Raw genomic sequence first — 100,079 nt, forward strand, 5'->3', positions numbered from 1 at the left:
CACAAGAGCCACTCATCTTTCCGTATATGACAATTGAACCAAAAATAAGAAAGCGCATTCCTCTTCAAAATCTTCGATTTAGTGGAGGTTAGCCTTCTGTAATTTACTTCCCTTGATTCTCTATGTACGCACGTATAACTTCAATTGGTTCGCTTCCCGTTGTTAGTAACATGTAACTTCTACTCCAAAAATACGGTTTCCAGTAAAAAGGTTTCAATTCATCCGGGAACTCTTTTCGTATATAGCGGGAAGTAACTGTTTTAAAACTATTCACAACATTAGCTAAGTGAATTTGTGGCGGAGCATCAAACAGGATATGTATGTGATCCTCTTCACCGTTCATTTCAATAATTGTACAATTCCACTTTGTAAATAGGTTGTGGGCAATTTCCTCGAGCCTATTTTTTATGTTTTCATTGATACAAGGATGTCTATATTTTGTAACTACAACTAAATGATATGTTAGTTTATATATTGCATGTCTATTCTTGTTAAATTCATGCATGAAACCACTCCTTATTATTTTACAACTAAATTAATATAGGTTAAGATTTTAACATACTCAAATACGAAAAGGAAGGAGGGTTTGTTGGATGTCCGCGACAAAATCCAAAACGTTAAAACATAAAATAACAAATCAAACAAACATCTTTGAACCAACGATTCAAATTTTTAATGAAGCACTTTCGTATTTTATGAATGTTATCGATAAAGAATTTTTAAGTTTGGACGATTGGAACACAAAAGGAATCGTACCGGCCGTGGAAATATTGACGCATACGACGAAAACAAACCCACTTCCTAAATATAGAGAGTTTAACCAACGGTTTTACAAGTTCCCTAGTTATTTCAGGCGCGCGGCTATCGCTTCCGCCTTCGGAAAAGTGAAAAGTTATCGTTCCTTACTCCAAAACTGGGTAGAAGAAAAAGAACAAGCGAAACAAGAGGAGAAACGTTTTTCAAAACGTCCACCTTCTTTTCAACTTGAACACAATGAATTTCCTGTATTCTACCGCGGTAACATGTTTGAAAAAGGAAGTAACCATGAAGCGAAATTAAAGTTATTTATAAAAAAAGATTGGGTTTGGGTAGATATTACATATAAACCAATGGATTTAGAAAAGAGAGGCGTTTCAGGCTGGAAAGAATGCAATCCAAAGCTGATAAAAAGTGGTAAGAAATACTACCTAGCTATCTCCTATGAGAAGAAAATTCCGTTAAATAAAACAAACATAAAAGACCAAACGATTATTTCCGTGGACCTCGGAATGACCAATTCTGCGGTATGTTCTGCCATTCGTTCCGATGGAACTGTCATTGGACGTACATTTATTAACCAGCCAGTAGAAAAAGACCGGATGGATCGAATGAGTAAGAACGTAAAAATCGCACAAAAGGAATATGGGTACATTTCCGCTCCTAACCTTTGGAGAAAGATAAACGGTCTACAAAAACATATCATGATAGATACAGCTCGTCGCATCGTAAACTTTGCGGAACAGCACCATGCTGATGTGATTGTATTCGAATTTTTAGGGAAAATGAAATTTTCACCTAACACTTACGGAGCCGAACGACTCAAACAAAAATTGCACCATTGGTGCAAAAATGGCATTCAAAATAAAGTAAAACAAATGGCGCACTACCGAGGAATTCGTATTCGTCGGGTAAATGCTGCAAATACTAGCAAACTAGCCTACGATGGCTCAGGTGAAGTTGTACGTAATCATAAAAAAGACCTCGCAACATTCCAAAATGGCAAGGTCTATCATGCTGATTTAAATGCAGCTTACAATATAGGCGCACGTTATTTCTTACGTGAGCACCTTAAAGCTTTTTCTGAAAAGAAAAAGTTGAAACTCGAGGCAAAAGTACCTCAAGTTTCAGCCAGAACACAGCAATCCTTATCTACATTCATTAGTTTTCTTCAGGCGGTCGCACCAACGGTGTGAAAATGCTCGAGTTAACCGTATTTATGATGAAGGATGCTCCATCAAAATCTATGATTTAGGTGGAGAGGTTCACGAGAATATTTGTATCGGAATGAAAGCGAAAAAGAAAGAGCTTCGAAATAAGATTAATAAGTTACTAGAAGACTTAGGGTGGAACATTCAACTTCATGAGCTAGGATTATCGTTATCGATTGCCCAGCAACAATTAGTGGAAATATTGAGGGGATTAATAAGGGAAGCTGAGATTCTTATTTTAGATGAGCCAACATCGACATTAACAGCTCAGGAAATTAAGAGTCTTTTTGTGTTGATGAAAAGTTTAAGAGAAAAAGGAATTGGCATAATTTACATTACGCATCGTTTTCCAGAAATCTTTGAAATTGCGAATAAAGTAGCGATTTTGCGTGACGGGATGATTGTAAGTCAAGGAGATGTATCAAGTTATACATATGACATGCTAATGGAGGGGTTATTACCGAAAGGCTATAAACTTGAGGAGAAGAAAGAGATCATCCAAGAGGAAACAGAGCATTCGGAAAAAAATTTAGATGTCACGAATGTGTCCGGTTATGCATTTCAAAATATATCATTTACTGTACACACTGGAGAAGTTGTTGGGATTGCAGGTATCGTCGGATCCGGTAGGACTGAACTAGCGGAATCGATATTTGGATTAATGCCTTTGAAATCAGGTTCCGTTTGAGAGCTAAAATATTTTAGTTGCTTCTTGTCGAATCGCTGATATATTTTTAGAATCGATCGATATAATTTGAAAATCGCCGATATAACAAAAGAAATAGTCGATATATTTAAATTTTCGCCGATATAATTTCATTCACTATATTTCTTCGTTATACAAAGTAAAAAAACGTCCGAATATATCGGACGTTTTTATTATGTCGTTTTTAAAATCTATTCATTAATTATGCACAGCTTCTTTTTCATTTAACCCAAGTGTGCGTCCTGTTGAAGCGTGAAGTTCCTGGAACAGTCTTGGATTTTCCGTTAGTGACATGCCATAAGAAGGGATCATTTCTTTTATCTTTGGCTCCCATGCTACTATACGTTCTGGGAAGCATTTTTCTAATACTTCAAGCATAACGTGAACAGCAGTAGAAGCACCTGGAGAAGCACCAAGTAACGCGGCGATTGATCCGTCAGATGCACTAACAACTTCTGTACCAAATTGAAGTGTTCCTTTACCACCAGCATCAGTATCTTTAATTACTTGCACACGTTGTCCAGCAACTACAATATCCCAATCTTCACTTTTCGCGTTCGGAATAAACTCACGTAATTCTTCCATACGTTTTTCGTGTGATAACATAACTTGTTGAATTAAGTATTTTGTTAATCCCATCTCTTTTACACCTGCTGCTAACATCGTTAAGACGTTATTCGGTTTTACAGAGCCGATTAAATCAAGATTTGAACCTGTTTTTAAGAATTTAGGTGAGAAGCCTGCAAATGGTCCAAACAGTAAAGCTTTTTTGTTGTCTATATATCTTGTATCAAGGTGAGGTACAGACATTGGTGGAGCACCAACTTTAGCTTTTCCGTATACTTTTGCATGATGCTGCTCTACAACTTTTTGGTTTTTACATACCATAAATAGTCCACTTACTGGGAATCCTCCAATATGTTTTGACTCAGGAATACCAGTCTTTTGAAGTAGAGGTAGACTACCGCCACCGCCGCCGATAAAGACAAATTTCGCAGTATGATGTTCGATTTTGCCACTATTCATATCGTGAACTTTTACTTCCCACAAACCGTTCTTCGTGCGTTTAATATTTTCAACACTATGTTTGTAGTTTAGCTCGACATTTTTAGTTTTTAAGTAATCAAACAACATGCGCGTTAACGCACCGAAATTAACATCTGTTCCAGAATCAATCTTCGTTGCAGCCATTGGTTCATTAGAGTTACGGCCTTCCATAATGAGTGGAAGCCATTTTTTTAATGTATCAGGTGCATCAGAAAATTCCATTCCTTCGAATAAAGGATTTTTTGAAAGCGCTTCAAAACGGTTTTTTAGAAACGCTACATTTTTTTCCCCTTGCACTAAACTCATATGAGGCAGTGGCATAATAAAATCTTGTGGATTACGAATTAGGTTTCTCTTTACAAGATACGCCCAAAATTGTCTTGAAAGTTGAAATTGCTCATTTACTTTGACAGCTTTACCAATATCTATAGATCCGTCAGATTTTTCGGATGTATAGTTAAGCTCACATAGCGCAGAATGTCCTGTACCGGCATTATTCCATTCATTAGAACTTTCTTCTCCGGCATTTGCGAGTTTTTCAAATACTTTAATTTCCCATTCAGGTGCCAATTCTTTCAGTAATGATCCTAACGTTGCGCTCATAATTCCAGCGCCAATTAAGATAACGTCTGTTTTTTGCTGCATGTTGCTCATGATAATCTCTCCATCCCCTATATTGGCAAAAAAGAAAAGGTGTTTTTATTTCTAAGCCGTAAAAAGTAAACACCGCCTAGGCCCCACCTAGGAATCTATCTTTTTTGTCTCAATTATATAACCATCTCATAGTCTATTATAATAATTAATAGACTAAAATATCTAGTGTTATCTGATAATTTTAAACTATTTAACGTTTTATTTCATAGAATTCTTCTGTCATAAGGGTAAAAAGCATTGTAGTAAAGCGGAATTTGGAGAAGAATTCCAGTTTGATGTTATCTCAAAAAAACTTACTAATACTTTTATTTTTATGTTTTATCTTTGGAAATTTGTAAGAATCTGTTTTTGTGACATCTAATTTGAAAAGATAGAGCAAATAACAAATTAATGGTAAGATTATTCTGAAAATAAAACAGGAGGGATACCAATGCTTACAAAAGAACAAATCGCAAACTTATTTCGAAATTTTTCTGTGAATGAATGTAAAGGATCAAGTGATTTATACGAGTATTTATCAATAAAAATTTCTGAAGATGAGGAAGTTCTTACGTTAGCTTCCTACGCACAACCTGGTCAACCAATCCCAAACTTATTATTAGGTGCAGTCCATTATTTATTGTTAAAAGGAAAAGAACACACTTTAAAAAGGTATTATCGTAGTTTAGTTGAAAATGCTGATACAAATTTTGAAAATGCCTTTCACCAATTTAAAGATTTTTGCCATGAATATCGAGAAGAAATAATTACTTTATTGCAAACGAAACTCGTTCAAACGAATGAAGTAAGACGATGTGCCTATTTATATCCGAGTTTCTGTTACATATTTAATAAAGTGAACAAACCGTTAGCGTTAATTGAAATTGGTACAAGTTCTGGATTACAACTGTTTTTGGATCAATATTGTTATTCATATGGGACCGATAAAGTGTATGGAAATACACAATCGAATGTTCATTTAACCTCTGAAATAAGAGGGGAGAATATGCCGTATTTGCTAAAACAAAGTCCACCTGTCGTAGAAAGAATCGGACTAGATTTACATGTGAACGATTTAAATGATGATGAAGATTATTTATGGTTACGAGCGCTTATTTGGCCAGAACATAAAGAAAGACTTGAACTATTCGATCAAGCAGCAGCGCTTGTAAAAGAAAAATCAGTACAATTAATTGAAGGAGACGGTGTAGCGCTTCTCCCATCCATTGCAGATCAAATAAGGGAAGATGCGGTGATTTGTATTTTCCATACACATGTAGCGAATCAAATACCAGAAGATGTGAAACGTACGCTTGAGAAACGAATTCAAGAAATCGGTGCAAATCGTGATGTATTCCACCTATATAACAACATGTGGGACCGGGACCTTCATATTGATTATTATATTAACGGAAACGAATATTGTGAAACGGTTGGGGAAACAGAAGGGCATGGAAGATGGTTTAGTTGGAAGCTTGGGAATGAGTCGTTTTGTTAATAGAACCCTGATAGTCATGGGCTTTATCAACTATATTCATAATAAACAAGCTGATGGACGAATCTTAAGTAATTCGAATAAAGTGTAGAAAAAGCGAAGTCACGGTATAAATGGCTACATAAATAACAATATAATTCGCACACAAAAATGCTTGGGAGAAATCGAAAGAGATTCCCAAGTATTTTTTGAATGGTTATGTAATTTTTTGAAGTGAATCGTTTGCTGAAAAGTTACATTATCTTAAGTAATCGTACAAGATAAATAAAATAAACGAAACTTAGAATTACATTTAAATTCCATCTTTCGGTACAATATACATTATTTTTTTATTGTAATAAACAAATATTTGTGTAAAATGAACCTTTTGTGAGAAACGGACGAATATAGTGTGAAAGATCATGAGAGGGGAACGTAATTTTGGATGAAGTAGTATTAAAAGAATGGCTATATAAAATGGAGTCCGGGGACCAAGAAGCCTTTCAGATTATTTATGAGTACACATGTAAAGATATTTATAGAACAGTAGTATTTTTAGTAGGGAGTCAAAACCAAGATGTAGACGATATAGTTAATGAGGTGTACATCAAAATGTGGAAGTCCGTAACAAATTATGATATGAATCGTTCATTTCGTTTTTGGTTACATGGACTAGTTGTCAAACAAGTACAGGATTGGCGTCGTAAATCGTGGCGACGATTTCGAATCTTTGAAAAGAAGAAAATGTATGAACAAGATCGGTCTTACATAATGGATGAAGCTATTTTATATAAGGAAACAAGAAGTGAATTAGTAGAAGTTGTACAAAATTTATCTTATAAGCATCGTGAAGTAGTTATTATGCGTTACTTCCATGAATATAGCTTGGATGAAATTTCTATGCTTCTTCAAACCCCTGTTGGTACAGTGAAATCACGATTACATACAGCGCTAAAACGATTAAGAACTGAAATGGAGCATATGCCAACCTTTAGGGAGGGAGAAATAAATGGATTTTGAACAATATGTAACGAATGAATTGAAAAGAAAAGCAGAGAATTTAGAGCCGTCTCTTAATCTAGAAGATAAATTACAAGCCTCTTTTCGTAAATACCAGCAATTGAAAAAGAGAGGGAAAACATCTATGAAGAAAAAGTTATTACTGGGCTTTGTAGCTGCGGCGATTCTAATACCAACCGGTACTTTTGCAGGTACAACATTAATGGATAAAATTGTTGGGACACCAGAAGAAGCAAGGCAAGATATGGGAATGACTGAGGATGGTTATAATGGGGTAATGGAACGTATAGAAATTGCTAAAAGTATATTTACAGAAGAGGACTTTGAAAAGTATGTTGCTTTATTACAGGAATCGTACCATTCTTATAAGAAAGTAAGTGTCGTAGAGAATGGAAAAAGACAATATACAGCTACCAATCGTTTAAATGCTGATGAAGAAAAAAGAGATAAAGAGGTAATGGAACAATTAAATACATATGAAGAAAGAATAAATCAACATTTTACCTATACATTTGAACAAGCTGAAAAAATAACTGGTTTTCCGATTAAGCATCCTACATATATTCCAGTTGGACATCAACTAGTATTTGAAGAGGTAAAAGCCGAAGCGACATTAGGAAAACCTATGCCGCTTATTACGATGAGATATGAAAATCGTAATGTAAAAAAACAGCCACATACTTCAGATGCAGAATTAGGTTTTACAATTCATCTTTTAGAAATCATTGAGGGAGAATATAAAGATTATTTTATTGACAGACCATTTGATAAACCCTCTGAAAGAGGACCTAATTTTTCTGGAGATATAAAGAAATATAAACTAAATGGGTATGATGTTACATTTGGAGAGCATAAAGTGTCACATGTAAGGGCTATGAAAATAGTGGTACCTGCAAAAGAAGGAAGAAATGCATATCAAGTGTATATAAACGATAGTATGCTATCTAAAAAAGAGCTTGAGAAAGTTTTACTTTCGGTTGTTGAATAGATAATGAAATTTCAGAAAAATGAAAGTAAGTAGTTACTTTCATTTTTCTTTTATGATAATATGTTAGTAATCACTTACTTACATATTGGATGGAGGAATAAAGATGGGGAAATTAACAGCGCGAGAAAAAGTTATGGAAGCTGCTACTTTATTATTTGGTGAAAAGGGGTATACAGCGACAACAATTCGTGAAGTGGCAGAAAAAGCGGGGGTAAGCGAGTTAACTATATTTCGTAATTTTAAAAATAAGGAAAATTTATTTAGAGAAAGTATTATTTTACGAACAACACCAGTTGCTTTATTAGAGGAAATAGAAGAGCAATTTACTGGTGATTTACATAAGGATCTTACGAAAGTGGCAGAAACATATATTCAAATCAATTTGCCAAAGCTAAATTATATTTGGGCTGCGTTAATAGAATCAAGACAAAATAGTGAAATGAAAACATTACTACATGAATTAAATTCACATTTAGTGAATCATTTAGAAACCTATTTAAAGCAACTTGGAGAGAAGGGGCATATTTCTTCTTGTAACTACCGTTTAATAGCGAATATGTTTTACGGACAACTGTTTTTATACATTATGAATGTTAGTATAGCGGAAGAAGAAATTCAGTTAGAAGAGTATATAGGGACTTGTGTAAATTTATTTATGAATGGGATTTTAAATAAAGAAAACGAATAGGGGTGGGGGAATTGCGAAATACATTTGCATTAATTGCATTAATTGCAGGTTTTTTTATGGCAATTTTAGATTCAAACATTGTGAATATCGCATTACCAGAAATGACAAAGACATTTCATACGTCAATTGATACCATTTCTTGGATTGCTAATAGTTATAATGTTGCCTTTGTATCGTGTTTATTAATTGCAGCACGTCTTGCGGACCAGTTTGGTCGCAAGAAGCTGTATATTATCGGTTTATTAGGATTTTCTATTAGTTCGCTTATGTGTGGTATTGCCACTTCTTTTCATATATTAGTAGCCTTTAGGATAATACAAGGAATCTCAGCAGCAGTTATCGTACCAGTTGCTATGCCTCTTGGTCTTAAGTTAGTACCGAAAGAGAAACAAGGTATGATAGGTGGTATTATGGGAGCTTTCGGAGGATTAGCAGCGGCAATTGAGCCTTCACTTGGTGGTATTTTAACTGATAAATTGAATTGGAGCTGGGTGTTTTTTATTAATGTCCCAGTTGGTATATTATCTTTAATCTTCGTGATTCTTTGTATTAAAGAGTCGTATGATCATACTGCAAGCTCTAAAATAGATTGGGCGGGTATGATTACTTCTGCATCTGCACTATGCTTACTTGTATATGCACTCATACAAGTAAATACAAATCAATTAAGCACAATAAGCTTAATTCTTCTTTTTATGCTCTCATTAATAAGTTTTATATTATTTTTCATTATCGAAAAGAAAAGTAATAATCCAATGTTACCTTTAAAGTTGTTTTCATATAAAGAATTTTCAATTTCAAACCTTTGCTTATTTTTCGTTGGGATGGGGTTAATGAATTTTTTATTTATACTTGCTTTTTATTTTGTTCAAGTAGAAGGAATGTCTGAACTACAGTCAGGTTTAATTATTAGCACTTTAGCCATTGTTTCAATGATTGTTACAGGAGTAGTAACACCAATTGCAGCAAAACGAGGTAGTGTATTAATAAGTAGTACAGGGATGATTGCTTTTATCATAGCTTCGTATTTATTTAGTCAGATAGATTCAAACTTTACTACATGGGATTATATATGGCGATTAGTGATCGTTGGAATTGGAACAGGTTGCACTTTAGCACCGTATACAACAACTGCGGTTTTAAATGTGCCAGGTGAAAAATCAGGTGTTGCTTCAAGTGTATGTAATATCTCTAGAACGGTCGGAAGTATTGTAGGGGTAGCAATACTGGTCATGTTTTTGAATCATCAATTGTTAGTTGAAAAAGAAAAAGTAGATAGTGAAGTAATGACTGTGATTGAAAAAAGTAATTTAACAAATATAGAAAGAGAACAAGTGCTGCAAGCGATGAAAGGAATTGATAAAAATCAAAACAGCATGTTAAAGTCTGAAGAGGCGAATAAGCTTTACGAGAAAATGAAGCAACAATATAAACAAGGAATTGTATATAGTTTTGATAAAACATTTTTAATGGGTTCAGTTATTTTTACTTTAGCGCTCATTTGTAATGTAGTTGGTATATATGTAAGTAGGAAAAAAGGTACAATTTCGTTAACAGGTTAGTTTTATTGCATAATACTATTATGTAAACAAAATTAGAGTATGTACACCTAACTAAATAGTTCAATATTTTTGATATTCGTAGGAGGGGATCATATGAGTAAACACAAAAAAATCATAGCGATTTCAGGCAGTATTAGGGAAAGATCATCCAACACAAACGTATTAAAAGCTTTAGCGGCATTTATTCCAGATGGAGTAGACTACACCATTTATAAAGGAATAGAGCAACTTCCTCATTTCAATCCGGATGTAGATCGAGTGGGAGCACCGGCTGTTGTTGAAGAGTTTCGAAAGACATTAAGTGAATCACATGCACTTATTATTTGTACACCAGAGTACGCAAAAGGCATACCAGGAGTTTTAAAAAATGCATTAGAATGGCTTGTTTCATCAGCGGAACTATATAAAAAACCAGTGGCTATCATAACAGCTTCACCGTCAATTACGGGAGGGGATAAAGCCCATGAATCTTTGTTACTTACACTGGGTATGATTGATACAGTTGTCGTTCAAAATGGTTCGGTATTAATCCCATCTGTGCGTACTAAATTTAGTGATGATGCAAAAGTTACAGATGAGGATACAAAGCAAGCTCTTATTTCTTTAATTCAAAGTATAGTAGACGAAATAAGGGAATAATGATTTGTTTTATATAAAGGCAATACTACCGGTAGTTTAAAAGTAGTATTGCCTTTTTATTTTCTTTTGGCTGAAATTTTGTACTAATGATTAGGAAATCATGTCACCTATTTTAAGGTTTAGATAAAATAAATATTAATTTATGCTCGGGTTCACGTCTTTTTTCGTCTTGGTCAAATAAATAACTAAGCTCAAGATTGTTGCGAGGAAAATTACGCTTGTTCCCACGGTACCGAGACCAAGACCACCAGCATCGTGAGGCTGTGATAGATAGTCGCCAAAAGAGGCGCCGAAAGGACGAGTTAATATATAAGCGATCCAAAAGGCCAACACTGCATTTAATTTGGAGCGGTAGTAAGCGACGGTTACAGCCCCAATTAATGCGGCAAATATGAGCGCTGAAATCCAGTAACCTAAGTTGAGACTCTCTGCTACGAGATCACCAGCTGCAGTACCTAAGGCGAAGGTGAACAGGATAGCCAACCAGTAGAATGCTTCTCGCTTTGTTGTGTAAATAGAGTGAATGGACAGTGTCTTCTCACTCACATACCAAGCAGCAAAAGTTGCCAGTAAGACAATGGTGAAAACGATGGTGGTCGTCTCAAGAGCGACCCCGAAGTTGTCCGTAAGATTGTCGGTGACCAGCGTACCAACAACACTAATCAGCAAGACAGTGAGCCAGTAAATCCCTGGAACATACTTCTTCAATCTGAACTGGAATACTAGTGTGATGAACAAGAGAGCACTCATAACAAAGGTCGTTTTAGTCAAACCAAAGTTCAAGTTTGTATTTAAGAAGTCTGCGCCTGTTTCGCCCACTGTAGTTGCCATGATTTTGATAATCCAGAAGAAAATCGTAACTTCTGGAACCTTGTTCAGCATCTGCCAGCCTCGTGATGAAACGGGAGCGACTTCATGAGAAATAGATGGATTTTCTCTATTCTTATCCTGATCCTTCTTATAATATTTCATGTATGATTCCTCCTTACTAGTTATTTATGTATAAACAGAGTGTAACTAATAAGAATGAGATTCAGATGAAATTAGGATGAAAAAAACATTAAAAAAAGATGAAAAAAAGAAATTTCTAAAGTGTCTTTTTTATTTAACAAATACAGTTAAAAAAACTATATCCTTTCTTTGTTTGCGGAATAGAATAGAAAATACAGCAAAATTGACACTCTTCATTTGATATCTTAAGTTGGTCGTTTTCTGCAAAATAAAAGTGTAGAGCAATATTAGTTTGACATGGAGTCTCTACAAGCATGACTCACATGCCAAGAACGTCATAATAACAAGCAATTGGTGCTATTATACTTGTTTCTCCATGTTAAAGCATGTGTGAATTGTTGTTTGTAATACTATGTATTTTTGTTTTACAAACACCAAGTTGGTGACTAATCGTTTAAGTGTCTTTTGTATTTAGGGGGACATTAAGAATATCTTATGTATTTCTCATCATATTTTAATATTTTTTTAGTAGAGTATACCTTGTATCCTACAAGGAAAGAGGAAGAAGACTATGCATGTACTACGTTTTTTAAGTGAATATATAAAACACCCAAGAACTGTAGGAGCAGTATTGTCAAGTTCTAAGCAACTTGCAAAACAAATGGTAGCCCCTATAAATTTTGAACAAGCAAAATGCATTATTGAGTATGGACCAGGAACTGGAGTGTTTACGGAACAGCTCATTCAACATAAACATAATGAAACAGTATTGTTAATCATTGAGAATAACGCACGGTTTTACCGTATACTTCATGAGCGATATTCACACATGGAAAATGTGTACATTATTCATGACTCTGCCGAATATACGGAAAAGTACGTTCAGAAATATAAAATTAACCAAGTGGATTATATTATTTCAGGATTGCCATTTACCAGTTTATCCCTTGATACTTCTACAAAGATATTACAGGTAACAAAAGAAGTATTAAGAGAAGAAGGGAAATTTATTACTTTCCAATATACACGCTTTAAACAACAATTTTTCCGTTCTTTTTTTGCAAATATTGAGGTGAAGAAAATAAACTGGAATATTCCACCGGCTTTCGTGTTCACTTGCTTTATGTAAGGTGATGGGAATGTGCGAAACCAAATCACTATCATGTAAAAGAAATGAATTATTTCCAACATAAAAAACGAACGATTTTTCCTGTGAAAATTACAGAAAAAATCGTTCGTTTTTTTGCCAGAAATATAAACTATAACTTTCATTTTGGACTATTAAAAGGGCGGAATACTTTACGGAAAGTTGAAACCATTTTTCAGGTCATATTTAGCCTTTACTTCCATTAACCGATCAAAGTTACAGCTGTAGTATGCATCTGGCCAAACTTTAATGGAGAGGTAGGTGTATTAACGTAAACGCCTTTTGTATATGGTAGCATCGCTAATCGAAAATCTTCGGTCCATCGAATGCTTGCGGCAGCACCTTCTTCTTGATCCCAAGTGGTGAATATTGATATGTTCGAATATGTTTTAGGGTGATTATTCTTAGAATGAGGTTTTCGGATCTATCAATGAATCGAAATAATAAATAAAAGTCAATACTACATGAATCTCAAATGCAGTATTGACTAAATAAAGTTAAATAGTGATCTCTATTTGATTGCCTTCCGGGTCGCTTATTACACTTTCGTAATAGCCATCTCCAGTGAAACGTGGTCCATTTAATAAAGGATAACCAGCTTCTTTTAACGTTTTTGTTAGTTCATTTACACGTTCTTCACTTCCAACAGAGAAAGCAATATGTGCATAGCCAGTTATATTAAGATTAGGTTCGTTTTCTATACCTTTCTTACGCATAATTTCAAGTCGTGCTCCAGACTCGAACGTAATAAAATAAGATTCAAATTGTTTTGCTTCATTATGATATAAAGAGTTTGGTTTACCGTTGAAATACTTTGTATAAAAAGTACGCATCATTTCTAAATCATTTACCCAAATTGCAATATGTTCGATTTTCATTCGTTTCACCAATCCTTTCTTTATGTAAATTAAAAAATATGTACTCTGAAATAATTAGCGAAGGTGAACAACACTAATTAGATGTTCACTTTATTAAATTTGCAATCATATTGCAAGAAATAAGAATGGATGTTAGGAAAAATCAAATTGTAACGAAAAAGTTTTAATAATGGTATTAGATAATTTTTAAGTCATAACATGCATACAATGTCTAATTAAGTGAATTACGTACGTCAAAATTGTAAATAAGGGGGGGACATTTGTGGGGCAAATTGAACAAATGGTAATTGTTGGCATTTACATGTCTTTTATACTGTCTATTATGATATTAGGGTCTACATATTATAATCCTCGTCTTTGGTTAAATGATTATCCGAAAGATATTCAAAAAGTAGTTTTTCCAAAATCGATAAATGAAAAAAAACAAACGTTTTATTTCGGAATTATTTACAATATTATTCTCTTCGGAACACCTTTAATTTCTACATATATACTACATCACCATGAAAAATTATTGTATATTGAGGCCTATTTACATACTTTGGGGATTGTAATGATTTTCAATTTAGTAGATTTATTAATAATCGATTGGCTTATATTTTGCTGGATTACTCCGAGGTTTGTTGTTATTCCTAGTACAGAAGGAATGAAAGGGTATAAAGACTATATGTTTCACTTAAGAGGTGCAATAGCCGGAACGCCATTTTTAGCAATTGTAAGTTTATTTTTGGCAGGAATTGCGACAACTATTTAGTATAAGGAAGAGGGGGAGGAAACGTAAATACTATACTTAAAAGAGAAAATAATTAGCTTTTTGATTAGAGAATTAGAAATAGATGATAGTTTTACAGTAAATGCTCGGTTAGTTCTTTCTGTTTCAAAAATAAATAACAAAATAGAATATACAGTCGAAGAAGTGCCTAGCTATGAAAAAAGTTATTTAGAAGATCAATATGAAGAAGATGAAGAACTAGCGTACAATGAATATATAAATAATCCTAATTAAATAATTTACATAGCGCTCTCACATAACTAGATCGTAGAAGTTATGATATTGAAAAAGAATTGGGATCTCTTTTCACTATAAAAAAAGCCCTTTAGATAAACAAATCCAAAGGGCAAAACATAGCGTCTTTTTTATAAACACCGTGATTTTATTTAAAAGTGGCATCCACTCTTTTTATTTGAGGAGTGGATTTTTTTATATTCTGCGTTGTTCTCTCTCAGAAAACACGTTCTGTTACACATATAATTTATTTATTCTTTTCTTTCCAAAGAGCAAAAGGATTCTTTTCATGATGATTTTTATCGAGCTTTAATAATTTTATGTCGCGTTGTTCTTTTGGAAGAGCTATTTGCTGATAAACGTATTTTGTTCCTAATCCAATTTCCTCTTCCTCTTGTGCAGTATAAGAAAAATAAACATGTTGAAGATTCGCCCAGTAAATGGCACTTAAACACATCGGGCAGGGCTCTCCACTTGCATATAGTATGCAGTCGGAAAGATCAGATGTACCAAGAATGCGACAAGCCTGACGGATAGCTAGAAGTTCAGCATGCGCAGTGGGATCATGTGTTTTAAGAACATCATTTACTCCCTTCGCAACAATCTCACCATCTTTAACAAGCACTGCACCAAATGGTTTTCCTTCTTTGTTTTTGGTATTTTCGTAAGCTAAATCAATTGCCAATTTTATGAATTTTTCGTGACTCATTAAAGAACGCCCCTTTAAAAATTAAATTTTAAATATGATTTTTTTCACTCATGTTTTTTGTTTTCCATAGTTGTTCTAGCACAATTACGATGATTGTCCCAACAATGAGACCATTGCTTAAAATATATTGAAAAATAGTAGGCAGACCATTAAATATTGCTTTAGGAAGAAACATTAATCCAATACCGATTAGCAATGTGATTCCTAATATAGTTAGCCGGCGTTGATCTAATTCGTCTTTCAAAAGGGATTGAAACGAGATCCCAATCATTTGGACAAAGGATGCTAAACTTGCGGCACAAGCGACAGGGCCAGGAAGCGTAGCTAAGAAGTCGACGACTGATGGAACAACGGCTATACCTGCTAAGGCTAAACTTGCTATTAGGAAAGGCATTATTCGTTTTTGCTCGGTTAATCGGATAAAACCCGCCGATACTGGCAATGGTACAATTCCAATTGTCGAAAAAAGAGCTGATATAACATGTGTAATACCGCCAGACCAACTGGCACGGTTAATGATTTGTTTTTCGGATTCTCCTGATTCTGGAACCACTTGTTTAACAGCCGTAACGGCCGCTATCGTATTAGAGACTAAAATAAACGTAAATATAATTGAGGTTATAACCATTCCAGCATTGAACTGCGGAGTCCCCCAAGCAAAAATGTCTGGTAATTTAATAAAGGAATCTGGTGTGGAAATCGTGTTGGAGCTTTTTCCTAATAAGAAATATAGTAACCAACCAAATAAAATCCCTAACAGTACGGAGTAACTTTTCATCCATCCTTTTCCTTTAATTGATAGCACTATTACTAGAACAAATACGCCAAATGAAATCGCTGCTGTTTGATAATCTAGGTTAGATTGTCCTTGTATACCGAGCATTCCCTCTAAAAAAACACCACTAAGTTGAAGACTCAGAATCAAAAGAAAAGAACCAGTAACTAAAGGAGTAAACAAAAACAACAGCCGATTAACCAGGCCGGTTATGCCAAGAATAACTAGTAAAAACCCTGTAACTAGCAAACCACCTTCTAAAAGTTGTAATGTTTCTTTCATGCTTTCTCCCTGCTGAGTCGCCATACCCGCTAAGATGACAAATACACTGACCCATGAACCTGCAGGTCCGTCAGCGATCGGATAGCGATGTCCGAAACATCCTTGTATAAAAGAGCTAATGCCCACCACAAAAAAAGTTCGTTGCATCAAATCGGATATTTCCTCGATTGATAAATGAAATACGCCCCCGATTACGATTGGCAATGCAACAGAAGTGGCCAGCAGGAAAAAGAACCATTGAAAGATGCTTAAAGCGCCGTAAAAACGTTGTTTCTTCATATTGTTTCACCTTCATATAAAATATTTATTTTTTCCAAGTACCAATAGAAATTAGTTCTAATTGACTTGAAAATAAAGATTTCCCGCGAGAAAAGCTTTTATTAACCTATCTAGATGCCTTAACTAACCTCTGCAAATTTTTTTGCTTAAAAGTGCATCGTTTTTTAAGGCAACTACGGGAAATTTCTTTTCATCTAAAATTATGATATCTTAGAATTTGGTATATGAAAAATATAAAAAAAATTAATTTTACTAAAGATTTTCATATAATGAGGGGGTTTTTCCTATTTATGGATATTAGACAACTGCGATATTTCATAGCAATTGTAGAAGAAAGAAAAATTTCTGCTGCGGCTGAAAGACTTCATATCTCCCAGCCGCCGCTAAGCCAGCATCTAAAAGCAATGGAAGAGGAATTAGGAACGAAATTAATTGAGAGAACTGGGAAATTTTTAGAAGTGACGGAAGCAGGAAAAGCCTTATATAAATATGCACTACAAATGACTCATTTAATGGAAGAAGCCAAAATGGAAGTAAAGGAGGTCGGAAACGGGGTAAGCGGAAGACTAACGATAGGTATCAATACTTTTTCAGTAGACGGATTACCTGAATTACTTAACCAATTTCACAAAAAATATCCTAAGGTTACATATAAAGTTCATCAAAATGAGTCATCTCATCTTTGTCAATTAGTGAGAGACAGGATTGTAGAGCTGGCGATTATACGATTACCGCTCGAGTTAGATGATTTTTCAACTATCCATCTTTATACAGAACCTTTTTACTTTATTACTTCAAATAAAAAGCACCCTTTTAATCATCAAGTTACGCTTGCTGACATTCAAAACTGCCCTCTAATAATACCGAGTACAGAAGGATTGGGAGTTTATTATATGATTTTAGAAGCATTTTCAAAAGCGCAACTATATCCGAATATTATTGCCGAATGCTCTGACATCTCACTTTTATTAGAGTTAGTCGCAGGTAACTTTGGAGAAGCTATTGTTCCAGAAACTGTAATTAAACAATACAAAAACTACAATATCCAGGCTTTCAAAATTACAGATACAGAGCTATCTGCATCCGCGAGCTTAATATGGCTGAAGAATCATTACCTATCAAAAAACGCTCAAAACTTTATAAAACTGTTAAGGATGAACATCTAGCAAAACACGGACTTACTGAGTTAATGTAAAGCTAACGAATATGAAAAATGAAGATATACCTACTGATGAAGACAGTTACTGGGAAGCCTTTGACTTATTCGGTTCGGAATATGTATGTAGATTGTTAGGAGCGCCTTTATACGATGATGTTCCAGAAGATTTAGGATGTCCCACTTGTTCTAAAGAGATGAAATATGTTGCTACAATTACACAAGATCTTGAAGAACGGGAACTTATTTCAGTAGTTGATTCTCGGTTTGGTGAAATGAAGATATATTTTTACTTATGTAAAGAGTGTTCAGTTATGAAAACTGAAATACAAGGAACATAATAAAGTAAGACTGACATGATGAGCCAGTCTTATTTTTGTTGCGTCACATCATTAACAATCGCATGAAATATGCCTTTTTGCGTAAAATCATCTGTAAAGACAGTTTCTCTATCAACTTCAATTGTATCGTGCGGGTTATACCATTTACTTAATAAATCTTCTCCAAATTCAAGTCGTTTTTCTCTCGTATTATGCCGTCTAATCGTTTCTTCAAGTGATAAGTCAAAATAATATGTATAAGCGTTTCCTTCAAAATAATGTATTAATTCTTTTAACATATCACCGTACCTACGACTGTTAAGTATACCTTCTAAAATAACAAATTCGCATTTTCCTTTTCCGTACTTCGTAATCTCAAAAATTAAATCATGAGATAGATTGCCCATTGTGTCGTGGACTTTTAACATATCTCTACGCACAACATCTTGAGACACTAATAGTGTACCTTGACCGAAATGTTCTTGCAGTTCTTTTGCGATTGTTGTCTTGCCACTTGCGGAGTTTCCTCGAAGAATGATTAATGTTGATTTCAAAGTCTCATCTCCAGATTGTTTTAGTGTTTTAGGTTTTGTTACATAAGAAATTCATTATGGGAAACATTCTCTTAGTTAAATAATAGTTTATGATAATCAATTTGACTTGAACAGAATAAATTCTTATTTTTGGATTATACAAGTAGAAGCAGTTTTAAAAGTTTACTGTTCACAAATAGAAAAGTATTATAAGAGTAGCTAATAAGGAGGTAATTTATGTTATTTCATAAGGGACAATTGTCAGTTAGATACGTAATAGAAAAAGATGCACCTATCATCTCTAAATGGTTAACAGATCCAGAAGTTTTACAGTATTACGAAGGAAGAGATAATCCACAATCTGTAGAAAAGGTACTCGATCATTTTATACATAACCCAAACAGTAATGAAAAAAGATGTTTAGTAGAATTTGATGAAATGCCGATTGGTTATATACAAATGTACCCTGTTGATTCCGAATGGAAAGCTTTATATGGATATGAAGAATCACACAATGTATGGGGCATGGACCAATTCATCGGTGAACCAGCGTATTGGGGAAAAGGAATTGGAACTGATCTCGTTCAAGCAGCAATTACATATATTATGGAGAAAATAGGTGCGGAAGCGATAGTAATGGATCCTAGAGTAAATAATGTACGTGCGATAAGCTGTTATGAAAAATGCGGGTTTAGAAAGGTGAAAGTACTAAAAGAACATGAATTACATGAGGGGAAATTAGAAGATTGTTGGATGGTGGAATATAATAAAAATGCAGGGGGCTTATAAAAATAAAGGGAGCTGTGTGAAATGAAAAAAGCATTAATAGTTATTGATGTACAAGCGGGTATGTATACAGCGGGAATGCCAGTACATAATGGGGAAAAGTTATTAGAAACGTTGCAAGAACTTATTCAAGAATGTCGTTCGAATAGTATTCCGGTTATTTATGTGCAACATAACGGGCCAAAAGATCATCCGTTAGAAAAGGGGACAGAAGGTTGGAAAGTACATGCGGCGATAGCTCCGCAAGAGGGTGATAGTATCGTTGAAAAGACAACACCCGATTCATTTAATAAAACGAACTTGAACGAAGTTTTACAAGAAAAAGGAATTGAACATGTTATTATTTCAGGAATGCAAACACAGTATTGTGTTGATACAACAACGCGTAGAGCGTTTAGTGAAGGATATAAAGTAACATTAGTAAGTGATGCCCATAGCACGTTTGATACAGATGTATTACGTGCTGAAGATATTGTGAAACATCATAACGTAGTGCTTGGATCATTTGCGGATGTTATTACGTTAAAAGATTTAAAAGTAGAAGCGTAATTACAGAAGTTGCTGTCTCTGAATGGGAGGCAGCTTTTTTTATTGAAAGACAAGTTGCCGAATAATGTCGGAGAACCGATCTATCTAAAAAATCGCTGATATATTTTGATTTGTGGTCGAAATAATTAGAAAATCGCCGATGTAATTTCATGTACCGAAATGATTGTACAAAAAAAGGAGCACCACTTTATCAAAAGGGAGCTCCTTCACCAAAATGTTATTTCTTCTTATCTTTATCTAATATATTTTGCTCTTCAGCGAACTCTGTACCATATGCAAATCTGCGATTAATACGAATATTATCGTTGTTATGACGCGTGCGTGAATGTGAAAAACGATGGACGATTACTTCTGATAATGTAAAGACGATAGCAGAAAGGATACTACCCCATGCAATTTGCATGTAGTTGTCTAATAATATATTACCGAAAATCCAAACGCTTAAATACGTTAGTAAAAAGTTTGTCATAATGGCAGCAGAATCGCCAATTCGATTTAAAATGATTTTATTAACAAACATATAAGAAACGATTGTGACAAATAGACTAAAAGAAATAATTTGGACGAGCGTTGCTGGGAAAAATAAAGCTAATCCGATACTAAAAGCGATGATACACGATATAAATTTGATTACTATTACAGTAAAATCATTCAATATTTACACCTCCGATTTATACATAGTTTTACAATAAATTCAGGAGTTCATACATTTTAACGGTTTAATTTAAATAAAACTTTTTCATGTTTGATTTTTTGTCTAAATATTAAAAAAACAACGGAAAAATGTTATAGTAAAATGAGAGCGTATGACATTTTTAGGTAAGGGGGAATCCAAATGTGGATTACTTCAGAAGTAGAAATTCCAGATGAGTTAATCGATCACCTTGAACAAGGGAAGTTAGTATTATTCGTTGGAGCAGGAGTTTCTATGAAGGGGAAATCAAACTTACCGAATTTCGATGATTTAGTTGATGAAATTTCGAAAGCTTTATATGTCGAAAAGCGTGAGATGACAGAACCCCACGATTATTATCTTGGTAAAATTGCGAAAACGAAAGATGTGCATCAAGTTGCAAGAGATCTCGTTAATATAGAAAAATCAAAACCGAACCCATTACATTATGCCATTCCAAGGTTGTTTCCATTAGATACGGATGTTCGTATTGTAACGACAAACTTTGATCAACATTTTACGTCTGTAATTGCTGAAATGAATAGAGAGCTGAATATTTATTATGCGCCTGCTTTACCGACAGGGAGAGCGTTTAAAGGATTGGCTTATATACATGGAAATATAGAACAGGAGAAAGAAGCTTTAATTTTAACAGATGGTGATTTTGGAAGGGCTTACTTAACGGAAGGTTGGGCGAGACGATTTTTAGTGGATCTATTCTCAAATTACACCGTTTTATTCGTTGGGTATAGTCATAATGACCCAGTAATGAAATATTTAGCAACAGGTTTACCACCGAGTACAAGGCGTTATGCTTTCGTCGCACAAGGTGATAATACATACCATTGGGAGCATTTAGGGATAAGACCAATTGTGTATCCAAATAAAGCAAATAATCACCAATCACTTGTGAAAGCGGTGAAGCGATGGGCGGAATTAATGGGTGATAATTATATTACAAAAAGAATGCGTATTCGTGATATTGTAACAGTTCCTCCATCAGTCGAGCAGGAGCAATTATCGTATGTAAAACAGTCAATAAAAAAAATAGAAACAGTTCGGTACTTTGTTGAATTTGCACGTGAGTATGAATGGGTAGAATGGCTTGAAGCAGAGGGGAAACTAAGAAATTTATTTTTGCTTACGCCAAATTATGATGAAGTAGATGAGTTACTTGCGGAATGGTTAGTGGAGCAATTTCTTTTTAGCCATCAAAAAGAACTATTTCAATTGATTTTTAAAAATCATTCTAAAATATCCCCGTTATTATGGCGAACAATTTGTACTTACTTGAACGAAACGAAAGAAACGATGGACCCTTTGTTGTTTGCAAAATGGACATTGCTTGTATTAGAAACGGCAGAAAAAGATAGTAGCTCTATTGAAATGATTTCATACTTATTGCAAAAATGTTCTTTCCCTGAACATAAAGAAATTGGCTTGTTGTTGTTAACGTTTATTTTGGACGGAAAACTGAAATTGAAGCGTGTAAGAAAATGGGGAAATGATACGCAAGAATCGATAGAACTTGAGGAATCGAGTCGTTTGTCGGTGCCTATTTTTTCTCATGTAGAGCGAATTTGGAAGGAGAAAATGAGACCACATATCTCTTACTATGCCGCTCCGATTATGGTTATGGGATTAGAAAAGATACAATTATTGTCATTAAGACAAAATGCACTGAAAAAAAGAGATAGAGAAATTTCAGAGCAAGAGTTACAGCAAAATGATTTTACATTTTTAATTCAAATTGTAAAAGAATGTCTTACATATTTATGTGAAAACAATGAGAAAAAAGCGAATTATTATATTACAGAAATGATAGAAACAGATAGTGTACTTCAAAAGCGAATTGCGATTGAAGCAATGAGTAAAAATGTATTCGTTACTGCAGATGTCAAATTAAAGTGGTTACTATATGAAGGCCTTCTTTTAGATTTCACATATAAACATGAAGTGTTTCAACTTTTAAAGATTTATTATGCTGACGCTTTAGAAGAAACAAAAGAAGAAATTATTCAAAATGTATTAGAACATCTTGCAGAAGAGAGGGCGTTTGATGCTTGTCTCGTTTTAGATTCATTATTTGCATGCGATTCGAATAGTCGATGCACGATAGAAGGATATGAATTAATGAAACAGAAGCACCCTCATTTTTCTTCTGATCGATACAGTGTTCCAAAGAAAGAGTCTATTGAACAAAGCATTACGTGTAATGTAACAGCAGACGGATTACTACAGCTGAAAGACGATGAAATAATGAAGCAAGTTCGGCAGTTTTCTCAAGATGGTGTTTTTGAGCAACGCCATTTTTTAGAGATGTTATCAAAAGCATGTAAATTAAATGTAGAGTGGAGTATTTCGTTTGCTTATCAACTAGTAGGCGTGCACGAAATTAGTAATGAAGTTTGGTTTGTTTGTATTAGAGAATGGCGAAATAATAGGAATTTGACGAATGAGCAAATTCAAAGGATCATTCCGTTATTACAGAAGTTTGTTAGAAATACTACTTTTCATTGGTTAATTAGTAGTTTTTTATATGAAATTAGCAATCGATTAGAAGAGCTAGAAGAGAATAGTATACGGGTTGTAAAGCGCTTTGCTTTTTCATTATTTCCACAAGTTATGAGAGGGGAAACGGATTTTAAAATTGGAAAACAAGAGTTTTACAATGAGTCTATACAGCATCCGGTGGGGAAGATGACTGCTGTATTACTAAAACTGTTAGCATACGATCACTTATATGATCGCAATGTGTATGAATATTTATTTTTATTTGAGGAACAGGTAAGGGTTTCTTCGGAAAGAACGAACTTTATGTTAGCTCGTTTAACAGCAGATATTACGTTTTTATACCATATTGAGAAGCAATGGTGTCGAAAATATGTATTACCTTACTTAGATTTAAAGAAAGAAAATGAGCTGACCAAATATGCGTGGGCGGGATTATGTTATACGCAAATTAATTTACCTCTATTTACAGAAATGAAGAGATATATTAAATATGCAGTAGAGCATTTAGAGGCGCTACATCCGTATACGAGAGAAGCATTTTTAAAATGGCTTAGTTTTGTATTTATTAAATGTGTGCTGTATTGGGAGCAAAAAACAGATTGGTTGTATCCACTTTTAATGCAAGTAAACGAAAATAATAAAATTAAATTTATGCAGTATGTATGCTACTACGTAAAAACGTTAAGCGGAAAGGAACAACAAAAATTTTGGACAGCGTGGCTAAGTGTATTTTTAAGAGAACGTCCGAAAATGGGCGTAATAACAACGAGAGAGTATATGATGCTTTTACGTATTGTTTTATGCATGGATGAAATTTTAGAAAAAGGACTTTGTATTATTTCGAGTAAATTTCTAGGTGTAGAAGGGCAATGTAATCAAGAAGAAATGAAACAGTTATTTATTGAGATGCTTGAAAAGAAGGATAGTATGAAAGAATATAAAGAGCTGTTTGCAAATGTGTTTTTTATTTTACTTCAAACACGTCAAGAAGCTGATTTACTTGAAAATGAAATCATACAAATAAAAGAACTATTAATCCAGTATGAAGTAGAAAAACATGTATTAAATTTAATTGAAAATGAGATGATTCGTATCGGAATTGTAATGGGGAATTTACAAGAGGGACTATAGGGCGGTAGCGGAATTTTTAAAAAATAAATAAAAAGTTGTTGACAGTATTTTAAAAAGCGTTCTATAATACGAATCATACTTATTCAATTTCAAAAACATTTGAATAAACAAAGTGCAATGAAGAGATCACAGTAGTGGTTAGTCTTACTGTAACAGAGAGCTGGTGGTTGGTGTGAACCAGTACAGGGATAATCATGAATTACAGTCTTGGAGCATCTTTTTCGTAGTAAAGATACGATTGTCTTTATGAAGAAAGAGCGGTCAATTGATCGTTAACAGTGAAGAGAGGTAGACAGAAATATAGTCTACAACTAGGGTGGTACCGCGATAAATATCGTCCCTACTGATTTATTCAGTAGGGACTTTTTGTATTTTGGTGGCCCAACTTGAAAATAAAATAAACATGCGTTGAAAGGAAAAGGAGTAGTTGTTGTTTCCCTGTAACAGAGAGCTGGTGGTTGGTGCGAACCAGTACAAAAACAAGAGCGAATTACAGTCCTGGAGCATCTTTTTCAAAGTAAAGATACTTATTGTCTTTATGAAGGGGAAGACGGTCAAATGATCGTTAACAATGAAGAGAGGTAGACGAAATAAGTCTACAACTAGGGTGGTACCGCGATAAATATCGTCCCTACTGATTGGATCAGTAGGGATTTTTTGTACAAAAAAAGTGGGATTTTAACTAGTAGATAGTGTCTTTGTACTAATTATTAGTTTAAAATAAGAAGAGGTATCGATTCCACAATGAATTTGTATAATTTATCAGTTCAGAAAATAGAGAATTTTCCATTCTCTTACTATACTTTTAAAACATTAGAGGAGGATTTCCAAATGGCAAATCATGAATTAGATCAATTACGAAAACAGGTAGATGAAATCAATTTACAATTACTACACCTTTTAAACAAACGAGGTGAAATCGTTCAAAAAATTGGGGAGCAAAAACAAGTGCAAGGTACGAAACGCTTTGATCCAGTACGTGAGCGTGAAGTACTTGATATGATTGCAGAGCATAACGAAGGACCATTCGAAACGTCAACGGTTCAACATATTTTCAAAACGATTTTCAAAGCAAGCTTAGAACTACAAGAAGATGATAACCGTAAAGCATTACTAGTATCACGTAAAAAGAAAAAAGAAAATACAATTGTTAATGTTAAAGGTGAATTAATTGGAAACGGAACACAAACGTTCATTATGGGACCTTGTGCAGTAGAAAGCTTAGAGCAAGTTCGCCAAGTAGGGCAAGCGATGAAAGATCAAGGACTTAAATTAATGCGTGGTGGTGCTTTCAAACCGAGAACATCTCCATACGATTTCCAAGGTTTAGGAGTAGAAGGTTTACAAATTTTACGCCAAGTAGCAGATGAGTTCGACTTAGCGATTATTAGTGAAATTTTAAATCCGAATGATGTAGAAATGGCGCTAAAATACGTTGATGTAATTCAAGTTGGGGCACGTAACATGCAAAACTTTGATTTACTACGAGCTGTAGGTAAAGTTAACAAGCCAGTATTATTAAAACGTGGTTTAGCAGCAACAATTGATGAGTTCATTAATGCAGCGGAATACATTATTGCGCAAGGTAACGACCAAATTATTCTTTGTGAGCGCGGTATTCGCACATACGAAAGAGCGACACGTAACACATTAGATATTTCAGCAGTACCGATTTTAAAGAAAGAAACACATTTACCAGTTATCGTTGACGTAACGCATTCAACTGGACGTAGAGATCTATTATTACCAACAGCGAAAGCGGCACTTGCAATTGGAGCAGATGCAGTAATGGCGGAAGTACATCCAGACCCAGCAGTTGCGTTATCAGATTCTGCACAGCAAATGGATATTCCAGAATTCCATAGATTCATGGATGAGTTAAAAGGTTTCAAAAATAAATTATCTTAATTCCATATCATATATGCGCTGAAGAGGAAACAGTAGTGCTTATCTCACTGTTAAAGAGAGCTGATGGTCGGTGTGAATCAGTACAAAGGTAAGCATGAATTACAGCCTTGGAGCATCTTTCCCGCCACTTATGGAGGGAAAGACGGTCAAATGATCGTTAAAGAAGAAGAGAGGTAGACGAAATAAGTCTACAACTAGGGTGGTACCGCGATAAACATCGTCCCTACTGAGCGCTCAGTAGGGACTTTTTTGTACAAAAAAATAATAAAGGGGCAAGAGAAATGAGATATATTACAGCTGGAGAATCACATGGTCCGCAGTTAACAGTTATTTTAGAAGGTGTACCAGCAGGTTTAACACTCACGGCGGAACATATTAATAAAGAGTTATTAAGAAGACAAAAAGGGCATGGACGCGGAAGACGCATGCAAATTGAAACAGATACAGTTGAAATTGTAAGTGGTGTACGTCATGGAATGACACTTGGTTCACCAATTACGTTAATCGTAAAAAATGATGATTTCAAACATTGGACGAAAGTAATGGGTGCAGAGCCAATTTCAGAACAAGAGAGTAAAGAAATGAAACGTACTATAACGAAACCACGTCCAGGACATGCGGATTTAAACGGTGCAATTAAATACGGCCATCGTGATATAAGAAACGTGTTAGAGCGCTCTTCTGCAAGAGAAACGACAGTTAGAGTTGCAGCTGGTGCAGTTGCGAAACAAATTTTGAAAGAATTAGGTGTGGAAATTGCAGGGCATGTCCTTGAAATTGGTGGAGTAAAAGCGAAGCATATTACTCACTTACCGATTGAAGAAATTCAAACGATTACTGAAAACTCACCAGTTCGATGTTTAGATAAGGAAGTAGAACAAGAAATGATGGATGCGATTGATGATGCGAAAAGTAGCGGAGATTCAATCGGTGGTATTGTTGAGGTAATTGCAGAAGGTATGCCAATTGGAGTTGGTAGCTACGTTCATTACGATCGTAAATTAGATGCAAAACTTGCCGGTGCTATTATGAGCGTGAATGCGTTTAAAGGTGCTGAAATCGGAATTGGTTTTGAAGCGGCAAGACAGCCAGGAAGTAAAGTGCACGATGAAATTAAGTGGGATGAAGAAAAAGGCTACACAAGAAAAACTAATAATGCAGGTGGTTTAGAAGGCGGTATGACAACAGGTATGCCAATTGTGGTAAGAGGTGTGATGAAGCCAATTCCTACATTATATAAACCGTTAGCAAGCGTAGATATTGATACGAAGGAAGCGTTCCAAGCGAGTATTGAGAGATCTGATAGCTGTGCAGTACCCGCAGCAGGTGTTGTAGCTGAAGCTGTTGTGGCATGGGAACTTGCAGATGCACTAGTCGAACAATTCGGAAAAGATCGCATGGCATTATTAAAGCAAAACATTACGCAACATAACAAATACGCAAAAGAATTTTAATAAAAAGGCGGGTTTAACATGCGAGTAAAAGATCAACTATCATCATTACAACCGTATAAACCAGGTAAATCACCAGAGCAAATGAAAGAAGTATACGGGAATCATTCATTTGTTAAGTTAGCATCAAATGAAAATCCATTTGGCTGTTCACCTCGTGTTTTAGGAGAATTACAAAAATCGTGGCAAGAACATGCTTTATATCCTGACGGAGGTGCTGCAAAGCTCCGTCAAACGATTGCAGAGAAATTACAAGTGCAAATGGAACAAGTGCTTTGTGGTAGTGGACTTGATGAAGTTATTCAAATTATAAGCCGTGCAGTGCTATGTAAAGGAGATAATATCGTAACAGCTGGCGAAACATTTCCTCAGTACCGTCATCATGCGGTAATTGAAGGGTGTGAAGTGAAAGAAGTTCCTTTAAATAACGGTGTATATGACTTAGATGGAATTTCTTCAGTGATTGATAAACATACAAAAATCGTTTGGATTTGTAACCCGAATAATCCGACAGGCACACATGTTAATGAGCGAAAATTAAATCAATTTATTGAGGGAGTTAGTGAAAAGACGTTAATTGTCATTGACGAAGCATACTATGAATATGTAACCGCGAAAGATTTCCCAGAGACGTTACCACTATTAGAAAAACATAAAAACCTTCTTATATTAAGAACGTTTTCTAAAGCGTACGGTTTAGCATCATTTCGCGTTGGGTATGCGATTGGACAAGAAGAATTAATCGAGAAATTAAATGTCGTTCGTTTGCCGTTTAACGTGTCTTCATTAGCACAAAAAGCTGCAACGATTGCCTTTAGTGATGAAGCGTTTATTGAAGAAATAGTACGTGTTAACGAAGAGGGATTACAACAGTACGAAAGTTTTTGTAAAGAAAATGAAATCCCGTTTTATCCATCACAAACGAACTTTATCTTCTTGCCAGTAGAGAATGCTGGAGAAATTTATGAAGCTTGTGCGCACGCTGGGTTTATTATTCGTCCGTTTCCAAATGGCGTACGCATTACAATTGGTACAAGGGAACAAAATGAGGGAGTGATTTCAGTGTTAAAACAACACTTTGAAAATAAAAAAAGTAAGTCTCGAGATGAGGCACATGTGTAAAAAGGTAGTATTAATTGGAACAGGATTAATAGGAGGCTCTCTTGCGTTAGCGATAAAAAAAGAGCAAGATGTAACGATTATCGGCTATGATATATTTAAAGAACAAGTAGAGCGCGCAAAAGAATTACATGTAGTTGACGAAGTAGCAGTAGATTTACAGCGTGCATGTGAGGAGGCAAATTTAATTGTTTTTGCCTCTCCAGTTGAAGAAACAAAAAAGTTATTACACAAACTTGCATCATTTCATTTACGAGAAGATGTTATCGTCACCGATGTAGGAAGTACAAAAGGGACAATTATGAATGAAGCGGAAGCTTTATTATCAAAGAAAGTTTCTTTTATCGGCGGACATCCGATGGCAGGTTCTCATAAAACTGGCGTTGAAAGTGCAAAGGCACACTTATTCGAAAACGCATTTTACATTTTAACCCCAATGAATCACGTGCCAACTGATCAAGTGGATGAGCTAAAAGAATGGTTAAAAGGAACAGGCTCGCATTTTCTCGTTTTAAATACAAAGGAACACGATTATGTAACAGGAATTGTTAGTCATTTTCCGCATCTGATAGCAGCAGGATTAGTGAAACAAGTTGAGAAGCACGCTGGTGATAATCCGCTTATTCATCAGCTAGCTGCAGGCGGATTTAAAGATATTACACGTATCGCATCAAGTAGTCCGAAAATGTGGAGTGACATTGTAAAACAAAACCGCGAGCATTTATTGGAACTATTAGAAGAATGGATTTCTGAAATGGGAGAGTTATATAAGACGGTTTCTAAAGGAGACGAAGGCGAAATACAAAACTATTTTGCTGACGCAAAAGAATACCGTGATTCTTTACCAGTACGAAAGAGGGGCGCAATTCCTGCCTATCACGACTTATACGTCGATGTTTTAGATAAAGTAGGGGCTTTAGCTCATATTACGAGTATTCTAGCAGAAGAAGAAATTAGTATTACAAACTTGCAAATATTAGAAGCGCGCGAAGGACTACTTGGAGTGTTACGAATTAGCTTCCAAAGAGAAGAAGATCGCATGCAGGCAAAGCTAGCACTAGGAATAGAAGAATACCAAACGTATGAAACAATTTAAAAAAGAAGGTGAGAACGTGAAAGAAACAACAATACAACCTGTAACTAATGGATTGAATGGCACAGTTAAAATCCCTGGTGATAAATCAATTTCGCATCGCGCTGTCATGTTTGGCGCAATCGCAGAGGGAAAAACAACAATTCAAGGATTTTTACCTGGTGCGGATTGTTTAAGTACCATTTCTTGTTTTAAAGAAATGGGAGTAGAGATTACGCAAAATGGAGACGAAGTTACGGTAGTTGGAAAAGGATTAGAAGGTTTACAAGAACCGAAACAAGTTTTAGATGTAGGTAATTCTGGTACAACGATACGATTAATGTCAGGTATATTGGCAAACACACCATTCTTTTCTTGTGTACAAGGTGACGCTTCAATTGCGAAGAGACCGATGCAACGTGTAACAAATCCATTAAAACAAATGGGTGCAAACATTGATGGTAGAGAAGAAGGAACGTTTACGCCGCTTACAATACGTGGTGGAGATTTAAAAGCGATCGAATATACTTCACCTGTCGCAAGTGCACAAGTAAAGTCAGCTATTTTACTTGCAGGTCTTCGTGCAGAAGGTGTAACAGCTGTTACAGAACCGCATATTTCTCGTGATCATACAGAAAGAATGCTTGAGGCGTTTGGCGTTACAGTAACTCGTGAAGGAAAAACTGTAAAACTAGCTGGTGGACAAAAGCTAAAAGGAACAGATGTTCAAGTTCCAGGTGACGTATCATCAGCCGCATTTTTCTTAGTAGCAGGAGCGATTATTTCAAATAGTAAACTACTATTACAAAATGTAGGAATGAATCCGACTCGAACAGGTATTATAGATGTTTTAGAGCAAATGGGCGCTACATTTACTATAGAACCAATTAATGAAGATGCATCAGAACCAGCTGCAAACATTACAATTGAAACATCTTCGCTAAAAGGAATTGAAATTGGCGGAGACATTATTCCAAGATTGATCGACGAAATACCAATTATCGCTTTAGCAGCAACACAAGCAGAAGGAATTACAGTCATTAAAGATGCACACGAGTTAAAAGTGAAAGAAACGAATCGTATCGATACAGTCGTTGCTGAATTAACGAAACTCGGAGCCCGCATTGAAGCAACTGATGATGGAATGATTATTTACGGAAAATCAACTTTAAAAGGCGATACAGTACATAGTCACGGAGATCACCGCATTGGAATGATGCTTGCGATTGCCGGCTGTATAGCTGAAGGGAAAACAACGATTGAAGATGCAGAAGCAGTAGGTGTATCATACCCTACATTTTTTGAAGAGCTACAAACGTTAGCTAAATAATATGATGAGAAGCAGATACATAATGTATCTGCTTTTTTATATAAGATAGATGTTGATATTTGTCGGTAAATCGATATTCTATGTCGAAGCGTCGATATAATTCAAGTTGTGCTCGATATATTCCAGTTTCCGTCGATATAATTGGAGTTGTGTTTCGATATATTTCATTTTCCGTTCATATAATTTCATTCACCGAACTGTAATATTGAGAATTATGGTACAATTCAAACAAGGAATGGAGGAGAAATATATGAACGTTATACAATTAAAAGAAGATAAGTTTAGAGAAGCAATACGTTTATCAGAATATGCTTTTCAATATAAAGCAAATGAAGAATGGGTAGAGCAGAAAATTACACGAATGAAGGAAAGTCATCAAATATACGGCATTATGGAGGGGGAAGAATTAGCAGCAAAACTCCACCTTATTCCGTTTCATATTTACATAGGACAAGAAAAATTTAAAATGGGTGGCGTTGCAGGGGTAGCAACATATCCTGAGTATAGAAGAAGCGGGTATGTGAAAGAATTGCTTCAACACTCACTTCAAACGATGAAAAAAGATGGTTATACAGTATCGATGTTACATCCATTTGCAGTGTCATTTTACCGTAAATATGGCTGGGAACTTTGTGCGAATCGCCTTGCATGTCATATGGAGAAGAGCGATTTAGTAATGAAAAAACAAGTGAAAGGTACTGTGAAACGTTTCAATAAAGAAAATCACTCAGAAGAAGTAGAGAAGATCTATGAAACATTTGCTGAACGCTTTTCAGGTATGCTAGTTCGCAGTGAAAAATGGTGGTTACAAGCGGTTTACCATGACTTAACATTAGCGATTTACTATGATGAAAATAAAACTGCAGCTGGTTACATGTTATATAAAATAGAAAATTATAAAATGACAGTAGAAGAATTTGTTCCACTGCATAATGAAGCGAGAAATGGCCTTTGGAACTTCATCTGCCAACATGATTCTATGATTAAAGAACTAGAAATGATACTAAGTGAAAAAGAACCGTTGTTATATACATTGCAAGAGCCACGAGTGAAGGCAGAAGTGAAACCATATTTTATGGGTAGAATTGTAGATGTGCAGCCGTTCTTAAATCAATATGAGTTGAACTGGAACAATGTACAGCAAGAAGTGATTTTACATATTACTGATTCATTTGCTCCGTGGAATAACGTAACAGTGAGGCTTGCAAATCATGAAATAACAATTATAAAAGAAGAGACATTAAATAAAGGAATTAGACTAGATATCAATGCGTTATCGACAATAATGTTTGGCTACAAACGTCCGTTAGAACTATATGAATTAGAATTAATTAGCGGAAATGAAGAGGAAATACGAGCATTTGAGAATGTAGTACCGGTGCGTGAAGCATTTATTTATGATTTCTTTTAATTCATACTATATGCTATATATGATCAAGAAAAAGTACTATAATGAAAATATTTTTATTATGGTACTTTTCTATTAATAGTGTGAAACCATTGTTTTAAGAGAGGTAAGAGAGTAATACAAACATGCAAAAATATATATAACGGAATTTATATTCTATTTTACAAATTAGCATGGAGTATAAATGCTAGAAAGAGTTCAAAACCTCAAAAATGTTTAGTGAAGTTTTAGGAGGGAAAGTAGAATGATTAGGCAAGCAGTAGGTGCAATCGTATTCCAACATAATGAATTGTTATTAATACATAAGGTGAAAATTAGTGATATAAAAGGAGAATATACTTTGTCAAAAGGGGAATGGGATTTTCCTAAAGGCGGTGTAAAACATACAGATAATGACTTAGAAAGTGCTATGTTGAGAGAGTTGGAAGAAGAAACAGGCTCTAAAAAATTTAAAGTTATTAGCCAATTTGAAGATAAGATTTGCTTTGAGTTTCCTGAAGAACTCAAAGTGAAAATTGGATATGAAAAGCAAGAAACTACTATGTTTTATGTAGAATATATAGGTGATAGAACAGATTTAGATCCAAAAGATAATGAAATAAGCCAGGTTCAATTCTTTAAAATACAAGATGTATTGAGAGTTTTAAGTCATGATGATACAAAGAATTTTTTTGAAGGGATAATTCAAAAAATGTATTGATAACCTAGTTGAGTGTATTATTTGATAAATGCGACATGGGCTTAGTCACACACTTGACTTTTAATCCATGTAATTTATAATAAAAAACGGAATGAATTTTCATTCCTGAAAATTGAGGTGGGAAAAATGGCTAAAAACAAACAAGACGATATTTTTAATGCTGCTATGCAACTTTTTGCAGAGCGAGGGTACGATGGTACAACAATTCCGATGATTGCCGAAAAAGCAAATGTAGGTGCAGGTACTATTTATCGTTATTTTGAAAATAAAGAGTCGCTCGTTAATTCTTTATTTTCAAAATGCGTTTTACAATTATCTGAGTTAATAAAAACTGATTTTCCTGTTGATGCAAATATTCGCGAACAGTTTAGCCACATATATAGCCGTTTATTTGAATTTGCGAGACATAACGTGAATGCATTTCTTTTTACAAGTTCTCATTGTGATAGTTATTTTCTTGACGAGCATAGCAAGGAAACATTTGATGACTTTATGGGTTTCTTCATGAATATGATTGAAGAAGGAATCGAAAAAGGTTTTCTTCGTCCGTTACCGCCAGTTGCTTTAATTATTCTTGTATATGAACCGGTTGAAAAACTGATTAAAGTAATGGAAGCAGGGGATTTAGAATACACAAAAGAATTGGTAAAAGAACTTGAAGAAAGCTCTTGGAATGCTATTAGAATCATTTGATTCTATAGCTTTAAAAGAATAGGAATGAATATTCATTCCTAAATAGATATGAAAATGCGAACAGGAGCTGATATATCTGTACAACTAAGGGAATGAATATTCATTCCGATAGAATGAGTTTTAATAGAATTCGAAAAAATGATTGATAGAATAATAGGAATGAACGTTCATTCCGAAAAGGCATATTTTAAAAATAGGAATGAATATTCATTCCGTGTAAAATGTAAAATTTTATTAGTGGGAGAGGATCGATATGAATCAGCTGAGAAATTGGAGAAGTTTATCTTTTCTATTATGGACAGTTATTACTATCACAATGATAGTAACAATGCCTAATATGGATAAATTAGTGAAAGAAAAAGGGCAAATTACTATTCCAAAAACAGAACAAAGCAGTATAGCTGACAAGATGATAAAAAAAATGGATAAAGACGGAGTTGAAAAGTATGAAATTATAGCTGTCTTTAATAGTGGAAGTAAGAAGGCTTTAACAAATGAGCAAAAAGAGGAAATAACGAAAACTATCACTGCTTTACAAAATGAAAAAGAGCAATTAGGAATTAAGGATATTGTCACACACTTAGATAATAAAGACTTGGAGAAACAATTAGTTTCTAAAGATAATACGACTATTTTAACGCAAATATCGGTAGATAAAAAACATGGTGAAATATCAAAAGTTACAAGCGGGCTTCAAAATGAAATTAAACCAGAAGGTGTAAAAACGTATTTAACAGGAAGTGATTTAATAGCGGATGACTTTCTTAAATCCACACAAGAGGGAGTGAAAAAAACAGAAGTTATCTCAATCATTTTCATTCTTGTTGTTTTAATTATTGTTTTTCGTTCGCCAATAGTTCCAATTATTTCTCTTCTTACAGTTGGGGTATCTTATTTAGTTTCAATGGGGGTAATTGCCCATCTTGTAGATCAATTTAATTTTCCGTTTTCAAACTTTACGCAAGTCTTTTTAGTAGTCGTCCTGTTTGGAGTTGGAACAGATTATAACATTTTATTATATACGAGATTTAAAGAAGAATTAAGTAAACAAGAAAATGCATATTTAGCTACGAAAGAGACATTTAAATCGGCAGGTAAAACCGTTTTATATAGTGGAGTAGCAGTGCTAATTGGGTTTGCATCACTTGTTTTAGCAAGTTTTAAATTATATCAATCTACTTCAGCGGTAGCAATAGGCATCGCAATATTACTATTGGTATTAACCACTTTAAATCCTTTTTTCATGGTGTTATTAGGGAAAGGAATGTTTTATCCAGTTAAAACATTTAAGGGTCATGAGGATAGTCGTTTATGGGGATTCTTCGCGAAAAACTCAGTAGCAAGACCATTTGTTGCTTTAATCATTGTATTTGTGATATCGATTCCTTTCGTATTAAAATATTCTAACACGCTTAATTACAATGATTTATTTGAAGTGGATAATAAGTATGAATCAAAAATGGGGATTAATGTAATAGAAGAGCATTTCCCGCCTGGTTTCTCTTCACCGGGTACGTTAGTTATTCAATCTGACAAAAAGCTAGATGAAGCGACTTCTCTACAAACTTTAGATGAACTAACTGAAAAAATTTCGAAAGTTAAAGGGGTTTCAGAAGTATATTCACCGACGCGTCCAACTGGAGATAAGATTAAAGAATTATATATAAATAAACAAGCCGGAGAACTGAATACAGGCTTAGGAGATGCAAATGGTGGCATAAAAGAAATTAATGACGGATTAACAGATGCTAAAGACAAAATGGGTAGTAATGACTCAAATAGTCTCGCAAATGTTCAAAAGTTAATTGATGGAACAAATGAAGCGAAAAATGGTGTATCAGCATTAGGAACAGCTTTAAATCAATTATCGAATGGAATAAACAATGGGGCACATGGGGCGAAGCAAATAGAGGATGGGCTAGCATCATTAAACGGAAATATCAATGTCCTTTCAAATGCAACTTCGCAGCTTCATGCTGGTTATGCTCAGTTAGAAAAAGGTTTAAGTTCTTACGATCAATATTTCGGAAGTATTTCTCAAGCGATTGATGGTGCGAAAAAAGGATATGAACAAATTGAAACGTTAATGAACAATTTCATTCAAACAAAACCAGAAATAGCAAAGGATCCTAATATACAGCAAACATTAGGAATTGCAAAAGAAGCTCAGAAGCAATTGAGTGTTCTTTCAAATGAATTAAATCAATTAGCGACGCAGCACAAAGCAGCGATGAGTTCATTTAAAGAAGCAAATCAATCATTATTGAAAGTAGATAATGGTTTAAAGGAAATGAACAATGGAGTAACGCAACTACAAAAAGGAGCTGCTGAACTGAAAAATGGCTTGAACGAAGGAGCTACAGGTTCAAAACAAGTTGCGAACAAATCAGCTGAGTTACAATCTGGATTAACGAAAATAAACGATGGGCAAGGGCAACTATTAACTGGACTTAAAGATTTGCAAGAAAAGATGGGACAATTGCAATCAGGTTTATCTAAAAGTACAGAGGGTTTAGGAAAAGTAAGTAACGGTCTAGGGGACGCTCAAAAATATTTAGGCGAGCTAAATGAGTCGAAAAGCTCTGAGAAATTTTATATTCCGAAAGAAGTTTTAGAGGGTGAAGATTTCCAGAAAGTATTAAATACGTTTACGTCACATGATAGAAAAATTGCTAAAATGACTATCATTTTAGATGTAAATCCGTATTCAAAAGAGGCAATGCCAATTATTCAAGAAATAAATAAAACAATAGATGGTACTTTAAATGGAACAGAACTAAAAAGTGCGAAAAAAGCAATCGGCGGGACAACAGCTAGAAACGTTGATTTAAAAGAAGTAACCGGGCAAGATTTCTTACGTACAGCTACGATTATGTTAATTGGTATTACGCTGGTTTTAATCGTGATTACACGTTCATTTTTAAACTCAATCTTTATCATTGGATCATTAATTTTAGCGTACTTTGCATCGCTTGGTATTAGTGAACAAATTAGTGCACATTTATTAAATGTAGAGTCATTAAGCTGGAATGTTCCATTCTTTAGCTTCATTATGATTGTTGCTTTAGGAGTGGATTATAGTATTTTCTTAATGATGCGTTATAACGAGCTAGAAGGGGATTCAGTAACGAAGATTGTAAATGCATCTCGTCACATAGGAGGAGTTGTATTATCAGCGGCACTTATTTTAGGAGGGACATTTGCAGCATTAATTCCTTCAGGTGTATTAACGCTTATACAAGTGGCATTAGTTGTTGGCATTGCCCTTATACTATTAGCTTTAATAGTGATGCCGATATTGTTACCTGCTTTAATAGGGTTAACGAGTAAAATACAAAGTTATAAAAAAGAAAATAATTGATACGAAGTAATAAAAAACTGTAGAGAGGTTTTTCTCTACAGTTTTTTTATGCAATTATGGGCTTGATTTCACACCATAAAAGTAATCAACCGTTGCTATTCATCCAGCTTCTACTATATAATAGCTATAGTCTACAATAATTGAGTCGTAATATGCGATTTTTTAAGACAATCGGTGAGAAAACGCTGAAATAAGCGGTATTAGTAGGAGGACACAAATGATTACAGTAAGTAACGTTAGTTTGCGTTTCGCGGATCGCAAATTGTTTGAAGATGTTAACATAAAATTTACGCCAGGTAATTGCTACGGTTTAATTGGAGCAAACGGTGCTGGTAAATCAACATTTCTAAAGATTTTATCTGGAGAAATCGAACAATCAACAGGTGACATACATATTACGCCAGGTGAGCGTCTAGCAGTATTAAAACAGAACCACTTCGAATATGAAGAGTTCCCAGTATTAGAAACAGTAATTATGGGTCACACACAACTTTATAAAGTAATGCAAGAGAAAAATGCTATTTACATGAAAGAAGACTTTAGTGATGAAGATGGTATGCGTGCTGCTGAACTTGAAGGTGAGTTCGCTGAGCTTAACGGTTGGGAAGCTGAGTCAGAAGCTGCAATCTTACTAAAAGGACTTGGTATTGGTGAAGATCTTCATGATAAGAAATTGTCAGAATTAACTGGGGCAGAGAAAGTAAAAGTATTACTTGCTCAAGCTTTATTCGGTAAACCTGACATTCTATTACTAGATGAGCCTACCAACCATTTGGACTTAAAAGCGATTCAATGGTTAGAGAACTTCTTAATGAACTTTGAAAATACAGTAATCGTTGTATCCCATGACCGTCACTTCTTAAATAAAGTTTGTACGCACATGGCTGATCTTGATTTCGGTAAAATTCAACTTTATGTTGGTAACTATGACTTCTGGTACGAGTCAAGCCAATTAGCTTTAAAATTAACACAAGATGCTAATAAGAAAAAAGAAGAGAAAGTAAAAGAGTTACAAAACTTCATTGCACGCTTTAGCTCAAACGCATCTAAAGCGAAACAAGCAACTTCTCGTAAAAAATTATTAGATAAAATTACATTAGATGATATTAGACCATCATCACGTCGTTATCCATTCGTTGGTTTCACACCTGAGCGTGAAATAGGAAATGACTTATTAACTGTTGAAGGTCTTTCTAAAACAATTGATGGTGAAAAAGTGTTAGATAATGTGTACTTCACTTTAAATAAAGGTGATAAAGTTGCATTTATCGGTCGTAACGATATTGCGATGACAACATTATTTAAAATCCTTATGGGTGAAATGGAGCCAGATAGCGGTTCATTCAAATGGGGTGTTACAACATCTCAATCGTATTTCCCAAGAGATAACTCTAAATACTTTGAGAACAGTGACTTCAACTTAGTTGATTGGTTACGCCAATTCTCTCCACAAGATGAGTCAGAAAGCTTCTTACGTGGTTTCTTAGGCCGTATGTTATTCTCAGGTGAAGAAGTTAAGAAGAACGTTTCTGTATTATCTGGAGGCGAAAAAGTTCGTTGTATGCTATCTAAAATGATGTTAAGTGGTGCGAACGTAATCACACTTGACGATCCAACGAACCATTTAGACCTTGAGTCTATCACTGCATTAAACAACGGTTTAATCGCATTCAAAGGTACAATGTTATTCACATCTCATGACCATCAGTTCGTACAAACAATTGCAAACCGCATTATCGAAGTAACACCAAACGGTGTAATCGATAAAGAGGCAACTTACGATGAGTTCTTAGAAAATGATGAACTTCAAAAACAAGTAGATGCAATGTACAAAGGTCAATAATAAACGATGAAAAGGAGCTGTCTCACAAGTCGAGTTTTCGACTGTGTGCCAGCTCTTTTTTGTCATTTACTGAAAGGGAAATTTAAATTTTATTTTCAAATAAAGCGAATAATTATTCAACGATAATATTAATGATAGCAAGAAATTTTTGAAGTAGGGATAAACCTTGAAATGATAATAAACTGTTTTTTTATAGTGAATTTTAGTATATTGCATTAATGTTCCAAAATTGGAGATAGATATGTTTGCGGATTAATGAATAAAGGTTTATAGTGGGTAATGTTCTAATTAGCGGATGAATTTAGGGGAGAACTTAATGTAAGAAAACAGGAAATGTTACAAAATTATTTTGTTAAATAGAAACCAAGGTCAAAATGTTTAAAAAGAAATAGTTGAATAAATAATAGCTTCAAATTATAATTACTAATATTCTTCATATAGTTAAACAAATAAAATCTATTTGAAGAAGAAAAATTGAATAGAGAGACAGACTTATACAAAATAAGCCTTGGATGATCAAAAGAGGTGGAGAGATGCAACAATTTTTATTAAAGAGTAAACGAGTATTAAGTAATCATTTTGGATTTTTCGTATTTGCCGTTATTTTACTTTGGTTAAAAACATATGCAGCATATGTGACAGAATTTAATTTAGGTATATCAAACACAATCCAAAAGTTCTTACTGTTTTTCAACCCGTTAAGCTCAGCAGTTCTATTTTTAGGCCTTGCATTATTCGCAAAGGGGAAACGAGCTTACATTTGGTTAATTGTTATTAATTTGCTAATGTCTATACTTTTATACGCAAACGTAGTATATTATCGCTTTTTCAGCGACTTTATTACGTTCCCGACATTAACACAATCGAATAACTTTGGAGATTTAGGTGGTAGTATTTTTGCATTGCTACACTTATATGATCCACTATATTTCTTAGATACGATCATTCTAATTGTTTTAGTCGCAACGAAATTTGTAAATCCTAAACCAATCCGTGTTGCGAAGCATAAATTATCTCTAGTATTTTTAGTAGGTATTTTATTCTTTAGTATTAACTTAGGACTTGCAGAATCTGACCGTCCTGAATTATTAACTAGGACATTTGACCGCAATTATATCGTGAAATATTTAGGCGCGTACAACTTTACGATTTATGATGGTATTCAAAGTGCGAAAGCATCAACAGAACGTGCATTAGCAGATGGAGATAGTATGACAGAAGTAAGAAACTATCTTGCATCAAGTTATGCAAGTCCAAATCCTGAGTATTTTGGTAAAGGAAAAGGAATGAACGTAATTTATATTCATCTAGAGTCATTCCAAAACTTTTTACTAAACTACAAACTAAATGGCCAAGAAGTTACACCGTTCTTAAACTCATTTACAAAAGATGCGAATACGTTATACTTTGATAACTTCTTCCATCAAACAGGACAAGGTAAAACATCTGATGCGGAGTTCATGTTAGAGAATTCAATGTTTGGATTACCACAAGGATCTGTTTTTACAAACAAAGCTCATAACACGTATCAATCAGCACCAGCTATTTTAGGTCAACAAGGATACACATCAGCAGTGTTCCATGGTAACTACAAAACGTTCTGGAACCGTGATGATATTTATAAATCATTTGGTTTTAATAAATTCTTTGATGCGTCATACTATGATATGAATGAAAAAGATGTAGTAAACTATGGCTTAAAAGATAAACCGTTCTTTAATGAATCAATTCCGTTATTACAAACGTTAAAACAACCGTTCTATACGAAGTTCATTACGTTATCGAACCATTTCCCTTATCCTATTGATAAGGCGGAAGCAACGATTGAACCAGCGAAAACAGGTGACTCTTCTGTAGATACGTATTTCCAAACAGCACGCTATTTAGATGAGTCTGTAAAAGGCTTCATGGATTACTTGAAACAATCTGGTTTATACGATAATTCAATTATCGTTATGTACGGTGACCATTACGGTATTTCAGATAATCATGGCGCAGCAATGTCTCAAATAATGGGTAAAGAAATGAACTCATTTGAAAATGCGCAGTTACAACGTGTGCCTTTAATCATTCGCGTACCAGGAATGAAAGGTGGCGTACAACATCAATACGGCGGAGAAATTGACGTTCTTCCAACGTTATTACACTTACTAGGTACAGATACAAAGAATTATGTCCAATTCGGATCAGATTTATTATCGCCGGATCATAAACAAGTTGTTGCATTCCGTAACGGTAACTATGTAAGCCCAACAGTTACTGCGCTGAATGGCAAATACTATGATACAGCGACTGGAAATCCTGTAGAATTTACAGACGAAATAAAACAAAATGAACAAATGGTTCAAAAATCACTAAAATACTCTGACCAAGTTGTTAACGGCGACTTATTACGATTCTACACACCAGAAGGCTTCACTCCAGTAGATCGTTCTAAGTACAACTATAACCATCGTGATAAAAATAAAACGAAGGTGAAGACGACTGAAGACGGGGAAACAAAATAAATAATAAAAAATCCTACTTGTATGGAATACTATCTATACGAGTAGGATTTTTTGTATTAAGAGTTACTTTCGTATTTTTGAATTGTTGCTTTTTTAGGCATAAAACATGCAATAATCAAAGCTAAAAAAGATAAGACTAACATAAATACGTAGGCATCACTTGAGCTGAAGATAGAAGATAACTTTGTTACTTGCATAGCTGATATGCTTCCATTCTCACTAGATAACTGTGAAATATGTGAAGTCGATTGAATTGTATATACAGTGATGATGACTGCTGTTCCAATAGCACCTGCTAATTGGCGAATCGTATTATTTACTGCTGAACCATGTGAACCAAGTTCTCTTGGTAAAGCGTTTAAGCCTGCTGTGTTTAAAGGCATCGAAATGAAACTTAATCCAATTCGTAGAATAATGGTACGAACCATTAGATACATATAAGTTGTGGATTCGGTCAAATCCATTACACCCCACATCGAAATAATGATACATATTAAACCTGTAATAAAGAGTGGTTTTGCCCCGTATTTATCAAACATTTTCCCTGTGATAGGTGATAAGAAGGCATTAATTACAGCTCCAGGTAATAGAAGTAAACCTGATTCAAATGCAGTAAAACCTCGTCCGTTTTGCAAGTAAATCGGTAAAAGAATTAAATCAGCATACATAATCATCGTAATGAGTACGTTAATGACGGATGTAAGAGTGAAAACTTTATACTTAAATACTGATAAATTCAATAATGGATCGTTTGACTTTATTTGACGTAAACAGAATAAAGCTGTAACGATTATACCTATGATAATTGTTGTAATAACGACTGTGTGATCCCATCCTTTGCTTCCTGCACTACTAAATCCGAATATAACACAACCAAAGCCAATCGTTGATAAAATGACACTTACGATATCTAATTTTGCTTTTGTTGTATCAGCAACATTCATCAAGTATTTAAGTGCGAGAATAATAACAATGAATACAAATGGAGCTAATCCAATAAATAGCCATCTCCATGATACATATTCAATGATAAAGCCAGATAATGTTGGAGCGATGGCTGGCGCAAAAATTATGGCAAATCCGATGGTCCCCATAATACTTCCACGCTTTTCACTAGGGTATAAATATAAAATAACAGTCATCATTAGTGGCATAATAATTCCTGCCCCAACTGCTTGAATTATTCTTCCTATTAACAGAATGCCAAAATTCATGGCGCATGCACAGAGAACAGTCCCAATAAACAAAGAGAGCATCGAGCTAATAAATAGCTGCCTTGTTGTAAATCGTTTCATTAAAAATGCAGTAATTGGTACCAGAACACCATTTATGAGCATAAAACCTGTCGATAGCCATTGAACTGTTGCAGCCGTAACATCAAATACTTCCATTAAATTACTCATCGCCACATTTAATAGCGTCTGATTTAATGTTGATAGAAAACAACCGGTAATGAGGACAACTAATATAATTTTTTTATTTCTTTCTGATATTTCCTTTTGCATTGGTAAACTCCTTCATTGTTTTCTTGATTTATCGACATCATGTCGATAAAATTAATGGTAACAAAATATATTTTCTTTGACCATGAACAGTTTTTTTTAAAATGTTCACTACTCGACATAGAAGGTATGCACTGTCGAGTAAGTAAAGAGAAAATCTATAAAGGAGTTTCAAAATGTCTACATCTAAAAAAGAAGATCCTCGTACAGTTCGTTCAAGAGAAATGTTTAAAAATGCTGTTTTTTCTCTTTTATGTGAGAATCCTAGTATTTCAAGCTTAACGGTTCAGAAAGTAGCAACAACGGCAGGATTAAACCGAACAACCTTTTACTTACATTATCAAGATATTCAAGATTTACTAGACCAAATCACTAACGAGATTTTAAATGAGCTTTCTAATAAAATTATTGATTTAATACATGCAAAAGATTTATCAGAAAAACAAAAGCTAACACAATTGCTTGATTATTTATATATCCACCGAAATTATTTATTTATATTATTTAAAATGAATCAATTTGAGGAGCAATTATTTTTATTTTTAAAGCAATTAATAGAAACGAGAAGAGAGAATACGAAAAAGGATTTACCAGAAGATTATGTTGCAGTTGATATTAAAACAGCTTCTTTGGTAGGTATTATCATGTGGTGGATAAGGAATGGACTTCACTTTAGTTCAGATTATATTGCAAATCAAATTTATTTCATGTACAAAGGGTAATGATTTTAAGGATCGGAATTAATAAAACTTTATAAAACAAAAGATTCAGAGAAAGAAGGGAGCTATGCATGAATTTTAAAAATGAAAAAGTATCATTACATTTAGAGGTTGTGAAATACCAATTTAAAGATGCAAAAGACGAGTGTGATAGAAATTGGTTAATAGTAAAAGCGAAACTGTCAGAAGAAAATAAAGTTTTTGAAACGATGGATCCTTTTTTACAAACTACCGACTTACAGTACATGATAAACTGGTTTCAATCATTACCAAACCCTACATATAACGAACTAGATTTCATAGAACCAAATGTAGCGTTTGAATTTATTGGAGAAAAAGAAGGGGAGTTTCATATTGTTATTCGTTTATCACAGGAACTTAATCCTTCATGGTGTAAGGAAGAGGAGTACGAATTTTCTATCGGTATAACTCAAGGTGATAGAAAGAATATTATTCGTTTTATTGAAGAGCAACAAAGGGAATTCCCAAAACGATAAAAAAAGACTTGATAACCTACAAGAGGGAATCAAGTCTTTTTATTACATACGATTATCATGCCAGAAGTTTAATGGGAAATGTTCGTTCTCATTATAGCTTTCTAATTCATATCCTTTTTCTTTCAGTCCTTTAATAATTCCAGGTACTGCTTTAACTGATTGTGGATGAATATCATGCATAAGGATAACTTCTGTTGGATTTGTAGCATGAGCTAGAATGTTTTCTACGATTTTAGCAGATGCAGCGTCTGCTGGCATTTTGTTGTATTTCCAGTCTAATGAATCAATTGTCCAGTCCCAAACTTTTAAACCATTTTCGACAACTTTGTTGCGAAGGGCTTCATTTAATCCAGGCATTGAGCCGTAAGCAGGACGTGTTAATACTGGTGATTTTCCTAGAACACCAGCGATTAAGCCTTGATCTTCTTTCATTTCATCAACGTAATGACCTTCTGTGTAAAGCTTCTTGTAGTTATGAGTCATACTGTGCATCCCAACATAGTGGCCTTCAGCATCTTCGCGTTTTACAAGGTCAGGGAAGGCTTTAACGTTTGAACCAATTAGGAAGAATGTTGCTTTTGCATTTTCACTCTTTAACATATCTAAAAGCTCAGCTGTGTATTTTCCAGGACCATCATCAAATGTTAAGTAAGCAACTTTTCTAACTTGCCCGTTATAGTGCTTTGGAGCTTCTTTTGGTGCTAGGGATGTTTGGATTTCACTTACAAGTTGAACAGATTTAGCTTCATCCTCTGTACTTGCTAGAGCGGTATGTGTTGATCCGTAAGCAGCCTCGTATGTAAACAATACCCCGATGCATATAAACAGAGCCCTTTTTACTAAAGTTGTCATCCGAATTCCATTGCGCATAATTTTCCTTCTCTCTATAAAAGTTCTACTCTACTATATTAGCAATTTTAGAGGGGGAAATGCAAAAAAACTTTTTTACAAGCGTAAAAAAGTTTGTACAAAAATATGCAAGATTTCAGCGTTTTTGCAGGTTTAATAAAATGAAACAAGAATTGAATGTATGGAACTACATTTATTACGGTTTATACATGTTTTTAGTTTTGGAAAGGGAGGATAAGTATGAAAAAATTAGCTTGTTTACACGCCCATCATTCAAATATTGAATACATTGACCGAGCGTTTCAATCTTTTGAAATAGAAATACTCCATTTTGTAGATCCCATCTTATCACACATATTAAAAAAAGATTGTGATTTTGAAAGAGAACAAGCACGAAATAAATTGTATGATTTATTAAAGTATATAGCCGAAAGTGATGCGGATACACTTTTAATAACTTGTACAGATTATATTACGCTATTAGATGAGAATTTCAAAATAGACATACCTATACTGAAAATTGATGAGCCATTCTTTGAAATGCTTTGTCATGTTGAAGAGCCACAAACAATAGTTTTTACGAATGCCAGTACTGTTTTAGGAACGATGGCACGTTTAAAACAATACGCTCAGCGGAAAAATAAAAATATACATGTAAAAGTAGAAGTGATAGGGGGGATATTTGAGTTAATTATGCAAGGCCGTAAAGAAGAGCATGATACTAAATTAGAAAAGTATTTATATGAAATTATGAAAGGTAGAAACGAAATGCTTTCAGTTGCGCAATTATCGATGGTAGATGCTGCTACAAGGATAGAAAATATATTAGGAAGGAACATAATAAATCCGTTGAATGCGTTAGTAGAGTATTATATAGAGAGTGTGAAAAATAAATAAGAAAATGTAGTTTGTTTTAGAATGCATAATTGAAAATTTCACATGCCGTATTCGAAAAATAAATATAGGAAAACCAAAAAATAATGTAGAATATATCGTACATACATATGTGAAGTCAACAAAATATATAAAAGAGGTGGACATATGTTACTTGAAGAAGTAATGCAGCAACTAGAGGAATATGGAACAGAACAAAATCGTAAAACGTTTAAAAATCATGGGGCGAAAGAGCCGTTATTCGGAGTTAGTTTTGCGAATTTGAAATTGTTAAAAAAGAAGATAAAAAAAGATCATGATTTAGCAATCTCATTATGGGAAACAAAAAATATGGATGCAATGACTTTAGCAACGATGATTTTAGATCCAAAGAAACTAACGTCAGAACAACTAAATATATGGGTACAGGAAGTTGATTATTATTGTTTAATGGACGTTCTTATGACGGCTATATGTACGTCACCAATCGCTATAGATAGAATGGAAGAATGGGCGAAATCTGACGATGAATGGACTGGAAGAGCAGGTTGGTCTTTATTAGCGAATATTGCTATGAAAAATAAAACATTAGATGATGAATACTTCTTACCGTATTTAGAAGAGATTAAAGTTCATATACATAATGAGAAAAATCGAAAAAGAGAAGCGATGAATAGAGCTTTAATTGCGATAGGGGTTCGGAATGAAAGTTTGGAACAAAAAGCAATTGAAATTGCACGTGAGATTGGAAAAGTAGAAGTTGATCACGGTGCAACGTCATGCAAAACACCAGATGCAGAAGCCTATATTAAAAAGACACGAGAAAGAGCTGAAAAAAAGAAAATAAAATAAGAGAAGGGGAAAGGCTATGAAACCAATTGAAGCGGCACAAAGCATAATTACATCACAATTTCCGAATTGTGATGTTGCTTTACTAGGGGGAAGTGTTGCTAGAGGAGAGGCTACGAAAACATCTGACCTTGATATTGTAATATTTGATCAAAATTTATCATCTTGTTATAGAGAATCTTTCTATAGTAATGGCTGGCCTGTTGAAGTATTTGTACATAATTTTGAAACGTACACAACCTTTTTCAAAAGTGATTGTGAACGCGGGAGACCTTCATTACCTCAATTAGTTTCAGAAGCGTTTGTTTTAAAAGGAAAAGAAAAAATTGTAGCAGAGCTAAAAAGAGAAGCAAATGAACTATTAAATAAAGGTCCTGAAAAATGGACCGAAGAAACGATGAAGCAGAAGCGCTATTTTATTACGGATGCTTTGGATGACTTTATTGGTGCAACAAAGAGAGAAGAAGAGTTGTTCATCGCAAATTTATTAGCTGATTTAGTACATGAATATGTTTTGAGGGTAAATGGCCAATGGCTTGGAAATTCAAAATGGTTCATTAGAGTATTGAAAAGGTACGACGAAGTATATGCAGAGAAATTTGTTGCGGTTTTTGATCACTTTTATAAAACAGGGGACAAAAAGGAATTAATCGCTTTTATAGAAAAAACGTTAGAAGAGTATGGGGGAAGAATGTTCGAAGGATTTTCTATAGGGAAATGAGAAGGGGTAGCAAAATGAATTTACCAATTGTTCAATTAAGAGAACTATCACTAGATGATGTAGAAGATCGGTACAAGTGGTCATTAGATACAGAAGTAACAAAGCACTTAGTTGTACCAGATCAATATCCACCGTTCACTCGTGAAGATACGAGAAGGTGGATCGAGACGTGTATAAGTCGAAAGAATGGATATGAACAACGAGCTATTCTAACTGATAAGGGTATACACATTGGCTGGGTAGACCTTAAAAACTTTGATAAAACGAATAAAAATGCTGAACTAGGGATTGCAATTGGAAATAAAGAACATTGGGGTAAAGGATATGGAATGGCAGCTCTATACAGTATGTTACAAATTGGCTTTTCTGAATTCGAATTAGAAAAAGTTTGGCTACGAGTAGACGAAAATAATTTACAAGCTAGAAAGAGTTATGAAAAAGCTGGATTTGTTTGTGAAGGAATAATGAGAAATGATCGATTACGTCATGGTAAATTCATTCATCGCTATCGTTATAGTATGTTAAAAGAAGAATATCAGTCTTTATTTAATAGTCTATAAAAATATTATGTAAACTAAAGGGGGTAGGGAAAATGATTCGATTACTTACTAAAGAAGATGCAGAACAATATTGGGATTTACGTTTACAAGCATTACAAATAAATCCAGAGGCGTTTATAACAACTTATGAAGAGGCAATCCGCCAGGAAAATCCTCTTGACCGAGTTGCAAGTAATTTAACATCTGCTACTAGTTGTACATTCGGTGCTTTTAATAAAGAAAATCAATTAATTGGAGTTGTCACTTTACTTACTCAAGAGAGAGAAGCATATAAGCATAAAGGTCATATCGTTGGGATGTATGTAGATGTACAAAACAGACGGAATGGATTGGCACGCGAGTTAATTGCAAATGCAATTCAGAGAGCACGAGATATAAAACTAGAGCAATTAACTTTAGGAGTTGTATCCACAAATGAACCAGCAAAAAAACTGTATGGATTAATGGGCTTTAAAACGTATGCAATTGAAAAAAGGGCTATAAAGATAAATGGTGTGTATAGTGATGATGAAAATATGGTGTTGTTTCTTTAAAGACTGCATGTATAATAAAGTTTTTGAATATTAATTATATTTATTTTGTTATATAGTATAAGAAGAAACTATATAAGGGGTTTTATGATGAAAGCTATTGCAGTAGGGATATTGGCATCGTTTTTCTTTGCCTTTACCTTCGTTTTAAACCGGGCGATGGACTTAGAAGGTGGAAGTTGGATTTGGAGTGCATCATTACGGTATTACTTTATGGTTCCAATGCTATTACTTATTGTTATGTATAGAGGGAACTTAAAACAACTCTTTCAATATATGAAAAACAATCCGAAAGAATGGTTGTTATGGAGTATCGTTGGATTTGGTCTCTTTTATGCACCGCTTAGTTTCGCTGGTGCGTTTGGACCGGGGTGGCTCGTTGCTTCAACTTGGCAAATTACGATAGTTGCAGGGATATTGTTAACACCATTTTTCGCGGTAGATCCATTACATAAAAAACTTCCGATAAAGGAATTAGTAATGTCAGGCATTATTTTATTCGGTGTTTTTCTTATGCAAGTAGAACACGCTTCTTCTTTAGGAATTCGTGAAACCATTTTATGTGTAGTTCCTGTACTCATTGCAGCGTTTGCATATCCGCTTGGAAATAGAAAAATGATGCAAGTATGTAAAGGGGAATTAGATGTATTTCAGCGGGTTCTCGGTATGACATTAGCAAGTTTACCATTTTGGTTTTTACTATCTGGATATGAAGTATCTACAAACGGATTACCGTCAAGTAGCCAAGTTATCCAATGTTTTATCGTAGCAATTAGTTCAGGTTTAATTGCGACAGTATTGTTCTTCTTTGCGACTGATCTTGTAAAAGATGATCCGCAAAAATTAGCAACAGTTGAAGCGACACAGTCTGGTGAGGTTTTATTTGCATTAGTAGGAGAGCTCCTCTGGTTATCTGCTCCAATTCCATCTTCTTTATCTTGGATTGGAATGAGTCTCGTTATTGTTGGAATGATATTACATAGTTATGTAGCTGTAGTTGTGAAAAAAGAAGAAAAAATAACTGCGTAAAAAGATTAGCTCTTTCCTATAAAGAGCTAGTCTTTTTTCATGGAAAGGGATGACGATATGATGTTACAACGTGTTGAGCGTATAGAAAAAGATCCAATTAAGGAAGTATTAAAGCATGCGACCGGTCCAAGTGAAATAAGTTTAATTAAAGCAGTGTCATTGTATGAAAATAATCATGTAGTGTTATATAAATATGGGAATAAGGCTTGCATTGGTATAGCGTTAATTGATACAAATAGAGCGAGAATATGCCACATAGCTGTTGATGAAAAATATCGTCATCAAGGAATTGCACTTCAAATGATAAGAGAAATAATTAGGAAGTATGAGTTAACATATATAGAGGCAGAGACAGACGAAGAGGCAGTTGAATTTTATAAAAAGTGTAGGTTTAAGATTAAAAGTTTGGGAGAAAAACATCCAGGGGTGGAAAGATTTCATTGCCATTTCCAGAATGAACAGTTTAGAAGTATGTGAAATATGTATTTTTACATATTTAGTTTAGTTTGAAAAAAACGATATATACAGTATATAATAAAGATAACTGGAAAAATATAGATAAATAGAAATTAGGTGTAAAACACATGAGAATGGATAAAAGCAAATTTGTGAAAATTGCAGCTTCAATAGGAGTGTCATCTTTTCTATTAACAGGATGTGCTGATAATGATGAAGAGAGCACACAAAAAGAAAGTAGTGCTGTAAAAGTAGATGGTACGAAGCAAGAAAGCGAACAAGAAACATTAAATTGTGATGATAAAGCACCAACAACAGTAAATATAGAAAAAGAAGGATTATGTAGAGAGAATCATTCACCTGCTACATTTAATAATGAGGGGTCACACTTGCCAATACTTCCGTTCGTAGCTGGGTATTTATTAGCAAGTAAGACGTCGAATATGTATAATACGGCGAAACCAAATCTTATGAAGAAACCATATACAAATAATATTATCCCATACAGTGAAAAGGATGAGCGCAGAACTGGCGGTGGTGGCGGGTATTACGGTGGCACTAGTAGTAATAATGATTCTTCAAAGAAAGTGGATTTAAATAAGCAACAGCCGAATAATGCGAATAAAGTAACGCCAGATTCAAATACACCAAAGTCATCTACTACACAGACGCCGAAAGTGAATTCTGGTTCCAGTGGAATTGGAAACGCAAAAGCACCAGCTGGATCCTAATTTGAAAGGATAATGGAGAAATGTATACAGAAAAAGAACAGGAAGAGTATATGAAAATCTGGTTTTCTCTTGCAGAAGAGGCTGGTAGAAATGGATTTACATGGCCGAGTTTGTTAGAGAGTGAAGAATGGAATCAATATATGGCAACTGGTATGTATCGTATGCCAGTACGTACATATACTGCAATTTCTAAAGCGACAGAAGAAATTATGTATGTGTTATATAAAACGTATCAATACATTACAAATACCCCTGAGCAATTTCAAAAACTTAGTTTTCCACCAGAGACGTGGGAAATTGCAAGAATGAAACATACTGGTTTATTTTCATATTTTACAAGGCTTGATTTCATCGTAAATCATGATGATATTAAATTAATTGAAGTAAATTGCGATACTCCGACCGGTTATTTAGAACCATCTGTCGCGAATGAAGTATTGTGTCGATATCATGATGTAAATCATCCGAATCATATTGAAGAGCATATTGTGCAAGCTTGGGAACAAATTAAACATGATTACAAAATAAGTCCTGACGAAACGATTTGTTTTACAAGCTATGATTGGCATGATGAAGATCATCAAACCGTTCAGTTTTTAAGAAGTTATTGCTTACAACAACAAACGGATTATGTAGGAATACAAGATATTGTTGTTGCAGATGATGGAATATACACGCCAAGCGGAGACCGAATTAAATATTTATACCGACTATATCCAATTGAATATTTAGTGTCGGACGTTGATAAGAACGGAAAAAGAATCGGTCTACAATTTTTAGATCACATTGCGCAAGGAAGAGTGCAAATTATTAATCCACCTGCCGCCTTTGTAGTGCAAAATAAAGGTGTACTCGCATTAATTTGGCAACTTTACGAAGATGAAGTTTTCTTTGAAAAAGAAGAGCGAGAGATCATTAAGAAATACTTCCTTCCAACGTATTTTACAAATAAACGATTCTTAGAAAGAAAAGAATCATATGTTTCAAAACCATTATTTGGACGGGAAGGCGGCGGAGTGTCTATTTATGAAAATGATGAACTATTAGCTGAAGATCAAACAGAGTATTATTTTGAACAACGAAAAATATATCAGCAATACGTAGACATGCCTGACTATACAATTGATACGTGGGATGGACCATATACTGGTAAACTACTTATCGGTTCTCATTGTATTAGCGGAAGAGCAGCGGGACTGTTTTTACGAGTAGGTGAAAGAATAACAGGGAATTTATCAATGTTCACTGGGGTTACGATTGAAGGATAATATGCATAGCAAAGGTAAAGACCGTATTCGTATGATAGTTGATGAGAATGATATTCCACGTATGAAGTTTTTAGATACTGAAGGAAAGGTTATGTATACACTCCCGCCAGAATAATAATCTTAGAATATATTTTGTAGTAGCAAACGTTTTATGATGTTGAAAGAAATGTAAATTTAAATGCAATATATCGATGAATAGTATATTAAGGGGCTCGACTTTCAATGGCAAGAAAACTATTAACACAAAGGTTCCCGATTTTAATTCCCTTCAGAATTAGACAACGCAGGTTGTTTAAAAAAATACATGACCGTCTTGAAGGGTATAAATTTCCAAAAACATTTGAACAAAACCCATTACCTTACAGAATTTATAAACATAAATCTTTACTTATTAGAAAATTAGGTGATACGGACATACAGCTGCAATACAACAAAATTACTAATCTAAGATTAGCTATAAGCAAAATAAACAAGGTTGTAATTAAACCGGGAGAAACATTTTCATTTTGGCATCTTGTTGGTAATTCTGATGAAAAGGCTGGATATAAAGAAGGAATTATTTTAATGAATGGTAAAGCGATAAAGGGAATAGGCGGTGGTCTTTGTCAGTTAGGGAATCTTCTCTACTGGATGTTTCTTCATTCAGAGTTGGAAACAGTAGAAAGGTATCGTCATAGTTTTGATCCATTCCCTGACTATGGACGGGTGATTCCATTTGGAACAGGCGCTACTTTGATGAATGGGATTATTGATTTGAAATTAAAGAACAATTCAAATATTTCCTATCAAATTAATCTACATATTGACGAGGAATACATTTACGGAGAAATTAGGGCATCACAGTATCCCCCATATTCGTATTCTATTATTGAAGAGGATCATCGTTTTGTAAAAAAGGCAGATGGTCAAGTATACAGGAAAAATAAAATTTATAAAAAAATTGTTGATCGTGTCACAGGTAACATAGTTGGTAAAGAACTAATCATAGAAAATGATTGCCTAGTAAAATATGAAGTAGATGATGAGAAAATAGCAGGTTCTTCATAAATCAAAATTTTCACTCGTTTAAAGATATTTGAAATAGCAATGTAAAACATTTCAAATTAAACTCTTCCAAGGAAAATATATGAGGTCGCATGTAAGCAATATGTAGTATTTCGCACATCGAAATAGAAAGAGCCCTAGGATAGAACTGTAAAGTCAGCTATTCTAGGGCTTCGTTTATTGTGTTTTGATTTAGGAATGAAACAAGTGGTTTTGTTATTGTACTTCGTTCATTCTACAATAGAGTGGATAATTAAGTTAAAAATTAAGAAAAATATGATAATATATTTATGTATTAGTTTAAAACAAAATGGGGGAACAATCGTGAAAATGAATGAAATAGTGACGAGTACACAATTTCCAAATACAATCGAAACAATTACAAATGATTTGAAAGAACTAGGGATAGAAAAAGGAATGACACTTATTGTACATTCTTCGTTAAGTTCCATTGGCTGGGTATCTGGCGGAGCAGTTGCCGTAGTAGAGGCATTAATGAAAGTTGTTACGGATGAGGGAACAATTATTATGCCGACGCAATCTTCGGATTTATCTGATCCGAAACATTGGGCAAGACCACCTGTACCAGAAGACTGGTGGCAAATTATCCGTGATAACGTCCCAGCATTTGACCCACGTATAACACCAACAAGGGCAATGGGAAAAGTAGTTGAATGTTTTCGTACATATCCGAATGTATTGCGGAGCAACCATCCGCTCAGTAGTTTTGCAGCATGGGGGAAACATGCGGAGGAAATTACAGCGAATCATTCACTTTCCATAAGTTTTGGAGAAGAATCGCCATTAAGGAAAATATATGATTTAGATGGATACATATTATTACTTGGTGTCGGGTATGACTCCAATACATCCGTTCATTTATCTGAAGTACGTACAGGAGCGCGTGAATTAATAAAAGTAGGAGCTCCTATTATGGAGAACGGTGTAAGAGTATGGAAAGAGTTTGATGAAATGGATTATGATTCTGATACGTTTGTAGAGATCGGAGTGAAGTTCGAACGTAAAGGAACTGTAACGCTTGGGAAGATAGGGAATGCAACGTGCCACTTTATGAAGCAACGTGATGTAGTTGACTTTGGAACAGAGTGGTTTCGTGCGAAAAATCAGTAAGGGATGGTTATGATGAAGGGGAAAAAGGTATTAATTACGAGTGGTGGTTGTCTAGAAAAATGGGATCAAGTACGAGGACATACTAATTTAGCAAAAGGTACGATTGGAAGAATTCTTGCGGAAGAGCTAATGGAAAAAGGAGCACATGTTATATATTTACATGGCTATTTTGCTGAGAAGCCAGGCGATGTAAATAACCAATTAGAATTGCATCCATTTGAGGGGATTATTGATTTACAAGATAAGATGAAAAGTATTATTACACATGAAAAAATTGATGCAGTTATTATGGCTGCTGCGGGCTCAGATTGGATTGTTGAAAAAATCTGTGATCAAGATGGAACTGTTCTTAATATGAACGGAAAGATTTCAAGTGATATCGCACCAATTATTCATTTTCAAAAAGCACCAAAAGTATTAAAACAAATAAAGAACTGGGATCCAGAAACGATACTTGTTGGCTTTAAACTTGAAAGTGATGTAAATGAAGAAGAGCTTATTGACAGAGCAAGCAAAAGAATGGAAGATGCAAAAGCAAGTGTAATGGTAGCAAACTCACCGCATTCTTTATATTCTCGCGGCGCTGTGCATCATGTTATTGGAGAAAATGGTGATGTAAAGCTATGTAATGGAAAAGACGAAACAGCCAAAGAAATTGTAAGTAGATTAGAACACTTATGCAATCGCATTACAGCTTTGTAAATTTACGATTTTAGAAAGAGATGAAGCCGCATACTATGTAATAAATGTGATTGATAATGCCATTGGATATACATAATGAACAATTGTGAGGAGTGGATCCTATGGAACAATTATTAAAGCAAGCTATTAAATTAAAAAATGAAAAGAAATATGCGCAGTCTAGAGAGATACTAATAGGGTTAACAAACTTTACGAGAGATGCAGAAGTACTTTACCAATGTGCTTGGATACATGATGTAATGGGGCTTGAAACGGAAGCTGTTCCGTATTATGAACAAGCGATTGCGAATGGCCTTGAAGGTGAATCACTTTGTGGTGCTTATATAGGTCTTGGCAGTACGTATCGTTGTATAGGAGAATACGATAAAGCAATTGCCGTATTAGAAGCAGGGCTGAATAAATTTCCAGACAATGACGTGATGAAAGTATTTTTATCAATTGCAAAATACAATGTCAAAGATCATGAAGAAGCGATGAAATTACTGTTAGAAACTGTTGTGAAAGTAGATGAGGTAAAAGAATTTGAACGTGCCATTTCATTTTATAAAGAGCATTTAAATGAGGTTTTTAAATAGAGGAGTGAACGTATGAATTTATCCATTTCGCGAAGGAGAAAAGGTATTTGGATCGGGCTCACATCCTTAATTGTGTTGTCAAACTATTTATTGTATGCCCTTCCCATTGTACCAGCTGCTCCAAAAGAAGTAGTGCTCGGTTCATTATTAGATTTTATGTTCGTAATTCCAGTCATCACATATTTCTTTATTATACGAAAAAGATATTCGTTAAAGTATGTGTTTCCTGTAGTTATTGCTGGATATATATTTGCGAGATTTATTATTCCAAGCGATTATTTACAAGCTTTTTCCTATGTATCTTATATAATAGTCGCAGGAGAAGTAGCTTTTGTAGCCTTTGAATTATTCCTTCTATATAAAATTATAAAGGTTCTTCCTAAAATAATAAGACTATATAAAGAATATAAAAAAGAGTATGCATCATTTTCATATGCGATTGATAAAGCATTTGATACTACTATGAAAAGAAGTACAGCGGTGAATGTCATTCTTTCAGAGTGTAAATTACTTTATTATGCCTTTTTGTCATGGCGTGAAAAAGTACCAGAAGGTGAATTCGCATACTCTTATCATAAAAAGACTGGTGCAATCGGTGTTTATATCATGATTATTCATGCAACAGTAATTGAAAGTATCGGTTTTCATTACTTACTGCATCAATGGAATCCAGTTATAGCTTGGATTTTACTCATTTTGAACATATATGCGCTGTTCTATTTTTTAGCTGAAATACAAGCGATGCGTAAAAATCCAATTATCGTTGCGGAAGAAAAAGTGATCATTCAAATTGGATTAGGAAAGAAAATCGTTATACCATTTACACAAATTGATAACATTGCGTTTTATAAAGGAGAACCATTAACGAAAGAAGAAGAGAAAGAGGTTCTTGACGCAACTGTTATGGAATTTATAAAAGAACCTGCAACTTTTGAAATAATGTTAAAAGAGCCGATGAAAGCGCAGTTGTTATACGGATTTTCTAAAACGGTAAGTCGTGTCCATTTAAATGTTGATGATGAGCGGAAATTTTATGATGTGGTTATGGGAAAGCTAAAACATGAGTAAATCCCCAAAATATCATCGTGCATTTGGTGTATTCGGCATTTGTATTGAAAATAATAACATATTAGTAATCGATAAAAATAAAGGACCAAATATGAATCGTGGTTAATAAAATAGTAGTGGCTCATTAACTCCTTCCATTATAGAAGGAGTTTTTATGATGCGGAATAGTAAAGGAGATTATTTCGACAACAAACAGTAGATTGAATAACTGTATACTTTCTTAATAAGGGGAGTAAAGGATATAATTAAAAACAGACGTATTAACAGATACAATTCATGTCTTCTTACCTCGAATGATTTTATAAACGGAGACTATATTTAAACAGAAAGAGATTTTTTCCACATGAAAAATAATGAGAAATAAAAAACTCGCAGCTTACTAGCTTGCGGGTTTTCATCGTAAATAATTAAAAAATATGGTAAAATTAAGAGGTAACTTATGGTACGGTTGGTTGTTCAATTATCACTTCTCCGAGTAGGAGGGGGGTGATAATACGTGAGTGAAATTGCGTTGCTACTGCAAGGTGGACTGTTTCTCGTTGCATTGTTAACGTTTATTGTCGTTTTAATTGACAAGCTCAAAAAATAACAACCCACCTATGCCTATAGAATGTGGGTTGTTGTGTTTGTACGAAACAAATAGGATAAATGAACAATCCAATCTGCTTAGTTACGTGGACTAGTGTGTAGCCGCACACTAGTCTTTTTTATTTATATACAGTTTTTAATTGTTTTATGTGATTGTATTGTTCTTTTCATACTTATTATAACACAGTGTCTTTTCAACAAGAAAGGAGACCGTATGTTCTTATATGGATTAAATAGAAGGTGCAGTTTCTTTAAATAGCCCATCCATATACTGTTTTAAACTTTCTACATAAAACTCTTGTTTGTCAACATTATTCACTCCGACAATTGGTGATGGAAGATTATATCTCTTTTCTGATAAATGAACGACAACATCGAAAATATCAAATAGACGAATGAAGCAGAATAGGCCATCTTTATCGCTAAGTAAAATAAAGTAATGGTTATCACTCTTTGTATTTAATGTATTCCATAAAGAGCTTTTGCTTAAGTCACGGACTATACTCTTTTCCTTTAACTCCATGAAATCGGCATTCGATAGAATGGTAGAAATATTAATCGCATCTGGATCTTCAAAGTAGCCGTCAATTGTTTGTACAGCGAAAGTATACGCCATTTTTAATACACTCATTTTATACTTACGATTATCTAAAAGTAATTCACGTTGAATAGAACTTGCTACTTTTGTTACACGCTCTTCTTTCCAAATTTCATTATGCAGAGAAATATCGTGCTTTTTACATAGTTTCATAATTAATGCATTGGAATAAAGTATTTCATCACTTACTTCGACAACATCTGTCTCAGCAGCTGCCAGCTCCTCACCATGTTCATTCGTATAGAGAGGGGAGTCGATTTGCTTTTTCATTTGCTCAATCTTATATTGACTTAATTTATGCCTAATTAAAGGACGATCAACATTTGTTGTCATATGTTCATGACAGGAATCACAAATTGAGTTTGTGAAATAATATCCACATAATATCTCTGGGATGACATATTGTTCACTTAGTTCTTTCGTATCTTTTCTGCAAATGATGCATTGTGTCATTTTTATCACCTTTACCCGCAAATTTGTCTGTAATCTCATTGTAGTGTATTTAATGATATTTTGGAATATTGTAAAGGAAAATATTATGTAAAATTCATGTTTATTTTGGTACAATGGAGAGAAGTGCTAGTTTAAAGGAGGACGTTTTTTTGAAATCGAAAGTGCACTTTTGGACATTAGAAGTGCTGATGGTTGTAGGAATCATATTTATTTGCACGAAAATATCGTTTCTATTTCAACCGATTGGTATCTTCATATCAACATTATTTTTCCCAATTTTAATCGCGCTATTTTTATACTTCATATTTAACCCTGTGTTAGTTTTCTTGGAGAATAAAAAAGTACCTAGAAGTTTAGCGATTTTACTGCTGTACCTTTTTATCATTACATTAACTGGAGTTGCTATTGGAGTAGTCGTTCCAACCATCTCACAACAGTTAATGGATTTAGTAAAAAATATGCCGACATACATAAAAGAGGGAAAGGTATACATACAAGATTTATCCCATCACAGGCTATTTGAATGGTTATCTACTCAAAACTACGTTTCCATTGAAGCGATTGAAAAAAATGCGATTGAATACTTAAAGGAAATACCAAATACTATTACGTCGAGTGCAACGGCTTTATTTGGTATTATCACGAACGTTGCATTAGTCATATTTACAGTACCGTTCATTTTATTTTATATGTTTAAAGATGGACATGCATTTCCAGGGAAAGCTGTTAGTGTATTACCAGAGTCTTACCGAGAAGAAGGACTTCGTATCATAAAGGAAACGAACGAAACATTATCTGCATATATTCAAGGTCAAGCGCTCGTTTGTTTATTTATCGGTGCTTTTACATTTATCGGTTATTTAATTATCGGTTTACCATATGCTTTCGTTTTAGGGATTATAGCAGCATTTACAAACATTATTCCAAACTTAGGTCCATTTATCGGAGCAGCACCAGCTGTCATTGTAGGTTTGTTCGTTTCTCCGATGCAAGCTCTGTACGTAATTATCATTGTAACAATTGTACAGCAGTTTGAAAGTAACATCATATCACCGCGTATTATGAGCTCAAAATTAAACATCCATCCATTAACGATTATTATCCTTATTTTAGGGGTAGGTAACTTTGCGGGAATTATCGGGATGATTTTAGCAGTGCCTGTTTATGCGGTAACTAAAACAGTTGTTTCGAACTTAGTGAGATTGTTTAAGACGAAACGGAGTAATCGGAAATAGAATATATTGATAAAGATACACCACTTTTGAAGTGGTGTATCTTTATTTGTAATTTATTTTTAAAGAGTGTATTAAATCAATATTATTATATATTTTTTATATATCAAATCGATCAGAAAACTTGCATAAAATGAGCTCAATAAACTATGTGGAATCCCTCTGAACTATCCAAATCATTTCTTTACAGTGCGTAATTAACATCATAATCGACTCCTTTCGTTCTAAAATAATTTCATACAATTATAGGTGAGTGTAGTACTTGCTTCTACGATCACGAATTTCATCTATAATCTGTTTATACTGTTGCTCTTGTTTTATTTCATTTTCAGATATCGTCTCTTTTTGAATCGTAATGGTTAAAAAGAAAAGGTGAAACTTCATACATGAATTCCTCCTTTCGAATAGGAATTACAGGTGACTACAGTAATGACTTTGTCGTTCCTTTACGTTGTCCATAGCCTGTTTAATTTGTCGGTCATGAAGCATATCAGACTCAGATAGCTTATTTTTTTGAATGGTAATCGTTAAATAAAATACTCGAAATTTCATTGGATTTTTGCCCCTTTATAATTTATTTAGTAAAGACGATTGTAATAAGAAGACTGACGCTCTTTCACTTCGTCCATAATGTTTTTAATATGTTGTTCGCGTAAAAGTTCATCTTTAGTAAATTTGCGTTTTTGAATGGTGATAGTTAAAAAGAATGCTTTAAATTTCATTAAGATATTACCCCTTTATAATTTATTTAGTAAAGACGATTGTAATAAGAAGATTGACGCTCTTTCACTTCGTCCATAATGTTTTTGATATGTTGTTCACGTAAAAATTCATCTTTTGAAGGTTTACGTTTTTGAATAGTGATAGTTAAAAAGAATGCTTTAAATTTCATTAAGATAATGCCCCTTTAAAATATATTTTTAATACATTTGTGTATAATACGAACTTTTAATGTCCGTTATTTTATCCATAGTTTGTTTTAATTGTTGCTTACGAAAGATTTCAGCTTCAGATATAGTTTTTTTCTGAAGTGCCGCCGTAAAAAAGAAAATATGAAAAGTCATAAACGAATTCCTCCTTTCGAAAAGGAATTACAGGTGATCAAAATAAAGCACTTGGCGCTCCTTTACATCGTTCATAGCTTTTTCAATTTGCTCATTATGAAGAATTTCAGCATTTGAAAGAGTATTTCTTTGAATCGTAATACTTAAAAACAATACGCTAATAGTCATCAAATGTTGCTCCTTTCTTTAAAAAATGATATAAGAGACTAAAAAACCGCACAAAAAAGCCACAGGAAGATACCGTTTTCCTATGGCTGGGCGTGAAAAAGCCACAGGAAAGCATACGACCTCCTGTGGCGAATTTATGAATTAAAAGAAATAATGTACGATTTTCAATTCTCCATTAGGGTGGCCGAACTTCTATTTAATTGTCCGAAAAACAAAGGCGCAACTAACGCTAAAGTTAATGCATGTAATTGTAATTTCATCATTTCATTCGACCTCCTTTTAGAATATTTTTCTTACGTTAGTAATTATATACAATTAATGGATAATTGTAAACAAAAAAGTGAAAATTTTTAATTTTGATTAAAATGCGTATATTTTGAAGGGTTTTGAATGGATATATTGTATTACTCGAATTATATATAGAAAGTGGGGGTGTCTAATGAACTATATGAATAAAATAGCAGGTGTTATGCTAACAATTTTTTTATTTGTTACTGCTTGTTCTAACGGAGGGAGAATAAAAGAAATATCAGATATTGGACCAGCGGATTTTAAGAAATATACGTGGACATACGTTGGAAATAATTCCGATGTGTCTGCGATTGTTAACAACTTACCTGGTGGTGAAACAGCTCAAAGTTTAAGCTTAAAAAATGAGAAAATCACGGTGAAATACGGTGAGAAAAAGAACGATAACTTAACAGAAGATATGATTGAGACGTATTGGTTTGACGAAAAGGATACGATGAAAAAGAATTTTCTCTTTAATGCTATCTATCTTGCAATTTTAGTACCAAATGCGAAAGGGTATGAGTTTCAGCTGGAAACTAAGAATTTTACTCTGAAAAGAGAAGAACTCTTGCCCATACTTTATAAAGAATTTAATGATTTTCCGAAAGGTGATCAAATATGGAATAAGGGAATCATAATGAACTTCTTTTACGGTAATCTAGAAAAAATAGTAGCGCTTGTTAATAATAAAGATTTTCGGAAACAATTTTTTGATGAACATCCTATACGGGAAACTAAGTGAGATGGTGGGGGAAAGATGGAGCTTGTTTATAGAATTTCTTATTTCAGAATGAATGATCATTATTTACCAAAGCTAACACAAGTACTAAAGTGTTTAAACGTGGAAGACTTGTGGAAAAGAGAAGGAGAGGCTAATTCAATTGGAGGTATAGTATTACACATCTGCGAACATGTAAAAAGAAACACGATTCGTTACTCGAATCCAAATGTAAATTTTGAAAAGGGGATTGAAGAGTACTTTCCAACGAAGTCATTAAGTGCTGAAATGCTGCTGGAAATTGTAGAAGAAGTATTTCGTGAATGGGGAAACAAGTATATAAAAGCGTGTAAAGGAAGAACCGAAATTGATCTGCATAGCTTATTACATTTAGTCGAGCACACAAGTTATCATTTAGGGCAAGTAGTAGACCGAACGAAATCTTTAAAGCGAGAGAGGTTTAACTTTTGTCAAAATGGCATCAATGAAAAGGATTTGAGAACGAAGGTTGAAAATACGAAAATTTTCGAAAGAGAGTCATTCATTATCGAATGACTCTCTTTATTTTATGAAAATTATGGAAAATAATAAAATGATGTGATATGGTTAATTACATAAGTAATTAACCTATGAACCTAAGGTGGTGAAATTGTGAAACCAACTCTGGAGCAAAATAAATTAATATATATACAAATTGCAGAAACAATCGAAGCTGATATTTTAAAGGACATATTGCTTGAGGAAGAACAAGTTCCATCTACAAATCAATTTGCAAAGATGCTACAAATTAACCCGGCAACTGCGGCGAAAGGGGTAAATCTATTAGTGGATGAGGGCATTTTATTTAAAAAGAGAGGGATTGGAATGTTTGTTGCAAGTGGTGCGAAGGAAGTCGTATTAAAGAAGCGGCAAAATACTTTTATGACAGAGTATTTACCTAAAGTATGGGAAGAAGCGAAAGTATTAGAAATCTCTAAAGAAGAATTAATGGATATGATTCAAAAAATTACAAAGGAGGCGAAAGAGGAATGATTGCACTTGAAACGAAAAAATTGTCCAAAAAATATAAAAAGAAACTAGCTGTAAATGAAGTAACAATTTCATTGGAAGAGCATAAAATATATGGTTTGCTTGGAAGAAACGGAGCAGGGAAAACTACATTATTAAACATACTCGCAGGGCAGATTATTTCAAGTGGTGGCAGTGTATCTGTATTTGGTGAAAATATTTTTGAAAATAGTAATGCGATGCAAAATATTTGTTTTGTAAAGGTGAAAGAAGAAGCTCATTTAAGTTATAAAGTAAAAGAGATTTTTGAACTATGTAACATGTTTTATAAAAATTGGGATCAGAAGTATGCTGAAGAACTTGCGGGGAAATTTCAGCTTAATACGAAAGAGAAATACCATAAATTATCGCACGGTATGCAAACAGTTGTAGGAATTATTCAAGGACTAGCAAGCAGGGCGCCTATTACTATTTTTGATGAACCAACTACCGGTTTGGACGCGGCACATCGGGAATTATTTTATAGTTTACTTTTGGAAGACTACGGAGAGCATCCTCGAACAATTATTTTATCAACACACTTAGTAGAAGAAGTTGTCCATGTTATTGAAGATGTGATCATATTACAAGACGGAGCATTAATAGTTCAATCATCAGTAGAGAATTTGTTACAACAAGGCCATACGATTTCAGGTCAAAAAGATAGAGTGGATGAGTTTTTAATTGATAAAAAAGTTGTTAATCGAGAAATTTATGGAAATAAAGGGATTGCAGTTATATGGGAAGAACTTTCTACTGAAGATTATCATTCTATTGAAAATACAGGCTTAATAGTTGATGAAATTACATTGCAAAAACTATTTATTCATATAACGGGTGGTGAAGTGAAATGACGATGTTAATGAAGCAATTAAAGTTACATATCAATTTTCATTATAAAGCGATTTTAATATTTTGGATTGTGGCGTTTCTAATAAAAGGAACAACAAATGCAGTAGATTTAAGGGGAATAAAAGAAGGGTTTTTACAACATATTTTAAATAACCCTTCGATTGCAAGTATATTTTTTATAGTAGTAAGCACCTTTATTATACAGGATGATGTATTTCGTTTAGCTGTTTCGTTCGGAGTAACGAGATTACAGTTTTTCATTGGATCAGTTTGCTATATTATATTACAAGCAGCATTATTCTCATTCCTTCAAGTGTTTCTTTTACAGAATACATTGTATAGTACAGCAAATACTAGTTTAGGAGAAAACTCAGTTAAACAGTTTATTGTACAATTATTATTGTATGTTACAATAGCAACCTTCTTTCAAGTAGCGGTAGTAATTAAGAAACGGTTTAAGTGGGTGGGGCTTATGATAGGCGGAACACTTTTTATATCATTGAATAGTGTACTTTATGGAGAAGTAGGAATACAGGATTTAAATTCTACATCTAATCTATCTTTAATAGATATCCCATGTTTTACTGTCATTTCAATTGGATTAACCATTCTTTATATCATAACTAGTAGTATATTTATTCGTAAAGTTTCATTTGAAAAAATGTTTTAAAATAGTATTAGATTAATATTTTAGAGAGAAGGGAAATAAATGGGTGACACATCTTCACTAATAACCGTCTTTTTATGCGTGGCACTGCTAATATTTTGGCGTCGTTACCGCTCTATGTATAAGCCGATAAAGGGAACAGGAAAACGTATTTTGTGGCCATTACTATTTTTAACACCAGGTATATTATTGTTTTTTGGTCCAGTACATCCAGCTATATTACAAGTGGGTATAGCAATATTCATTGGTGCTCTTTTCGCTATACCACTTATAGTTCTAACAAATTATGAGCGAAGAGATGATGGGAATATTTATACGAAAAAAAGTGCAGCTTTTTTAATTACTTTTATTGCGCTGGTTGTTTTGAGATATGGTTCAAGACAATATATTGTTGATCTAGATCAACAAACGATTGGTTTATTATTTTACGTCGTTGCAGTATCGTATATCATTCCGTGGAGAATTGCCTGTTATATAAAATTTAGAAAAGTTTGGCGTGGGAATAGTAATCATGCTATATAAAAATAAAAGCTTCTCATTTGAGAAGTTTTTTATTTTTATATGCAAGTGAAATAATTTGTTGAAGTGCAAGGTGCAATGCAATATGATAAATATAAAAAAATTGATGGAAAATGAAGGAGATAAAAATGCGTACAATTTTACTTTTTCTAAATAACATGCTCACAGATAAAATGGAGAACATTAGAAAAAGCATGATCCTTTATTCGGATTAATCCCACCACATATAACAATTGTATTTCCGTTTGAAAGTACAATTTCGAATGATGAGTTGAAATCACATATTTTGAATTTGTTAAAAGGGATTCAGCCGATAGAAATTGAATTTGCAAATCAAATAAGCAGTGAAGGGGAATATTTGTTTTTACGAGTTGAAAGAGGGAAAGAACAAATAGAAGAACTGCACGATAGATTGTATACAGGTCCTTTACTACAATTTTTGAGAGCGGATATTCCATACATACCACATGTAACAGTCGGGAGAAAAAGTAGCGCGGAGTTAGTTGCTGAAATAGCGAAGGAGATTCCTAGTTTTCATGAGAAGCTGAACTGTGAAATCAATAGAATTAGTGTGGAACGTATTGGTGAGAATGGGGAATCGATTATTGAGTTTGAATTGTCTCTATAAAAATAGAAAGCTGGCAAAAGCCAACTTTTTTAATTTTTAACATAGCGCAAAGCACCAATCGCACCACTATAACCATCATCTTGTAAAAAGACTGGTATTTTGTTTTGATATTCTGTATAGCTACTTATAATGTTTTGAAGGTGTACGTTATTACATAAGGTAGATCCAATGTAAACGATATGGTCAATGTTTTTCGCTTCGGCGAATTGAAGGCTTAATGCTGTGACAACTTCACCGACAAGTCCTTGAATTGTAGCTAGTATATCTGAGCTACTATAATTTGAGTCTATAATGGCCGCTTTTCCGAAATTGCTAGCAGTTAAGCTATTATCGATAGGAGAGAGAATACCACCATAAATATCTCCAACTGTAATATCTAGACTTTTTCTTGAACCTATTTTCGTAAGAGGAATTACGTCTTCAAAATGATCTGAATTTGTTAATAGCTTTGAAAGGCCCATAATTGTACCGCCGCCAACTCCAGTTCCACCGGCGCGAACATATTCTTTGTCATGAACGTAGTGAATGGAAGTACCTGTCCCGATATTTGTTAAAACAAAATTGTTAATAGAATGATTTTCTTTGTTTAGGATATAGCGCACACCTGTTAGCGTTGCAACGAATTCATTTAATGCTACTATCTCGTATGAATTTGAAAGCAGTTTTTGAAGTTGTTCACCTTTCCCACCTGTAATACATAACTTCGTAATTAATTTATTATTATTGAGCCAATCTATAATTTTATCTTGTTCATGAGAATAAAATTTTTCAAAAGCTAATTTGTTCATTTCGTTAAAGTAAGCAATCTTTGTTAATGTTCCTCCAGCATCGATACCGACAGTACTCTCCATTTTCCTACTCCTAACTATGTAGTCTGTTTAATCAGCTTGGTATATTAATAGCTTTTCAATTGTAACGATTGATTGACCATTTACAGATGCAATTCCTTTACCGAGAATAAAACCTCGTCGGTTACGTGTTAGTTCATAATGTAAATCAAGTTTATCACCAGGATATGCTTTTTCATGGAACGCAACTCCATCTAATGAGGAGAGAAAACCTAATCCATCAGATTCACTTGTGCTTACAAATGCACTAAGTTGGGCAAGTGCTTCTACAATTAACATATGAGGCATGTAGTTTTGATTTTCATTAATAAACCACTCGTTATGTGTAATTAGTTTGTATCCTGTAGCTAATTGAGATTCCTTAACGTTTGTAATTTTATCGATCATTAAAAATGGATAGCGATGGGGAAGAGTATCTTTAATTTTCATACCGTACCTCCAGTTAATAATAATACCCCTGCAAAAGTTAAGCAGGGGGAGTTGTAATTAATTTTTAACTAATTCATCGACTTTTTCAAGAGAGAAAATACCGCTATTTTTAATATTTTCAACGACTTGCTTTAAGACGGCTTTATCTTGAACAAGTGCAATACGCACAAATCCTTCACCGTGAGGACCAAATGCATGACCTGGTGTGACAACGACATTTGCACGATCCATTAATGCGTAAGCGAACTCTAGAGAAGTCCATCCTTTCGGAATTTCAGCCCAGACGAACATACTTCCAGCTGGTTTGTCGACATCCCAACCGAAAGTTCGGAATCCATCAACTAAAGTATCTCTACGTTCTTGGTAAATGCCACGGTTTTTCTCACAAAACTCAGTGCCGTGTCGTAATGCAGCGGAGGCAGCTTTTTGAATTGGTAAAAACACACCATAATCTGTATTAGATTTAAATTGTGTAAGTGCACCGACAATTTCTTCATTACCAATCATATAGCCAATACGGCTACCAGCTAAACTATAACTTTTAGATAAAGAATTAATTTCAACGCCAACTTCTTTTGCACCAGGGACAGATAAGAAGCTTATTGGCTTTTTACCATCGAAATAAAATTCAGCATAAGCAAAATCATGTACGACAATAATTTGATGTTTTTTTGCAAACGCGATAACTTCTTTAAAGAAATCTTCATGAGCCATTGCTGGAACAGGGTTCCCTGGGAAGTTTAATATCATCATCTTCGCTTTTTCAGCAATCTCTTCAGGAATATCTTGTAAGTTAGGTAAGAAGTCATTTTCTTTTTTTAACGGCATGTAGTAAGAGGTTGCACCGGCCATTTGAATTCCAGTTTCATAGGCAGTATAACCAGGGTCTGGAACTAAAATAACATCTCCAGGGTTTGCGTAAACCATTGGTAAATGTACAAGTCCATCTTGCGAGCCCATTAGTAATAAAACTTCTCGATCAGAATTTAATATAACATTATGAGTATTATTATAATATTCAGTTACAGCTTCGTGAAATTCTTGAATACCTGATAACGTATATCCGTAACTTTCTTTTGCGCTTGCTGTATGTACCATTGCTTCTCTTACGAAATCAGCAGGAGGCATGTCAGGATTCCCGATACTTAAATCAATCATTTTGTGACCTGCTGCAATTTTCTCTTTTTTATAGGCTCCTAATTCACTAAATATAGAAGATTGGAATGCTTTCATTCTAGTTGCTAACGTGTAAGTCATCAAAACCCCTCCTAAAAACTGCGCTTTCTTTCTACGTTTTTAATTATTCTGAAAACACATGTTTATATTTTATCATTTTTTTAAGAAAATTAAAACGATTGACAAATTAAGAGGGAGGATGTTTGGAATAAATGTCATACTTCACAAGTTATTTATTCTTTCAATTCTTTTGAAAGGGATAGCTAAATGATAGACAGGCTAACTCAATAATCTATCACATTTTTTATTTCGTATTATTTAGGAAGTTTTGTAATTCTTGTTAATAAAATCTCGCAAGTTTTGAATAAAAAAGAACACGAATACGATGCCTAATATACCGCTAATCCAATAGTATGAGTTACCTGTAGTGTATTTTTCATAAAATGAAAGAGCGTTCCATATGATAAGGGTTACTGAACAAATTGTTGATATAATTAGAGAACTTAAGCTTCTCAAAACAAGCACCTCACAGTGATTTGATTTATTGTATAATTTTACATTCAAATTAAAGAATTTAAAAGAGAAATATATTTCTAGAGGAAGTCGTCTAAAGTGAAATAACGCAGAAAATACATTCTGCGCTTTTGTAGTATTTGGAAGTTGCTGAATTCTAATAGTTAATCATTTAATTTTTTATATGTACACATTTTCTCAGCATTCATAAAGTATACATTTAATTTACTATCGACAACTTTTATAGATTGATCCGATGTAAACGAGTTACCATAATCAATGTGATACACGTTAGAGTTTTTTACAAACGATCCTTTATATAAATCTTCTTTTTTATTTGTTGTATGCATTTCTACTAAGTTTTGAACAAGCTTTTCTTTCTTTTCTTCTTTTACAACTGTTTCAAATTTATAATATACAGGACATTCACCATTTTTATTATCAACGACTGCCCAAGAACCAAATATGTCATCATTACTACATCCACTTAGTAGAACGACTAGTATAGGGAAAATAAGTAGATACTTTTTCATTTTGTGCTCCTTCCTTATTAGTATTTATAAACGTGCGAATACGATAGGAACATTGTAATGAATAAAGTTTAAATTTTTATAAAGAATTAATAAATTTTACATGAAAATATTGGCTTTGTTTGAAAGGGAAGGCATAAAAAAGGACATGGGCCCAGTAAAAAGCCAGATCCATGCCAAATAACTATTTAAGTAAATTATATGTCTAACTTATTTTAAATCAACACTATGCTTTTTTAATAATGAGTGTAGAGGAAAGAAGAATTGCTATTCCATTTAGAATGTAAATACCTGCAATACTAAAGGATAGGTTAGCTGCGCCAAATCTAACTTTATCGAATATAGAAGCCAATGCTGTAGTAGTAAGAAAGACAATGGGAGTTAACAGTAAAAATACGAAACCGGCAACAATTCTTCTTTTAACGCTATGTTGAGATAGGGAAATGGCTAAAAAGTTAATTACGCTAAACATAATTATAACAAAAAGAAAGATCATTAATAACTGTACGAAGGCAGTCATTTCCAAAACTCCTTTTTTAGATAATCTTTTCAATACTGTTTTCGAAAGTAGGAAGGAATAATCCTTTAAATATTTACAGTGAACATAGTAATTAGGTTTTGTTCATATAAAACAAAGAGGCATGGATCAGTATAATACTAAATCCATGCCCAAGATGTTTATGTTATAAATTCGCAGATTGTGACGATTGTTTTTCAAATTGTTTCTGCTTAGATAGGGAAATGAAAATAATCAACAATGAAATGACACCGAAAATTAGTACCATATACTGTAATCCAATCGTATCTAAGAAGAAGCCAGTGCCGAGTAAGACAATTTGGAACATAACTCTTTCAAACATATTACGGAATGAGAAGAGACGTCCGTGATAGCTTTTTTCTACTTTCGTTTGGAAAATTGTCGACATAATAGGGAAGAAGCAGCCAACACTAAATCCAAACAAACCAAATGAGGCAAGTGCCATCCATTTTATATCGCTAAAGAACAAGGAAAGATGTGCAAAAGCGGTACAAAATGCGAAGAAATATAGTAATTTTTCAGGCTTGAAATGATCCGATAATCGTTTAATTACGAATGCACCTAACATAAACGCTACACCTTCAATTGTATATATGAATCCTTTAATCGTTGGATCATGTTGCATTTCGCTAATGTTAATAACCATTAAATTGAATCCGGCTATAAATAAAAGAGGGATAATACTTAATATAAGTGCTTTAAAAGCAATAGGGATTCCTTTTAAAATACGAAATACTTCCATAAAACTATTATCTTTCGCAGATTGTTTGCTTAATGTAGCTGTTTTTTTATCTTCAAATTGTAGGAAGAAAGTTGAGAGGAATAATAAAGCGTATGCTGCCATTGAGAAGGCATACATATACTGTAAACTCATTACAACTAAAAGAATTCCACCTAGTGAAGTACCTGCAATACGAGCGATTGTACCGATATTCATATGTACACCGTTCATTTGTAATAGCTCATGCTCACTAACGATGAGTGGGATTACAGATTGTAATGCAGGGAAATAAAATGCTGCTGAAATTTGAAGTGCAATCATAAAAGCAATCATAAAGGCGATACTTTCATATTGAATAGCGAAAAACATGAAAATAACACTAATAACACGACCAAATCCAGCGTAAAGAAGAACTTTCTTTTTTTCATACTGATCAATTACTCGGCCAGCCATTGGACCAACTAGAACGCCAGCTAACAGTCCGATAAATAATATAATTGATTTCATGAAATCAGAAGGGACATATTTTTGCATAAATTCAAGGTTACCAAGAATACCAAGCCATAAACCGAGACCAGCAATGAACTCCCCAATTAATACGATCCAAACATTTTTATTACGCCACATAATTAAAAACCTCGCAGTCTTTTATAATTAAAAAATCGTATATAAAACCTCCTTATGTATTCGTTATTTTTTAACGTGTTTTTTAGAGTCAGAGTCTATATTACGTGTTTCATTAGTGGATTTCAATCTTTTTGATTTGTAAAAAATTTGCTTTATTAAGTACTGAAATAAGCAATTCACAATGTAAAAAAACTTATGATTAAATACCAATTGATAGTAAAGATAAACATAGAAAAAATAAAAAAAGCAAGAACGTATATACTACGTCTCGCTTTTTTTTAATGCAAAATTAAACAATAAATTCACTTAGCGACACTTATGGTCTTGTCCAATAGCTAAACCGCTAAAAGATAAAGGGCCAACAACGTCTGCTCTTGCAGCACTTGTTAGATTTTCTACAGTTAATGAATATTTGTGAGTCCCGCGGCTAACATCTTGATCTATAGCTTGAAATGTTTCAACGTAGAATTGCTCAGAATCTGTAGATTCAATCCCAACTTGTGTGTTGAAAATTTCAGTGTCGTCACGGAAAATTCTAAATAATATTTGTGATATACCCGTTATACCTTCAACTCCAACTGTAGCAATTAATTCTACTCGATTATTACGAGAATCTCTTTTTGAAATTTTTAATTTGATTTTTGCTAGAATTGCTTTTTTTGGAGAATGGGGAATTGTAAAAGTTGTTTCACCAGTTTTATTTATAGGCTGAGTTGCTTGGTAATCAATAATATGAGTCATTTTCGTCACCTCCTCATATACTAAAATATGAAGGTAACAATGAATTAGCTTGGATATATACAATAAGATTTTAAGAGAATTGAGAAATAATGTTGAATGTAGGTAGATAATATAAAAGCATCAAAAATGAATCACAATTATGTGAGTTATTTCTTGATGCTTTTCATACTTTAGGCAGAATATTCTTCTTTACGTACTTCGAAGAATTCATTACGGCGTAAGTAATTAAAAATTTTCTCCGAAACCTTTTCTTCTTGAGAGACTAAGAAACGATGATCAAAAGCATAGAAAGATTGACCTTTAATTAATTTTACGTAGTATATTTTACACGCCTCCTCTAAGTTAGGATTTGTAATTGCTTTATATTATGATGACCTATCTGGTTGTTAATAATACTTAAAGTTTCAAAGGGTAGAAGTATAAATTTAAAAATACATTGAAATAGCTTACAAACTTGTAATATTCATGTCACCTTTTCCGATAGTTAAAATAAACCAATATCTTCTATACTACAAATAGGTTACAAAAAACAAGGGGGTAGTAAGATGGGTGAAGTAATTGGAGAAGTTGTAGCAGGGATTTGTGAATTTGTAGTTGAAGTTACCGCAGATGCTATAGGGAACTTAATGTCGGGAAATGAAGAAGAAAAAGAAACACTATAAAAAGATTTGTCAAAAATTTAAATACTACTAGTGTGTAAAAGCTGATTTCTAATGGGAAATCAGCTTTTATATTTTTACATTACATTAACTTAATTTAAATATTAAACTGTTATGATGTTTATGAAACCAATAAAGGAGCTGATCAATATGTGCATGCCAAATTCTGGATTTGATGTATCTGTTTCCCGTTTGATTGTAGCGACTAAAGATGAAAAGGAGTATCATTTTATTGTTCGAGAACATCCAATCGCTGGGAAGTTTATCTCGTTATTAGAAAATGGAAAAGAGTATGGTTTATTAGATAAACAAACAGTTAATAAGGATAAATTTCTTAGATTGGAACTTGTTAAGTTAGGACATATAAAGAAAGCAGTGTTTGAAGGTTCAGCAGAATGGATATGGGTTGGTATGAATCAATTTGGAATGTATGCAAGATTGGCAACTAATAATGAAGTTGAAATCTTTGTGGATTTGCAAGAGAATATTCATCATTTAGAAGAATGTGAATGGGCCCTTTTGTAAAGGCGTTTTATGAGGTTGTGGGATAATTTCTCACAGCCTTTTTTATTTTCTCTTTAAAATCTAAGTCATCAATCACTCTAATACTACGATTTGTATACAAGAATTACATTATGAGTATGTAACAAATATGTCTAAAAGAGGATTTGAAAATATGTAAAGAGAACTTATTAATTAAATGAATCGTATATGTAAATAACAATAGAAAGAAGATGATAAAAATGAGTAAAGAAGAGCTTGTGAAACAACAATTTGGTAGTAATGCAGAAAAGTATGTGAAAAGTAAAATTCATGCAAATGGACCGGATTTACAATATGTAGTTCAGCAAGTTGAAACTCGTCATAATACTCGTCTTCTTGATATTGCTACTGGTGGGGGACATGTTGCAAATTTGCTAGCCCCTATGTTTAAAGAGGTCGTCGCTCTTGATTTAACAGAAAAAATGTTAGAAAAAGCAAAAGGTTTTATAGAGGGGAACGGGCATGAAAATGTGTCTTTTGTAGCAGGAAATGCAGAGAGTTTACCATTTGCAGATGAATCCTTTGATACAATTACATGTCGAATTGCAGCACATCACTTTGTTGACCCTTTGCAATTTATTTTTGAAGTAAATCGTACACTGGAAGATAATGGATTATTTATATTGATTGATAATGTTTCACCAGAAAATAATGAATTTGATACATTTTATAACTTTATCGAAAAGAAGCGAGATCCGAGCCATGAACGAGCTTTGAAAAAGACGGAATGGATTACTTTATTAGAAAAACATGGTCTGCAAATGCAGTCATGTCTTACTTTTGACAAAAAGTTCGATTTTGACTGGTGGTGCGATATGATGGATGTGCCAGTGCAAAAGCGCGTAAAGTTAACTGAGTGTATGATGAAAACATCAAATGAAATGCAGGAATTCTTTAAAATCCAATTTGAAAATAATAAAATAGAATCGTTTTATACTGAGATGGCACTGTTCGTATGTAAAAAAAGTTCAACATTAAAAAGATAAATTTCTTGCAGTCCTTCCGAAGTACGATATACTTAGTACAGAGAAAATGAGAATTGAGGAATAGTAACAATGATTCGTGTACGTATTGAGGGAACTGAGGAAGAGATGCTTGAATTTTTGGAGAAAATGCCTAACATTCCGGGATTTGAAAAAACACATATGAGAGAACCGAGAAAAGGGAATAATCCAAAATATGATTCAAGCAAAAGTGTACTAGCATATTTATCTTATAAGAAGATTGAAGTCGCCAATAAATAGGCGGCTTTTTTAATTATCTCCGTTTCACCCCCTTGTCTTTTTCGCATAATAATGATAGTAGATTATGCTGGAGAGGGGGGAGGAAATTTAATAAAAAAATAATTTTTTTCGGAGATTTTGGTATTGATGATGCGGTAGCGTTAATTTATGCGAATTAGACATTATAGGTATCGTTGCAGAGTATGGTAATGTGTCACGGGAAATTGTTACGGAAAATGTTTATGCTACAGAAGTGAAGATAATTGAAGGTGCTAGTAGACCGATGTGACAGGAGAAGAACCTTTATTTTCCCCTGAAATTCATGGTGATCACGGTTTAGGTTCAATTATTCCACCGAAAATGAGAATTTGTGACAGAGAAATTTTTTGTGAATTGATTAAATTAATTGAGCCTTGTCCAGAAGATATTATTATTGTGGCGACGGGACGATTAACAACACTTGTAACATTATTTTTATTGTACCCCAATTTAATGAATCGAGTATGTTCTTATTCTATAATGGGCGGCGCTTTTCTATTTCCGGGTAATGTTACAGCAGTATCGGAAGCTAATTTTTATGGAGATCCCATTGCGGCGAATATCGTTATGAAATATACAAAGAATGCTACTATATACCCTTTACATGTAACGCAATACGCTCTTATTACCCCTGAAATGATTGATATTATTAATAAAGAAGGTACAGGGCAGGCGAAACTTATTAAACCAATGATTGATTTTTATTACGAGAACGTTTACAAAAAAGAATATCCAGGCATTAGAGGGAGTCCGATTCACGATTTACTTCCGTTCATTTCATTTATAACTGATGATATTTTTGAATAAAAGAATCATCAGTTTGGATTAGTACGACAAATGATGTAACGAGAGGTCAAAGTGTTGCGGTTGATTTTAATTATCAAGCATTTAAAGACGAATTTATGAGAAGAATATTGAAGCCAGATTGTCCTTAGTAAGTTGAGCATACATGTATGATTTTTAACTCACGAATAACTTGCGAAAAATGTAACATAACTAATGGTAAGCAATTGTTTCTGATTATAATTTTATTGGTCAAAAATAAAGGAGGTAATTATATGATTTGGTCTTTAATTGTCGGTGGTATTTTAGGATGGTTTGCAAGTTTAATTACAGGAAAAGATGTACCGGGCGGTGTAATTGGAAATATTATTGCGGGTATTGTCGGTTCTTGGCTTGGTACGTTATTACTTGGTAAATTTGGACCTGTTATAGGCGGGTATGCGATTGTTCCGGCCTTAATAGGTGCGATTATTTTAATTTTTATCGTAAGCTTTATATTCCGTGCAATGCGGAAATGAATTCAGGGGGCTGTTTACATTTGTAAGCAGTCCTTTTTATATGTTATGCTACTGTTATACAATCAGGAGGTGTCAGCATTGAAAACATTTACAGTAAATTTTCATCAAGAGGATAATGCAAAGGCAACAACAGTACATAAATTAAGTGAAGAGGACTTCGATAAAGCAACAGAAAAAGGTACTCGTCATCTATTTGATTTAGATACAAACGTTGGTTTCTTCGTATTCTTTGATGCAAAAGATGCAGAAGGAAACGACCAATACTTAATGTTACAATATGAAGGAGATCATGAAGAACCAAGTGCTTGCTACGGATTTGATTTGAAATTGTTCTATCAATTTTTAGCATTATACTTAAATGATCTTGAATTCCAAGGTGAAACAAATGAAGAAGAGGAAGAGTATGGTCCAATTCATCATTTAGCGCACTTACTTTACCATATTGTTGAAGACGGTAAATCTATCGAAGTGTAAAAATACATATTTACAATATAAAACCAGCAGGGAATGATTATACACTTCCTGTTGGTTTTTTGCATTTACAGAATCCTTTTTGGCTACTCATTAAAGCTATAGAAGGAGGATTGTAACAAGTAAGGAGAGAAGGTGTATGCATACAAGGAGATGAATAAGGTGATTAACAATACAATTCCAAGTTTTTTTCAGCTTTTTGACAACAATCATATAGGATTGGACGACTTAAACAATTATTATGATAAACACCCAGAAGCATTCGAAGAGTATTTTAAGTTTCACTGTCCGAAAACGGAGGAACGTCTTTCTAATGCGATTGACAAGTATCCAGTAAAACTAGAAGACATTCTTATCATTTCGGAAACTTTACCATCTATTATTCAAGAAGTAATAGAGCGCTATCGTACTCAATTTGGCTTTGAAGTAAATGTAACATTTCATTTATTTGTTGGTGGATTTGGTTCCAATGCATTTGTGGAAAGGGAGATTATTGGAGATATATTTTTTGCGGCAGAGAAATTATCTTCTGAAAGGGAGCATCTCTGTGTTATCGTTGCTCATGAGATCGGACATATATATCATAATGTGGTGTTACAAGAGAATGGGATGGATTGGACAAAGGCTGAATGGACTGATCCGGCGGTAAGTTTATATCGTGAAGGGGTCGCGACCTATTTATCACAACAAATAGTTAAAGGTTTACGTGAGTCCGTTTATTATTCATATAGTAGTGATGGTGATCCATCGTTACAATGTTATAAAGAAAACGAAGAGCACATTAAGAAACGTTTTTTACAAGATTATGTTAAAGGATGGACAGATGAAAAAGAGAAAGAATGGTTCCGTCTATCAGGAGGGAACCATTTCGGATACAATCGCCTCGGTTATTTTTTAGGAACATCGTATATGGAGTATATTGTGCATACTCTCGGGGAAAGCGAAGCACTTACTTTTTGGAGCAAAAATAATTTGAATGAGAGTGTAATGGAATGGTTACAAAAGTGAATATGTTGAAGTGGGAGGCTGAAAATGATGAAAGTATATATGAAAGTACTTATATTTTTCCTGGTTTTAACGTGTGTAATGGCATTAACGGCTTGTAAGAGTACAGAGGAAAAGAAACAAACAAATCCAACATCAGAAAATAGTACGGAAGAAAAGAACGATACGCCGGAAACGAGTAAAAAGAATGAGGACACCGCTTCGAAAAAAGAGAAAGAACCTGTTGAAAAACCAAAAGATCAAGATTCAGCAAAACCTTCAACAAATTCTAATTCGAAAAATACAGCGCTTAATCAAAAATTAATAAATCATATTAATGATTTATTTGAACAAGCGAAAGAAGGTAAAGTGCCTAATGTTCCTTATGCAGCACATACAGGTGATATTGAAGAAATTGAGAAGGCATGGGGGAAAGCGGATAAGACTGAGACAGCAGGAAACGGGATGTATGCGACTTTTACAAATAAAAATGTTGTGTTTGGATTTAATAAAGGATCACAAGTCTTTGACGTTCGCTCTTATCATTCAGAACTCAAATCGATTACGTTACAAGAAATTGAAAAGGCTTTAGGAAAACCAGCATCTGTTAAAGTAAACGGTAATGACAAAATATACGTCTATAAAGTAAATAATCAGTTCGAGTTGAAATTTGTTATTCCGAAATCGACTGGTAAAGTGGATCATATTTCTGTATTTTCACCGGAAGATAGTATTAATAAAATGGCAGGTTAAATGAAAGAGCTGTTCCTATAGGGACAGCTCTTTTACTTTGTTCCTTTCTAACGATTGAACAAAAAATGCTTGAATGATGCCACCGATTATTAATAAGAAGGCGCAAATATAAAATAGTGTACTACCACTTAAGTTGCTTAATAACAGTGCCCCTATAAAAGGCCCACAAGTTCTTGAAATATCCCAATGTATACCGTAAATAGAAAAGTACAATCCACGTCTATGACTTGGAGCCATTTGTGCAACGAATCGTAGTAAATGATTTAAAGCAATACTTTCCCCAATTACTAAAAAGAGTAATGTAAAGAATAATGACCATATTGTTGTGGAATAACCGTAGCCAATCGCAGCGATAGTAAAGCAAGTATAAGAAATAACAATGATTTTAGGCATAGAAAATCTTTCAGACCATTTCACAAGGGAAATTTGGAGAAGCACTTCCATGACAGCTTTACAGGTTGAGATAAATACGAGTACGAATAGAAAATTTGGAAATACACTTTCGGCGAATATACGATAATTTGATTCTGTTTGAGCGTAGAAAAAACTAATAGGTAGCGTAGAAACCATAAGTCCAAACACAGCGTAATGTTTCGAAATAAAATGTTTTGGTGAATATACGTCTTTAGTTTTATTAACGCTTTTTATGAGGGGAGCTGTTTCAGGAAGCTGTGTCCATACGAGCACGGCATAAAGAGTAAGAGTCACTCCTTGTGCAATAAATAAGTACTCAGGATGACTATTATAGAAAAAAGCGCCGATTAATGGGCCAATTACAGAGCCGATTGCTCCCATCGTTTGCAAAACAGCAAATATTTCTGCCTGTTGTTTTTCCTTTGTTAAGTCAGCGATTTGAGCGCGCTGTGCCGGAATATACAAAGAGCGGCCAATACCATTTAAGACGTACAATAAGGCGAAAAAGGCGACTGATTCAGCAAAAACGAAACCGCTTACGGCGAAAGCTTGTAAAAGTAATCCGAGTAACATGATTTTCTTTCGTCCGAATTTATCTGTTACACCTCCAGCGATTAATGTAAATACAATGTCAGCGAGTGGCTGTAATCCGAAAAGAAGCATTGTAATTATGACATTACCATTTAAAGCTTTATTAACATGAACAATAAAAATGATAGCTAACATTGATTCAGTCGTCCGAATTAATAATTCACCTAACAATCGAATGAGAATGGGCTTATTATAACGTTTTATAAGTTGATGCATTTCTATTTCCTCCTTTCTATATTGAAATGATAAGATGGAAGATAGAAATGAAAAAGGGTAGAATGAAAGAGGAAGATTTTTCATCTTTTAGGGGGCGTTTTATGACTATTTTGGAGCAATATATGAACCTATGGCTCCAGTATGGAAAAGGGAGATCAGAGGGCGAGAAATTAGAAATGACAATACAAAATATATCTGAAACATTATTTTGTACAGAGAGAAATAGTAAACTAATTATAAAAAAATTAGAAGAATTAAATTGGATATTATGGTTTCCGGGCCGCGGAAGAGGGAATCGTTCGAAGTTATCCTTTCAAAAGCATCCACTTTCTTTAATTTTGGAAAGAGGAAAAGAAATAACGAAACAAGGAGACGTAAAAAGTGGGATCGCATTTATTGAGCGATATAGCTCGTATTTCCCATCACTTCTAACGCAATTTCAAACTTGGATTGATTCGATATTTGGTTATCAAGTTGAAAGGACATCACAGGGTAGAAGAGATGTCCTACGTTTGCAAGTTCAAATGAATCTAGACATTGCATTAGATCCTGTATACGCCACGATGCGTTCGGAATGTCATATGGTAAAACATATATACGACACGTTAGTGTATGTAGACGGAAATACAAACAGTGTAGAACCAAGACTTGCGTTTTATTGGGAATATGATAATCAGAAACATATTTGGACCTTTTACTTACGAAAAGGCGTTCAATTTCATAATAGAAAAGAACTAACCGCTCATGATGTTGAACATACATTTAAGCGATTTATGAAAGCGAAAAATAACCCGCATGCTTGGATGTTACAGCACGTTGAAAGTTTACATATTCTAGATGACTCCATTGTGCAGGTTCGTTTATCTACTGATAACAAGTTGTTTTTACATGCTTTAAGTGCAGAACAATGTTCTATTGTAAGTGAAGATGAAGATGGGAAGTTACTCGGTACGGGACCGTTTCGATTATGTGAAAATAATGAGGATGTATTCGTATTAGAAGCAAATGATTTTTATTTTCGCGAGCGACCATTTCTCGATCGAATTGAATTATGGAATGTAGAGAGCAGAGTGAATACGTACGATATATTAGCGAAAGCACGTTATAAAAATATAGAAAAGCATTATAAAGAGCTATCTAGACTTGAGTCGAATGTAACATACGTTACGTTAAATACTGCAAAAGAGGGACCTATGCAAGATACGCAGTTCCGGAAAGCTTTATATAATATTATCCATGGCAAGGTGATTATTGAAGAATTACAAGGAGCGCGCGGCGAAATAGCAGAAGAATTAGTACTAACAAAGAGCGGTACAATACATATAAATGAGGATATACATACACTTATTAAAGATAGTTCTTACCGTAATGAAACGCTACGTCTATATACATTTACAGGACAAGATCATGTTGAAGACTCAAATTGGATACAAAAAGAATGTACGAAATACGGAATTAAAATTGATATTGAGTTTCTTGAAACAGAAGAGTTATTGCAAATAAGTACGATACAAAAGGCTGATATTATGCATGATAGCGCGACAATTAGCGAGCGTATTGAAGAGAGTTTACTATATATGTTTCTTACAAAAAATAGCTTTATTCATCAGCATAGCAATATAAACTTTAACGAAGTATTGCAGCCTTATTTTATAGAGAATCAATTAGATAAACGGGTGACACTGTTACGTGATATTGAGGACACATTGTTACGTCAAATTCATATCATTCCTTTATATCGTAACAAACAGCAAGTAAGTTCACATGAAAAAATACAAAATATAATAATTAATTCACAAGGTTGGATTGATTTTTATGAAATATGGTTTAAACCTTGATGTATAAAGGTTCTTACGCATTTTTTATGAAATGTGTAAGAGCCTTTTTTGTATGTAAGACAGGTTTGTTTTACACATTGTTACGCTACCTGTTATAAAAGTCCGTTTACAGCGTAACAGTGTTATGTTACATTGTTATCAGGAAGGAGTGACATACAGTTGAGTACAGATTTAATTTCAAAAAAAGATTTATTAGAACTAACTGGTATTTCATACGGACAGTTATATAGGTGGAAGAGAAAAAATTTAATACCGGAAGATTGGTTTGTAAGGAAATCAACGTTCACAGGTCAGGAAACATTTTTTCCAAAAGAAAAGATCTTAGAACGCATTGATAAAATCCAAACGATGAAAGAGGAGTTATCACTTGATGAATTGGCAAATATGTTCTCACCGAGCGTAACAGAGGTTCTTTTAACGAAGGATGATGTCGTACGTAAGGGCATTGCTTCAGAGCCAGTTTTACAATTTTTCATTGAGCAAACGAACAAAGCAGCAGATTTTCAATTTGTAGATATTCTTTATGTATATATGTTAGAAGAACTTCTTCAATCAGGAGATATTAGCTTAGAAGAAGGGAAAATGGTCTTACAAGTTTTACGTGAAAATTATGAAACGATTAAGCATAAAAATTGTGATTTAGTTATCATTCGGAAGTTAGGGATTTCTACATGCTTCTTAGTATCAAACGTGGAAGACTTAATTTTTGAAAAAGGAACAAAGATTGTTTTACGTGTTGCAATTATGAATTATACGGAAGCATTAAAAACAAAACTGTTGTAGTGGAGGAGAAATAATGCGTACAGAAAATTTAATTATAAACGGTTACGGTTCATCGAATGGCGGCGAGTTTCATAAAGTACAACTAAATGGAAAAGGAACGGTTAATGGAAACGTTGAATGTGACCAATTCGAATGTAATGGTTACGGTACTGTTACTGGTGATTTGAAAAGTAGTAATGCAAGAATTAGTGGATCAGGTAAAGTTGAGGGTACAGTTAGTGCAGATATGATGCGAATCGATGGGAAAGCGACAATTACACAAGATGTAAAGGCGAACACTTTGAAAATTGCAGGAAAAGGAACAATAGGTGGAAATGTAACCGGTGAAGAATTTAAAATCAATGGCCAAGCGACGATTGATGGTAATTGTGAAGTAGATACTTTTTCTTCAGAGGGACAATTTACAGTTGGTGGATTATTAAGCGCAGATGAAATTAATATAAATATTCACGGCACATGTAGAGCGAAAGAAATTGGTGGTCAAACCATTAAAGTAAAACATAGATTGAGTGCTTTTAGTCGACTATTTAAAACAGTATTTGGCTTACAGTTAGAAGCTGAACTGCTAGAAGGTGACAATATCGATATTGATTATGCTCACATAAAAACGGTAAGAGGAAACAATGTTACAGTAGGACCGAACTGTGAGATTGAGCTGATTGAATATACCGGGGTTCTTAATGTTGATCAAAGCGCAAATGTAAAAGAAATTAAGCAGGTTTAAAGGAAGGGAGAAATCAGTATGGAACATCAACATAGCCTTACAGTAAATGGTTCTGGCAATTCAGCGGGGGGAGATTATAACAAAGTAAAGATACGTGGCGAAGGAACAATCTCTAACAATATGAGTTGTAATGAGTTTAAGACATACGGGACGAGTGATGTACGTGGAAATATGAAAGCTAAACATTATGTCGTGTATGGAGATAGTGAAGTGCAAGGCAATGTAGAAGCGGAATATGTAAAAATATATGGTAATACACAAATACATGGTGATGGTCATATTCAAAAAACAAAAGTTAGAGGTATGATTGAAGTTAAAGGGAAGTTTTCAGGTGATTTCGTAGATGTGAAAGGCGCTTTAAATGTGAAGGGAGATATAGAGGTAGAAAAATTATTACTAACTGGTGGTCTTGAAAGTGATGGTTTGCTTAATGCTGAAAATATTGAAATCTCACTACGTTATGAAGGAAGTAAAGTGAGAGAAATCGGTGGGAAAAAGATTACAGTACGTAAAAAAGCGAGATTTATTCCTTTTACAAGTCATGCTGGAAACCTTCAAACATCAATTATTGAAGGAGATGATATATATTTAGAACATACAATAGCAGACGTAGTAAGAGGAAATCATGTTATAATTGGTCCTGGCTGTGAAATTAGTGTTGTAGAATATCATACTAGTTTTAACCAGAAAGGGAAATCAGTCGTAAAAGAACATAAACAAATATAAGTAGTATGAGGGAGAGCAAGAGATATGGTTGAGAAGAATAATAAACTCGGCTTCGTTGTTGCCGGTTTATTGCTGGGCATCTTAATGGCATCAATGGATAATACCATTGTCGTAACAGCAATGGGAACGATTGTTGGTGACTTAGGAGGTCTTGAAAACTTTGTATGGGTTGTTTCTGCCTATATGGTTGCAGAAATGGCAGGTATGCCGATTTTCGGTAAGCTATCAGATATGTATGGCAGAAAGAGATTCTTTATTTTCGGTTTAATCGTCTTTATGATTGGCTCGGCACTTTGTGGAACTGCTGAAAATATTACACAGTTAGGTATTTATCGTGCCATTCAAGGTATTGGCGGCGGGGCACTAGTGCCGATCGCATTTACTATCGTTTTTGATATTTTTCCACCTGAAAAGCGCGGGAAAATGGGTGGATTATTCGGAGCAGTATTTGGTTTATCAAGTATCTTTGGGCCACTACTTGGTGCATATATTACGGATTACATTAGTTGGCACTGGGTGTTCTATATTAACTTACCACTTGGAATTTTAGCACTTATTTTTATTACATTATTTTATAAAGAGTCACGAGTTCATAGAAAGCAAAAAATTGATTGGTTTGGCGCAATTACTTTAGTTGGTGCAGTAGTTTGTTTAATGTTTGCACTTGAACTAGGTGGCCAAAAATACGATTGGGATTCTAGCTTTATTTTAAGTTTATTTGCTGGATTCGCTATTTTAATAATTGCATTTATTTTTATTGAACGAAAAGTAGAAGAACCAATCATTTCATTTGAAATGTTTAAACAACGTTTATTCGGAATGAGTACAATAATTGCATTATTTTATGGAGCGGCATTTATGTCAGCAACTGTATACATTCCGTTATTTATTCAAGGTGTATACGGTGGTACCGCAACAAACTCAGGATTATTGTTATTACCAATGATGTTAGGTTCAGTCGTAACAGCGCAGCTAGGTGGATTTTTAACATCGAAACTTAGCTACCGTAATATCATGATTATTTCTGCTGTAATTATGCTAATCGGATTATTCTTATTAAGCACGTTAACACCAGAAACAAGTCGTGTACTATTAACTGTGTATATGATTATTATCGGCTTCGGAGTCGGTTTCTCATTCTCTGTACTAAGTATGGCTGCTATCCACAACTTCGGTATGGAGCAGCGCGGGTCTGCGACTTCGACGAGTAACTTCATTCGTTCGTTAGGTATGACACTTGGTATTACAATTTTTGGAATGATTCAAAGAACTGGTTTCCAGGATCAATTAGAAGAGTCATTTAAAGGTATGAGCGGGGGAATGAATACAAATGCTTTTGGAGATTCAAGAGCTATTCTATCAGAATCTGCAAGATCTCAAATTCCACCGCAAATATTAGATAAAATTATTGAAGCTCTTTCTAGTTCAATCGTTCATACATTTATGTGGGCGTTAGTCCCAGCGAGTTTAGCGTTCGTATTCATTTTCTTTATGGGAAATGAGCGCATGGTATATAAAAAAGAGCAAAACAAGATTAATAGTGAAACACCAAAAGCATAAAGAAAAAAGCTCCTTTCAGTTTGGAAAGGAGCTTTTTCGTATGTACGAATCTCAATTAGCCTTCAATAATTTCGTATTCTTCGTCTGCTAATAATAAAATTTGTGTTTTCTTACCTTTATTTTGAACTTCGATTACATCATATGTACCTAAGTCTCTTAGCTTGCTTTGAGAAGCGTTAACCATAACTTCCATAGAATCAATTAAGATATCTTCTTCAATGTATGATTCAGGCAATGCCATATCTTCAGTAGCTAATACACATTCATATAGATTTTGTAAGTTTTCAGCTGTTGGGTTTTGTTCCTCAACATCAATAATGTTTTTTACTGCTTCCATATTTTCTTCTTTTGCTTGGTATACTTTAATTTTAGCCATTGTTTTAATCTCCTTTATAACGTAATCGTAGAGGCTACAATTGATTCAACTAATCATAAGAGCGAGATAAAGTCCCTCTCTAATAGAAGTTTCACTTTATTATAACGCTTTTTTATAAAAAGATGAAATTGTTATGTGTACTTATATAGAAAAATATATATTCTTCACATATTTTGTTCATTATTTGCGAATAATCATGTATTCACTTTAAAAATGAAGCGGAAGTATTGAATGTGGATGAATTAAAAGCAGTTATTAACTAGGTATAGCATCATTTCAATGTAAGTAGATGTTATAATGAGTTTGTATTTGCGTATGATTTATAATTATTTGATTTTTTAATGAAGTACACAACTTCTGTTAAAAAGGAATCATTCTTTTCAAATTTGGATGATTAACGTGTGTTCAATCGAAAAATTGATTTTCAAAGAAAGAAGGAAAGTAAATGATATATGAATCAAATATACATACAAGAAAAAAATTAGTTTCTATGTTCGAGGATTTTAATAATGTTGTTCTACTTTCTTATTTACAAGGACATATGGGCACCGCTTGGGTGAACGATCTCGAAAATCCGACAGTAGCGCAAATCACAGTGGGGATTTTTACTTTTTATGGCGGAGATCCAACCGCGGTAGAAACAGAAGAGTTATTACGTAACATTCCTGAAAGAATTTTAGTAATTGTAAATAGTGATGAGTGGAAAAAGCGTTTAGAAGCATTTCATGAAAGAAAAATAGATAAGATTTTACGGTATAAATTCAAACGAAATATAGAATTGTTAAATCGTACAAAATTAAAATCATTTATAACGGTACTTCCAAATGGATATGAATTAAGAAAAATAGATAAGTATATTGGAAATAACCCAACATTACACAAAGTTTCTGAAGATTTTACAAGTCAATTTAGTTCAATAGATGATTATGTAAATCGAGGTGTAGGTTATAGTATTTTGTATAATGGAGAAGTCGTATGCGGTGCATCATCATATAGTATTTATGATGAAGGTATCGAAATCGAAGTTGCTACTGACCCGAATCATAGAAGAAAGGGATTGGCGACTGTAGTTAGTGCGGCATTAATATTGGATTGTATAGAAAATGGAAAATATCCAAACTGGGACGCAGCGAATAATACGTCTGCCAAACTAGCAGAAAAGCTAGGATATGTTTTTGATAAGGCATATGATACTTATTTTGTGAAAACTAGGTGAATGAAGGCGAAGTTGTACGAATTGTACAACTTAAAAAATTTAAAGGGAACGAATGAAGATGAAAATGTTTGCTATAGAATGGTTGATAACTCCAATTGAAAAATTGGAGAATAATATAACTAGTTAAATGATGAGGAGATTTCACAATCTATTGACTAAAAAACCGGCTTTTTAAGTCGGTTTTTATTTTTAACAGATTTGGCGTATATGTTGTTTGAATAAAGAAGCTAATTAAATAGCATAGATAATTACTTGTTATAATGTGAGGTGTAATACAAAGTACATTAGCTCCTTTTTTACAAAACTCATAACTTAAATAGTAATACATGTTTATCATAAGTTTCTAAACACCAATTATATTTTTTTAGAATAATTGGATGGACAACTTCTTTCGTAGTATCGACTTCAGTAAAACCGTATTTTTTATAAAAGTTTTCTAATTTCTTAAAAGGGAGACAATACACATATTGAGTATGTAATTTTTTCGCCATTTGTACTAAAAATGAAACGAGTTCTCCTGCTAATTGCATTCTCCTAAATTTAGGTAGTATGAAAATACCACCTAACTCAATTGTATCTTCATCTATTTGGACTAACCGTCCTATACCTGCGTACTCATCGTTGTATGTAATGATCGCAACTTTATCCCGCTTTAAATCACTCGGTACAAATCCTATTGATTCGTATTGGATATTAATCCATTCTAAATCATTAGATGTAGCTAATTGAATCCCCATAATTGTTCCTCCTTTAGACAAAAACTAATATTCTCATTATATATATTACGAGGCAAATTGTAATTCATATATGGCATAATAATTAGTGGGAATAAGTGAAAACGAAATCATTTTTATAAATAGTTAAAGTTTTGAAGAAGAGTGCATACAATATAAAGTACTTTCCCTTTCTTCATTCTTGTTTTACGTATATAATTTAAAAGTAATATTTTTATTTTATTTTTTTATATATTTATAACAGAATAGAGGTTTAAAAATGGGCGTTAAAATCATTACGGATAGTGCGGCGGATTTACCGGAAGAATTGCTGCAAGCATATGATATAGATTTAATTCCACTCCGTGTATATGATGAAGCAGAAACAGAGTATTTAGATGGGGTTACATTAAAGTCAGTTACATTATTGCAAAAAATGAGAGAAGGCGCTGCTTACAGAACATCATTGCCTTCACTTGAAACATTCCAAGAAAAGTTTGTTTCTTATGCAAAAGAAGGTAATCCTTGTATATATTTAGCCTTTTCATCTGAACTGTCTGGTACATATCAATCGTCAGTTGTTATTAAAGAAGAAGTGAAAGAAACATATGCTGATTTAGATTTAGAAATTATCGATACAAAATGCGCTTCACTCGGTCAAGGTCTTGTCGTATTAGAAGCCGCAAAAATGGCAAAAGAAGGCGCGTCAAAAGAAGAAATCTTAAACCGTGTCGCTTTTCTAATGGAGCATATGGAGCACATCTTCACTGTAGCTGACTTACAGTACCTTGTTAGAGGTGGACGTTTAAGTAAAGTGGCCGGTTTCATCGGCGGTTTATTAAACATTAAGCCAATTTTAAATGTGGAAGAAGGAAAACTTGTACCACTTGAAAAGGTAAGAGGGAAAAAGAAAGTATTAAGCCGAATTGTTGATATTATGGAAGAGCGTGGAAAAGATCATAAAGGTCAAACAATTGGTATTACACACGGTGATGATTTAGAAACAGCTGAAGCACTAAAAGCATTAATTACTGAAAGATTTGGCTGTGAAGTATTCATTGTAAATACAATTGGAGCAGCAATCGGTGCGCATACAGGACCTGGTGTTATAACATTATTTTTCTTAAATGAAGTAGAGTAAAGGATTGATCTTTTGATCAATCCTTTTTTGTTTTTAATCTGTGATAACCGGTCGATAGGGTATTGGTGACGATAAAATCATTGAAGTTTTTACTGTACCAAAGGGTATAACGATATCAATTATTTCCTCTAATTCTTTCATTGAGTAAACCGCTACTTTTAAGTAATAGCTACTTTCACCTGTTACTCGGTGACACTCGAGTACCCTATGTTCTTCATATATTTTCTCTTCAAATTTTTTACATGGAATTTTTAAATTTTCTATTCTTAAAAATGCTTGAATTGATTTTCCAACTGCATCTAGTGATATTCGTGCTGTATACTTTTCAATTATTCCTACATCTTGTAATCTTTTTAGTCTTTCCGTAACACTAGGACGGCTGAGGTGTAAATGCTCAGTCATTTCTGTAATTGTCATCCTAGCATCTTCTTGTAATAATAGGGTTATTTTCTTATCGATCTCATCCATTACTCATACTCCTTTACAAAATTGAAAGCAAACTTCTGAAATAGTTCCATAATATAAAATCTAATGTTAAATTACATGCACTTTTGAATGTTGAATAGACTGATAACTTTCTATAATTAAAATATAATTGGAGGTGCATGTAATGTCTAATCATTTCAAAGAAACAATTTCTATTAAAAAGGGAGCAGCTTTATACGTCGGAGCCGTTTTAGGATCAGGAATACTTATTTTACCTGGTATGACAGCGAGTATAGCAGAAGGGAGTGCAATTATTTCTTGGTTAATTATGATTTTACTAAGTGTTCCACTTGCATTTACGTTCGCTTTTTTATCGATTGAATATCCGAGTGCAGGCGGAATCGCGACTTTTTCAGAAAAGGCTTTCGGTAAAAATGTAGGAGCAATGATAGGTTGGTGTTTTTTTATTGCAGGTAGCGTTGGGCAAATTGTTGTATCAATGACTGGTGGAATGTATATAGTGAAAGTATTTGCTTTACCATCATATTACACGTACATTATTGCGCTAATTATATTGAGTATTTCTATTGTTTTCAATTTATGTGGATTAAAAATGAGTGGATTGTTTCAAGTATGTATTGGTATATTAACTTTCGTGATTTTATTCGTAACAATTATAAGCTCACTACCTTATATTGAAATAAGAAATATAAATATACATATTTCATTAGACAACATACAGCTGATTTTAGAGGCTTCTTTGTTAATATTTTGGTCTTTTTTCGGTTGGGAAGCCATTGCAAGTTTGGCTCCAGAATTTAAAACGCCTAGAAAAAGAAATATTATTTTGTCTACGGGATTCGCGATTATTATTATTGGATTTTTATATATGGGGATTGGATTATCAGTAATTGGAACGAAATCATATCATATTAATTCTGATAATAGTACAGCTGTAGTACTTGTAATAAAACAAACACTAGGTGATCAATTTGCATGGCTAATTGGATTTGTAGCTTTTATGATTTGCTTAGGGACGACAAATGCATTTATCGCAAGTATGGGCCGTTTAGGCTATTCACTAGGGAAGGAAGAAGTTGCACCTCTTTATTTAGCATGTATTAATGAAAAAAGGGCAGCACCAACAAATGCAGTAAAAGTTGTAGGTTTTATTGCGATAATAGGCTTGTTAATAAGTTTTGTTTTTCATATTAGTATAGATAAAATCGTATTAATACCGAACTCACTAGGGATTGTTACGTATATAGTCGGTGCTGCGGCCGGAATTAAGTTAATAAAGAACAGGTTAGGTAAAATTTTTTCTATAATGGCTTTTACATGTTGTGTAGCGGTTTATCCTTTTATTGGCGGAGTCATACTTATTCCGGTAGTAGTAGCTTTGGCGTCTTTATGCTATTTATATTTAAGAAAAAGTAAACTTGCAAATGGGAGGGAGCAGAATAAGGAATGTTAAAATGCATTTGTTTAAGTTTCAATATTTAGAGATATCTAAATATTGAAGATTCATATATAATTATGGAGGAATTAACTTGTTGTAACTATTTGTAAAAATAGGAGGCTATTAAAATGAATATGCTTATACAAGCTCCAACTAAATGGGATTTATGCAGGCTATATTCTAATGAACAAGATCTTATGTTTTCTATAGAACAGTTAAAAATAGAATATAAAGCAACAAAAGATCCAGCAACCCTTTCACAACTTATACAGGCTATTGAAAAAGCGGAGTATTATTTATATTGCCGTGCTACTGAAGATGATACACCACCCGAAAATAATTTACTAAGTGTAACAATAAACCAATTAAAGAAAGAAGTTCAACTATTAATAGAATCTAGTAGGAAGCAAGGCATTAATGATGATAACTCAAGTATTAAACTACTAGAAAATGAATTAAAAGCTTGGGAAGATATGTACATACAATTACGAAATAAGATAGAAGTAATACACGATAAAGAGACTTTATCTTTTGGACAAGCGAATTATCTTTCGATGAATAGTGATGATCATAATGAAAGATTCAAAGTATTTGATTCTCTTACAAATGCTTTGAATAAGGAAAAAGAGATTTTTGCTACGGTATTAAATCAAATTGGAAGATTACGTTATACGAAAAGTGTTGAAATGGAAGGGACAACGATTTTAAAACAATCCCTACAAGCAAATGGCATCTCTGAAACGGTATTAACTCAAATGTGGAACGCAACGGAACAAAATCTTACGAAGCTAGTAAGTGCTTTAAACGTGTATAAAAAAGGTAAGGATTCAATTACATGGCATGAACTCATGACATTAAAGGAAAGTAATGAGACTGTTATTCCTTTTTCGGAGGCTGTACAAAACATATATGATGCACTAAAAAATGTAGATGAAGAATTGGCAAAGTTCGTATGGAATGCGATAGCGAATGGCTGGGTTGATGCTGAACCGAGAGATAATAAACCGTCAGGTGGATTTTGCGCTCCTTTTTTCAGCGAAAAAGAATCACGTATTTCAATGCGTTATGATGGAAATATTGATAGTGTCAGAGTACTTGCTCATGAATTAGGACACGCTTGGCATTTTTATGTTATGAGTCTCGAACAATCCACTTCATTTTTAGATGATTACTTGCCAATGAGTACAGCTGAATCAGCGTCAATTTTCTTTGAGGTGGTACTTGTAAATCACTTAATAAAAACAGCGGAAAATACTGAAATGAAAAAAGCATTGCTTAGCTGGAAAATTAGAAATAGCTTTAATTATGTAATGGCAATTCGGGCATCATTTCAGTTTGAGAAGAGTTTTTATGAAGCTTGTAAGGAAAGTCCTATAAATGCTGATGAAATAGAAAAATTGTCTATAGCGGCGCAAGAAAAGGCGTACGGAAATGCATTATCAGAGTATCAGCCATTCGTTTGGATGAAATACGTTCAGTTTTATATAGCAGATGTTCCTCTTTACAATTATCCATACACATTTGGTTATTTAGTAAGTTTTAGCTTATTAGAAATAATGAAAGAAAATAAAGATGAATTTCATTTGAGGTATAAAGAATTTTTACGAGAAACAGGAAAGGCTCCAGTTGAAGAACTGATGAAAAAACATTTTGATATTGATCTAACAAATTATGAATTTTGGAATAAAGCTTTTATACAAATTGATAAAGATATTGATGAATATTTGCAGCTTATATAAGGGGAGAGAGAAGTGAATCAACAATATATAAAAGGAATACCGTTTTCTACTTTGGGGTATTCAAGGGTTATAAGTTTATTAAAAGACTGGTTATATGAAAAGCAAGAGAAACCAAGATTTGTAGTAACTGCAAATCCTGAAATTGTTATGTCAGCAAAGGAAAATACAGCTAAATCAAAGCTGTTTAAAAAGATGTTATTATCCGCAGATTTAATTACTGCAGATGGGATTGGCGTAATAATTGGCTCGAAAATATTAAAAGGAACACTGGAAGAGCGTGTTACTGGAGCGGATTTAACACACGGCTTAATAGAACATTGTAATGAAAAAGGATATCGTGTCTTTCTTTTTGGAGCTGCGCCGGAAAGTAATGAAAAAGCATTAGAAAAATTAAAAGAGCAGTTTCCTCATGCTTCTTTTAAAGGACGAGATGGATTTGTAAACGGTGAAGAAATAGAAGAAGTAAAGACTCAAATTCAACAATTCAAGCCACATTTACTATTAGTTGGTTTAGGTTCACCTAAACAAGAAAAATTTATCTATGACAACTTACAAACATTAAACGTTCCACTATCTATTGGTATCGGGGGCATGATTGATATTTTATCTGGCACTGTAAAAAGAGCACCTAAAATAATGAGAGATACTGGAACAGAATGGTTGTATAGATTAATTTCACAACCAACAAGAATAAAGAGGCAACTTGTACTTCCGAAGTTTTTACTATCGGTTATGGCGGAGAGGATTAAAGGGGTTACAAATTAATAAAGGGGACTACATATATGAACAAAATCGGTATTATCGGAGCAATGCAAATTGAAATAGACTTACTTTTAGAAAAACTACAAATAAAAGAGGAACATACTATTGCCGGAATGCCTTTTTATAAAGGAGAGTTCATGGATACAGAAGTTATTATTACTCGATGTGGTGTAGGAAAGGTAAATGCAGCGGCATGTACACAAATATTAATTCATAAATATGATGTGGATTCTATCATTAATACAGGTGTTGCGGGTGGATTGCATCCTGATGTTAAAGTTGGCGATTTAGTTATTTCTACAAATGTTACGCATCATGATGTTAGTAAAAATCAAATGAAGAATTTATTTCCGTTTCAAGAATCGTTTACTGCAAGTAAAGAATTAAGAGAGTTAGCACGAGAAGCTTGTAATAGTAGTAGTTTAAACATTTCTGCACATGAAGGAAGAATTGTCAGCGGAGAATGCTTCGTTGAGGATTCAATATTAAAGATTAAACTTATCAATGAGTATGCACCACATTGTACTGAAATGGAAGGGGCAGCAATTGGGCATGTCGCTCATATAAATAACATACCATTTCTCGTTATGAGAAGTATTTCTGATAGTGCAGATGATGAGGCGCAAGTTTCATATGATGATTTCGCGAAAACGGCCGCGAATTATTGTTCAGAAATTATTGTCGAGATGCTTAAAAATAAATCGAGTAAAACTATTTTGTAGTTCAAAAGTAAAGAATGGGAGAGATTGAAATGTTACAAGCACTAATTTTTGATATGGATGGAACCTTATTTCAAACAGATAAAATTTTAGAATTATCACTAGATGATACATTTAATCATTTATGTTCGCTACAATTATGGGATGCGGAAACACCTATTGATAAATATCGTGAAATTATGGGTGTACCTTTACCAAAAGTTTGGGAAACGCTGTTACCTGATCATTCAAATGAAGTAAGAAAACAAACAGATGCTTATTTTTTAGAGAGATTAATTGAAAACATAAAGAGCGGAAAAGGGGCTTTATATCCAAATGTAAAGGAAGTTTTTAGTTTTATAAAAGAAAATAACTGTTCCATTTACATTGCTAGTAACGGTTTAACGGAATATTTACAAGCAATCATATCTTATTATCATTTAGACCAATGGGTTACGGAAATGTTCAGTATTGAACAAATACAATCGCTTAATAAAGGTGACTTAGTTAAAAACATTATGAAAAAATATGATATAAAAGAGGCAGCGGTAGTTGGAGATCGTTTATCTGATATTAACGCAGCAAAAGATAATGGTTTAATTGCGATTGGATGTAAGTTTGATTTTGCACAAGAAGATGAGCTTGCTCATGCGGATTTAGTAATAGATGATTTAATGGAGTTGAAGGGGATATTACCAGAATTGAAGAATACTTACATAACAAATTGAATAAGTTCACAGTCAAATAGATGCTCAGGAGGATATGTTCTTGGGCATATTGGCCGGTTAAGAAGGTTTTATATTTCAAAGGCTTATCGGCGCATCGGATTAGGGAAGTTGTTATTAAAGCAACTATTAAGACATGCGGAAAAGTATTTTCACGTTGTTGTTCTACATACGGATACGAAGCAAGGTGATGAGTTTTATTGCGTAAATGGATTTGTAAAAGGAGAAGATTATAAAGGTTCAAGTCACTATATAAGATTGTAGAAAGGTTCCATACTCATGTACGGAACCTTTCTTATGCAATTACATTCTAACATTCATTTGTTTTAATAAAACCTTCGGATCACCTTTTACATAATAAAAATGTGGATTATTCTCATCATCGTAAAGCATAATGTAAGGTTTTTCGTTAAGTGGGAGAAGGATGAGTACTTCATCGATTGTTGTATGTAACCATTGATTTGTAATAGGAACAGGTTTCGATAACGGGATTTTTATCATATAACCATCTTTCGGAACGACATTTAAGTTTTTAAATGGGCCAGTAATTGATTTTGCATATTGAACTGCTTCTTTTTGAATAGCGACATCTAAAGATTGTTTTTGAACTACCATTTCTTTTTTGCAATCAAATACTTCGATTTGTTTATTTGTATTTGCGAATGCATTTGTTGATAATAAAAAGAAGAGAAGAGTAATGACTCCTATTTTTTTGAACATAAAACAACACCTCACACTTACTATACCCTCAATTGTTGTAAATATTTTTCTGTCACATTGATGTAACAAAGAAATTGTATGATAGGAGATCATATAGTAACTATTGGTTTCAAGGTAACGGAGGAAAGAGAATGAAAGTATTAATCGCAGATGATGAACAAGATATGCTGAAGATTTTAAAAGCGTATTTTGAAAAAGAAGGCTTCGAAGTTTTATTAGCGAAGGATGGAGAGGAAGCACTTCAAATATTTTATGATGAGAAAATTGACTTAGCTATTTTAGACTGGATGATGCCGAAAAGTAGTGGTATTACTGTCTGTCAGGAAATAAAAAAGAATTCGAGTGTAAAAGTATTAATGCTTACTGCGAAAAGTGAAAGTGAAGATGAATTAGCAGCACTTCAAAGTGGGGCAGATGAGTACGTAAAAAAACCATTTCATCCAGGAGTGCTAATAACGCGAGCGAAAAAGCTCGTACAACATGATGATGTGATTCAAGTTCAAGATTTAAAAATTGATTTCACCAAAAATAAAGTATATAAAAATGAGAAAGAATTAGACATTACAAAGACAGAATTACAATTAATAAAATGCTTTTTAAATCATAAAGGAACAATTTTAACGCGGAAAAAATTGTTAGATATCGTCTGGGGATTTGATTATTTTGGAGAAGAGCGAACAGTTGATACGCATGTAAGAAGATTGCGTAAAAAAATTGGAGAAAATATAATAAAGACGCATCGCGGTTTAGGATATAGTTTGGAGGAAGAGTGTGAATAAGCTTGGGAAAAAGTTATTTTTCAGTATTTCTTTAACAGTTATCCTTATTTTTTCGATCTCTTTATTATTGATTAACTATTTTTTGCCAAAATATAATATATACAAAACACGTGAAAGTTTAGATGGAATTACAGCACAAATACAGTCGATACCGAGGGAACAACTTGATGACGCTATTCATAGTATTGAAAGCGAAGATAATGTTACGATTGCGTACACATCAATAAATAATTCGGAAGATGATATTAATGATGAATTACGTCTGCAACTTACAAGAAAGAGAGTTGCACTAAATAAACTTTGGATTACAAAAGAAGAAATTACGAAAGTGAAGAACGTTGGGCAATCAAATAAGATTTATGATCAAGAGAAGATAAAATCTAGTTTTTTTGCGAAATACATTGCGAAAGATGATATGTTGATTTTAGTAGGAGTTTCTATCGCACATTCCAATGAAGTGATAAAAACACTTAACTCATTTTATTTATACATTATAGGTTTTTCAATATTTCTTGTCGTTGTACTTGTTTGGATACTTTCAAAAACAATTACAACTCCATTGAAAGAATTAAGTGATGTCGCTGAAGATATTTCAAATCTAGATTTTAAAAGAACGAAAGTGAAAACGAATGATGAAATAGGTGATTTAGCAAATAGTATTAACGTCATGAGTGATAAATTGCATGAGGCACATCAAGATTTAACAGATCGAAATGACCACTTAAAACGATTTATGGGTGACGTAACTCATGAATTAAAAACACCAATTGCATTAGTGAAAGCATATTCTATGGGCATAAAGGACGGTTTAGATGATGGTACGTATGTGGATACAATCATTAAACAAACAGATCAAATATCAAACTTAATTGAAGAACTATTACGATTTTCTAAACTAGAAAGAGATGTTTTGCAAAAAGAAGAATTCCCTATTGAATCATTAGTTCAAAGCATAGTAGATAAGCATAAGATTGAACTGGAATCGAAAGGAATCCATATGCAGGTGGACTTTAACACTGATAATTCGATTGTTTATGCAGATATAAATAAAATGAGAATGGTCTTTCAAAATTTAATTTCTAATGCGATAAAATATACAACGAATCAAAATATTAAAATCACATTAGAAGAGAAAAATGATTTTGTGTATTTTCAAGTTCAAAATGGAATTGATACTGAGGGAATTAAAGATATAGATAAAATTTGGGAGCCTTTTTACGTATTAGAATCTTCTCGTAGTAAAGAAAAATCAGGGACAGGATTAGGTCTAGCGATTGTAAAAAGTATATTAGAAAGACATGGGTTTGAATACGGAGTTTCGGTAGAAGATGGGGAAATACAATTTTATATGTATATAGATAGGAACTAATTGTTGTTAGTTCCTTTTCTATTATTTAAAAAAGATTCGAATGTTCTACAAATTTCTCAACTGTTTATACAAAATATAAACTGAATTTTCTGTAATTTTAATGTATAGTAAGAGAAGGAATATATGGGAGGGAAGTGCATGGAGAAAAAGAAATTAGCAATTACGCTGTCGACTATATTATCTTTAACAATTACTTCAGGAGTTTCTAATATGACTGCACATTCAGAAAGTAAGGAAGGGGCCTCTGTAAAAGGGAGTGATATTAAGTTAAATGGTCAAGTTTCAGAAGCTTTAATTCCAAACACGAAAATTGAATTAGAAAATGGGATGACGAAACCAATCTATTCTCTTGATGAATCAATTATTGAGAATTTATTTGTAGAGACAGAAGTTGATAGTGATCGAGATGGTAAAAAGGATCGTGTATCTATTAAGGTTATGCGTCCAAAGACTGATCCGAATGTGAAAGTTCCTGTTATATATGAAATGAGTCCATATCGTGCTGGATTAAAAGATGTTCCTGTTTATAATGTCGATGAAGAATTGTATGCGTATGAAGGAAAACCGTATGCAGCGGTTAATCTTGGTTCGTACGGCAATTATTACGTTCCGAGAGGATATGCAGTCATTTTAGGGGAAAGTATCGGTACTGGTAAATCAGATGGATGTCCGACAACTGGAGATGAACAAGAAATACTTGGAACAAAGTCTGTTATTGATTGGGTAAATGGACGTGCAAAGGCATATACAGAGGATGGTAAGGAAGTAAATGCAAATTGGTCTACGGGTAATGTAGGTATGACAGGAGCTTCTTATAATGGGACATTGCCAAATGCTGTCGCAACGACTGGAGTTGAAGGTTTAAAAACAATTATCCCAATCGCGGCGATTAGTAGTTGGTACGATTATTATCGTGCAAATGGGGCGGTAATTGCGCCAGGTGGTTATCAAGGGGAAGATACAGATAATATGGCGGAAGCAGTACTGACAAGAAAGAACCCTGAAGTTTGCGGGCAAATAATTAACGAACTTACTGCTGGACAAAATCGAAAAACAGGTGATTATAACGATTTTTGGGGTAAACGTAACTATGTAAAAGACGCTAAAAATGTGAAAGCCAGTGTGTTTGTTGTTCACGGTTTAAATGATTGGAATGTAAAAACGAAGCAATTCGCACAGTGGTGGGAAGCTCTTGGTGAAAATAATGTTCCTCGTAAAATGTGGTTACATCAAGGGGGACACGGCGGGACAACAAGTAATAACTGGCAGCAAACGCAAAATAAATGGTTCGATTATTGGTTATATGGAATTGAAAATGGAATTATGGATGAACCGATGGTAGATGTGCAACGTGAAAATAAAACGTGGCAAAAAATAAAAAATTGGCCAGATCCGGCGGCTGTACCATCAAAAATCCGTATGTATTTAAGTAATAAAGCAGTCAATTTGCCATTAAGTATGGGATCAGTAAACAATGTTTTCTCATTTGTAGATGATGCTAAAATAAAGTCGAATCAATTAGTAGAAAACCCAGAGCTAGAAGTAGCAAATCGATTAGTATATACAATGCCTGTACTACAAAAAGATATGCGAATAAGCGGTACGCCGAAGATTTCATTTAAAGGGAATATTGATCGGTCTGTATCAAATTTAACAGCATTACTAGTTGATTATGGCGGAGCAAAGCCTGAAATCGTAACGAGAGGTTGGATGGATCCACAAAATTTGAATAGTATAAATAATTCAACGGTGATTCAACCTGGTAAAGATTACACATTTACATGGGACATGCAGCCAGATGATTACGTATTTAAAGAAGGACATCAAATAGGAGTCGTTTTAATCGCAAGTGACTACGATTATACAATTAGGCCGAAAGCAGGAACAAAGCTAACAGTGAAATTGAGTGAAGTGACATTGCCTATTGTAAAGTAAAGGTTTATGAGATAAATGAGAATGGAGAGCTTACTAAGGTAAGCTCTTTTATATTGAGTGACTTTGATTACAGTACAAATGAAGCAAAAAGGTTAGTAAGTTTGTTTCGTAATGAAATATTTGAAGAAGTATCTAAAACTAACCTTTTTGGAATGATATTTATATATGTATGGGCATTGGATCTTCAATCTGATTGGGATTATAAACAACATGTAGTAAGTATCTTTGAGTCCAAAGGTGGAACGGTATATTTTGTAGAACTTGAAGCAGAACTGGGTGAAAGATTAGGACGTAATAAAAGTCCACATAGACTAGAGCATAAACCGAAAAAAAGAGACATTGAATGGTCTGAAAAAAATTTAAAAGATACGATGAAAAAACATAGATTAAACTCACTTCATGGTGAAATTAAAAAAGAAGAGTATATAAAAATTAATAATACTCATTTAAGTGCGAAAGAAGTAGCTTTAATGATTAAGGAGAAATTTCGATTGTAAAATACTTAAATGCTGTTACGTTTTCATCGTCCAAGCATTCTCCTAATAACCACATATACTATTTATATTAAAGCCGGTCACTATTATAAATGGACTGCTATTTTAATGTAAATGACACTTTAGGAAATTAGGGGGAATAAATTTGGAAAACGAAGAACAAGGAAGAATTGAAAATCAAGTGTATTCTAATCGGGTAGTAAGATCAGAATTTGATGAGAATTGGGAAACTTGTATTTCAAAAAGTGGTTATGTAATCTACAAGGCTACAAGTGATCATGCTGAAGTAATAGTGCTTCTTTCAGATGGTTCAAGTAAATTATTAATCTTCGAAAAAGGCGGTAAAGTAGTAGTAGGTGGCGGTGGGACGAGTCATTACAGCAAACCGCATATTGCAATAAACATTTAAGGTAGAGCATGTTAATTGAGAAGACACTGGAAAAACGGTTAGCCATTCATGTTTAGAGCATGAAAGACGAACCGTTTTTATTTGTTGAAGGGAGTTTAGAAGAACTTGAGTTATTAGATCGATAGGTGAACTACTCGCCACTTAGCAAAGCTTGAAGTGGGAGCTTCTCAGTTCCACGACGAAAGCAACCTTTCATCTCCCTGAGCGTTACTTTGGAGTGTTCCAACCCTAGATGTCCAACGCTTGGACGCTCTTTTGGTACGGTTGATATTTTACGAAGGAACCGAATGGCTTGGTTTTCGCACTCTATTTTCTTCCTGCAACCTTATATATCAAGTTATCAAAGAACTTCATATAGCTAGTTTATCAAAAGCTTTTGGCTATGCCAAACCGAAATTCATCTCCCACCTACCGTTGGGCTAGCGCCCTTCACACG

Annotated in this window: 102 protein-coding genes, 9 pseudogenes and 3 other annotated features; of the genes and pseudogenes, 79 read left to right on the forward strand and 32 right to left on the reverse strand. The window is 33.8% G+C overall.

Annotated features, from left to right (window positions below; all coding sequences use genetic code 11):
* Positions 1-103: 103 nt before the first annotated feature.
* Positions 104-505: an IS200/IS605 family transposase gene (tnpA, locus tag U860_RS32040; protein ID WP_025150815.1), complete on the reverse strand. Its 402-nt coding sequence runs from the start codon at positions 503-505 to the stop codon at positions 104-106.
* 88 nt (positions 506-593) lie between these two features.
* On the opposite strand from tnpA, the gene U860_RS0126000 reads away from it, so the two are divergent.
* Positions 594-1,952, forward strand: coding sequence for an RNA-guided endonuclease TnpB family protein (locus U860_RS0126000; protein ID WP_025150816.1), 1,359 nt, complete (start codon positions 594-596; stop codon positions 1,950-1,952).
* Positions 1,953-2,025: 73 nt separating this feature from the next.
* A pseudogene (locus tag U860_RS0126005) lies at positions 2,026-2,652 on the forward strand (ATP-binding cassette domain-containing protein); the annotation flags it as partial.
* Between the two features lie 219 nt (positions 2,653-2,871).
* On the opposite strand, the gene U860_RS0126010 reads toward U860_RS0126005, so the two are convergent.
* Entirely contained in the window at positions 2,872-4,374 is a 1,503-nt protein-coding gene (locus tag U860_RS0126010) for a malate:quinone oxidoreductase (RefSeq protein WP_025150817.1), read from the reverse strand.
* 430 nt (positions 4,375-4,804) lie between these two features.
* On the opposite strand from U860_RS0126010, the gene U860_RS0126015 reads away from it, so the two are divergent.
* The 6 genes from U860_RS0126015 to U860_RS0126040 all read left to right on the forward strand — a co-directional run bounded on the left by U860_RS0126015 (position 4,805) and on the right by U860_RS0126040 (position 10,724).
* Positions 4,805-5,851 carry a DUF2332 domain-containing protein gene (locus U860_RS0126015; RefSeq protein ID WP_025150818.1) on the forward strand — a complete coding sequence of 349 codons (1,047 nt, stop codon included), beginning with the start codon at positions 4,805-4,807 and terminating at the stop codon, positions 5,849-5,851.
* Between the two features lie 417 nt (positions 5,852-6,268).
* Positions 6,269-6,847 (forward strand): sigma-70 family RNA polymerase sigma factor, encoded by a 579-nt coding sequence (locus U860_RS0126020; protein ID WP_025150819.1) that lies wholly within the window; start codon positions 6,269-6,271, stop codon positions 6,845-6,847.
* Positions 6,837-7,835, forward strand: a complete 999-nt coding sequence (locus U860_RS0126025) for a hypothetical protein (RefSeq protein WP_025150820.1) — start codon at positions 6,837-6,839, stop codon at positions 7,833-7,835. The genes U860_RS0126020 and U860_RS0126025 overlap by 11 nt, the downstream gene beginning before the upstream one ends.
* Before the next feature lie 103 nt (positions 7,836-7,938).
* Positions 7,939-8,523, forward strand: coding sequence for a TetR/AcrR family transcriptional regulator (locus tag U860_RS0126030; RefSeq protein ID WP_025150821.1), 585 nt, complete (start codon positions 7,939-7,941; stop codon positions 8,521-8,523).
* A gap of 11 nt (positions 8,524-8,534) precedes the next feature.
* Positions 8,535-10,085: an MFS transporter gene (locus tag U860_RS0126035; RefSeq protein ID WP_025150822.1), complete on the forward strand. Its 1,551-nt coding sequence runs from the start codon at positions 8,535-8,537 to the stop codon at positions 10,083-10,085.
* A 93-nt stretch (positions 10,086-10,178) separates the two neighbouring features.
* A complete protein-coding gene (locus tag U860_RS0126040; protein WP_025150823.1) occupies positions 10,179-10,724 on the forward strand; it encodes an NADPH-dependent FMN reductase in 546 nt (181 codons plus the stop codon).
* Positions 10,725-10,859: 135 nt separating this feature from the next.
* On the opposite strand, the gene U860_RS0126045 is transcribed toward U860_RS0126040, so the two are convergent.
* Positions 10,860-11,696, reverse strand: a complete 837-nt coding sequence (locus U860_RS0126045; RefSeq protein ID WP_025150824.1) for a membrane protein — start codon at positions 11,694-11,696, stop codon at positions 10,860-10,862.
* Positions 11,697-12,246: 550 nt separating this feature from the next.
* On the opposite strand from U860_RS0126045, the gene U860_RS0126050 reads away from it, so the two are divergent.
* Positions 12,247-12,804, forward strand: a complete 558-nt coding sequence (locus tag U860_RS0126050; protein WP_002172441.1) for an rRNA adenine N-6-methyltransferase family protein — start codon at positions 12,247-12,249, stop codon at positions 12,802-12,804.
* Positions 12,805-12,974: 170 nt separating this feature from the next.
* On the opposite strand, the pseudogene U860_RS35415 reads toward U860_RS0126050, so the two are convergent.
* Both U860_RS35415 and U860_RS0126055 read right to left on the reverse strand, forming a co-directional pair.
* A pseudogene (locus U860_RS35415) lies at positions 12,975-13,246 on the reverse strand (BBE domain-containing protein).
* 73 nt (positions 13,247-13,319) lie between these two features.
* Positions 13,320-13,700, reverse strand: coding sequence for a VOC family protein (locus tag U860_RS0126055; RefSeq protein ID WP_025150825.1), 381 nt, complete (start codon positions 13,698-13,700; stop codon positions 13,320-13,322).
* Positions 13,701-13,962: 262 nt separating this feature from the next.
* On the opposite strand from U860_RS0126055, the gene U860_RS0126060 reads away from it, so the two are divergent.
* Together U860_RS0126060 and U860_RS32045 are read left to right on the forward strand one after the other, a co-directional pair.
* Positions 13,963-14,454, forward strand: coding sequence for a hypothetical protein (locus U860_RS0126060; protein ID WP_025150826.1), 492 nt, complete (start codon positions 13,963-13,965; stop codon positions 14,452-14,454).
* 27 nt (positions 14,455-14,481) lie between these two features.
* Positions 14,482-14,733 (forward strand): annotated as a pseudogene (locus tag U860_RS32045) (GNAT family N-acetyltransferase); the annotation flags it as partial.
* 220 nt (positions 14,734-14,953) lie between these two features.
* Here the strand turns inward: U860_RS32045 and U860_RS0126070 are convergent.
* Both U860_RS0126070 and U860_RS0126075 read right to left on the reverse strand, forming a co-directional pair.
* Positions 14,954-15,415 (reverse strand): nucleoside deaminase, encoded by a 462-nt coding sequence (locus tag U860_RS0126070; protein ID WP_025150827.1) that lies wholly within the window; start codon positions 15,413-15,415, stop codon positions 14,954-14,956.
* A 28-nt stretch (positions 15,416-15,443) separates the two neighbouring features.
* Positions 15,444-16,751 carry a purine/pyrimidine permease gene (locus U860_RS0126075; RefSeq protein ID WP_025150828.1) on the reverse strand — a complete coding sequence of 436 codons (1,308 nt, stop codon included), beginning with the start codon at positions 16,749-16,751 and terminating at the stop codon, positions 15,444-15,446.
* 290 nt (positions 16,752-17,041) lie between these two features.
* On the opposite strand from U860_RS0126075, the gene U860_RS0126080 reads away from it, so the two are divergent.
* Together U860_RS0126080 and U860_RS0126085 are read left to right on the forward strand one after the other, a co-directional pair.
* A complete protein-coding gene (locus tag U860_RS0126080; RefSeq protein WP_025150829.1) occupies positions 17,042-17,917 on the forward strand; it encodes a LysR family transcriptional regulator in 876 nt (291 codons plus the stop codon).
* 22 nt (positions 17,918-17,939) lie between these two features.
* Positions 17,940-18,248, forward strand: a pseudogene (locus U860_RS0126085) (hypothetical protein); the annotation flags it as partial.
* Between the two features lie 29 nt (positions 18,249-18,277).
* Here U860_RS0126085 and U860_RS0126090 read toward each other — a convergent pair.
* Entirely contained in the window at positions 18,278-18,781 is a 504-nt protein-coding gene (locus tag U860_RS0126090) for a kinase (protein ID WP_025150831.1), read from the reverse strand.
* A 216-nt stretch (positions 18,782-18,997) separates the two neighbouring features.
* On the opposite strand from U860_RS0126090, the gene U860_RS0126095 reads away from it, so the two are divergent.
* Positions 18,998-19,549 (forward strand): GNAT family N-acetyltransferase, encoded by a 552-nt coding sequence (locus U860_RS0126095; RefSeq protein WP_025150832.1) that lies wholly within the window; start codon positions 18,998-19,000, stop codon positions 19,547-19,549.
* A 21-nt stretch (positions 19,550-19,570) separates the two neighbouring features.
* Positions 19,571-20,095: a cysteine hydrolase family protein gene (locus U860_RS0126100; protein ID WP_025150833.1), complete on the forward strand. Its 525-nt coding sequence runs from the start codon at positions 19,571-19,573 to the stop codon at positions 20,093-20,095.
* Between the two features lie 217 nt (positions 20,096-20,312).
* On the opposite strand, the gene U860_RS0126105 is transcribed toward U860_RS0126100, so the two are convergent.
* Positions 20,313-20,750, reverse strand: coding sequence for a YndM family protein (locus tag U860_RS0126105; protein ID WP_025150834.1), 438 nt, complete (start codon positions 20,748-20,750; stop codon positions 20,313-20,315).
* 180 nt (positions 20,751-20,930) lie between these two features.
* On the opposite strand from U860_RS0126105, the gene U860_RS0126110 reads away from it, so the two are divergent.
* From U860_RS0126110 to U860_RS0126170, 12 genes are all read left to right on the forward strand, one after another.
* Entirely contained in the window at positions 20,931-24,413 is a 3,483-nt protein-coding gene (locus U860_RS0126110) for a DUF4020 domain-containing protein (protein ID WP_029953103.1), read from the forward strand.
* Positions 24,414-24,521: 108 nt separating this feature from the next.
* Positions 24,522-24,758 (forward strand) — a binding site (T-box leader).
* Between the two features lie 54 nt (positions 24,759-24,812).
* Positions 24,813-25,049 (forward strand) — a binding site (T-box leader).
* 195 nt (positions 25,050-25,244) lie between these two features.
* The gene (locus U860_RS0126115) at positions 25,245-26,321 is read left to right on the forward strand and encodes a bifunctional 3-deoxy-7-phosphoheptulonate synthase/chorismate mutase (RefSeq protein WP_025150835.1); all 1,077 of its coding nucleotides are present in this window, start codon (positions 25,245-25,247) and stop codon (positions 26,319-26,321) included.
* Positions 26,322-26,330: 9 nt separating this feature from the next.
* Positions 26,331-26,549, forward strand: a binding site (T-box leader).
* 53 nt (positions 26,550-26,602) lie between these two features.
* A complete protein-coding gene (aroC, locus tag U860_RS0126125) occupies positions 26,603-27,775 on the forward strand; it encodes a chorismate synthase (RefSeq protein WP_025150836.1) in 1,173 nt (390 codons plus the stop codon).
* Between the two features lie 18 nt (positions 27,776-27,793).
* Positions 27,794-28,894, forward strand: coding sequence for a histidinol-phosphate transaminase (hisC, locus tag U860_RS0126130; protein WP_002172428.1), 1,101 nt, complete (start codon positions 27,794-27,796; stop codon positions 28,892-28,894).
* Complete coding sequence (gene tyrA / locus U860_RS0126135; RefSeq protein ID WP_025150837.1) at positions 28,887-29,987, forward strand: prephenate dehydrogenase; 1,101 nt, start codon at positions 28,887-28,889, stop codon at positions 29,985-29,987. Before hisC ends, tyrA begins: the two co-directional genes overlap by 8 nt.
* 16 nt (positions 29,988-30,003) lie before the next feature.
* Complete coding sequence (gene aroA / locus U860_RS0126140; RefSeq protein ID WP_025150838.1) at positions 30,004-31,293, forward strand: 3-phosphoshikimate 1-carboxyvinyltransferase; 1,290 nt, start codon at positions 30,004-30,006, stop codon at positions 31,291-31,293.
* Positions 31,294-31,543: 250 nt separating this feature from the next.
* Positions 31,544-32,704, forward strand: a complete 1,161-nt coding sequence (locus U860_RS0126145; protein WP_025150839.1) for a GNAT family N-acetyltransferase — start codon at positions 31,544-31,546, stop codon at positions 32,702-32,704.
* A gap of 241 nt (positions 32,705-32,945) precedes the next feature.
* Positions 32,946-33,401 carry an NUDIX hydrolase gene (locus tag U860_RS0126150; RefSeq protein ID WP_025150840.1) on the forward strand — a complete coding sequence of 152 codons (456 nt, stop codon included), beginning with the start codon at positions 32,946-32,948 and terminating at the stop codon, positions 33,399-33,401.
* Between the two features lie 126 nt (positions 33,402-33,527).
* A complete protein-coding gene (locus U860_RS0126155; protein ID WP_025150841.1) occupies positions 33,528-34,094 on the forward strand; it encodes a TetR/AcrR family transcriptional regulator in 567 nt (188 codons plus the stop codon).
* Between the two features lie 253 nt (positions 34,095-34,347).
* Positions 34,348-37,455, forward strand: a complete 3,108-nt coding sequence (locus U860_RS0126160) for an MMPL family transporter (protein WP_025150842.1) — start codon at positions 34,348-34,350, stop codon at positions 37,453-37,455.
* A gap of 217 nt (positions 37,456-37,672) precedes the next feature.
* Positions 37,673-39,298: an ATP-binding cassette domain-containing protein gene (locus U860_RS0126165; protein ID WP_025150843.1), complete on the forward strand. Its 1,626-nt coding sequence runs from the start codon at positions 37,673-37,675 to the stop codon at positions 39,296-39,298.
* 533 nt (positions 39,299-39,831) lie between these two features.
* Complete coding sequence (locus tag U860_RS0126170) at positions 39,832-41,805, forward strand: LTA synthase family protein (RefSeq protein ID WP_033795486.1); 1,974 nt, start codon at positions 39,832-39,834, stop codon at positions 41,803-41,805.
* Between the two features lie 56 nt (positions 41,806-41,861).
* On the opposite strand, the gene U860_RS0126175 is transcribed toward U860_RS0126170, so the two are convergent.
* Entirely contained in the window at positions 41,862-43,310 is a 1,449-nt protein-coding gene (locus U860_RS0126175) for a DHA2 family efflux MFS transporter permease subunit (RefSeq protein WP_025150845.1), read from the reverse strand.
* A 173-nt stretch (positions 43,311-43,483) separates the two neighbouring features.
* Between U860_RS0126175 and U860_RS0126180 the strand changes: the two genes are divergently transcribed.
* The gene (locus tag U860_RS0126180; protein ID WP_025150846.1) at positions 43,484-44,029 is read left to right on the forward strand and encodes a TetR/AcrR family transcriptional regulator; all 546 of its coding nucleotides are present in this window, start codon (positions 43,484-43,486) and stop codon (positions 44,027-44,029) included.
* Positions 44,030-44,097: 68 nt separating this feature from the next.
* Positions 44,098-44,523, forward strand: coding sequence for a hypothetical protein (locus U860_RS0126185; protein WP_025150847.1), 426 nt, complete (start codon positions 44,098-44,100; stop codon positions 44,521-44,523).
* A gap of 42 nt (positions 44,524-44,565) precedes the next feature.
* On the opposite strand, the gene U860_RS0126190 is transcribed toward U860_RS0126185, so the two are convergent.
* Positions 44,566-45,393: a peptidoglycan-N-acetylglucosamine deacetylase gene (locus tag U860_RS0126190; protein ID WP_025150848.1), complete on the reverse strand. Its 828-nt coding sequence runs from the start codon at positions 45,391-45,393 to the stop codon at positions 44,566-44,568.
* Between the two features lie 219 nt (positions 45,394-45,612).
* On the opposite strand from U860_RS0126190, the gene U860_RS0126195 reads away from it, so the two are divergent.
* The 16 genes and pseudogenes from U860_RS0126195 (at position 45,613) to U860_RS36645 (ending at position 57,498) form a co-directional block, all read left to right on the forward strand.
* A complete protein-coding gene (locus tag U860_RS0126195; RefSeq protein ID WP_025150849.1) occupies positions 45,613-46,269 on the forward strand; it encodes a hypothetical protein in 657 nt (218 codons plus the stop codon).
* Between the two features lie 144 nt (positions 46,270-46,413).
* The gene (locus tag U860_RS0126200; protein ID WP_025150850.1) at positions 46,414-47,097 is read left to right on the forward strand and encodes a DNA alkylation repair protein; all 684 of its coding nucleotides are present in this window, start codon (positions 46,414-46,416) and stop codon (positions 47,095-47,097) included.
* 16 nt (positions 47,098-47,113) lie between these two features.
* A complete protein-coding gene (locus U860_RS0126205; RefSeq protein WP_025150851.1) occupies positions 47,114-47,815 on the forward strand; it encodes a nucleotidyltransferase domain-containing protein in 702 nt (233 codons plus the stop codon).
* A gap of 14 nt (positions 47,816-47,829) precedes the next feature.
* Positions 47,830-48,375, forward strand: a complete 546-nt coding sequence (locus U860_RS0126210; protein WP_025150852.1) for a GNAT family protein — start codon at positions 47,830-47,832, stop codon at positions 48,373-48,375.
* Positions 48,376-48,407: 32 nt separating this feature from the next.
* Positions 48,408-48,908 carry a GNAT family N-acetyltransferase gene (locus U860_RS0126215; protein ID WP_025150853.1) on the forward strand — a complete coding sequence of 167 codons (501 nt, stop codon included), beginning with the start codon at positions 48,408-48,410 and terminating at the stop codon, positions 48,906-48,908.
* A gap of 87 nt (positions 48,909-48,995) precedes the next feature.
* A complete protein-coding gene (locus tag U860_RS0126220) occupies positions 48,996-49,934 on the forward strand; it encodes a multidrug resistance efflux transporter family protein (RefSeq protein ID WP_025150854.1) in 939 nt (312 codons plus the stop codon).
* A gap of 60 nt (positions 49,935-49,994) precedes the next feature.
* Entirely contained in the window at positions 49,995-50,411 is a 417-nt protein-coding gene (locus U860_RS0126225; protein WP_081806930.1) for a GNAT family N-acetyltransferase, read from the forward strand.
* A 107-nt stretch (positions 50,412-50,518) separates the two neighbouring features.
* Positions 50,519-51,121 carry a hypothetical protein gene (locus U860_RS0126230; RefSeq protein ID WP_025150856.1) on the forward strand — a complete coding sequence of 201 codons (603 nt, stop codon included), beginning with the start codon at positions 50,519-50,521 and terminating at the stop codon, positions 51,119-51,121.
* A 20-nt stretch (positions 51,122-51,141) separates the two neighbouring features.
* Positions 51,142-52,389 carry a glutathionylspermidine synthase family protein gene (locus tag U860_RS0126235; protein ID WP_025150857.1) on the forward strand — a complete coding sequence of 416 codons (1,248 nt, stop codon included), beginning with the start codon at positions 51,142-51,144 and terminating at the stop codon, positions 52,387-52,389.
* Between the two features lie 222 nt (positions 52,390-52,611).
* Complete coding sequence (locus tag U860_RS0126245; protein ID WP_025150858.1) at positions 52,612-53,436, forward strand: VanW family protein; 825 nt, start codon at positions 52,612-52,614, stop codon at positions 53,434-53,436.
* Between the two features lie 327 nt (positions 53,437-53,763).
* Positions 53,764-54,564 carry an AAC(3) family N-acetyltransferase gene (locus tag U860_RS0126250; RefSeq protein ID WP_162791019.1) on the forward strand — a complete coding sequence of 267 codons (801 nt, stop codon included), beginning with the start codon at positions 53,764-53,766 and terminating at the stop codon, positions 54,562-54,564.
* A 12-nt stretch (positions 54,565-54,576) separates the two neighbouring features.
* Positions 54,577-55,266: a phosphopantothenoylcysteine decarboxylase gene (locus U860_RS0126255; protein ID WP_025150860.1), complete on the forward strand. Its 690-nt coding sequence runs from the start codon at positions 54,577-54,579 to the stop codon at positions 55,264-55,266.
* A 101-nt stretch (positions 55,267-55,367) separates the two neighbouring features.
* Complete coding sequence (locus U860_RS0126260) at positions 55,368-55,841, forward strand: tetratricopeptide repeat protein (protein WP_025150861.1); 474 nt, start codon at positions 55,368-55,370, stop codon at positions 55,839-55,841.
* 12 nt (positions 55,842-55,853) lie between these two features.
* Complete coding sequence (locus U860_RS0126265; protein WP_025150862.1) at positions 55,854-56,909, forward strand: hypothetical protein; 1,056 nt, start codon at positions 55,854-55,856, stop codon at positions 56,907-56,909.
* A pseudogene (locus tag U860_RS34290) lies at positions 56,902-57,009 on the forward strand (DNA mismatch repair protein MutT); the annotation flags it as partial. The gene U860_RS0126265 and the pseudogene U860_RS34290, both read left to right, overlap by 8 nt.
* A gap of 396 nt (positions 57,010-57,405) precedes the next feature.
* Positions 57,406-57,498 (forward strand): putative holin-like toxin, encoded by a 93-nt coding sequence (locus U860_RS36645; RefSeq protein WP_001289319.1) that lies wholly within the window; start codon positions 57,406-57,408, stop codon positions 57,496-57,498.
* A gap of 228 nt (positions 57,499-57,726) precedes the next feature.
* Here the strand turns inward: U860_RS36645 and U860_RS0126280 are convergent, their stop codons facing one another.
* Entirely contained in the window at positions 57,727-58,548 is an 822-nt protein-coding gene (locus tag U860_RS0126280; protein ID WP_025150863.1) for an HNH endonuclease, read from the reverse strand.
* A 149-nt stretch (positions 58,549-58,697) separates the two neighbouring features.
* On the opposite strand from U860_RS0126280, the gene U860_RS0126285 reads away from it, so the two are divergent.
* Positions 58,698-59,783, forward strand: coding sequence for an AI-2E family transporter (locus tag U860_RS0126285; RefSeq protein WP_002172385.1), 1,086 nt, complete (start codon positions 58,698-58,700; stop codon positions 59,781-59,783).
* 240 nt (positions 59,784-60,023) lie between these two features.
* On the opposite strand, the gene U860_RS0126290 is transcribed toward U860_RS0126285, so the two are convergent.
* The 6 genes from U860_RS0126290 to U860_RS0126315 are packed head-to-tail and all read right to left on the reverse strand — an operon-like array spanning position 60,024 to position 61,012.
* A complete protein-coding gene (locus tag U860_RS0126290; protein WP_002172384.1) occupies positions 60,024-60,164 on the reverse strand; it encodes a YrzI family small protein in 141 nt (46 codons plus the stop codon).
* Between the two features lie 27 nt (positions 60,165-60,191).
* The gene (locus U860_RS0126295) at positions 60,192-60,332 is read right to left on the reverse strand and encodes a YrzI family small protein (protein ID WP_002172383.1); all 141 of its coding nucleotides are present in this window, start codon (positions 60,330-60,332) and stop codon (positions 60,192-60,194) included.
* Between the two features lie 26 nt (positions 60,333-60,358).
* Positions 60,359-60,502, reverse strand: a complete 144-nt coding sequence (locus U860_RS0126300; protein ID WP_025150864.1) for a YrzI family small protein — start codon at positions 60,500-60,502, stop codon at positions 60,359-60,361.
* 26 nt (positions 60,503-60,528) lie between these two features.
* The gene (locus U860_RS0126305) at positions 60,529-60,672 is read right to left on the reverse strand and encodes a YrzI family small protein (RefSeq protein ID WP_002172381.1); all 144 of its coding nucleotides are present in this window, start codon (positions 60,670-60,672) and stop codon (positions 60,529-60,531) included.
* Between the two features lie 28 nt (positions 60,673-60,700).
* Positions 60,701-60,844 carry a YrzI family small protein gene (locus U860_RS0126310; protein WP_025150865.1) on the reverse strand — a complete coding sequence of 48 codons (144 nt, stop codon included), beginning with the start codon at positions 60,842-60,844 and terminating at the stop codon, positions 60,701-60,703.
* Positions 60,845-60,871: 27 nt separating this feature from the next.
* Positions 60,872-61,012 carry a YrzI family small protein gene (locus U860_RS0126315; RefSeq protein ID WP_002172379.1) on the reverse strand — a complete coding sequence of 47 codons (141 nt, stop codon included), beginning with the start codon at positions 61,010-61,012 and terminating at the stop codon, positions 60,872-60,874.
* Between the two features lie 439 nt (positions 61,013-61,451).
* On the opposite strand from U860_RS0126315, the gene U860_RS0126325 reads away from it, so the two are divergent.
* The 7 genes and pseudogenes from U860_RS0126325 (at position 61,452) to U860_RS32050 (ending at position 65,734) form a co-directional block, all read left to right on the forward strand.
* Positions 61,452-62,045, forward strand: coding sequence for a DUF4825 domain-containing protein (locus U860_RS0126325; protein WP_002172377.1), 594 nt, complete (start codon positions 61,452-61,454; stop codon positions 62,043-62,045).
* Positions 62,046-62,060: 15 nt separating this feature from the next.
* The gene (locus U860_RS0126330; RefSeq protein ID WP_025150866.1) at positions 62,061-62,576 is read left to right on the forward strand and encodes a hypothetical protein; all 516 of its coding nucleotides are present in this window, start codon (positions 62,061-62,063) and stop codon (positions 62,574-62,576) included.
* A gap of 96 nt (positions 62,577-62,672) precedes the next feature.
* Positions 62,673-63,053 carry a GntR family transcriptional regulator gene (locus U860_RS0126335; RefSeq protein WP_025150867.1) on the forward strand — a complete coding sequence of 127 codons (381 nt, stop codon included), beginning with the start codon at positions 62,673-62,675 and terminating at the stop codon, positions 63,051-63,053.
* Positions 63,050-63,922, forward strand: a complete 873-nt coding sequence (locus tag U860_RS0126340; RefSeq protein ID WP_025150868.1) for an ABC transporter ATP-binding protein — start codon at positions 63,050-63,052, stop codon at positions 63,920-63,922. Before U860_RS0126335 ends, U860_RS0126340 begins: the two co-directional genes overlap by 4 nt.
* Positions 63,919-64,590, forward strand: a complete 672-nt coding sequence (locus U860_RS0126345) for a DUF4052 family protein (protein WP_025150869.1) — start codon at positions 63,919-63,921, stop codon at positions 64,588-64,590. Before U860_RS0126340 ends, U860_RS0126345 begins: the two co-directional genes overlap by 4 nt.
* A gap of 39 nt (positions 64,591-64,629) precedes the next feature.
* Positions 64,630-65,109 carry a cytochrome c biogenesis protein CcdC gene (locus tag U860_RS0126350; RefSeq protein WP_025150870.1) on the forward strand — a complete coding sequence of 160 codons (480 nt, stop codon included), beginning with the start codon at positions 64,630-64,632 and terminating at the stop codon, positions 65,107-65,109.
* A 125-nt stretch (positions 65,110-65,234) separates the two neighbouring features.
* Positions 65,235-65,734 (forward strand): annotated as a pseudogene (locus U860_RS32050) (2'-5' RNA ligase family protein).
* A gap of 29 nt (positions 65,735-65,763) precedes the next feature.
* Here U860_RS32050 and coaW read toward each other — a convergent pair.
* The 9 genes from coaW to U860_RS34310 form a co-directional block, all read right to left on the reverse strand.
* Positions 65,764-66,585 carry a type II pantothenate kinase gene (coaW, locus tag U860_RS0126360; RefSeq protein WP_025150871.1) on the reverse strand — a complete coding sequence of 274 codons (822 nt, stop codon included), beginning with the start codon at positions 66,583-66,585 and terminating at the stop codon, positions 65,764-65,766.
* Between the two features lie 27 nt (positions 66,586-66,612).
* Entirely contained in the window at positions 66,613-67,011 is a 399-nt protein-coding gene (locus U860_RS0126365; RefSeq protein ID WP_025150872.1) for a 3-hydroxyacyl-ACP dehydratase FabZ family protein, read from the reverse strand.
* 57 nt (positions 67,012-67,068) lie between these two features.
* Positions 67,069-68,268, reverse strand: a complete 1,200-nt coding sequence (locus U860_RS0126370) for an LL-diaminopimelate aminotransferase (RefSeq protein ID WP_025150873.1) — start codon at positions 68,266-68,268, stop codon at positions 67,069-67,071.
* Between the two features lie 237 nt (positions 68,269-68,505).
* Complete coding sequence (locus U860_RS36650) at positions 68,506-68,703, reverse strand: hypothetical protein (RefSeq protein WP_071719277.1); 198 nt, start codon at positions 68,701-68,703, stop codon at positions 68,506-68,508.
* 161 nt (positions 68,704-68,864) lie between these two features.
* Entirely contained in the window at positions 68,865-69,233 is a 369-nt protein-coding gene (locus U860_RS0126375; RefSeq protein WP_025150874.1) for a hypothetical protein, read from the reverse strand.
* Between the two features lie 223 nt (positions 69,234-69,456).
* On the reverse strand, positions 69,457-69,750 hold the full coding sequence (locus tag U860_RS0126380) for a hypothetical protein (RefSeq protein WP_025150875.1): 294 nt from the start codon (positions 69,748-69,750) through the stop codon (positions 69,457-69,459).
* A gap of 163 nt (positions 69,751-69,913) precedes the next feature.
* A complete protein-coding gene (locus U860_RS0126385) occupies positions 69,914-71,116 on the reverse strand; it encodes an MFS transporter (protein WP_025150876.1) in 1,203 nt (400 codons plus the stop codon).
* Positions 71,117-71,422: 306 nt separating this feature from the next.
* Positions 71,423-71,857, reverse strand: a complete 435-nt coding sequence (exsC, locus tag U860_RS0126390) for an exosporium protein ExsC (protein WP_025150877.1) — start codon at positions 71,855-71,857, stop codon at positions 71,423-71,425.
* A 170-nt stretch (positions 71,858-72,027) separates the two neighbouring features.
* The gene (locus U860_RS34310) at positions 72,028-72,180 is read right to left on the reverse strand and encodes a YqbF domain-containing protein (protein WP_071719564.1); all 153 of its coding nucleotides are present in this window, start codon (positions 72,178-72,180) and stop codon (positions 72,028-72,030) included.
* Between the two features lie 492 nt (positions 72,181-72,672).
* Here U860_RS34310 and U860_RS0126400 point away from each other — a divergent pair, with 492 nt between their 5' ends.
* The 8 genes and pseudogenes from U860_RS0126400 to U860_RS0126435 all read left to right on the forward strand — a co-directional run bounded on the left by U860_RS0126400 (position 72,673) and on the right by U860_RS0126435 (position 77,830).
* Complete coding sequence (locus tag U860_RS0126400; protein ID WP_025150879.1) at positions 72,673-73,041, forward strand: hypothetical protein; 369 nt, start codon at positions 72,673-72,675, stop codon at positions 73,039-73,041.
* Between the two features lie 218 nt (positions 73,042-73,259).
* Positions 73,260-74,045 (forward strand): methyltransferase domain-containing protein, encoded by a 786-nt coding sequence (locus tag U860_RS0126405; RefSeq protein WP_025150880.1) that lies wholly within the window; start codon positions 73,260-73,262, stop codon positions 74,043-74,045.
* A 69-nt stretch (positions 74,046-74,114) separates the two neighbouring features.
* Positions 74,115-74,303 carry a DUF3970 family protein gene (locus U860_RS0126410; RefSeq protein ID WP_025150881.1) on the forward strand — a complete coding sequence of 63 codons (189 nt, stop codon included), beginning with the start codon at positions 74,115-74,117 and terminating at the stop codon, positions 74,301-74,303.
* A gap of 32 nt (positions 74,304-74,335) precedes the next feature.
* Positions 74,336-75,256 (forward strand): annotated as a pseudogene (locus U860_RS32055) (nucleoside hydrolase).
* A 123-nt stretch (positions 75,257-75,379) separates the two neighbouring features.
* Positions 75,380-75,622, forward strand: a complete 243-nt coding sequence (locus tag U860_RS0126420; protein ID WP_002172362.1) for a GlsB/YeaQ/YmgE family stress response membrane protein — start codon at positions 75,380-75,382, stop codon at positions 75,620-75,622.
* Between the two features lie 78 nt (positions 75,623-75,700).
* On the forward strand, positions 75,701-76,096 hold the full coding sequence (locus U860_RS0126425; protein WP_025150882.1) for a hypothetical protein: 396 nt from the start codon (positions 75,701-75,703) through the stop codon (positions 76,094-76,096).
* Positions 76,097-76,246: 150 nt separating this feature from the next.
* Complete coding sequence (locus U860_RS0126430) at positions 76,247-77,101, forward strand: DUF5700 domain-containing putative Zn-dependent protease (RefSeq protein ID WP_025150883.1); 855 nt, start codon at positions 76,247-76,249, stop codon at positions 77,099-77,101.
* Positions 77,102-77,125: 24 nt separating this feature from the next.
* The gene (locus U860_RS0126435) at positions 77,126-77,830 is read left to right on the forward strand and encodes a YjgB family protein (protein ID WP_025150884.1); all 705 of its coding nucleotides are present in this window, start codon (positions 77,126-77,128) and stop codon (positions 77,828-77,830) included.
* Between the two features lie 15 nt (positions 77,831-77,845).
* On the opposite strand, the gene U860_RS0126440 is transcribed toward U860_RS0126435, so the two are convergent.
* Positions 77,846-79,051, reverse strand: coding sequence for an MFS transporter (locus U860_RS0126440; RefSeq protein ID WP_025150885.1), 1,206 nt, complete (start codon positions 79,049-79,051; stop codon positions 77,846-77,848).
* Positions 79,052-79,113: 62 nt separating this feature from the next.
* Between U860_RS0126440 and U860_RS0126445 the strand changes: the two genes are divergently transcribed.
* The 5 genes from U860_RS0126445 to U860_RS0126465 all read left to right on the forward strand — a co-directional run bounded on the left by U860_RS0126445 (position 79,114) and on the right by U860_RS0126465 (position 84,682).
* Positions 79,114-80,889 carry an SgrR family transcriptional regulator gene (locus U860_RS0126445; protein WP_025150886.1) on the forward strand — a complete coding sequence of 592 codons (1,776 nt, stop codon included), beginning with the start codon at positions 79,114-79,116 and terminating at the stop codon, positions 80,887-80,889.
* 159 nt (positions 80,890-81,048) lie between these two features.
* A complete protein-coding gene (locus tag U860_RS0126450) occupies positions 81,049-81,672 on the forward strand; it encodes a YhbD family protein (protein ID WP_025150887.1) in 624 nt (207 codons plus the stop codon).
* A 13-nt stretch (positions 81,673-81,685) separates the two neighbouring features.
* A complete protein-coding gene (locus tag U860_RS0126455; RefSeq protein WP_002172355.1) occupies positions 81,686-82,396 on the forward strand; it encodes a polymer-forming cytoskeletal protein in 711 nt (236 codons plus the stop codon).
* 18 nt (positions 82,397-82,414) lie between these two features.
* Positions 82,415-83,122: a hypothetical protein gene (locus tag U860_RS0126460; protein ID WP_025150888.1), complete on the forward strand. Its 708-nt coding sequence runs from the start codon at positions 82,415-82,417 to the stop codon at positions 83,120-83,122.
* A 24-nt stretch (positions 83,123-83,146) separates the two neighbouring features.
* Positions 83,147-84,682 carry an MDR family MFS transporter gene (locus U860_RS0126465; protein ID WP_025150889.1) on the forward strand — a complete coding sequence of 512 codons (1,536 nt, stop codon included), beginning with the start codon at positions 83,147-83,149 and terminating at the stop codon, positions 84,680-84,682.
* A 55-nt stretch (positions 84,683-84,737) separates the two neighbouring features.
* Here the strand turns inward: U860_RS0126465 and U860_RS0126470 are convergent, their stop codons facing one another.
* Positions 84,738-85,058 (reverse strand): hypothetical protein, encoded by a 321-nt coding sequence (locus U860_RS0126470; RefSeq protein ID WP_001062736.1) that lies wholly within the window; start codon positions 85,056-85,058, stop codon positions 84,738-84,740.
* 445 nt (positions 85,059-85,503) lie between these two features.
* Between U860_RS0126470 and U860_RS0126475 the strand changes: the two genes are divergently transcribed.
* Positions 85,504-86,274, forward strand: a complete 771-nt coding sequence (locus tag U860_RS0126475) for a GNAT family N-acetyltransferase (protein ID WP_025150890.1) — start codon at positions 85,504-85,506, stop codon at positions 86,272-86,274.
* A gap of 305 nt (positions 86,275-86,579) precedes the next feature.
* Here U860_RS0126475 and U860_RS0126480 read toward each other — a convergent pair whose 3' ends face one another.
* Positions 86,580-87,011, reverse strand: coding sequence for a GNAT family N-acetyltransferase (locus U860_RS0126480; RefSeq protein WP_025150891.1), 432 nt, complete (start codon positions 87,009-87,011; stop codon positions 86,580-86,582).
* Positions 87,012-87,267: 256 nt separating this feature from the next.
* On the opposite strand from U860_RS0126480, the gene U860_RS0126485 reads away from it, so the two are divergent.
* The gene (locus U860_RS0126485) at positions 87,268-88,128 is read left to right on the forward strand and encodes a DegV family protein (RefSeq protein ID WP_025150892.1); all 861 of its coding nucleotides are present in this window, start codon (positions 87,268-87,270) and stop codon (positions 88,126-88,128) included.
* A 33-nt stretch (positions 88,129-88,161) separates the two neighbouring features.
* Here U860_RS0126485 and U860_RS0126490 read toward each other — a convergent pair whose 3' ends face one another.
* Complete coding sequence (locus U860_RS0126490) at positions 88,162-88,596, reverse strand: Lrp/AsnC family transcriptional regulator (protein WP_025150893.1); 435 nt, start codon at positions 88,594-88,596, stop codon at positions 88,162-88,164.
* Positions 88,597-88,738: 142 nt separating this feature from the next.
* On the opposite strand from U860_RS0126490, the gene U860_RS0126495 reads away from it, so the two are divergent.
* The 6 genes and pseudogenes from U860_RS0126495 to U860_RS0126520 all read left to right on the forward strand — a co-directional run.
* The gene (locus U860_RS0126495; protein WP_025150894.1) at positions 88,739-90,028 is read left to right on the forward strand and encodes an amino acid permease; all 1,290 of its coding nucleotides are present in this window, start codon (positions 88,739-88,741) and stop codon (positions 90,026-90,028) included.
* Positions 90,029-90,141: 113 nt separating this feature from the next.
* Positions 90,142-91,752 (forward strand): M3 family metallopeptidase, encoded by a 1,611-nt coding sequence (locus U860_RS0126500; RefSeq protein WP_025150895.1) that lies wholly within the window; start codon positions 90,142-90,144, stop codon positions 91,750-91,752.
* Positions 91,753-91,764: 12 nt separating this feature from the next.
* Positions 91,765-92,517: a WecB/TagA/CpsF family glycosyltransferase gene (locus U860_RS0126505; RefSeq protein WP_025150896.1), complete on the forward strand. Its 753-nt coding sequence runs from the start codon at positions 91,765-91,767 to the stop codon at positions 92,515-92,517.
* Positions 92,518-92,534: 17 nt separating this feature from the next.
* Positions 92,535-93,236, forward strand: a complete 702-nt coding sequence (locus tag U860_RS0126510) for a 5'-methylthioadenosine/adenosylhomocysteine nucleosidase (RefSeq protein WP_025150897.1) — start codon at positions 92,535-92,537, stop codon at positions 93,234-93,236.
* Between the two features lie 29 nt (positions 93,237-93,265).
* Positions 93,266-93,940 (forward strand): HAD hydrolase-like protein, encoded by a 675-nt coding sequence (locus U860_RS0126515; protein ID WP_025150898.1) that lies wholly within the window; start codon positions 93,266-93,268, stop codon positions 93,938-93,940.
* 48 nt (positions 93,941-93,988) lie between these two features.
* Positions 93,989-94,201, forward strand: a pseudogene (locus U860_RS0126520) (GNAT family N-acetyltransferase); the annotation flags it as partial.
* Between the two features lie 39 nt (positions 94,202-94,240).
* Here U860_RS0126520 and U860_RS0126525 read toward each other — a convergent pair.
* Positions 94,241-94,657, reverse strand: a complete 417-nt coding sequence (locus U860_RS0126525; protein ID WP_025150899.1) for a hypothetical protein — start codon at positions 94,655-94,657, stop codon at positions 94,241-94,243.
* 131 nt (positions 94,658-94,788) lie between these two features.
* On the opposite strand from U860_RS0126525, the gene U860_RS0126530 reads away from it, so the two are divergent.
* The 5 genes and pseudogenes from U860_RS0126530 to U860_RS0126550 all read left to right on the forward strand — a co-directional run bounded on the left by U860_RS0126530 (position 94,789) and on the right by U860_RS0126550 (position 99,643).
* Positions 94,789-95,436: a response regulator transcription factor gene (locus U860_RS0126530; RefSeq protein WP_025150900.1), complete on the forward strand. Its 648-nt coding sequence runs from the start codon at positions 94,789-94,791 to the stop codon at positions 95,434-95,436.
* Positions 95,429-96,805: a HAMP domain-containing sensor histidine kinase gene (locus U860_RS0126535; protein WP_025150901.1), complete on the forward strand. Its 1,377-nt coding sequence runs from the start codon at positions 95,429-95,431 to the stop codon at positions 96,803-96,805. Before U860_RS0126530 ends, U860_RS0126535 begins: the two co-directional genes overlap by 8 nt.
* Before the next feature lie 138 nt (positions 96,806-96,943).
* Positions 96,944-98,740, forward strand: coding sequence for a Xaa-Pro dipeptidyl-peptidase (locus U860_RS0126540; protein ID WP_025150902.1), 1,797 nt, complete (start codon positions 96,944-96,946; stop codon positions 98,738-98,740).
* A gap of 62 nt (positions 98,741-98,802) precedes the next feature.
* A pseudogene (locus tag U860_RS0126545) lies at positions 98,803-99,237 on the forward strand (shikimate kinase); the annotation flags it as partial.
* A 142-nt stretch (positions 99,238-99,379) separates the two neighbouring features.
* Positions 99,380-99,643: a hypothetical protein gene (locus tag U860_RS0126550; RefSeq protein WP_025150904.1), complete on the forward strand. Its 264-nt coding sequence runs from the start codon at positions 99,380-99,382 to the stop codon at positions 99,641-99,643.
* Positions 99,644-100,079: the final 436 nt, after the last annotated feature.

The sequence above is a fragment of the Bacillus sp. H1a genome (genome assembly GCF_000633475.1).
Classification (GTDB): domain Bacteria; phylum Bacillota; class Bacilli; order Bacillales; family Bacillaceae_G; genus Bacillus_A; species Bacillus_A paramycoides.

Coding starts and splice junctions, on each gene's coding strand:
- tnpA (WP_025150815.1), bottom strand. CDS start 505: ATGCATGAATTTAACAAGAATAGACATGCAATATATAAACTAACATAT.
- U860_RS0126000 (WP_025150816.1), top strand. CDS start 594: ATGTCCGCGACAAAATCCAAAACGTTAAAACATAAAATAACAAATCAA.
- U860_RS0126010 (WP_025150817.1), bottom strand. CDS start 4,374: ATGAGCAACATGCAGCAAAAAACAGACGTTATCTTAATTGGCGCTGGA.
- U860_RS0126015 (WP_025150818.1), top strand. CDS start 4,805: ATGCTTACAAAAGAACAAATCGCAAACTTATTTCGAAATTTTTCTGTG.
- U860_RS0126025 (WP_025150820.1), top strand. CDS start 6,837: ATGGATTTTGAACAATATGTAACGAATGAATTGAAAAGAAAAGCAGAG.
- U860_RS0126030 (WP_025150821.1), top strand. CDS start 7,939: ATGGGGAAATTAACAGCGCGAGAAAAAGTTATGGAAGCTGCTACTTTA.
- U860_RS0126040 (WP_025150823.1), top strand. CDS start 10,179: ATGAGTAAACACAAAAAAATCATAGCGATTTCAGGCAGTATTAGGGAA.
- U860_RS0126045 (WP_025150824.1), bottom strand. CDS start 11,696: ATGAAATATTATAAGAAGGATCAGGATAAGAATAGAGAAAATCCATCT.
- U860_RS0126050 (WP_002172441.1), top strand. CDS start 12,247: ATGCATGTACTACGTTTTTTAAGTGAATATATAAAACACCCAAGAACT.
- U860_RS0126055 (WP_025150825.1), bottom strand. CDS start 13,700: ATGAAAATCGAACATATTGCAATTTGGGTAAATGATTTAGAAATGATG.
- U860_RS0126070 (WP_025150827.1), bottom strand. CDS start 15,415: ATGAGTCACGAAAAATTCATAAAATTGGCAATTGATTTAGCTTACGAA.
- U860_RS0126075 (WP_025150828.1), bottom strand. CDS start 16,751: ATGAAGAAACAACGTTTTTACGGCGCTTTAAGCATCTTTCAATGGTTC.
- U860_RS0126080 (WP_025150829.1), top strand. CDS start 17,042: ATGGATATTAGACAACTGCGATATTTCATAGCAATTGTAGAAGAAAGA.
- U860_RS0126095 (WP_025150832.1), top strand. CDS start 18,998: ATGTTATTTCATAAGGGACAATTGTCAGTTAGATACGTAATAGAAAAA.
- U860_RS0126100 (WP_025150833.1), top strand. CDS start 19,571: ATGAAAAAAGCATTAATAGTTATTGATGTACAAGCGGGTATGTATACA.
- U860_RS0126110 (WP_029953103.1), top strand. CDS start 20,931: ATGTGGATTACTTCAGAAGTAGAAATTCCAGATGAGTTAATCGATCAC.
- U860_RS0126115 (WP_025150835.1), top strand. CDS start 25,245: ATGGCAAATCATGAATTAGATCAATTACGAAAACAGGTAGATGAAATC.
- aroC (WP_025150836.1), top strand. CDS start 26,603: ATGAGATATATTACAGCTGGAGAATCACATGGTCCGCAGTTAACAGTT.
- hisC (WP_002172428.1), top strand. CDS start 27,794: ATGCGAGTAAAAGATCAACTATCATCATTACAACCGTATAAACCAGGT.
- tyrA (WP_025150837.1), top strand. CDS start 28,887: ATGTGTAAAAAGGTAGTATTAATTGGAACAGGATTAATAGGAGGCTCT.
- U860_RS0126145 (WP_025150839.1), top strand. CDS start 31,544: ATGAACGTTATACAATTAAAAGAAGATAAGTTTAGAGAAGCAATACGT.
- U860_RS0126150 (WP_025150840.1), top strand. CDS start 32,946: ATGATTAGGCAAGCAGTAGGTGCAATCGTATTCCAACATAATGAATTG.
- U860_RS0126155 (WP_025150841.1), top strand. CDS start 33,528: ATGGCTAAAAACAAACAAGACGATATTTTTAATGCTGCTATGCAACTT.
- U860_RS0126160 (WP_025150842.1), top strand. CDS start 34,348: ATGAATCAGCTGAGAAATTGGAGAAGTTTATCTTTTCTATTATGGACA.
- U860_RS0126165 (WP_025150843.1), top strand. CDS start 37,673: ATGATTACAGTAAGTAACGTTAGTTTGCGTTTCGCGGATCGCAAATTG.
- U860_RS0126170 (WP_033795486.1), top strand. CDS start 39,832: ATGCAACAATTTTTATTAAAGAGTAAACGAGTATTAAGTAATCATTTT.
- U860_RS0126175 (WP_025150845.1), bottom strand. CDS start 43,310: ATGCAAAAGGAAATATCAGAAAGAAATAAAAAAATTATATTAGTTGTC.
- U860_RS0126180 (WP_025150846.1), top strand. CDS start 43,484: ATGTCTACATCTAAAAAAGAAGATCCTCGTACAGTTCGTTCAAGAGAA.
- U860_RS0126185 (WP_025150847.1), top strand. CDS start 44,098: ATGAATTTTAAAAATGAAAAAGTATCATTACATTTAGAGGTTGTGAAA.
- U860_RS0126190 (WP_025150848.1), bottom strand. CDS start 45,393: ATGCGCAATGGAATTCGGATGACAACTTTAGTAAAAAGGGCTCTGTTT.
- U860_RS0126195 (WP_025150849.1), top strand. CDS start 45,613: ATGAAAAAATTAGCTTGTTTACACGCCCATCATTCAAATATTGAATAC.
- U860_RS0126200 (WP_025150850.1), top strand. CDS start 46,414: ATGTTACTTGAAGAAGTAATGCAGCAACTAGAGGAATATGGAACAGAA.
- U860_RS0126205 (WP_025150851.1), top strand. CDS start 47,114: ATGAAACCAATTGAAGCGGCACAAAGCATAATTACATCACAATTTCCG.
- U860_RS0126210 (WP_025150852.1), top strand. CDS start 47,830: ATGAATTTACCAATTGTTCAATTAAGAGAACTATCACTAGATGATGTA.
- U860_RS0126215 (WP_025150853.1), top strand. CDS start 48,408: ATGATTCGATTACTTACTAAAGAAGATGCAGAACAATATTGGGATTTA.
- U860_RS0126220 (WP_025150854.1), top strand. CDS start 48,996: ATGAAAGCTATTGCAGTAGGGATATTGGCATCGTTTTTCTTTGCCTTT.
- U860_RS0126225 (WP_081806930.1), top strand. CDS start 49,995: ATGTTACAACGTGTTGAGCGTATAGAAAAAGATCCAATTAAGGAAGTA.
- U860_RS0126230 (WP_025150856.1), top strand. CDS start 50,519: ATGAGAATGGATAAAAGCAAATTTGTGAAAATTGCAGCTTCAATAGGA.
- U860_RS0126235 (WP_025150857.1), top strand. CDS start 51,142: ATGTATACAGAAAAAGAACAGGAAGAGTATATGAAAATCTGGTTTTCT.
- U860_RS0126245 (WP_025150858.1), top strand. CDS start 52,612: ATGGCAAGAAAACTATTAACACAAAGGTTCCCGATTTTAATTCCCTTC.
- U860_RS0126250 (WP_162791019.1), top strand. CDS start 53,764: ATGAATGAAATAGTGACGAGTACACAATTTCCAAATACAATCGAAACA.
- U860_RS0126255 (WP_025150860.1), top strand. CDS start 54,577: ATGAAGGGGAAAAAGGTATTAATTACGAGTGGTGGTTGTCTAGAAAAA.
- U860_RS0126260 (WP_025150861.1), top strand. CDS start 55,368: ATGGAACAATTATTAAAGCAAGCTATTAAATTAAAAAATGAAAAGAAA.
- U860_RS0126265 (WP_025150862.1), top strand. CDS start 55,854: ATGAATTTATCCATTTCGCGAAGGAGAAAAGGTATTTGGATCGGGCTC.
- U860_RS0126280 (WP_025150863.1), bottom strand. CDS start 58,548: ATGACACAATGCATCATTTGCAGAAAAGATACGAAAGAACTAAGTGAA.
- U860_RS0126290 (WP_002172384.1), bottom strand. CDS start 60,164: ATGAAGTTTCACCTTTTCTTTTTAACCATTACGATTCAAAAAGAGACG.
- U860_RS0126295 (WP_002172383.1), bottom strand. CDS start 60,332: ATGAAATTTCGAGTATTTTATTTAACGATTACCATTCAAAAAAATAAG.
- U860_RS0126300 (WP_025150864.1), bottom strand. CDS start 60,502: ATGAAATTTAAAGCATTCTTTTTAACTATCACCATTCAAAAACGCAAA.
- U860_RS0126305 (WP_002172381.1), bottom strand. CDS start 60,672: ATGAAATTTAAAGCATTCTTTTTAACTATCACTATTCAAAAACGTAAA.
- U860_RS0126310 (WP_025150865.1), bottom strand. CDS start 60,844: ATGACTTTTCATATTTTCTTTTTTACGGCGGCACTTCAGAAAAAAACT.
- U860_RS0126315 (WP_002172379.1), bottom strand. CDS start 61,012: ATGACTATTAGCGTATTGTTTTTAAGTATTACGATTCAAAGAAATACT.
- U860_RS0126325 (WP_002172377.1), top strand. CDS start 61,452: ATGAACTATATGAATAAAATAGCAGGTGTTATGCTAACAATTTTTTTA.
- U860_RS0126330 (WP_025150866.1), top strand. CDS start 62,061: ATGGAGCTTGTTTATAGAATTTCTTATTTCAGAATGAATGATCATTAT.
- U860_RS0126340 (WP_025150868.1), top strand. CDS start 63,050: ATGATTGCACTTGAAACGAAAAAATTGTCCAAAAAATATAAAAAGAAA.
- U860_RS0126345 (WP_025150869.1), top strand. CDS start 63,919: ATGACGATGTTAATGAAGCAATTAAAGTTACATATCAATTTTCATTAT.
- U860_RS0126350 (WP_025150870.1), top strand. CDS start 64,630: ATGGGTGACACATCTTCACTAATAACCGTCTTTTTATGCGTGGCACTG.
- coaW (WP_025150871.1), bottom strand. CDS start 66,585: ATGGAGAGTACTGTCGGTATCGATGCTGGAGGAACATTAACAAAGATT.
- U860_RS0126365 (WP_025150872.1), bottom strand. CDS start 67,011: ATGAAAATTAAAGATACTCTTCCCCATCGCTATCCATTTTTAATGATC.
- U860_RS0126370 (WP_025150873.1), bottom strand. CDS start 68,268: ATGACTTACACGTTAGCAACTAGAATGAAAGCATTCCAATCTTCTATA.
- U860_RS0126375 (WP_025150874.1), bottom strand. CDS start 69,233: ATGAAAAAGTATCTACTTATTTTCCCTATACTAGTCGTTCTACTAAGT.
- U860_RS0126380 (WP_025150875.1), bottom strand. CDS start 69,750: ATGACTGCCTTCGTACAGTTATTAATGATCTTTCTTTTTGTTATAATT.
- U860_RS0126385 (WP_025150876.1), bottom strand. CDS start 71,116: ATGTGGCGTAATAAAAATGTTTGGATCGTATTAATTGGGGAGTTCATT.
- exsC (WP_025150877.1), bottom strand. CDS start 71,857: ATGACTCATATTATTGATTACCAAGCAACTCAGCCTATAAATAAAACT.
- U860_RS0126400 (WP_025150879.1), top strand. CDS start 72,673: ATGCCAAATTCTGGATTTGATGTATCTGTTTCCCGTTTGATTGTAGCG.
- U860_RS0126405 (WP_025150880.1), top strand. CDS start 73,260: ATGAGTAAAGAAGAGCTTGTGAAACAACAATTTGGTAGTAATGCAGAA.
- U860_RS0126410 (WP_025150881.1), top strand. CDS start 74,115: ATGATTCGTGTACGTATTGAGGGAACTGAGGAAGAGATGCTTGAATTT.
- U860_RS0126420 (WP_002172362.1), top strand. CDS start 75,380: ATGATTTGGTCTTTAATTGTCGGTGGTATTTTAGGATGGTTTGCAAGT.
- U860_RS0126430 (WP_025150883.1), top strand. CDS start 76,247: ATGAATAAGGTGATTAACAATACAATTCCAAGTTTTTTTCAGCTTTTT.
- U860_RS0126435 (WP_025150884.1), top strand. CDS start 77,126: ATGATGAAAGTATATATGAAAGTACTTATATTTTTCCTGGTTTTAACG.
- U860_RS0126440 (WP_025150885.1), bottom strand. CDS start 79,051: ATGCATCAACTTATAAAACGTTATAATAAGCCCATTCTCATTCGATTG.
- U860_RS0126445 (WP_025150886.1), top strand. CDS start 79,114: ATGAAAGAGGAAGATTTTTCATCTTTTAGGGGGCGTTTTATGACTATT.
- U860_RS0126455 (WP_002172355.1), top strand. CDS start 81,686: ATGCGTACAGAAAATTTAATTATAAACGGTTACGGTTCATCGAATGGC.
- U860_RS0126460 (WP_025150888.1), top strand. CDS start 82,415: ATGGAACATCAACATAGCCTTACAGTAAATGGTTCTGGCAATTCAGCG.
- U860_RS0126465 (WP_025150889.1), top strand. CDS start 83,147: ATGGTTGAGAAGAATAATAAACTCGGCTTCGTTGTTGCCGGTTTATTG.
- U860_RS0126470 (WP_001062736.1), bottom strand. CDS start 85,058: ATGGCTAAAATTAAAGTATACCAAGCAAAAGAAGAAAATATGGAAGCA.
- U860_RS0126475 (WP_025150890.1), top strand. CDS start 85,504: ATGATATATGAATCAAATATACATACAAGAAAAAAATTAGTTTCTATG.
- U860_RS0126480 (WP_025150891.1), bottom strand. CDS start 87,011: ATGGGGATTCAATTAGCTACATCTAATGATTTAGAATGGATTAATATC.
- U860_RS0126485 (WP_025150892.1), top strand. CDS start 87,268: ATGGGCGTTAAAATCATTACGGATAGTGCGGCGGATTTACCGGAAGAA.
- U860_RS0126490 (WP_025150893.1), bottom strand. CDS start 88,596: ATGGATGAGATCGATAAGAAAATAACCCTATTATTACAAGAAGATGCT.
- U860_RS0126495 (WP_025150894.1), top strand. CDS start 88,739: ATGTCTAATCATTTCAAAGAAACAATTTCTATTAAAAAGGGAGCAGCT.
- U860_RS0126500 (WP_025150895.1), top strand. CDS start 90,142: ATGAATATGCTTATACAAGCTCCAACTAAATGGGATTTATGCAGGCTA.
- U860_RS0126510 (WP_025150897.1), top strand. CDS start 92,535: ATGAACAAAATCGGTATTATCGGAGCAATGCAAATTGAAATAGACTTA.
- U860_RS0126515 (WP_025150898.1), top strand. CDS start 93,266: ATGTTACAAGCACTAATTTTTGATATGGATGGAACCTTATTTCAAACA.
- U860_RS0126525 (WP_025150899.1), bottom strand. CDS start 94,657: ATGTTCAAAAAAATAGGAGTCATTACTCTTCTCTTCTTTTTATTATCA.
- U860_RS0126530 (WP_025150900.1), top strand. CDS start 94,789: ATGAAAGTATTAATCGCAGATGATGAACAAGATATGCTGAAGATTTTA.
- U860_RS0126540 (WP_025150902.1), top strand. CDS start 96,944: ATGGAGAAAAAGAAATTAGCAATTACGCTGTCGACTATATTATCTTTA.